The organism is Burkholderia sp. BCC1638 (assembly GCF_902833195.1).
Lineage (GTDB): Bacteria > Pseudomonadota > Gammaproteobacteria > Burkholderiales > Burkholderiaceae > Burkholderia > Burkholderia diffusa.
In genome coordinates this window covers 1-115,343 of sequence record NZ_CADFEC010000016.1, presented here as the reverse complement: position 1 = coordinate 115,343, position 115,343 = coordinate 1, and the positions used below count along the sequence as shown (strand labels likewise).

General features: G+C 67.7%; 97 protein-coding genes and 1 pseudogene (1 of these 98 running past the window's edge). 38 read left to right on the top strand and 60 right to left on the bottom strand.

Going from position 1 to position 115,343, the window contains the following annotated elements; all coding sequences use genetic code 11:
• Positions 1-1,339, bottom strand: the 5' portion of a protein-coding gene (locus tag HWX22_RS19745) for a hypothetical protein (protein WP_175910467.1). The gene continues 743 nt to the left of window position 1, outside the view; 1,339 of the gene's 2,082 nt are visible here — the first part of the coding sequence; it begins with the start codon at positions 1,337-1,339; its stop codon lies beyond the left edge, outside the window.
• Between the two features lie 233 nt (positions 1,340-1,572).
• Here HWX22_RS19745 and HWX22_RS19740 point away from each other — a divergent pair, with 233 nt between their 5' ends.
• Complete coding sequence (locus HWX22_RS19740; RefSeq protein WP_175910465.1) at positions 1,573-2,691, top strand: helix-turn-helix transcriptional regulator; 1,119 nt, start codon at positions 1,573-1,575, stop codon at positions 2,689-2,691.
• A 48-nt stretch (positions 2,692-2,739) separates the two neighbouring features.
• Here the strand turns inward: HWX22_RS19740 and HWX22_RS19735 are convergent, their stop codons facing one another.
• Complete coding sequence (locus tag HWX22_RS19735; RefSeq protein ID WP_175916233.1) at positions 2,740-4,935, bottom strand: TonB-dependent siderophore receptor; 2,196 nt, start codon at positions 4,933-4,935, stop codon at positions 2,740-2,742.
• A 648-nt stretch (positions 4,936-5,583) separates the two neighbouring features.
• On the opposite strand from HWX22_RS19735, the gene HWX22_RS19730 reads away from it, so the two are divergent.
• Positions 5,584-7,788, top strand: a complete 2,205-nt coding sequence (locus HWX22_RS19730; RefSeq protein ID WP_175916232.1) for a LamG-like jellyroll fold domain-containing protein — start codon at positions 5,584-5,586, stop codon at positions 7,786-7,788.
• A 76-nt stretch (positions 7,789-7,864) separates the two neighbouring features.
• On the opposite strand, the gene HWX22_RS19725 is transcribed toward HWX22_RS19730, so the two are convergent.
• The 13 genes from HWX22_RS19725 to HWX22_RS19665 form a co-directional block, all read right to left on the bottom strand.
• Positions 7,865-9,052 carry a M20 aminoacylase family protein gene (locus HWX22_RS19725; protein ID WP_175910459.1) on the bottom strand — a complete coding sequence of 396 codons (1,188 nt, stop codon included), beginning with the start codon at positions 9,050-9,052 and terminating at the stop codon, positions 7,865-7,867.
• 50 nt (positions 9,053-9,102) lie between these two features.
• Positions 9,103-10,572, bottom strand: a complete 1,470-nt coding sequence (locus tag HWX22_RS19720; RefSeq protein ID WP_175910456.1) for an aldehyde dehydrogenase family protein — start codon at positions 10,570-10,572, stop codon at positions 9,103-9,105.
• 61 nt (positions 10,573-10,633) lie between these two features.
• Positions 10,634-11,959 (bottom strand): FAD-binding oxidoreductase, encoded by a 1,326-nt coding sequence (locus HWX22_RS19715; RefSeq protein WP_175910454.1) that lies wholly within the window; start codon positions 11,957-11,959, stop codon positions 10,634-10,636.
• Positions 11,960-11,961: 2 nt separating this feature from the next.
• Complete coding sequence (locus HWX22_RS19710; protein WP_175910452.1) at positions 11,962-12,696, bottom strand: cupin domain-containing protein; 735 nt, start codon at positions 12,694-12,696, stop codon at positions 11,962-11,964.
• Between the two features lie 90 nt (positions 12,697-12,786).
• Positions 12,787-13,242, bottom strand: a complete 456-nt coding sequence (locus HWX22_RS19705; RefSeq protein WP_175910450.1) for an AraC family transcriptional regulator — start codon at positions 13,240-13,242, stop codon at positions 12,787-12,789.
• A gap of 11 nt (positions 13,243-13,253) precedes the next feature.
• Positions 13,254-13,400: a hypothetical protein gene (locus tag HWX22_RS19700; protein ID WP_159085730.1), complete on the bottom strand. Its 147-nt coding sequence runs from the start codon at positions 13,398-13,400 to the stop codon at positions 13,254-13,256.
• A 25-nt stretch (positions 13,401-13,425) separates the two neighbouring features.
• Positions 13,426-14,703: an FAD-binding oxidoreductase gene (locus HWX22_RS19695; protein ID WP_175910448.1), complete on the bottom strand. Its 1,278-nt coding sequence runs from the start codon at positions 14,701-14,703 to the stop codon at positions 13,426-13,428.
• Between the two features lie 166 nt (positions 14,704-14,869).
• Positions 14,870-16,741, bottom strand: a complete 1,872-nt coding sequence (locus HWX22_RS19690; RefSeq protein WP_175910446.1) for an ABC transporter ATP-binding protein — start codon at positions 16,739-16,741, stop codon at positions 14,870-14,872.
• Complete coding sequence (locus HWX22_RS19685; RefSeq protein ID WP_059536200.1) at positions 16,741-17,700, bottom strand: ABC transporter permease; 960 nt, start codon at positions 17,698-17,700, stop codon at positions 16,741-16,743. Before HWX22_RS19685 ends, HWX22_RS19690 begins: the two co-directional genes overlap by 1 nt.
• A 30-nt stretch (positions 17,701-17,730) precedes the next feature.
• Complete coding sequence (locus HWX22_RS19680) at positions 17,731-18,684, bottom strand: ABC transporter permease (protein ID WP_175916231.1); 954 nt, start codon at positions 18,682-18,684, stop codon at positions 17,731-17,733.
• Between the two features lie 79 nt (positions 18,685-18,763).
• The gene (locus HWX22_RS19675) at positions 18,764-20,347 is read right to left on the bottom strand and encodes an ABC transporter substrate-binding protein (RefSeq protein ID WP_175910444.1); all 1,584 of its coding nucleotides are present in this window, start codon (positions 20,345-20,347) and stop codon (positions 18,764-18,766) included.
• 692 nt (positions 20,348-21,039) lie between these two features.
• The gene (locus HWX22_RS19670; RefSeq protein WP_175910442.1) at positions 21,040-22,578 is read right to left on the bottom strand and encodes a methyl-accepting chemotaxis protein; all 1,539 of its coding nucleotides are present in this window, start codon (positions 22,576-22,578) and stop codon (positions 21,040-21,042) included.
• A gap of 203 nt (positions 22,579-22,781) precedes the next feature.
• Positions 22,782-23,450 carry a haloacid dehalogenase type II gene (locus HWX22_RS19665; protein WP_059536187.1) on the bottom strand — a complete coding sequence of 223 codons (669 nt, stop codon included), beginning with the start codon at positions 23,448-23,450 and terminating at the stop codon, positions 22,782-22,784.
• A 432-nt stretch (positions 23,451-23,882) separates the two neighbouring features.
• On the opposite strand from HWX22_RS19665, the gene HWX22_RS19660 reads away from it, so the two are divergent.
• From HWX22_RS19660 to HWX22_RS19625, 8 genes are all read left to right on the top strand, one after another.
• On the top strand, positions 23,883-24,743 hold the full coding sequence (locus tag HWX22_RS19660) for a GNAT family N-acetyltransferase (protein WP_175910439.1): 861 nt from the start codon (positions 23,883-23,885) through the stop codon (positions 24,741-24,743).
• A 12-nt stretch (positions 24,744-24,755) separates the two neighbouring features.
• Entirely contained in the window at positions 24,756-25,682 is a 927-nt protein-coding gene (locus HWX22_RS19655; protein ID WP_175910437.1) for a glyoxylate/hydroxypyruvate reductase A, read from the top strand.
• A gap of 160 nt (positions 25,683-25,842) precedes the next feature.
• Positions 25,843-27,243, top strand: coding sequence for an aspartate aminotransferase family protein (locus tag HWX22_RS19650; RefSeq protein ID WP_175910435.1), 1,401 nt, complete (start codon positions 25,843-25,845; stop codon positions 27,241-27,243).
• A gap of 86 nt (positions 27,244-27,329) precedes the next feature.
• Positions 27,330-27,821 carry a winged helix-turn-helix transcriptional regulator gene (locus HWX22_RS19645; protein WP_006749694.1) on the top strand — a complete coding sequence of 164 codons (492 nt, stop codon included), beginning with the start codon at positions 27,330-27,332 and terminating at the stop codon, positions 27,819-27,821.
• Between the two features lie 108 nt (positions 27,822-27,929).
• Positions 27,930-29,402: an NAD-dependent succinate-semialdehyde dehydrogenase gene (locus HWX22_RS19640; RefSeq protein ID WP_175910433.1), complete on the top strand. Its 1,473-nt coding sequence runs from the start codon at positions 27,930-27,932 to the stop codon at positions 29,400-29,402.
• Positions 29,403-29,592: 190 nt separating this feature from the next.
• Positions 29,593-31,113, top strand: a complete 1,521-nt coding sequence (locus HWX22_RS19635) for a GGDEF domain-containing protein (RefSeq protein WP_175910431.1) — start codon at positions 29,593-29,595, stop codon at positions 31,111-31,113.
• 215 nt (positions 31,114-31,328) lie between these two features.
• A complete protein-coding gene (locus HWX22_RS19630; RefSeq protein WP_175916230.1) occupies positions 31,329-33,287 on the top strand; it encodes a phosphatase PAP2 family protein in 1,959 nt (652 codons plus the stop codon).
• Between the two features lie 321 nt (positions 33,288-33,608).
• The gene (locus tag HWX22_RS19625; protein WP_175910428.1) at positions 33,609-35,714 is read left to right on the top strand and encodes a TonB-dependent receptor; all 2,106 of its coding nucleotides are present in this window, start codon (positions 33,609-33,611) and stop codon (positions 35,712-35,714) included.
• A 142-nt stretch (positions 35,715-35,856) separates the two neighbouring features.
• On the opposite strand, the gene HWX22_RS19620 is transcribed toward HWX22_RS19625, so the two are convergent.
• Positions 35,857-37,203: an MFS transporter gene (locus HWX22_RS19620; RefSeq protein ID WP_175910426.1), complete on the bottom strand. Its 1,347-nt coding sequence runs from the start codon at positions 37,201-37,203 to the stop codon at positions 35,857-35,859.
• A gap of 295 nt (positions 37,204-37,498) precedes the next feature.
• On the opposite strand from HWX22_RS19620, the gene HWX22_RS19615 reads away from it, so the two are divergent.
• The 5 genes from HWX22_RS19615 to HWX22_RS19595 all read left to right on the top strand — a co-directional run bounded on the left by HWX22_RS19615 (position 37,499) and on the right by HWX22_RS19595 (position 42,650).
• Positions 37,499-38,536 (top strand): LacI family DNA-binding transcriptional regulator, encoded by a 1,038-nt coding sequence (locus HWX22_RS19615; RefSeq protein ID WP_175910424.1) that lies wholly within the window; start codon positions 37,499-37,501, stop codon positions 38,534-38,536.
• 242 nt (positions 38,537-38,778) lie between these two features.
• Positions 38,779-40,560 carry an IlvD/Edd family dehydratase gene (locus HWX22_RS19610; protein ID WP_175916229.1) on the top strand — a complete coding sequence of 594 codons (1,782 nt, stop codon included), beginning with the start codon at positions 38,779-38,781 and terminating at the stop codon, positions 40,558-40,560.
• A 35-nt stretch (positions 40,561-40,595) separates the two neighbouring features.
• Positions 40,596-41,789: a fumarylacetoacetate hydrolase family protein gene (locus tag HWX22_RS19605; protein WP_175916228.1), complete on the top strand. Its 1,194-nt coding sequence runs from the start codon at positions 40,596-40,598 to the stop codon at positions 41,787-41,789.
• A gap of 146 nt (positions 41,790-41,935) precedes the next feature.
• On the top strand, positions 41,936-42,106 hold the full coding sequence (locus HWX22_RS19600; RefSeq protein WP_162999306.1) for a hypothetical protein: 171 nt from the start codon (positions 41,936-41,938) through the stop codon (positions 42,104-42,106).
• Between the two features lie 145 nt (positions 42,107-42,251).
• A complete protein-coding gene (locus tag HWX22_RS19595) occupies positions 42,252-42,650 on the top strand; it encodes a cupin domain-containing protein (RefSeq protein ID WP_175910417.1) in 399 nt (132 codons plus the stop codon).
• Positions 42,651-42,702: 52 nt separating this feature from the next.
• Here HWX22_RS19595 and HWX22_RS19590 read toward each other — a convergent pair whose 3' ends face one another.
• Positions 42,703-43,578, bottom strand: a complete 876-nt coding sequence (locus HWX22_RS19590; protein ID WP_059820061.1) for an aldo/keto reductase family oxidoreductase — start codon at positions 43,576-43,578, stop codon at positions 42,703-42,705.
• A 100-nt stretch (positions 43,579-43,678) separates the two neighbouring features.
• On the opposite strand from HWX22_RS19590, the gene HWX22_RS19585 reads away from it, so the two are divergent.
• A complete protein-coding gene (locus HWX22_RS19585) occupies positions 43,679-44,608 on the top strand; it encodes a LysR family transcriptional regulator (protein ID WP_175910415.1) in 930 nt (309 codons plus the stop codon).
• A 111-nt stretch (positions 44,609-44,719) separates the two neighbouring features.
• Entirely contained in the window at positions 44,720-45,676 is a 957-nt protein-coding gene (locus HWX22_RS19580; RefSeq protein WP_175910413.1) for a mannuronate-specific alginate lyase, read from the top strand.
• A gap of 27 nt (positions 45,677-45,703) precedes the next feature.
• Here HWX22_RS19580 and HWX22_RS19575 read toward each other — a convergent pair whose 3' ends face one another.
• The 5 genes from HWX22_RS19575 to xylA form a co-directional block, all read right to left on the bottom strand.
• Positions 45,704-46,903: a sugar ABC transporter permease gene (locus HWX22_RS19575; RefSeq protein ID WP_175910411.1), complete on the bottom strand. Its 1,200-nt coding sequence runs from the start codon at positions 46,901-46,903 to the stop codon at positions 45,704-45,706.
• Positions 46,900-48,459, bottom strand: a complete 1,560-nt coding sequence (gene xylG / locus HWX22_RS19570) for a D-xylose ABC transporter ATP-binding protein (protein ID WP_175910410.1) — start codon at positions 48,457-48,459, stop codon at positions 46,900-46,902. Before xylG ends, HWX22_RS19575 begins: the two co-directional genes overlap by 4 nt.
• An 87-nt stretch (positions 48,460-48,546) precedes the next feature.
• Positions 48,547-49,575 (bottom strand): D-xylose ABC transporter substrate-binding protein, encoded by a 1,029-nt coding sequence (xylF, locus tag HWX22_RS19565; RefSeq protein WP_059536104.1) that lies wholly within the window; start codon positions 49,573-49,575, stop codon positions 48,547-48,549.
• A 108-nt stretch (positions 49,576-49,683) separates the two neighbouring features.
• On the bottom strand, positions 49,684-51,162 hold the full coding sequence (gene xylB / locus HWX22_RS19560) for a xylulokinase (RefSeq protein WP_175910408.1): 1,479 nt from the start codon (positions 51,160-51,162) through the stop codon (positions 49,684-49,686).
• A gap of 4 nt (positions 51,163-51,166) precedes the next feature.
• Complete coding sequence (gene xylA / locus HWX22_RS19555; protein ID WP_175910406.1) at positions 51,167-52,489, bottom strand: xylose isomerase; 1,323 nt, start codon at positions 52,487-52,489, stop codon at positions 51,167-51,169.
• A gap of 263 nt (positions 52,490-52,752) precedes the next feature.
• Here xylA and HWX22_RS19550 point away from each other — a divergent pair, with 263 nt between their 5' ends.
• The 3 genes and pseudogenes from HWX22_RS19550 to HWX22_RS32015 form a co-directional block, all read left to right on the top strand.
• Positions 52,753-53,946: a DNA-binding transcriptional regulator gene (locus HWX22_RS19550; RefSeq protein ID WP_175910404.1), complete on the top strand. Its 1,194-nt coding sequence runs from the start codon at positions 52,753-52,755 to the stop codon at positions 53,944-53,946.
• Positions 53,947-53,973: 27 nt separating this feature from the next.
• Positions 53,974-55,062, top strand: coding sequence for an aldose epimerase family protein (locus HWX22_RS19545; protein WP_175910402.1), 1,089 nt, complete (start codon positions 53,974-53,976; stop codon positions 55,060-55,062).
• A 73-nt stretch (positions 55,063-55,135) separates the two neighbouring features.
• A pseudogene (locus tag HWX22_RS32015) lies at positions 55,136-55,282 on the top strand (LacI family transcriptional regulator); the annotation flags it as partial.
• 101 nt (positions 55,283-55,383) lie between these two features.
• Here the strand turns inward: HWX22_RS32015 and HWX22_RS19540 are convergent.
• Genes HWX22_RS19540 through HWX22_RS19530 form a run of 3 tightly spaced genes read right to left on the bottom strand, consistent with a single transcriptional unit; the run spans position 55,384 to position 58,641 of the window.
• Positions 55,384-56,568: a porin gene (locus tag HWX22_RS19540; protein ID WP_175910401.1), complete on the bottom strand. Its 1,185-nt coding sequence runs from the start codon at positions 56,566-56,568 to the stop codon at positions 55,384-55,386.
• A 55-nt stretch (positions 56,569-56,623) separates the two neighbouring features.
• Positions 56,624-57,418, bottom strand: coding sequence for an ABC transporter substrate-binding protein (locus tag HWX22_RS19535; protein WP_059536085.1), 795 nt, complete (start codon positions 57,416-57,418; stop codon positions 56,624-56,626).
• A 53-nt stretch (positions 57,419-57,471) separates the two neighbouring features.
• Positions 57,472-58,641, bottom strand: a complete 1,170-nt coding sequence (locus HWX22_RS19530) for a M20 aminoacylase family protein (RefSeq protein ID WP_175910400.1) — start codon at positions 58,639-58,641, stop codon at positions 57,472-57,474.
• 136 nt (positions 58,642-58,777) lie between these two features.
• On the opposite strand from HWX22_RS19530, the gene HWX22_RS19525 reads away from it, so the two are divergent.
• The 3 genes from HWX22_RS19525 to HWX22_RS19515 all read left to right on the top strand — a co-directional run bounded on the left by HWX22_RS19525 (position 58,778) and on the right by HWX22_RS19515 (position 61,290).
• Positions 58,778-59,740 carry a LysR substrate-binding domain-containing protein gene (locus HWX22_RS19525; protein WP_059820053.1) on the top strand — a complete coding sequence of 321 codons (963 nt, stop codon included), beginning with the start codon at positions 58,778-58,780 and terminating at the stop codon, positions 59,738-59,740.
• 106 nt (positions 59,741-59,846) lie between these two features.
• On the top strand, positions 59,847-60,122 hold the full coding sequence (gene frmR / locus HWX22_RS19520) for a formaldehyde-responsive transcriptional repressor FrmR (protein ID WP_006753040.1): 276 nt from the start codon (positions 59,847-59,849) through the stop codon (positions 60,120-60,122).
• Between the two features lie 58 nt (positions 60,123-60,180).
• Positions 60,181-61,290, top strand: coding sequence for an S-(hydroxymethyl)glutathione dehydrogenase/class III alcohol dehydrogenase (locus HWX22_RS19515; protein ID WP_059536073.1), 1,110 nt, complete (start codon positions 60,181-60,183; stop codon positions 61,288-61,290).
• 117 nt (positions 61,291-61,407) lie between these two features.
• Here the strand turns inward: HWX22_RS19515 and HWX22_RS19510 are convergent, their stop codons facing one another.
• The 19 genes from HWX22_RS19510 to HWX22_RS19420 all read right to left on the bottom strand — a co-directional run bounded on the left by HWX22_RS19510 (position 61,408) and on the right by HWX22_RS19420 (position 79,612).
• Positions 61,408-62,391 (bottom strand): hypothetical protein, encoded by a 984-nt coding sequence (locus HWX22_RS19510; protein ID WP_175910399.1) that lies wholly within the window; start codon positions 62,389-62,391, stop codon positions 61,408-61,410.
• Entirely contained in the window at positions 62,388-62,906 is a 519-nt protein-coding gene (locus HWX22_RS19505) for a (2Fe-2S)-binding protein (RefSeq protein ID WP_059690487.1), read from the bottom strand. Before HWX22_RS19505 ends, HWX22_RS19510 begins: the two co-directional genes overlap by 4 nt.
• Positions 62,903-65,551 (bottom strand): molybdopterin cofactor-binding domain-containing protein, encoded by a 2,649-nt coding sequence (locus HWX22_RS19500; RefSeq protein ID WP_244135249.1) that lies wholly within the window; start codon positions 65,549-65,551, stop codon positions 62,903-62,905. Before HWX22_RS19500 ends, HWX22_RS19505 begins: the two co-directional genes overlap by 4 nt.
• Before the next feature lie 425 nt (positions 65,552-65,976).
• Complete coding sequence (locus HWX22_RS19495) at positions 65,977-66,309, bottom strand: hypothetical protein (protein WP_175910397.1); 333 nt, start codon at positions 66,307-66,309, stop codon at positions 65,977-65,979.
• Positions 66,310-66,543: 234 nt separating this feature from the next.
• Positions 66,544-67,518: a type II secretion system F family protein gene (locus HWX22_RS19490; protein ID WP_059690485.1), complete on the bottom strand. Its 975-nt coding sequence runs from the start codon at positions 67,516-67,518 to the stop codon at positions 66,544-66,546.
• 38 nt (positions 67,519-67,556) lie between these two features.
• The gene (locus HWX22_RS19485; RefSeq protein ID WP_175910395.1) at positions 67,557-68,534 is read right to left on the bottom strand and encodes a type II secretion system F family protein; all 978 of its coding nucleotides are present in this window, start codon (positions 68,532-68,534) and stop codon (positions 67,557-67,559) included.
• A 33-nt stretch (positions 68,535-68,567) separates the two neighbouring features.
• A complete protein-coding gene (locus tag HWX22_RS19480) occupies positions 68,568-69,935 on the bottom strand; it encodes a CpaF family protein (protein WP_175910393.1) in 1,368 nt (455 codons plus the stop codon).
• A 19-nt stretch (positions 69,936-69,954) separates the two neighbouring features.
• Entirely contained in the window at positions 69,955-71,163 is a 1,209-nt protein-coding gene (locus HWX22_RS19475) for an AAA family ATPase (protein WP_175910391.1), read from the bottom strand.
• Between the two features lie 22 nt (positions 71,164-71,185).
• On the bottom strand, positions 71,186-71,629 hold the full coding sequence (locus HWX22_RS19470; protein ID WP_059536043.1) for a TadE/TadG family type IV pilus assembly protein: 444 nt from the start codon (positions 71,627-71,629) through the stop codon (positions 71,186-71,188).
• Positions 71,626-72,159, bottom strand: coding sequence for a TadE/TadG family type IV pilus assembly protein (locus HWX22_RS19465; protein ID WP_175910389.1), 534 nt, complete (start codon positions 72,157-72,159; stop codon positions 71,626-71,628). The genes HWX22_RS19470 and HWX22_RS19465 overlap by 4 nt, the downstream gene beginning before the upstream one ends.
• Positions 72,160-72,172: 13 nt before the next feature.
• Positions 72,173-73,444, bottom strand: a complete 1,272-nt coding sequence (locus tag HWX22_RS19460) for a TadE/TadG family type IV pilus assembly protein (RefSeq protein ID WP_175910387.1) — start codon at positions 73,442-73,444, stop codon at positions 72,173-72,175.
• Between the two features lie 25 nt (positions 73,445-73,469).
• Positions 73,470-73,769 (bottom strand): hypothetical protein, encoded by a 300-nt coding sequence (locus tag HWX22_RS19455; RefSeq protein ID WP_059594593.1) that lies wholly within the window; start codon positions 73,767-73,769, stop codon positions 73,470-73,472.
• Between the two features lie 20 nt (positions 73,770-73,789).
• Entirely contained in the window at positions 73,790-75,736 is a 1,947-nt protein-coding gene (locus tag HWX22_RS19450) for a type II and III secretion system protein family protein (protein WP_175916227.1), read from the bottom strand.
• A gap of 115 nt (positions 75,737-75,851) precedes the next feature.
• A complete protein-coding gene (gene cpaB / locus HWX22_RS19445; RefSeq protein ID WP_175910383.1) occupies positions 75,852-76,688 on the bottom strand; it encodes a Flp pilus assembly protein CpaB in 837 nt (278 codons plus the stop codon).
• A gap of 35 nt (positions 76,689-76,723) precedes the next feature.
• A complete protein-coding gene (locus HWX22_RS19440) occupies positions 76,724-78,124 on the bottom strand; it encodes an ATP-binding protein (protein WP_175910381.1) in 1,401 nt (466 codons plus the stop codon).
• 32 nt (positions 78,125-78,156) lie between these two features.
• On the bottom strand, positions 78,157-78,696 hold the full coding sequence (locus tag HWX22_RS19435) for a prepilin peptidase (RefSeq protein WP_175910379.1): 540 nt from the start codon (positions 78,694-78,696) through the stop codon (positions 78,157-78,159).
• A 31-nt stretch (positions 78,697-78,727) separates the two neighbouring features.
• Positions 78,728-78,934, bottom strand: coding sequence for a Flp family type IVb pilin (locus HWX22_RS19430; RefSeq protein ID WP_175910377.1), 207 nt, complete (start codon positions 78,932-78,934; stop codon positions 78,728-78,730).
• Between the two features lie 168 nt (positions 78,935-79,102).
• Positions 79,103-79,285 carry a Flp family type IVb pilin gene (locus tag HWX22_RS19425; RefSeq protein ID WP_059451855.1) on the bottom strand — a complete coding sequence of 61 codons (183 nt, stop codon included), beginning with the start codon at positions 79,283-79,285 and terminating at the stop codon, positions 79,103-79,105.
• Between the two features lie 99 nt (positions 79,286-79,384).
• Positions 79,385-79,612 (bottom strand): hypothetical protein, encoded by a 228-nt coding sequence (locus tag HWX22_RS19420; protein ID WP_175910375.1) that lies wholly within the window; start codon positions 79,610-79,612, stop codon positions 79,385-79,387.
• On the opposite strand from HWX22_RS19420, the gene HWX22_RS19415 reads away from it, so the two are divergent.
• The 6 genes from HWX22_RS19415 to HWX22_RS19390 all read left to right on the top strand — a co-directional run bounded on the left by HWX22_RS19415 (position 79,596) and on the right by HWX22_RS19390 (position 85,779).
• Complete coding sequence (locus HWX22_RS19415; RefSeq protein ID WP_175916226.1) at positions 79,596-80,072, top strand: hypothetical protein; 477 nt, start codon at positions 79,596-79,598, stop codon at positions 80,070-80,072. The genes HWX22_RS19420 and HWX22_RS19415 overlap by 17 nt on opposite strands.
• Positions 80,073-80,322: 250 nt before the next feature.
• Positions 80,323-81,561, top strand: a complete 1,239-nt coding sequence (locus HWX22_RS19410; protein WP_175910493.1) for a glycosyltransferase family 87 protein — start codon at positions 80,323-80,325, stop codon at positions 81,559-81,561.
• A complete protein-coding gene (locus HWX22_RS19405) occupies positions 81,558-82,937 on the top strand; it encodes a glycosyltransferase family 87 protein (RefSeq protein ID WP_175910373.1) in 1,380 nt (459 codons plus the stop codon). Before HWX22_RS19410 ends, HWX22_RS19405 begins: the two co-directional genes overlap by 4 nt.
• A gap of 28 nt (positions 82,938-82,965) precedes the next feature.
• Positions 82,966-84,009, top strand: a complete 1,044-nt coding sequence (locus tag HWX22_RS19400; protein ID WP_175910371.1) for a glycosyltransferase family 2 protein — start codon at positions 82,966-82,968, stop codon at positions 84,007-84,009.
• A gap of 15 nt (positions 84,010-84,024) precedes the next feature.
• Positions 84,025-84,408 carry a GtrA family protein gene (locus HWX22_RS19395; RefSeq protein WP_175910369.1) on the top strand — a complete coding sequence of 128 codons (384 nt, stop codon included), beginning with the start codon at positions 84,025-84,027 and terminating at the stop codon, positions 84,406-84,408.
• A 291-nt stretch (positions 84,409-84,699) separates the two neighbouring features.
• Entirely contained in the window at positions 84,700-85,779 is a 1,080-nt protein-coding gene (locus tag HWX22_RS19390; RefSeq protein ID WP_175910368.1) for a PHB depolymerase family esterase, read from the top strand.
• A gap of 18 nt (positions 85,780-85,797) precedes the next feature.
• Here HWX22_RS19390 and HWX22_RS19385 read toward each other — a convergent pair whose 3' ends face one another.
• Both HWX22_RS19385 and HWX22_RS19380 read right to left on the bottom strand, forming a co-directional pair.
• Positions 85,798-87,570, bottom strand: a complete 1,773-nt coding sequence (locus HWX22_RS19385) for a histidine kinase (RefSeq protein ID WP_175910366.1) — start codon at positions 87,568-87,570, stop codon at positions 85,798-85,800.
• Between the two features lie 82 nt (positions 87,571-87,652).
• Entirely contained in the window at positions 87,653-89,059 is a 1,407-nt protein-coding gene (locus HWX22_RS19380; protein WP_175910364.1) for an HD domain-containing phosphohydrolase, read from the bottom strand.
• On the opposite strand from HWX22_RS19380, the gene HWX22_RS19375 reads away from it, so the two are divergent.
• The 3 genes from HWX22_RS19375 to HWX22_RS19365 all read left to right on the top strand — a co-directional run bounded on the left by HWX22_RS19375 (position 89,058) and on the right by HWX22_RS19365 (position 90,427).
• The gene (locus HWX22_RS19375; RefSeq protein WP_156441474.1) at positions 89,058-89,210 is read left to right on the top strand and encodes a hypothetical protein; all 153 of its coding nucleotides are present in this window, start codon (positions 89,058-89,060) and stop codon (positions 89,208-89,210) included. The two genes, HWX22_RS19380 and HWX22_RS19375, sit on opposite strands and share 2 nt — an antisense overlap.
• Positions 89,211-89,288: 78 nt before the next feature.
• Positions 89,289-89,582, top strand: a complete 294-nt coding sequence (locus HWX22_RS19370; RefSeq protein ID WP_175910362.1) for an antibiotic biosynthesis monooxygenase family protein — start codon at positions 89,289-89,291, stop codon at positions 89,580-89,582.
• A 110-nt stretch (positions 89,583-89,692) separates the two neighbouring features.
• Positions 89,693-90,427, top strand: coding sequence for an ABC transporter substrate-binding protein (locus HWX22_RS19365; RefSeq protein WP_175910360.1), 735 nt, complete (start codon positions 89,693-89,695; stop codon positions 90,425-90,427).
• Between the two features lie 172 nt (positions 90,428-90,599).
• On the opposite strand, the gene HWX22_RS19360 is transcribed toward HWX22_RS19365, so the two are convergent.
• From HWX22_RS19360 to HWX22_RS19295, 14 genes are all read right to left on the bottom strand, one after another.
• Positions 90,600-92,066 carry a hypothetical protein gene (locus HWX22_RS19360; RefSeq protein ID WP_175910358.1) on the bottom strand — a complete coding sequence of 489 codons (1,467 nt, stop codon included), beginning with the start codon at positions 92,064-92,066 and terminating at the stop codon, positions 90,600-90,602.
• A 113-nt stretch (positions 92,067-92,179) separates the two neighbouring features.
• Positions 92,180-93,175 (bottom strand): hypothetical protein, encoded by a 996-nt coding sequence (locus tag HWX22_RS19355; protein ID WP_175910356.1) that lies wholly within the window; start codon positions 93,173-93,175, stop codon positions 92,180-92,182.
• Between the two features lie 3 nt (positions 93,176-93,178).
• A complete protein-coding gene (locus HWX22_RS19350) occupies positions 93,179-94,486 on the bottom strand; it encodes a hypothetical protein (protein WP_175910354.1) in 1,308 nt (435 codons plus the stop codon).
• 3 nt (positions 94,487-94,489) lie between these two features.
• Positions 94,490-95,884, bottom strand: coding sequence for a hypothetical protein (locus tag HWX22_RS19345; protein WP_175910352.1), 1,395 nt, complete (start codon positions 95,882-95,884; stop codon positions 94,490-94,492).
• 33 nt (positions 95,885-95,917) lie between these two features.
• A complete protein-coding gene (locus tag HWX22_RS19340) occupies positions 95,918-96,964 on the bottom strand; it encodes a hypothetical protein (protein ID WP_244135248.1) in 1,047 nt (348 codons plus the stop codon).
• A 56-nt stretch (positions 96,965-97,020) separates the two neighbouring features.
• The gene (locus HWX22_RS19335; RefSeq protein WP_107938238.1) at positions 97,021-98,823 is read right to left on the bottom strand and encodes a hypothetical protein; all 1,803 of its coding nucleotides are present in this window, start codon (positions 98,821-98,823) and stop codon (positions 97,021-97,023) included.
• A gap of 58 nt (positions 98,824-98,881) precedes the next feature.
• Complete coding sequence (locus HWX22_RS19330) at positions 98,882-100,354, bottom strand: S8 family serine peptidase (RefSeq protein WP_175910347.1); 1,473 nt, start codon at positions 100,352-100,354, stop codon at positions 98,882-98,884.
• Positions 100,351-101,127 carry a hypothetical protein gene (locus HWX22_RS19325; RefSeq protein ID WP_244135247.1) on the bottom strand — a complete coding sequence of 259 codons (777 nt, stop codon included), beginning with the start codon at positions 101,125-101,127 and terminating at the stop codon, positions 100,351-100,353. The genes HWX22_RS19330 and HWX22_RS19325 overlap by 4 nt, the downstream gene beginning before the upstream one ends.
• A gap of 41 nt (positions 101,128-101,168) precedes the next feature.
• On the bottom strand, positions 101,169-101,432 hold the full coding sequence (locus HWX22_RS19320) for a hypothetical protein (RefSeq protein WP_175910342.1): 264 nt from the start codon (positions 101,430-101,432) through the stop codon (positions 101,169-101,171).
• Positions 101,429-102,547: a hypothetical protein gene (locus HWX22_RS19315; RefSeq protein WP_175916225.1), complete on the bottom strand. Its 1,119-nt coding sequence runs from the start codon at positions 102,545-102,547 to the stop codon at positions 101,429-101,431. The genes HWX22_RS19320 and HWX22_RS19315 overlap by 4 nt, the downstream gene beginning before the upstream one ends.
• Before the next feature lie 70 nt (positions 102,548-102,617).
• Positions 102,618-106,388, bottom strand: coding sequence for an N-acetylmuramoyl-L-alanine amidase (locus HWX22_RS19310; protein WP_244135246.1), 3,771 nt, complete (start codon positions 106,386-106,388; stop codon positions 102,618-102,620).
• Between the two features lie 9 nt (positions 106,389-106,397).
• The gene (locus HWX22_RS19305; RefSeq protein WP_175916224.1) at positions 106,398-106,796 is read right to left on the bottom strand and encodes a DUF3467 domain-containing protein; all 399 of its coding nucleotides are present in this window, start codon (positions 106,794-106,796) and stop codon (positions 106,398-106,400) included.
• Positions 106,797-106,957: 161 nt separating this feature from the next.
• Positions 106,958-107,920: a sigma-54 dependent transcriptional regulator gene (locus HWX22_RS19300; RefSeq protein WP_059535964.1), complete on the bottom strand. Its 963-nt coding sequence runs from the start codon at positions 107,918-107,920 to the stop codon at positions 106,958-106,960.
• Positions 107,921-108,398: 478 nt separating this feature from the next.
• A complete protein-coding gene (locus tag HWX22_RS19295; protein ID WP_175910338.1) occupies positions 108,399-109,136 on the bottom strand; it encodes a LysR family transcriptional regulator in 738 nt (245 codons plus the stop codon).
• 142 nt (positions 109,137-109,278) lie between these two features.
• Between HWX22_RS19295 and HWX22_RS19290 the strand changes: the two genes are divergently transcribed.
• The 6 genes from HWX22_RS19290 to HWX22_RS19265 all read left to right on the top strand — a co-directional run bounded on the left by HWX22_RS19290 (position 109,279) and on the right by HWX22_RS19265 (position 115,218).
• On the top strand, positions 109,279-110,124 hold the full coding sequence (locus tag HWX22_RS19290) for a MaoC family dehydratase N-terminal domain-containing protein (RefSeq protein ID WP_244135245.1): 846 nt from the start codon (positions 109,279-109,281) through the stop codon (positions 110,122-110,124).
• 18 nt (positions 110,125-110,142) lie between these two features.
• The gene (locus HWX22_RS19285) at positions 110,143-111,300 is read left to right on the top strand and encodes an acyl-CoA dehydrogenase family protein (RefSeq protein ID WP_059690462.1); all 1,158 of its coding nucleotides are present in this window, start codon (positions 110,143-110,145) and stop codon (positions 111,298-111,300) included.
• A gap of 13 nt (positions 111,301-111,313) precedes the next feature.
• Positions 111,314-112,492: a CaiB/BaiF CoA-transferase family protein gene (locus tag HWX22_RS19280; protein ID WP_175910334.1), complete on the top strand. Its 1,179-nt coding sequence runs from the start codon at positions 111,314-111,316 to the stop codon at positions 112,490-112,492.
• Positions 112,493-112,667: 175 nt separating this feature from the next.
• The gene (locus tag HWX22_RS19275; protein ID WP_059535954.1) at positions 112,668-113,177 is read left to right on the top strand and encodes a hypothetical protein; all 510 of its coding nucleotides are present in this window, start codon (positions 112,668-112,670) and stop codon (positions 113,175-113,177) included.
• A 56-nt stretch (positions 113,178-113,233) separates the two neighbouring features.
• Positions 113,234-113,746, top strand: a complete 513-nt coding sequence (locus HWX22_RS19270) for a hypothetical protein (protein WP_059535952.1) — start codon at positions 113,234-113,236, stop codon at positions 113,744-113,746.
• Between the two features lie 317 nt (positions 113,747-114,063).
• Positions 114,064-115,218: a c-type cytochrome gene (locus HWX22_RS19265; protein WP_175910332.1), complete on the top strand. Its 1,155-nt coding sequence runs from the start codon at positions 114,064-114,066 to the stop codon at positions 115,216-115,218.
• The last annotated feature ends 125 nt before the right edge of the window (positions 115,219-115,343 follow it).

The following is a 115,343-nucleotide window of genomic DNA, read 5'->3' as shown; positions in this document are numbered from 1 at the left end:
GCAATCCCGGGCCAGTGACGATCGCGAAATCCACCGCGGTGCCCGATGCATCGACGGTGCCCACCTGCAGGTTGAGCGAATCGACGAACGCGTTGGTCCCCGTCGACGGATTGGCCGGATTCAGCCAGTCCCATTTCTGCGCGTTCGCGTTCACCTTGCTCAGCACCGCGCGCTGATTGCCGACCACGCGCCAGCCGGTATCGCCGCTCGCGAGGCTGCTCGCCTGCACCGCGAGTTGCACATGCTGCTGCATGCCGTCGCGAATGCCGTCGGTGCGCGTCCACGCGAGCTTGACCCACATCGTGTCGCTGGCGACGACGCGAATGACTTCCGGCAAGCTGAAGCTGGCATTGTTCATCGCATCGTCGGCCAAGATGCCCGGCGCGCCGCCGGCATGCGCACCGAATTCCTGGTCGGCCGACATGCCGTTGTTGAGATAGGCAGCGGGCACGCCTGCGTTCAGTGCGCCCGACGCGACGCCGTCGACGAAGATCCGCCCGCACGCCGACACGTTGCCGGCCGCACGCGCCGCGCCGGTCGAACCGGTGAAACACTGATTCAGCGCGCTCTGCAATCCCGCCAGGTCGCTCGCGCTCGGCAGGTTGGACATCACCGTGCCGTTGATGGTCGCGGCTGCCGGCAGGCTGGCCTTGTCGCTCGGCTGCGGCGCGACACCGGGCGCGAGCTGAAGCTGCACCGGCGTATCGCCGGACGCGCCCGCCACCGAGCTGATCTGCACGCCGCCATCCGGCAACACGTTGATCTTCACCTGGTCGAGCAGGCGGTCGAGGCCCGGCCCGCCGGCGGTCAGCGGGCCGGAAATCAGGTCGACGCCCGTATTGCCGGTTGCGGTCAGCAGGTCGACCAGCGCCGACGCATAGGCCTGCACCGTGCTGGCGACCGCCTGGGCGGTGACCTTGCTCTGCAGCAGCCCGGTGTCGGCCAGCAACTTCGTCGGGTTGTCGCCGATGATTGTGGCGGCGATCGCATTCGTGATCGGTGTGATGTTGATCGTCTGTGTGCCGGCCGTGGCACTGAGTGCGATCAGCGTGGCTTGAGAATCCGCGACGTTGCCGTAAGCGGACAACGCGAAAGGCGCGGTCAGCCCGGTCACGGTGCAATGAAACGCGCCGGTCGTGGCGTCGGCGGGACAGTCGACCGATTTGCCGGTCGCATCCATGAGTTTGACCGTCGCGGCCTGCATGGCCGCGCCTGCGGCCGCGACGCCGCTGACCGTCTGTGCAGCGGGTTCGGACGGTGACGAAGATGAACTGCCGCCGCCTCCGCAAGCGGAGACCACCAGCGCTGCGATACCCCACACGACAGGTTTGAGTTTCATTGTTTTTCCCCTGTGATTCTTCTGGTTATCAGGTGCGATACGCGACGCGCATGCACGCCGATCGGAATTCTCGCAAAGGCGATTTTTGCAATCATCATTCAGGTGAATGAAAATCCGGAAACAATGCGGTACTGAAGGAAAATAACCTGTGTTAGCCTGAAACAAATTCGGTATTCGAATCAATATTCGTCAGATAAAACATACATACAAAATCATTACGCGGCGGGGGCAACATGCAACGGGACCAGCTCATCGGGGACCTCTACGAGGCCGCCCTGTACCCGGATGGTTTTCTCGAAGTCTTCCATCGGGTATCCGAATCGCTCGGCGCAAACATCTTTCATATGTTCAGCTGGGACGCCGCGCGCAATGCCCCGAAATTCTCGATCTATTCACCGCGTGCCGAACTCGACTCGATCGTCGCACTCTACGACCAGTATTACGGCGCACTCGATCCGCGCCGCGGCTTCGTCGAGAACGCCCCGCTCGGCGAATTCGTTTGCTGCCAGGATCATCTGACCGACCGCGATGTCGAGCGCAGCGAATTCTTTCAGGATTATCAGATTCCGTCGGGCATTCGCTACCTGATGGGAATGCGCTTCGCGCGCCCGGGCAGCGACGACATCCTGCTCGGCTTGCTGAGAGCGCACGGCCGGCCGCCTTATTCGTCAGAGGAACGCGCGAACCTGACGGGCATGGCCGGGCATCTGCAACGCGCGATCAACCTCTGGCAGGACGCAAACGTGCTGCGTCGGGACGCCGCGCTCGGCAACGAACTGATGGAGGAACTGGGTCTATCCATCTTCACGCTCGACCGGCATTCGCGCGTCGTATTCGTCAACCGGGCGGCAGAATCGATGCTGCGCGCCACCACTTGCCTCAAGCTCGAACACGGCCATCTGAGCGCGACGAGCGCGCCGCAGAACGATGCACTCAAGGCGGCCGTGGCACGTGTCGCGCAGACCCGCAAAAGCGAGAACCTTGCCCTGTCCGGGACCGTGAGCGCCGCGCACGAAATCTTTCTCGGCATCGCTTCGCTGTCCGGACAAGCACGCCATGGCGCACTCGGCGACGCCGCGATACTGATCACCGCCAGACGTCGCAGCGCCGCTCCGCTCGTCGTCGCTCAGCAACTGCGGCAGGCATTCGGCTTGACGAGCGCCGAAGCGGCCATCGCCGAAGCATTGATCGGCGGCAAGACGCCGGAGGAATGCGCGGCCATCGCCGGCGTGTCGCTCTCGACCGTTCGCACCCAGTTGCGCGCGATCTACGAGAAGACGCATTCCCGAAATCAGGCCGAGGCGGTCGGGCGGATGCTGTGGGTACTCCCGCAGCACGTGCGTGACGGGTGATCGCGCGAAACCGCGAGCCACCGACGTATCGAAACACGGCGGCCGCGACTACCAGTTGTATTTCGCGCTCGCCAACACCGTTCGCTCGTTGCCGAACACGCATACCGCGTACGACTGGCAGCCGCTGACGTAGCGCCGGTCGAACAGGTTCGCGACATTCAACGCGAGCCGCCAGTGACGCAGGTCGTAGTGCATCGCCAGGTCGTACAGCGTGGTGCTCGGCACCGTCAGCGAATTGTCCGGCGCACCGGCCAACGCGCTCTGGTAGCGCACGCCGGCACCGATCCCGACGCCCGCCAGCGCGCCGCCGTGCCAGGTCCAGTCCGCCCACAGCGACGCCATCTGTCGCGGCAGCGGCACCGACACCGGCCAGTTGTTCAGCGACGCATCGTTCGCCTGCACGTTCTTGACGTCCTGATAGGCGTACGACGCGACGATCGACAATTCGCGCGTCACCTTCCCGACCGCGCTCAGCTCGACGCCGCGCGAACGCACCTTGCCGGTCTGCACGGACGACGTGCCGGTGGGATCGAGACTCGGCGGCGCCGGCGTCACGACGTTGGTCTGATCGATCCGATAAACAGCCGCCGTGAGCATCAGGTTCCGGCCGTGCGGCTGCCAGCGCAGCCCGGCCTCGGTCTGCCTGCCGCGCGTCGGTTTCGGCAAGCCGCCGCCATACATGCGCACGCCGATCACCGGATCGAACGACGTCGAGTAGCTGATGTAGGGCGCCAGCCCCGCATCGCCCTGCCAGGTGAGCCCGATGCGTCCGGAAAATGCGCTGACGTCCTGCTGCGTGCCGGTGCCGGCCACGCGGTCGTCGAAGCGCGCGCTCACGCGATCCTCGCGGCCGCCGAGCGTGAGCGTCCAGCGATTCCAGCGGATCTGGTCCTGCGCGTACGCGCCGAGCGTGTTCATCGCCGTGTACTGATCGAAACGCCCGAGCGACGTCCGGCCGGAGAAGATCGCGGCCGTCACCGGAAGATAGACCGGGTGGTACAGGTTGAGCGACGGCGCCAGCGCGAGCCACACGCTGTTGGTCGTGGTCTGCCGGTCGAACTGCAGGCCGAGCAGCAGCGTGTGTTCGAGCGGGCCGGTGGCAAAGCGCGCCTGCGCGCGGTTGTCGATGTCCAGCCGGCTGTAGTTCAACTGGAACAGCCCGGCGGTGCGCATCATGTTGGTCGTGCTGCCGGGTACGAGCCCGTTGCCGAATACCGTCGCGTCGTCGAGCGACAGCCGCGACCAGCGCACATCCTGTTGCAGCGTCCATATCGAATCGACGCGATGCTCGAGCGCGTAGCCGAGCGACCATTGTTTCTTTCGATAGTCGTTGAACGCCGGGTCGCCCATGTAGATGTCCTGCGACAGGCGGCCGTTCGGGTTCGGCAGCACCGTACCCGACGCCGGCAGGAAGTTCGACGAGATGTCGCCGTGATCCTGCAGGAACGATGCGGACACCGTCAGCGACGTATCTGCCGTCGGCCGCCAGCGGAACGACGGCGCCACCGCGACGCGCCGGTCGGCGTTCGGGCCGGTCGCCGCGTTGCCGTCGCGCGCGACGCCGATGAAGCGATACGCATACTTGCCGTCCGGATCGAGCGTGTCGCCGACGTCGAGCATGGTCTCCTTGCGCGCGTCGTTGCCGATCCGCACGCCGGCTTCGCGAATGCGCTCGCCGTCGGCGAGCTTGGTGTGCGCATCGACGATCGCGCCGGGCTCGCCCGCGCCGTACAGCACCGACGTTGGCCCGCGCAGCACGGCGATCGAGTCGATCGTGTAAGGATCGACGCGCCAGTTCGCGATGACCGCCGTGTTCGGCGCCGGCACGCCGTCGACATACAGCGTCGGCGTGAAGCCGCGCAGCGCCGCATACCAGTCGGTCCGGCTGTCGGCGCCGAACGTCGCGAAACCCGGCACGTAGCGCAATGCCTGGTTCAGGTCGGTCGCGCCCGTCATCTCGATCTGCTGAGCGGTCACGAGGTTGGTCGTCTGCGGGATCTCGGCGACGGGCGTGTCGGTCCTGGTCGCGGTGGCCGTGCGCAACCCGACCAGCCCGAGCGACGCGCGGTCGGCCGCGCCTGTCACGTCGATCTTCGGCAGCAGCGCCGCCGTGTCGGCTGGCGGCGCCGTCGCCGTCGCCGTATCCGATGCCTGTGCGTGTACGCCGCCCGCGGCCGCCGCGCACAACGTTCCCCCGGCCGCGATCGCGATTGCGCGTCGCACCGAACCTGTCGCCTTTCCCATCGTTTCGATACTCTCCGTCGTGCCGTCGCGGCCCCGCCGCCGCGTGTGCTGCCGTGCTGCCTGCCGCGCACGAATCGGTGCGCGTCGATCGATCGGGTCGTTTTCGCGCGTGTGAATGATATCGGCCGCGGAGTGCGCGCTTCTAATGAAAAGGCACATGAACGCGATCCGGGTATCGCGGGCGCAGGAACGTGCACGATGTACCGTTCCCTCGCCTGTGTCGCGTCCTCGCGCCGCCCTCCGGTTCTTTTCATTCGTCGCGCGGTGCCGACGCCGTTTCACCAGCATGCGCTTGCCGCAGCCCGTTGGCCCTGAAACGATCTGAAACCCGCAACATGCCATATGTTGTACGACAACATGATGAAATAGTGGGAATCTATCGCTTTGGATACCTGAAAAGCTTGCCGCTCGCCGGCCGGCGACGATCATATCTCGCAAACGTTTCAATCACCATTCATTTGCGTATTCTTAGCATGTTAATCAACAAATTCATCACAATCCGCCTCCCGAAAATATCCCGTCCCCAGGGCCAGCTCGTGCTCGAAAACGTCGACGCTTCCAGTACAATCCGCATCGTCATGCGATGACTGATTTCAAATGACGCTGCCCCTTTTCAGCTGAGTCCGGTCAAGGAAGGACGCACACAACATGAACGACTCGCAGCTTCGGCTTGAATCCGGCGCGCGCATTTCCCGGCGCACCTTCCTTTACAGCATCGGCGCGCTCGCGCTTTCCGCTTGCGGGGGCACGGGAGCGAGCGAAAGCGTCGCCGGCACCTTGGCCGGCAACCGTGCGCTCGCGCGCGTGGCCACGGGCACGCCGGCCATCGCCACGAACGACGCGTTCGCGCACCCCGGCCTGCTGCACACCCAAGCCGATTTCGAACGGATCGCACAGAAAGTGGCGGCCGCCGCATCGCCCTGGCGCGAAGGCTGGAACACGTTGATCGCGAACGGGCATGCGCAGTTGTCGTGGTCGCCGCGCCCGCAGGCCGTCGTCACGCGCGGCGGCACCGGCTCGCAAAACTACCCGGTGCTGTACAAGGACATCGCGGCCGCGTATGCGTGCGCGCTGCGCTGGAAGATCTCGGGCGACACCGCATATGCGGACAAGGCCGTGCAGATCATGAATGCGTGGTCGTCGACGCTGCAGCATCTCGCGGGCGATTCGAACGTCGATCTGGCGGCCGGCATCTACGGCTACGAATTCGCGAACGCCGGCGAGATCATGCGCACTTACCGTGGCTGGGCCGCCGCCGACTTCGCCGCGTTCCAGACGATGATGGCCACCAGGTTCTACCCGATCAACGCCGATTTCCTGAACCGCCACAACAACACCGACATCACGCACTACTGGGCGAACTGGGATCTGTGCAACATCGCATCGATCATGGCGATCGGCGTGCTGTGCGACGACCACGCGAAGTTCGACGAAGCCGTCAACTACTTCATCGACGGGCCCGGCAACGGCGCGATCGCGCAGGCCGTCTATTACCTGCATCCCGGCCATCTCGGCCAGTGGCAGGAGTCGGGCCGCGACCAGGGGCACAACACGCTCGGCATCGCGCTCGGCGGTGCGATCTGCGAAATGGCGTGGAACCAGGGCGTCGACCTGTACGGGCACGACCACAACCGCTTCCTCGCGGGCGCCGAATATGTCGCGAAGGCGAACCTCGTGCAACCGGACGGCACCTTCCTTACGGTTCCGTACGCGCCTTACGCGAACGTCGACGTCACGCAGGCGCAATTCTCGACCGCCAGCCAGGGAGTGATCCGCCCGTGCTGGGCGCTCGTCTACAACCATTACGTGAACCGCAAGGGGCTGTCCGCGCCGTGGTCCGCGAAGTTCGCGCGCGCGATCCAGCCCGAGGGCGGCGGCGGCAACTACGGCGAGGCGAGCGGCGGGTACGATCAGCTCGGCTACGGCACGCTGACGTGCACGCGCGACCCCGTTGCGCCCGCAACCGCACCGAGCGGGCTGACCGCGTGGCCGGCCGCCGAGCGGGTCGTGCTGTCGTGGTGGGGCGTCGCGAACGCAGCGAGCTACGACGTGAAGCGTGCGTCCGTCTCCGGCGGCCCGTATACGACCGTTGCCAGCGGCATCGTCGATCCGCTGACGTACACGGACACGCCCACGGAAGGCGTCTGGTACTACGTGATCAGTGCGCGGACCGCGGCGGGTGAATCCGCGAATTCGCCGGAAGTCGCCGCGTCGACGGCGCTGCAACTGCATACGCTGCTGACCTTCGACGAGACGGGCGGCACGATTTCGGCGGATGCAAGCGGCAACGGCCATGCGGCCACGCTCGCCGGCGGCGCATCGCACGTCGCCGGAAAGCGCGGCAACGCGGTGTCGCTCGACGGCTCCAGCGGCTACGTCGCGCTGCCGAACGACATCGTCGCCGACGTGTCGGACTTCACGATCGCGGCGTGGGTCAACTGGCGCGGCGGGCAGACGTGGTCGCGAATCTTCGATTTCGGTTCGGGCACCGGACGCTATCTGTTCGTCACGCCGAAAAGCGCACACGGGACGATGCGCTTCGCGATCACGACCAATGGCGGGCATGGCGAGCGCACGATCGACGGCAACGCCGCACTGCCGGCCGGGCAATGGGCGCACGTCGCGGTCACGCTTTCGGCCACGACCGCGACGCTCTACCTGAACGGCAATGCGATCGGCTCGGCGAGCGACGTCATCTTCGCGCCATGGCGCATCGGCAAAACCGCGCAGAACTGGATCGGACGCTCGCAGTATCCGGGCGACCCGTTCTTCAACGGCGCGATCGACGAATTCCGCATCCATCGCGGTGCGATGTCGGCCGCGCAGGTGAAGGCACTCGCTCAAGGCGCTTGATGCGTGCCCAGGTTCCGGATGTGCGTCGCGGCGGGCCGCGTCTCCGCTGCCCGCCACTGCGACATCGCGCACGCACTCACGGCGATCGCCTGAAGTAATGCTGCGCCAGCGCGACCCAATACCGGACCCCGGCCGGAATGATGTCGTCGTTGAAATCGTATTTCGGGTGATGCAGCGCCGGCGCGGCCGTTCCGGCCGGCGCATTGCCGATCAGCACATAAGCGCCGGGGCGCTCCTCGAGCATGAAGCCGAAGTCTTCGGACGTCATGTTCGGCGGCACGTTGGCGTCGAGACGTGCGTCGCCGAAGGTGTCGCGAATCACCGCTTCGCAGAGCGCGGTCTCGGCCGGCGTGTTGACCGTCGCCGGGTAGTACTGAAAGAACTCGACATCGACTTGCGCGCCATGAGCGTGCGCGAACGCCTCGCACATGAGCCGGACGTCGCGCTGCAATTGTTGCTGCAAGGCCGACGACAGCGTGCGAATCGTCCCGCGCAGCTCGGCGCTGTCCGGAATGACGTTGTCCGTCGTTCCCGCATGGAACATGCAGACTGAAATGACGGCCGGATCCACGGGATCCTTGTGCCGCGCGGCGATGGTCTGACACTGCAGCACCATCGAACAGGCGAGCGGGACGGGATCGATGCCCAGGTGCGGCTGCGCCGCATGCGCGCCCTTGCCGGTCACCGTGATCCTGAACCGGCAGCCCGCGGCCATGATCGGCCCCGTGCGCAACCCGAAATGCCCGGCCGGCAAACCGGGCCAGTTGTGCATGCCGAATACCGCTTCCGTCGGGCATTGCTCGAACAGCCCGTCGTCGATCATCTTCCGCGCGCCCGCGCCGCCCTCTTCGCCGGGCTGAAACACGAAATGAACCGTGCCCGGCAACTGCGGCAGGTCCTTCAGCACGCGCGCGGCGCCGAGCAACATGACGGTATGCCCGTCATGCCCGCACGCATGCATGATTCCCTGCGCGCCGGATGCGTGCGCGAAATCATTGGCTTCCTGGATCGGCAATGCATCCAGATCCGCTCGAAGCACGATTCCGCGGCGCGGGTCCGCACCAGGCAGGCTCGCGACGACACCCGTGCCGCCCAGCCCGCGCGTCACCGCATAGCCGAGCTCTTCGAGCTCGCGCGCGACGACGTCGGCCGTCCTGTGTTCCTCGAATCGCAACTCGGGATGCGCATGCAGGTCGCGACGCAAGGTCGCCCAGTGCGCGTGATGCGCTTCCAACGACGTCTCGGGGATGCTGGCGTTTTCCAATTTCGACACCTTTGTAAGGCAAACCGGTTCAAGTCGGGACTGCGGCCGCGTCAATCATGAAACCCGAGGATCGACTTGACCTCCATGTACTCTTCCATCCCTTCGATCCCGTATTCGCGGCCGTTGCCCGACTGCTTGTATCCGCCGAACGGCGCCTGAGGGTCCCACGCCGGGTAGTTCACGTGCACCTGCCCCGAGCGGATGCGCGCAGCCACCTCGCGCACGCGCTCCTTGTCCGTGCCCTGCACGTGTGCGCCGAGTCCGTAGACCGTGTCGTTCGCGATCGCGACGGCTTCGTCGACGGTGTCGTAAGGCAGGATCGCGAGGACCGGGCCGAAGATCTCCTGCTGCGCGATCGTCATGTCGGTGCGGACATCCGAAAAGATCGTCGGACGCGCATAGAACCCGTGGTCGAATCCCGCCGGCCGCCCGGGGCCGCCGGCGATCAGCTTCGCCCGTTCGTCGATGCCCGCGTCGATCATTTGCGCGACACGGCCGAACTGCGCGCGATTGGCCAGCGGGCCATGCGTCGTCGCCTCGGCGAACGGATCGCCGACGACCATGCGTTCCATTGCCGCGACGGCCAGCGCCTCGACGCTGCCCAGCACGCCGCGCGGCACGATCAGCCGGGTCGGCGCGCTGCACGACTGGCCCATGTTCCGGAACGCGGCGGCAACGCCCGGCGCGATGGCGCGCGACAGGTCCGCATCGGGCAACACGATGTTCGGCGACTTGCCGCCCAGCTCCTGCGCGACGCGCTTGACGGTCGGCGCCGCCGCCTGCGCAACCAGCACGCCTGCGCGCGTCGAGCCGGTGATCGACACCATGTCGACCTCCGGGTGCGACGCGAGCGACGCGCCCACTTCCGTGCCGCTGCCGCTCACCAGGTTGAACACGCCCGCCGGCACGCCCGCATCGGCGATCACTTCCGCGAACAGCAACGCGCTGAGCGGCGACAGCTCGCTGGGTTTCAGCACCACCGTGCAGCCCGCCGCGAGCGCCGGGCCGACCTTCGCCGTGATCTGATAGATCGGCCAGTTCCACGGCGTGATCAGCGCGCAGACGCCAATCGGTTCGCGCACGATCGCGGTCGTCCCACGCCGGGTCCGGAACGGATAGCTGGCCAGATTGTCGCGCGCGACCCGAATATGTTCGGCCGCGAGCGTCACGTGAGCGCTGCGCGCATAGCCGATCGGCGCGCCCATTTCCATCGCGAGCGCCATGGCGAACCGTTCGGCACGCTCCAGGATCAACGCGTGAATGCGGTCGAGCAGCGCGGCGCGTTCTTGCGGCGACGTCGCCGACCAGCGTTCGAACGCCTTGCGCGCGGCCCGCACCGCGCGGTCGGCGTCGCGCGCATTGCCGAGCGGGATGTCGCACAGCACGTCTTCGGTGGACGGGCAGACGACCGCGAACCGCTCGCCGCCGTCAGGCAAAACCCAGTCGCCGTCGATGAAGAAGCGATCGAGCCTGCCGGCTTCCATCAGGTGGCGAACCGGTGAAGCGATGGGTGAATTCATTGGAGGATGTCCTTGAGTCGATGGCATGGGCTCGCGAACGGCCGAAGCCGCGGTTTGCCGACTAGAAATCGGCCACCTTGCCCCACGCGGAATCGCCGAACCGGCTCGGCCGATACGGTACCGGGTCCACGATCGGTTGCGCCCCCGTGGCGAGATCCGCGATCAAGTGACCGGCGCCGGGGCCGATGCCGAAGCCGTGACCGGAGAAGCCTGCCGCCAGGATCAATCCCGGCACGCCCGGCACTTCGCCGATACCCGGCACGCCGTCCGGCGTGCTGTCGACGAACCCGGCCCATGCGTGCGTGATCGTCGATTCGCGAAGTTCGGGCAGCAATTCGACGGCGCGTCGATACGTTTCGGCGACCGTCGGCATGTCGGGTTTAGGATCCAGGATGCGCACCGTCTCCATCGGCGTCGGCGCATCGAGCCGCCACCGCTTCAGCGTTTCGTGGCCGCCGCGCATCCCTTCGAGGCCGCCCGGCAGAAGATTGCGCCAACGCTTCGCGAACATCGGCACGAACTGTGGCGCGAAGCGCAGAAACTGCGGCGTCACGTCCACACGCGCGCGGCCGCTGATGGCCAGTGCGTAGCGTCCGTCGCCGCGACGCGTCACGGACACGCCCGAGGTGTACAGCGCATCGGGCAAGCGCTGTTCGATGGGTGACACGCTCAGGATCGACTGGCGGATCGACGCCTGCGGAAACCGGATGCCGAGCTGACGGCAAAACGACGACGCCCACGCGCCACCGGCAAGCACGACCGTCCGGGTCCTGATCACGCCGGCTTCCGTGACGACGCCGCTGACGCGCCCGCCCTCCAGCTCGATGCCGCGCGCCGCGCAATGCTGGTTGACGCTGCCGCCGAGCTTCATGAACGCGGCCGCTACGGCCGGTGCGGCCTTCCCCGGGTCGGCCGTGCCGTCGCTCGGCGAGAACACGCCGCCCTTCCACGGCCGGCCGGTCGCGCGCCCGCGCTCGCCGGCCTGCTTGCTGTCGAGCATGTACGTCGTCACGCCCGCGGTCTTCGCGAAATCGCCCCAGCTGGCCCAGCGCGACAACTCGGCCTCGTCGTTGCTCAGATACAGCAGCCCGCAGCGATGAAAGCCCGTGTCTTCGCCGGATTCGACGGCGAAGCGTTCCCACAGATCGATGCTCTTGCTTGCCATCGGCAATTCGCGCTCGTCGCGGTTCTGCTGCCGGCACCAGCCCCAGTTGCGGCTCGACTGCTCGGCCCCGATTCGGCCCTTCTCGACCAGCGCGACCGACACCCCGCGCCGGGCCAGGTAGTACGCGGTGAAGACGCCGATGATGCCGCCGCCGATCACGACGACATCGGCCGAAGCCGGCGGCGTGGACGGCGTTTCGATTTGGCGCAACGGAGGGGACATGTTCAGTCTCGTTCGGTTGATACGTGGACGTTCTGCACGACGTAGAATTTCGCCACGCGTTCGCGGCTTTCCCATCCGATCGATGCGCCGCGCGGCACGAAGAGCGCGTCGCCGGCGCCGAGCGACAGCATGCTGCCGTCGGGCGCGGCGAACCGTACGCTGCCGGCGAGCAGGAGCATGAACTCGTTCACGCGATGCGGGCGAACGATCCGGTGATAGGGCGTCGAATCCCACGTGCCCGCGCAGTATTCGGCGCCGTCGTCGATGAACACGTTGTCGCTTCGGCACTGCGGTGCGGGGCCGAGCAGCACCTCGGGCGGCAGCGATGCGGACGGCTTGAAGTTGGCGTCGGCACGCAGCGGGAACACGCCGCGCTTCGTCGGTTCCGCGCATGCAGCCGCGCAGAACATGACGAGCACGTGCGATTCCGCGATGACGCGCAGCGCCGTGCCGCCGCCGATGACCGCCCCCTCCCCCGGCCCCAGCACCAACGGTGCGGCGCCCGCCGCTTCGAGCGTCAGCTCGCCTTCGACGACGACGAGGGTCTCGATGTGCGGGTAACGCGAGACATCAAGCTCGCCAACGAAACGGATACGCCCCGCGGCCATCGCGTCGGGCCCTTCCCACGCGATCTCGCGATGTCGCGCGAAAGGATCGCGCTCCCCGAATGCCTGCTTGCGGAAGGCGGTTGTATTGGTCATGCCGTCGGCACGATGCAACACGAAAACTGCGGTCATTTCTGCTCCTGCCCAGTGCGCGGCGATGTTGTCGAGAACCCGTCGCGCGGTATCGGAAATCGTTGTTCGCGGACGTCGCCCGCGGCGCGCCTATGCAACGTGACACGACGCTTCGCTGCGTTCGACGCGTGTGCGGGTCGACGAGGTTCGCGCCGGCGCGTCACCCGGCCGGGCGACCACGTAATCGCGCGGCGTAATCCCGAGCACCCGCCGGAAATGCCGGCACAGATGGCTCTGATCGAAGAAGCCGACCTCGGTCGCGACGACCGACGGCGCCAGACCGGCGCGCAGCAAATCCTGCGCACGCCGCACGCGTACGAGACACAGATACCGGTGCGGCGACAAGCCGACTTCGCCGCGAAAGCGCGCGGTGAAACGGGATACGCTCAATCCGGCGACCGCCGCGAGCGTGTCGAGATTCAGCGCTTGCGCGAACGATGCATCGATCGTGCGCAGCACGTCGCCGATCGCCGGCGAGACGGGCTGCGGAACTCGCGGTGCACGCGGTGGCGCGCCGTCAAGCGAATCGTGGAACAGGGTGACCATGCTTGCCGTCCTCATGCGATCGTCTTGACGGCTGCGCCTTGTGCGGCGAAATGCGCGATCGAGCACGGCTCGATCGACGCGGCCATCGTGTCACCGCCGCCCGTCCCGTCGTGGCGGCCTTCGCCCAAGGCAAGCAGGCAAACAAATCGTGCGGTCATATCGAATCCTCCCGGAGCAGCCGCTTCAATGCAGGAAATCCTGCATCCGGTAATACGCGCCGACGAACGGCAGGAACCACGCTTGCCCGAAATGGCCGGGCATTGCCGGCCAGTCGAGTTCGCGCCACGGATTCGACGCGGCCGCGCCGTACAGCACGTCGGCCATCACGCGGCCCATGTGCACGGACATCTGCACGCCGTGGCCGCTGTAGCCCATCGAGTAATAGAGCCCGTCGTGCTGGCCCGCGCGCGGCAGCCGGTCGGCGGTGATGTCGACCAGCCCGCCCCAGCAGTAATCGAGCCGCACGTTCGCCAGTTCCGGGAAATAGCCGGCCATACCGGCGCGCAGGATCTCGCCGCTTTTCGCGTCGGAGCGCGGGCTCGACATCGCGAAGCGCGCGCGACCGCCGAACAGCAGCCGGTTGTCGGGCGTCACGCGGAAGTAGTTGCCGATCTGGCGCGACGTGACGTACGCACGGCGATGCGGGAACAGCCGGTTCAGTTGCGCGTCGGGCAGCGGCTCGGTCACGACGATGAAACTGCCGACCGGCGCGATGCGCCGCCGGAACCAGGCGAACGGGCCGTGCTGCGACGCGCCGGTCGCGACCAGCACGCGATCGGCGACGAGCGTGCCGCGCGTGCAGGTGATCGCGTGGCGCTCGCCGTCGATCCGTTCGAGCCGCGTGACGGCCGCCTGCTCGTAGATGCGCGCGCCCGCCCGCACGGCCGCCTGCGCGAGGCCGACGCCGAACTTGCCCATGTGCATCTGCACGCCGTTACGCTGCAACAGCCCGCCGTGGAAGCCGTCCGAGGCGACTTCATCGCGAATGCGCGACGGATCGATCAATTCGATGTCGGGATCCACGTCACGCCGCAGCACGTCGAACGTCTTCGCCAGCCCCGCGAAATGCTGCGGCTTCGCGGCGAGCTTCAGCTTGCCGGCACGCCGTAAATCGCAGTCGATCGCATGTTCGGCGACGATCGCCTCGACGCTCTTCACCGCGCTTTCGTAGGCGCGATAGAACTGCTTTGCAGGTTCGGCGCCGATCCGCGCGGCCAGCGATGCGTAGTCCTGCGCGACGCCGGTATTGCACTGGCCGCCGTTGCGGCCGGACGCTTCGCCCGCGATCTGCGCGGCTTCGAGCACGACCACCGATACGCCGCGCTGCGCCAGCGCGAGCGCCGCCGACAGGCCGGTGAAGCCGCCGCCGATCACGGCCACGTCGGCGCGTCCTTCGACGGGCCCTTCGCAGCCTGCACGAAACGCGGGGCGCGTATCCAGCCAGTACGATTCGAATTTCATCGGATCCTTCTCGAGCATTCCGTCGACAGCGATCGCTGATCGCCCGTTGAAAGTCATTTAATCACCGTCAAAAAGCGCGGTTGCCGCGTATTCGCGCACGGCGCGCGCACGATCCACCGTTTTGCACGACCGCCGCAGCAGACTATGCGGATCGCCGCGCGGCGCGCTACAAACGCACCGGCTGCACCGGCGCGGCACCCTCCGCCGGCTCGGCCTGGAAGCGCGCGAGATCTTCCTCGCTGCGATGGCACAACACCTGCGCGCCGTTCTCGAGCGTGCGCAGCGCGGGCGCGGTCCGGTTGCACACGCCGTCCACCCGCATCGCGCAGCGCGACAGGAACGGACACAGCTCGGCGTCGTCGGCGCTCGCGCCGATCGGCACGAGCGGCCGGTGGCAGCGCTCAGCCGCATCGTCGAGCCAGCCCGCGCGCAACTCCGGTGCCGACGACACGAGCAGATGCGAATACGGGTGGTAAGGCGGCGCACAGAGCGCGTCGCGGCTACCCGTTTCGACGCGACGGCCCGCGTACAGCACGACGATGTCGTCGCTGATCGCGCGCACTTTCGCGATGTCGTGCGTGATGAACACGTACGACACGCCAAGCTTCGCCTGCAGGTCGCGCAGCAAATCGATGATCGCGGCGCCGACCACGGTGTCGAGTGCCGACGTGACCTCGTCGCACAGAATCAGGTCGGGCTCGGCCGCCAGCGCGCGCGCGAGATTCACGCGCTGCTTCTGTCCGCCGGACAGCTCGCCGGTGCGCCGCGCGGCCACCGCCTGCGGCAGCCGCACGAGTTCGAGCAGCTCCGCGACGCGCTGGCGTGCACGCGCGCCCTTGATCCCGTGATAGAACGCGAGCGGCCGCGCGAGCGTGCGCTCGACGCTATGCACCGGGTTGAGCGCGGTATCGGCGTTCTGGAACACGATCTGCACGCGACGGTGCTGCTCCTTGGTGCGTTTGCCGATATCGAGCGCGAGCGGCTCGCCGTCGAGCAGAATCTGCCCGGCCGTCGCCGGCACGAGGCCCGCGATCACCTTCGCGAGCGTCGTCTTGCCCGAGCCCGATTCGCCGATCACGCCGACCGTCTGCCCGCGCCCGATGCGCAGGTCCACTTCGTGCAGGATCACCTTCGCGGGCCAGCCTTTCGCGGTACGGCCGCCGTAACCGGCGACCGCGCTGCGCACGTCGAGCAGCGGCGCCGGCGCGGCGCTCGCCGCTTTCGCGTCGCGTTCGGCATCGCTCGGCGTCACCGCCGCAATCAGGCTCTGCGTGTACGGATGCGCCGGCGCATGCAGGATCTGTTCGGTATCGCCCGCTTCGCGGATCACGCCGTCGCTCAGCACGACGATCCGGTCGGCCATTTGCGCGACCACCGCCAGATCGTGCGACACGTATACGGCGCTCATCCCGTAGCGCCGGATCACGCTCTTGAAGGCCTGCAGCACGTCGATCTGCGTGGTCACGTCGAGCGCGGTGGTCGGCTCGTCGAGGATCACCAGCTCCGGATCGGTGATCAGCGCCATCGCGGCCATCAGCCGCTGCAGCTGACCACCCGACACCTGATGCGGATAGCGTTTGCCGATCGTCTCGGGCTCGGGCAGCGCGAGCGCGCGGAACAGCTCGACCGCCTTCGCCTGCGCGTCGCGCTTCGACAGCGTCTTGTGGATCAGCGCGCTCTCGATCACCTGGTCGAGAATCGTGCGCGACGGGTTGAACGCGGCGGCCGCGCTCTGCGCGATGTACGCGACCTTGCGGCCGCGCAGCGCGGCCAGCGCCGGTGCGGGTAGCGTGCAGACATCGGTGCCGCCGAGCTTCACCGAGCCGCCCGCGATCCGGCAGCCGGCACGCGCATGGCCCATCAGCGACAGCGCGATCGTGGTCTTGCCGGAGCCCGATTCGCCGATCAGTGCGAGCACCTCGCCACGCCCGATATCGAAATCGACGCCGTGGACGATCGTCGTTTCCTCGCCGCCCGGCCGGCCGCCGACCACGCGCAGCCCGCGCACCTCGACGAGCGGAGTCGAATCGTGTCGCATCAGTGTTCTCCGGCGGCAGCGGCCGCGCCCTTGCGGCGGCCGCGATGCGGCAGGCCGTCGATCAACAGGTTGACGCCCACCGTCAGGATCGCGATCGCGACCGCGGGCATGATCGCGACGGCCGAGCCGTCGCCGAGGCTCGCGATGTTCTCGCGTACGAGCGAGCCGAGGTCCGCGTATGGCGGCTGCACGCCGAGCCCGAGAAAGCTCAGGCCGCTCAGCAGCAGCACGACGAACGTGAAGCGCAGCCCCGTATCGGCGAGCATCGGGTGGATCATGTTCGGCAGCATCTCGACGCACGCGATGTACAGCGCGCTTTCGCCGCGGGCGCGTGCCACCTGCACGAATTCGAGCGTGCTGATGTTGACCGCCAGCGCCCGCGCGATCCGGTACGAGCCCGGCATGTAGCTGACCGCCGCGGTCAGGACCAGGAGCGGCAGCGACGAGCCGAACGCGGCGACGAACATCAACGCGAACATCTTCGACGGAATCGACGTGAGCGCATCGAGCAGCCGGCTCATCGTCTCGTCGACCGCGCGACCCGACACCGTCGCGAGCAGCCCGAGCGTCGTGCCGGTCAGCGCGGCGAGCAGCACCGCCGCGAGCGCGAGCAGCACGGTCAGGCGCGTGCCGTACAGGATCCGGCTCAGCATGTCGCGACCGAGAAAGTCGGAGCCGAACGGCAGCTTCGCGCTGAACGGCGCGAAGACGTCGGGCGTGACGATCGCGCCGACGTCGTGCGGCGCGAGCAGCGGCGCAAATGCCGCGATGAACAGCATCAGGCCGACCATCGACAGGCCGACGCGGCCGCCGGTCGTCAGTTTCACGCGCGCGGCGCGGCGCTTGCGCGGCTGGTCGGGGGCGGGCGCGGCGGGCGGCGTCGCGCCGCTCCACGGCGGAGGCGGATCGCCGGACGGCGGCAGCGCGCTGCTGCGTTGAACGGGTTCGGTCGGGTGCATGGGCGGCATCTCGGAAGAAGGACGGGACGCTCAGGTCCGCAATCTCGGGTTCGACACGATCGAGCACAGGTCGGCGAACAGCACGAGCGTCAAGTAGGCGACGCAGAAGATCAGCGTGCACGCCTGGACCAACGGGAAATCGCGGTTGCCGACGGCGTCGACCATCAGGCTCGCGAGGCCCGGATAGTTGAAGATCGTCTCGACGACGATCACGCCGCCGAGCAGATACGACAGGCTCAACGCGACCGCATTGGCGATCGGGCCGATCGCGTTCGGCAGCGCATGGCGCAGCACGACACGCGCGGGGCTCGCGCCCTTGAGCACGGCCATCTCGACGTACGACGCGCTCAGCTGCTCGATCACCGCGGCGCGCGTCATCCGTGCCATCTGCGCGATCACGACCGCGCACAGCGTCAGCACCGGCATCGCATACGCACGCAGGAAATCGTGCAGGCTTTCGATCGGGCCGCTGTACGACAGCGCGGACAGCCAGTGCAGCTTCACGGCCAGCACGAGCACGGCGACCGTCGCGATCAGGAATTCCGGCGTCGCGACGAGCGACAGCGTGCCGAGGCTGATCACGCGATCGACCGCCGATTCGCGCTTGACCGCGGCGAGGATCCCGAGCAGCAGCGCGATCGGCACCGACACGGCGGTCGTGATCGCCGCGAGCGCGAGCGACTTCGGCAGGCGTCCGCCGATCATCTCCGACACAGGCATGTCGCCCGACAGCGAGCGGCCGAAATCGCCGTGCAGCAGCCCCGCGAGCCAGTGCAGGTAGCGCACGTGGGCCGGCATGTCGAGGCCGAACTGCTGGCGCAGCGCGGCGACCGTCTCCGGCGTCGCGGACTGGCCGAGCGCGGCCTGCGCGGCGTCGCCCGGCAGCAGGTTCGTGATCGTGAAGATGATCGCGGACACGATCAGCAGCGTCAGCGCGGTGACCGCGATGCGCCGGCCGATCAGCCCGAGCAGGATTCGATTCATGAAGCGGCACTCCGGAAAAGGTCGCGCGCGACCGGGGCGGTGGCCCGCGCCGGTCGCGCGGCGGCGGCACGCGTCGTGCTCAGGCGTTCCACCACACGTGCTCGGCGAACATGAAGCCCATCATTCCGCCGGTCGGAATCGAGCCGAGGCCCGCGAGCCGCTTGTCGTAGCCGTCGAGGAAGCTGATGAAGGCCGGAATGCCGACCCGGCACTGCTGCGCGACGAGCACCTGCATGTCGCCATACATCTGCTTGCGCTTCGCGTCGTCGGTTTCCGATCGCGCGGCGAGCAGCAACTGGTCGAACTTCGCGTTCTTCCAGCCCGACTCGTTCCACGGCGCATCCGACTTGAAGAACTGCGTGAACACCACGTCGGCGCTCGAGCGCGGGTTGATGTTGCCGAAGCCGAGCGGATGCTTCATCCAGTGGTTCGACCAGTAGCCGTCGGGCGACACGCGGTTCACCTGCAGGTTCAGCCCGATCTTCTGGCCGGCCTGCTGCAGCAACACGGCCATTTCGATCGACCCGTTCGCGTCGGACGTCGCATAGATCGGCGGCAGCGTGGCGCCCAGCGCCCCCGCCTTCTGGAACAGGAACTTCGCCTTGTCCGGATCGTGCGGCCGCTGCGGCAGCGATGCGTTGAAGTAGCGATGCCCCGGCGGGATCGGCTGGTCGTTGCCGATCACCGCGTAGCCGCGGAACACCGCCGTGCGGATCTGCTCGCGATCGAACAGGTACTTCATCCCTTCGACGAAATCCGGGTTCGCGGTGATCGGGTTGTCGCTGCGCACGATCAGGTCGGTATAGAGCCCCGACTTGGTTTCCTGCAGCGCATAGCCCGGCGTCGACGCGACCCGCTGCGTCGAGCGCGGATCGATCGCGTTGATCAGGTGCACGTCGCCCGACAGCAGCGCGTTCAGGCGCGCGGCGCTGTCGCTGATGCCGATCAGCTCGATCTCGTCGAGGTACGGCATCCCCGGCTTGAAGTAGCTGTCGTTGCGCACGCCGACGGTCGACACGCCCGGCTTGAACGATTTCAGCTTGTACGGGCCGCAACCGATGCCGGTGCTGAAGTCGGTCGTGCCGTCCTTGACGATCACGAGCTGCGGCGTCGCGAGGATCACCGGCAGATCGGCGTTCGCGCTGACGAGCGTGAGCGTGACCTCGTCCGGGCCGCTCGCCTTCGCATCGGCGAACTGATCGGCGAGCGGCTTGACCTTCGAGGCGGTGGCCGCGTTCTTGTGGCGCATCAGCGAGAACACCACGTCGGCCGGCCCGACCGGTTTCCCGTCGTGGAACGTGACGCCCTTGCGCAACTTGATGATCCACGTCTTCGCGTCGGTCGTCTGCAACGACTGCGCGAGATTCATCTGCGGCGTCAGGCTCGCGTCGAGCTGCGTGAGGCCGCTGTAGAACATGAAGAAACGAATGTAGTCGGCGCCCGTCGAGCCCTTGGCCGGGTCGAGCGTGTCGGCCGTCGAACTCGATTCGTTCGCGACCCGGATCTTGCCGCCGCGCTTGGGCGCCGGCGCGGCGAACGCCGATTGCGCGTCCATCAGCAGCCCGCCGCCGCCAACGGCCATCATGCCGCTCGCCGCCATGACCCGCATCATGTCGCGGCGCGTGAAGCCGCCCTTGCCGCCGTTGTCGATATCGTCGCTCATCCGAACTGCTCCTGACTGTGGAAAGTGGGTCTGGGGTCCAGCGTGGTTCGAGAAACCGTCGCGCCGCCTGCTGGTAGCGGGCGCGACGTCATGCGCATTGAGTTCATTTAAGCATCGCCAAAATGCGGGTTGTCGCGATTCGGGGCGGCTGCACGATACGATTCGACCGTTTTGGCCCACCTGCGCAGCATGATTTGCTGCGCGGCCACGCGTACCGCCGTTTGCTCGATGCCGGGTCGCGACGGCTGCGCAGCACGTGCGCGACGAAGGAAATCGTAAAGCGATGCACGCGGCAGATTGCGCCGACAAAATTGGCGATTCGGCATCCGAAGCGCGTTCGGCTCACGCAAACCGCATGTTTGCGTGGAATGCGCACTCGCGGCCCGCGGTGCCCAAAACGGCCGGAACGCCCGCGTGCGCATGCGACGGCGGATGCCGCCTGCGACGACGCCCGGCGCATGAAAGATCGGGAGATTGCCGCGACGTTGAAGCGGCTTTGCGAGACAACAGGAATACGGCCGGATTGCCTGATGCGGGTACGAACCCGTGGCGCGGCGCCAGGCCGCAATTCTCCGCTGTGATGCGGCCGACGCGGTCGATGCCTGCACGTCGGCGCGCACGCCGGACACGTGCCGGCGTGGCGAGAGGGAGACGAGATGATGCCGTTGCCGGCAGATGCCGGCACGCGGCCGTCAGGCAGCCAGCCTGAACACCGAGACAGCGGCCCGCAATCGTGCCGCCTGTTCATCCAGCGAGGACGCGGCGGCGGCAGCCTGCTCCACCAGCGCGGCATTCTGCTGCGTCACTTCGTCCATTTGCGCGACCGCGAGGCCGACCTGCTCGATGCCCGTGCTTTGCTCGGCGGATGCCGCTGAAATCTCGCCCATGATGTCGGCCACCCGGTCGATCGACCGGACGATCTCCGTCATCCGCGCGCCCGCCGTCTCGACGAGCCGGCTGCCGCTGCCAACCCGCTCGACCGACGCCTCGATCAATCCCTTGATGTCCTTCGCGGCCGCCGCGCTGCGTTGCGCGAGCGAGCGCACCTCCGAGGCCACGACCGCGAACCCGCGCCCCTCCTCGCCGGCCCGCGCGGCCTCGACCGCGGCGTTGAGCGCGAGAATGTTCGTCTGGAACGCGATGCTTTCGATCACGACGGTAATGTCGGCGATCCGCACCGATCCGTCCGAAATCTGCCGCATCGTTTCGACGACTTCACGCACGGCCGCGCCACCGAGTTCCGTCGCCTCCTTCGCGTGGGTCACGAGCGTATTGGCCTGACGTGCATTGTCGGCATTCTGTTTGACCGTCGACGTGATCTGCTCCATGCTCGCGGCCGTTTGCTGCAGCGACGCGGCCTGTTCCTCCGTGCGCTGCGACAAGTCCAGATTGCCTTGCGCGATCTCGCCGGTGCCGACGGCAATCGAGTGGGTCGTGGTCTGGATTTCGGCGATGGTCTCGGTCAGCCGGGCCTTCATGTCGGCGAGCGCGACGAGCAGGCTGCCCGGCGCGGCGTGCGCCGTATCGAACTGCACGTCCAGTTCGCCGGCGGCGATGCGGGCCGCGATCTCGGTCGCGTGCGCGGGCTCGCCGCCCAGCGTCCGTCGGACGCTGCGCAACACGCCCCACGCGATCGCCGCGAGCGCCGCGGCGATGACGAGCGTGATGGCGCCGAGCACCTGCGCAAGCCGCGTAAACGCGGCGTTGATGTCGTCGTAGAAGAATCCCGTGCCGATCCACCAGTCCCACTCCGGAACGGCGACCACGCCCTGGAGTTTCGGCTCCACGTCCGCGTCCGGGCTGCGCTTGATCAGCACGTCGACGAGCGCGAAATGCGCCTGGGCCACTCCGGCGCGATACGCCTCGCTGTCGGTCATGCCGCCGGTCGTGCGGTTGCCCTTCGCGCGGGTGCCGATGAACTTCGCGTTCGGATGCACGAGGTTGACGCCGTCGGACGTCGTCACCCAGTAGTAGCTTTTCGAATTCGCGTTGAGCGCGGACAGCGCGGCCTTGGCCTGCTGCTGGGCCTGATCCCGCGTGAGCGTGCCGTTCGCCTGCATCGCGCGATACGCGTCGACCAGATGCTCGGCTTTGGTCAGAAGAATGACGATCTCGTCACGGCGGCTGTCGATCAGCGCGTCGCGCAGCGTGTGCAGCGACATCGCGGCAAGCAATACAACGCCGAGCAGCGCCGCGGCGACGAGCATCAGCAGTTTCGTGGACAACTTCATGCGGAGGGCCTCGCGATATTAACCGTTCGGTACATATATCGGCCCGGGCGGCCCTGCCTTGAATGGCGCCGTATCGGTAATTACCCTCGGTTCGTGCGGTGATCGCACGCGCAAGGCGGCACGGCCGGCGCACCACGCCGGTCGTTCGCGACGCGCACGGCCGCGCGCGCGGGGCACGCGGCCCCACGCCGGCGCGGCGTCGCTTACAGCCCGAGCTGCGTCGCGAGATGGCCGATGTCCGACACCTCGTAGTAGTTGTAGAACGGCGTGCCCGGCTCATGGCCGCGGTTGACGAACGCCTTGTGCTTGATGCCGAGATCCTCGGCCGTCATCAGGTCGTAGCGCAGGCTCGACGACACGTGCAGCACGTCCTCCGGCTTGCAGCCGAGCTTGTCGAACATGTATTCGAAGCCCTGCATCCGCGGCTTGTACGACTGCGCCTGCTGCGCGGTGAACACCGCATGGAACGGCGCGCCGAGCTTGTCGACGTTGCTCATGATCTGGTCGTCCGACGCGTTCGACAGGATCACCAGCTTGTACTTCGTGGCCAGCCGCGAAAGCCCGGCCGGCACGTCCGGATGCGGGCCCCACGTCGGCACCGCCAGATAGAAACGCTCGGCCTCTGCCTCGTCGAACTTCACGCCGATCCGCGCGCAGGTGCGCCGGATCGCATTGACGACGACGTCGCGGTACGGCTTCCATGCGCCGAGCACTTCGTCGAGCCGATACGCGGCGAACGCGCGCACGAATTCCTCGAGCGCGACCGGCGACAGCCGGTCCGCGTAGACCTCGCGCGCCATGTCGGCCATCCGGAAGCGGGTCAGCGTGCCATAGCAGTCGAACGTGATGTACTTCGGTTCAAATTGGATCATGTGACGTCCTGTCGGTGTGAAGCCCCGGCAGGGCCGGGGACGGTCTGGGTTCAACGAAATTGAATCAGGGCAAAAAATCCGTCGCGCATCGTTCGACGCGGCTCGAAACGCAGATTCGCCGCGTGTTGCAGGCCGCCGGCAGCACGATCTGCGGCGTGATCGCACGCGGCGCCGTCGGCGGCGAGCCGGCCGTCTTCACGAAACCGTCATGCGGCCGCCGCGTTTCCATCGTAGCGGCATTCCCACAGCAGAAGCTGTCGCAATGACGGACCGCTCCGGCATGCAGCGCGCGTTCGCCCGCGCCGATCGAGCCGGTTTGCGTCGATCTCGCACGACCGCCCGCCGACGCCGGAAAACAGGCGAATCGTCCTATCCGCGCCGCGGTGGCGCTGGCAGAGTCGATATGTCATTCCTACCCATCCGGAGTCCGGCGTGGCCGACCTCAATTCTTCCAGCACGCTCACCTATCGCCCGTTCGCCGAAACCGATCTGCCTGCCGCGCACCGGCTGTCGGAAGCAGTCAAGTGGCCGCATCGACTCGACGACTGGCGCTTCGCATTCCAGCTCGGCAGCGGCTTCGTCGCCGAAGACGAAGCCGGCATCGTCGGCACCGCGCTCGGCTGGCGCTTTGGCGAATCGCACGCATCGCTCGGCATGGTGATCGTGTCGCCCGAGCGCCAGGGCCGCGGCATCGGCCGCGAACTGCTCGCACGCGTCGTCGACAGCCTCGGCGCACGCACGATCTTCCTGCATGCGACGCCGTCCGGCGAACCGCTCTACGTGAAGTTCGGCTTCGAGGCGATCGGCACGATCGACCAGCACCAGGGCGCCGCGTTCCAGCCGCCGCTGATCTCGCTGCCGCCGGGCGAGCGCCTGCGCCCGCTCGGCACCAACGACGGCCCGCGCCTCGCCGCACTCGCATCGCGCGCGGCCGGCTACCCGCGCGACGCGGTGATCGATGCGCTGCTCGACGTCGCCAACGGGATCGCACTCGACCGCGACGGCGAACTGCTCGGCTTCGCGCTGTTCCGCCGTTTCGGCCGCGGGCACGTGATCGGCCCGGTGGTCGCACCGGACGCGCTGCGCGCGCAGGCGCTGATCAGCCACTGGCTCGCGCTGCACGAAGGCATGTTCGTGCGCCTCGACGTGCCGGGCGATAGCGGCCTGTCGGACTGGCTGCAGGGGCTCGGCCTGCCGCGCGTCGATACCGTCGTCGCGATGGCGCGCGGCGCGGCGCCCGCCCGCGATCCGTCGCTGCGCGCGTTCGCGATCGTCAATCAAGCGCTCGGCTGAGCGGCGCGCGCGATGAGTTTCCTCTACAAGGCCGACCCGGTGCGCGGCGCGCAATGGGCGCGGCGCTTCGCGCAACAGGCGCCCGACCTCGCGTTCCGGATCTGGCCGGACCTCGGCGATCCGGAAGCCGTGCACTATCTCGCCGCGTGGCAGCCGCCCGACGACCCGACCGCACTGCTGCCGAATCTGGAGATCGTGTTTTCGGTCGGCGCCGGCATCGATCAGTTCGACCTGTCGCGCGTGCCCGCGCACATCCCGGTCGTGCGGATGATCGAGCCGGGCATCGTCGAAGGGATGGTCGAATACGTGACGCAGGCCGTGCTGACGATCCATCGCGACCTGTTCGACTATGCGGCGCAGCAGCGCGAGCACGTGTGGCGCGAGAAGCCGGTCCGCGCGGCCGCGTCGCGGCGCATCGGCGTGCTCGGGCTCGGCACGCTCGGGCAGGCCGTGCTCGACACGCTGCGGCGCTTCGGTTTCCCGTGCGCAGGGTGGAGCCGCACGCCGCGCTCGCTCGACGGCGTCGACTGCCATGCGGGCGACGCGGCGCTCGACACGTTCCTCGCCCGCACCGACATCCTGATCTGCCTGCTGCCGCTCACCGACGACACGCGCGGCCTGCTCGGCACACGCGTGTTCGACGCGCTGCCGGCCGGCGCATCGCTCGTGCAGGTCGGGCGCGGCCCGCAACTCGATGCGACCGCGCTGCTCGCCGCGCTCGACAGCGGCCGCCTCGACAGCGCGATCCTCGACGTGACGGACCCGGAGCCGTTGCCGGCCGGCCACCCGTTCTGGACGCATCCGCGCATTCGCATCACGCCGCACATCGCCAGCGCGACGCGGCCGGACACCGCGGTCGACGCCGTGCTCGCGAACCTCGCGCGCCATCGCGCGGGACAGCCGATGATCGGCGTTGTCGACCGCGCACGCGGCTACTGACGCGCGCGCCCGGCCTGGCGGGGCGCGCAGCAGAAAATGCCGAAGCGCCCCATGCAAACACCGCTTTCGTACGTTTCGGGCCGCAAATTGAAGGCGCGTGAGGATTTCTCGCCCGGTAGCATGACCTCACGCTGACACCCGACGAGAGTCCCGCACTGCCATGAACCAAGCCGCGCTGATCGAAGCCGATCGTCAACACCTGATCCACCCTGTCGTCAACTATCGTGCGCACGAGGCGCGCGGCGTCACCGTGCTCGAATCCGCCGACGGCGTGTTCCTGCGCGACGCCGACGGCCACACGCTGCTCGATGCGTTCTCGGGCCTGTGGTGCGTGAACGTCGGCTACGGCCGCGACAGCATCGTGAAGGCCGCCGCCGACCAGATGGCGAAGCTGCCCTACGCGACCGGCTATTTCCATTTCGGCTCGCAACCCGCGATCGAGCTGGCCGAACGGCTCGCGGCACTCGCGCCGCCGTCGCTGAATCGCGTGTACTTCACGCTCGGCGGCTCGGATGCGGTCGATTCCGCGGTGCGTTTCATCACGCACTATTTCAACGCGACCGGTCGCCCGGCGAAGAAGCACATGATCGCGCTCGAACGCGGCTATCACGGCTCGTCGTCGATCGGCGCCGGGCTCACCGCGCTGCCCGCGTTCCATCGTCACTTCGACCTGCCGCGCGCGGATCAGCACCACATCCCGTCGCCCTACCCGTATCGCCATCCGCTCGGCGACGACGCGCAGGCGCTGATCGCCGCGTCGGTCGCCGCGCTCGAGGCGAAAGTCGCCGAACTCGGCGCGGACAACGTCGCGGCATTCTTCTGTGAGCCCGTGCAGGGTTCCGGCGGCGTGATCGTCCCGCCGGCCGGCTGGCTGAAGGCGATGCGCGACGCATGCCGGCGCCTCGGCATCCTGTTCGTCGCCGACGAGGTGATCACCGGCTTCGGCCGCACGGGCCCGCTGTTCGCGTGCGAGACCGAGCAGGTCGACCCGGACCTGATGACCGTCGCGAAGGGGCTGACCGCCGGCTATGCGCCGATGGGGGCCGTGCTGATGTCCGATGAAATCTACGAAGGCATCGCGGGCAGCCGCGCCGATTCGCCCGCGGTCGGCCACGGCCATACGTATTCCGCGCATCCGGTCAGCGCCGCGATCGGCCTCGAAGTGCTGAAGCTCTATCACGAAGGCGGACTGCTCGCGAACGGCCGGGCGATGGCGCCGCGTTTCGCCGCGGGGCTCGATGCGCTGCGCGCGCATCCGCTCGTCGGCGACGCGCGTTCGGCCGGCCTGCTCGGAGCGCTCGAACTGGTGGCCGACAAGACGCGCAAGACGCGCTTCGACCCCGCGCTCAACGTGCCCGACAGGATCGCAGCCGCCGCGTATGCGAACGGCGTGGTGTTTCGCGCATTCGGCGACGGCGTGCTCGGTTTCGCGCCGGCGCTCAGCTTCACCGCGGGCGAGTTCGACCTGATGTTCGAACGCGTGCGCAAGACGCTCGACAACGTGCTGGCCGATGCGGGCGTGCAGCGCGCGCTCGACGCCGCGCACGCGCAGCCGGCCTGACCGGCCAAGGGAAAGCCGGGCTTGTGGCGGCAATCGTTCGACTCTAAAGTAACCGGACATTCCATTTTTTCCCCTCTCACCCGACCATGACGGACAGCAAGCTGGATCGCATCGACCTGCGCATCCTCTCCCAGTTGCAAAAGCGCGGCCGCATGACCAACGTCGAACTGGCCGATGCGGTCGGGCTGTCGCCCAGCCCTTGCCTGATCCGCGTGAAGCGGCTCGAGAAGGCCGGCTATATCGGCGGCTACGGCGCGCACATCCAGCTCGAGAAACTCGGCGACGTGCAGGTCGTGTTTACCGAGGTCACGCTGGCCGACCACCGCCGCGAGGACTTCGACCGTTTCGTCGCGGCGATTCGCAACGTCGACGAGATCGTCGAGTGTCACCTCGCGAGCGGCGGCTACGACTATCTGCTGAAGTTCATCACGCGCAGCGTGAGCCATTACCAGACGATCGTCGAAGGGCTGCTCGAACAGAACATCGGCATCGAGAAGTATTTCAGTTACGTGATCATCAAGTCGCCGTTCGTCAAACGGCACTACCCGCTCGAATCGCTGTTCGGCGAACGTCACTGACGGGCAGCGTGCGGCATCCGCGAACGCGGCGGCACGCCGTCCGCGCGGGGTAGTCGCGCGTCCGCGCTTCAGCCGTCGTCACCGAATCGCTCCATCCAAGGACCTGTCATGCCGCTTACGCTGTCCCGAACCGAACTCGTTCGCACCGCCAACCTGATCGACGGCGCCTGGCGCGACGCGCTCGACGGCCGCCGCTTCGACGTCACCGATCCGGCGACGCTCGAGACCGTTGCCCATGCACCCGACAGCGGCGCGGCCGACGCGCGCGCCGCGACCGATGCGGCCGCGCGCGCGCTGCCCGCATGGCGCGCGACGCCCGCTCGCGAACGGGCCGCGATCCTGCGCGCATGGCATGCGGCGATCGTCGCGCACACCGACGATCTCGCGAAACTGATGTCGCGCGAACAGGGCAAGCCGCTCGCCGAAGCGCGCGGCGAAGTCGCATACGGGGCGTCGTACGTGCTGTGGTTCGCCGAGGAAGCGACGCGCACCTACGGCGACCTGATTCCGCAGCAGCAGCGCGGCAAGCGGCTGAGCGCGGTCAAGGAGCCGATCGGCATCGTCGCCGCGATCACGCCTTGGAACTTCCCGCTCGCGATGATCGCGCGCAAGATCGCCCCGGCACTCGCGGCCGGCTGCACGGTGGTCGCGAAGCCGGCCGAGGACACGCCGCTCACCGCGCTCGCGCTGGCCTTCCTCGCGCAGGAAGCCGGCGTGCCGCCCGGCGTGCTGAACCTGATCGCCGCATCGCGCGAACGCGGCATCGATGCGGTGGCCGACTGGCTCGCCGACGGCCGCGTGCGCAAGATCACGTTCACCGGATCGACGCCCGTCGGCAAGCTGCTCGCGCGCGAATCGGCGGCGACACTGAAGAAGCTGTCGCTGGAACTGGGCGGTAACGCGCCGTTCATCGTGTTCGACGATGCGGAACTCGACGCCGCGATCGACGGGCTGATGGCCGCCAAGTTCCGCAACGGCGGCCAGACCTGCGTGTCGCCGAACCGCGTGTACGTGCAGGCCGGCGTCTACGATGCGTTCGCCGCGAAGCTCGCCGCGCGCGTCGCCGCGCTGAAGGTCGCGCCCGCGACCGACCCGGCCGCGCAGATCGGGCCGATGATCAACGCGCGCGCGGTCGACAAGATCGCGCGCCACGTCGGCGACGCCATCGAGCGCAGCGCGCGCGTGCTCGCCGGCGGCAAGCGTCTGCCCGAGCTCGGTCCGAACTATTACGCGCCGACGGTGCTCGCCGACGCCACCGCCGACATGCAGCTGAGCTGCGAGGAAACCTTCGGCCCCGTCGCCGCGCTGTTCCGGTTCGACACCGAGGACGAAGCCGTCGCGGCCGCGAACGACACGCCGTTCGGGCTCGCCGCGTATTTCTACACGCAGGACGTGCGCCGCATCGCGCGCGTGTCGGCGCGGCTCGAAACGGGCATCGTCGGCATCAACGAAGGCGCGCTCGCGAGCGAAGCCGCGCCGTTCGGCGGCGTGAAGGAATCGGGCTACGGCCGCGAAGGCTCGCGCTACGGCCTCGACGATTATCTGTCGATCAAGTACGTGTGCCAGGGCGGGCTCGACTGAGCCTGCGCGACCGCCGGGGTTCGCCGCTGTCGCGTGCTCGTTGCGCGGCGCACCCCGGACGCACACGTTTGCGGCACCCGTGCAGTCATTGCGTCGCACGCCGGCCTCGATTTCCGGGCATCCCTGCCGTTAACCCGGATTTGACCAGCGCCGCTGCGATCGCAGCCGGCTTCCCGCACGAGCGCGAGCAATGCCTGCATCCATTCCGATCGAGAAAGTTGCCGACTGGGCCGGCCGCCACCACCTGATCGTCGGCGTGCTGGGCACGCTGATGTCGCTCGCCGCGCTCGGCATCAGCGCGGCGACGCTGTGGGCTGCGCGCAGCGAGGTCGTCGGACATGCGCACGAGACGTCGCGCAACGTCGCGGCCGTCCTGGTCAGCGAGATCGCGCGCACCGTCGAGACGTCCAACAACGCGCTCGTCTCGCTCGCCACCGATCTCGGCAATCCCGCCGTCGCGCGCATGGACGCCGGGCTGCGTCACGACGTGCTGTTCGAGCGCACGGCCGCGCAATACGTGACCGGCATGGGCGTGACGGACCGCTTCGGCCGCTTGATCGACGGCTGTTGCAGCTCGACCCACAACTGGGATTTCAGCGATCGCGACTACTTCAAGGTCCATCGCGATGCCGACAACGTCGGCCTCTACGTGTCCGAGGCGTATCGCGCGCGTTCGCACGGCAACACGGAATCGATCGCGCTGTCGCGGCGCATCGAGCGGGCGGATCACACGTTCGACGGAATCGCGGTGGTCGCCATCGACCTCGCGTACTTCGATCGGCTTCTGTCCCGCCTGAACGTCGGGCCGCATGGCGTCAGCGCGATCCTGCGCGCCGACGGCACGATCCTCGCGAGAAACCCGCCGTTGACCGATCACCAGATGGTCCGCCTGCGCCGCTCGAAGTCGTTCGAACGCATGGTGAGTCGCGAATCGGGCTTCTATGCGGCGCGCTCGAGCATCGACGGCGTCGTGCGGCTTTATACGTTCCAGCGGGTGCCCGGCACGCCGTTGATCGCGGTCGTCGCACCGGCCGAGCATGACGTGCTGGCCGGCACCACGCATTTGATGTGGACGGTCGGCGTGTCCGCGTCCGTCATCGGTGCGCTGTTCTGCGCGGTGGTGTGGCTGCTCGCGTTCGCGCTGCGGGACAACCTGCGCAAGCAGACGCTGCTTACCGACCTGACACGCACCGATCCACTCACAGGCCTGCACAACCGTCGCGCGCTCGATGCCGCGCTCGCCGACGAATGGGAACGTCTGCAACGCGGCAGCGATGGCAGCCTGTCGGTGCTGTTCATCGACGCCGATCACTTCAAGCAGTACAACGACCGCTTCGGTCATGTGCAAGGCGACACCGCGCTGCGCTTTCTCGCCGAGTGCATTCGCGCGCATACGCGGCGGCGCGGCGATCTTGCCGCGCGCTACGGCGGCGAAGAATTCGTCGTCGTATTGCCCGACACGGATGAAAGCGGCGCCGCGAAAGTTGCCGAAGCGATTCGCCGCGCCGTGGAGCGCAACCGGCTCGACGGGTTCGACGCGACCATTCCGCCTTTCACGATCAGCATCGGCTACGCGACCGGGCACCGTGCGCACCCGCGGTCCGTGCACGCGTTGTCGCATCAGGCAGACCTCGCCCTCTACGCGGCGAAGCGTCAGGGCAGAAACCGCGTGTGCCGCGCCGACGCGGAATGGGTCGCCCAACCGGCGTGACAGCGCCGCATCCGATCGTCTTTTCGAACGCGCGCGCTGGCCGGACCGGACATCGCCGACGGCCCGATCGCCCCCGCCGCCATGTTCAGCATCACGAATTCACCAAATAGTGAGAATTCGGGTGCATCGACCGCGACCCGAAACAAATCCGTAACGGCTGCGTCACGATCGCCCACGACAATCCGCCATCTTCGACACTCAGGATGGAGCCTTGCATGTTTGCGTCACGAAGCCGTTTTCCGCTGCACGTCGCAGCATTGTCGAGTGCGATCGTTCTCGCCGCGTGCGGCGGCGGCGACGATGTCGCATCGACCACCACGACCAGCGCGGCCATGCCGGCACCGCCGGCCGACCCCGGCTTCGTCGACAGCGCGCCCGTGCCGAGCGTGCCGGCCTTCGTCGACAACATCGCGACCAACCAGCGCGGCGACGCGCGCTATGCCACGCTGTCGACCAACGCGGCCGTGCGCGTGGTGAGCCGCTTCCTCGACCTGTGGCAGCCGGCGACGATGCTCGTCGATGCCGGCGTGAGCGCGCCGGCCAACGGCGGGTTTCCGGCGATCTCGCCGTCGACCTGCTCAGGCCTGCCCGGCAGCGGCACGCCGTGCGGCACGAGCCTGAACGACACGGTGCTGGCCGCCAACGTTCAATATGTGATCAACGCAACGACCGCACGCACGCAGCAACAGGCCGACGCCGCGTACTTCGACGACCGGCGCGCCAAGGGCTACAGCGTGACCGACGGCATGGGCCCGCTCACCGGCGCGTGGCGCACGGCCGCGCAGCAGACGACCAGCATCACCACCGTGCCCGCCGACGCGACCACGGTGCTGTACAACGATTCCGGCAACAACGTCGGCGTCGGCGGCAGCACGAACGCGAGCTTCGGCAAGGTCGTCGACCTGCTCAACGAAATGGGCAACAACGCGTCGACCGAACCGTCGAAGCGTTTCTACAAGTACGCGCGGCCGTACCGCTGGAGCACCAGCGTCGTCGTCACACCGACGCTCGTGCCGGCGGAAAGCACGACGCCCGCGACCGACGGCGGCTTCATCAGCGGCCATACGGCCGAAGCGGTGCGAGACGCGATGACGATGGCGTGGCTCGTGCCGGAGCGCTTCCAGGAGATGGTCGGCCGCGGCCTCGAACTCGGCGAGAACCGCATCCTCGCCGGCATGCACTCGCCGCTCGACGTGATCGGCGGCCGCATGCTCGCGCTGGCCGTCAGCGCGGCGAACCTGACCGCGTACGCGAGCGATGCGCAGGCCGCGTACGGCCAGGCCCATCAGGCGCTACAGCAGCTCACGGGCACGACCGACACGACGTTCGCCGCCTTCGCGCACTCGGGCACGACGGCCACCGACCGCTTCGCCGATTACGCGACGAACAAGACGGCCTTCGCGCGCCGCCTGACGTTCGGCTTCGGCGCGATCGAGTCGACCGACGCGCCGCCCGTCGTGCCGAAGGGCGCGGAGATCCTGCTGCAGACGCGCTTCCCGTACCTGAGCGCGGACCAGCGCCGCGTCGTGCTGAAGACGACCGAACTGCCGTCCGGCTATCCGGTCATGGACGATGCGGAAGGCTGGGGCCGCCTCAACCTGTTCACCGCGGCCGACGGTTACGGTGCGTTCAACGGCAACGTGATCGTGTCGATGGACGCTTCGCAGGGCGGGTTCAATACCGCCGACCTGTGGCGCAACGACATCGCCGGCGCGGGCAAGCTGACGCTGCAAGGCAGCGGCACGCTGACGCTGGCGGGCAACAACAGCTATGCGGGCGGCACGCAGGTGAGCGGCGGCATGCTCGCCGCGGCATCGGCAAGCGCGTTCGGCAAGGGCGACGTTTACGTCGGCTCGGGCGGCAGCGTGAGGATTGCCGCCAGCGCGCCGGTGGTCATCGCGACGCGCTATTCGCAGCTCGACAACACGACGCTCGAACTCGACATCGACGGCAACGGAGGCGGCCGCCTGCGCGTCGGCGGCCCGCTCACCGTCGCGGGCGGCACGCTGCACGTGAAGTTCGTGAACGGTTATGCGCCCAAGGCCGGCGACACCATCGCGCTGATCGACGGTGCAGCGGCTTCCGCGAAGTTCTCGGCGGTGACGGTCGACGGCTTCAAGGCAACGCCGGTTTATACGGCGACGGGCGTGTCGGTCAAGTTGTCGGCGGCGTAACCGGCACCGTCCATCGATTCTTGTAACGGCGCCGCCTGCTGGCGGCGCCCGCCGGCCTCGCCCGTTTCGTCGTCGAGTCGTTCGACGGCCGCCGCGCCACGACTGGACGCCGGCGCCTGCTCACATCCCACCTTCCACGACGCGTCCCGCGTGACGCGCCGCTTGCAGCCCGCATCGCATCATCCCCGAGCGCATGAAATTGCGATTGCAAATACATCTCATTTGCATTAAATTTCGGCGCGAATGTACTGTTTGGGACATAGCCGTCGGCGCAAGGCCCATCCACCGTGCCCGAATGCAATCCACATCAAGGGACGGGGTATGAGCAGGAAGAACTGGGCGGCCGCACCGATGGCCATCGTCGTCGGCGCGGCCGGCCTGAGCACGGCCGACGCGCAGGAAGCAACGCTGCCCACCATCGAGGTCTCGGGGCAGCGCGCGAGCGCGCCGTTTCGCACGCGCGAATCGACGAGCGCGACGCGCAGCGAGGCAGACGTGATGGAGATTCCGTTCGCGGTCAGCAGCGTCGATGCGAAACTCGTGCAAACCGTCGCCGCGACACGCGGCGAGGACCTGTACGACTGGGTCGCGGGGGTCTCGCGGCAGAACAACTTCGGCGGCCTGTGGGACAACTACGCGGTGCGCGGCTTCGCCGGCGACGGCAATACGTCCGGCACCGACTACCTCGTCAACGGCTTCTCGTGGAACCACGGGATCAGCGTCCCGCGCGACACGGTCAACCTCGAGCGCATGGAAGTGCTCAAGGGGCCCGCGTCGGCGCTATACGGCCGCGGCGATCCGGGCGGGCTCATCAGCTATACGACCAAGCAGCCGCAGTTCGCGCGCTCGAACACCGTCGGCGTGTCGGCCGGCAGCTACGGCGCGTTGCGCGAAACCTTCGATTCAACCGGGCCCGTCACGAAGTCGCTCGCGTACCGCTTCGTCGCGATGAACGAGAACAACGGCAGCTTCCGCGATACGGTGTCGAGCAAACGCTACCTGTTCGCGCCGTCGTTCACGTGGGACATCGGCGCGGACACGACGCTCCACTACGAATTCGAGAGCGCACGCCAGCGCGCGCCGCTCGATCGCGGCGTGGTCGCGGTGGGCGGGCAGCTCGGCGCGATTCCGGCTTCGCGCTTTCTCGGCGAGCCCCGCGACGGCGACTTTGACGTGCGCAACACGGGCCACCAGTTCACGCTCGAGCATCGCATCGATGCCAGTTGGTCGATCAACGCCGGTTTCGCGCAGCGCACCACCGACCTGTCCGGACGATCGTCCGAGGCGTTCGCGCTGCAGTCCGACGGCCGCACGCTGTGGCGCCGCTACCGGCAAGTCGCGTTTCATTCGAACGATCTGCAAGGCCGCGTCGAGACGACCGGCGCGTTCCGCACCGGCGGCATCGGCCACACGCTCGTGCTGGGCGTCGATGCGTACCGCTTCAACTACGACCAGTTCGTCGCGCGCTCGACGCCCACTGCCGCCGCGCCGTATGCGATCGACATCTTCGATCCCGTCTACGGTCAGCCGGCCCCCGTACCGCGCACCGCGACCAATCTGCTCGAGCGCGACGACGGCCAGGGCCTCTACGCACAGGACACGCTCGCGTTCGGGCCGCACTGGAAAATCCTCGCGGGGCTGCGCTGGGATCGCTTTCACCAGTCGGTCGAGAATCGCCTGAAGGGCACGACGAGCAGCCAGTTGCAGACTGCATTGAGTCCGCGCATCGGCATCGTGTATGAAATGAGCCCCGCGTTTTCCGTGTATGCGAACACCGCGTATTCGTTCCGGCCGAACAACGGCGCCGACGTCGACGGCCGCGCGTTCGATCCGGAGAAGGGGCATGGCTATGAGGTCGGCGCGAAATGGGCCGGCGCACGCTGGCTCGCGACCGTCGCGGCATTCCACGTCAACAAGCGCAACGTGCTGACCGCCGACCCGGCCAATGCAGGCTTCTCGCGCGCGGCCGGCGAAGTGCGCAGCCGCGGCATCGAATTCGAATGGAACGGCGACCTCGGCCATGGCGTGCGCGGCCTCGTCAATCTTGCGTATGTCGATGCACAGGTCACACGCGATGCCGTACTGACACCCGGCGCGCGCCTCGTCGACATTCCGCGTCTGAGCGGCAGCGCGCTGCTCATGTACGAAACCAGCGTCCCGTTCGCGGACAAGGCCGGCGCCGGCGCCGGCGTGATCTACGTCGGGCGCCGGGCCGGCAACACCGCGAACACGCAGGACGGTTTCGAACTGCCGGCCTATGCGACCGTGCAGCTCAACGGCTACGTTCAGGTCAACAAGCACCTGCGTGCGTCGGTCGTGCTGAACAATTTGTTCAATCGCACTACTTACGTCAGTTCCTACAACAGCCTGTGGGTCACGCCTGGCGCGCCGCGCAGCCTGTTTGCGTCGCTGTCCTACGCGTTCTAGCCCGATTCGGTCGCTCGACGCGGCCGCGGCATTCAACTCGCCACTGGCGAGTCGAGTGGAAGACAGCGCATGCCGCATCGAATCGGGCAGACGGGGCAAAGGGCGAGCCATCTGCCCGTCTGCCCGGCCATCAGCAACGAACCTACTTCGCGGCCGGAGGAAACAGCACGCCGCGCGGAATCAACATGATCAGCACGCAACTGACCAGCAGGCAGGCGCCCAGCGCGTAGGTTCCGTTGTTGATGTTGCCGGTCATTTCCTTTGCGATGCCCGTGATCATCGAACCCGTGAAGCCGGACAGATTGCCCACCGAGTTGATCAGTGCAATGCCGGCGGCTGCGGCCGTGCCGGACAGTATCTGCCCCGGAAAGGTCCAGTAGATCGGCATCAGCGCCAGGATGCCGCACGTGGCGATGGTCAGGAACAGGATCGACAGCACCACGTTCTGTGCACATGCCGCGCTCGTGATCAGGCCGACGCCGCCGATCAGCGCGGGAATCGCGGCGTGCAGCCGGCGTTCGCCGGTCTTGCGCGAGTGCGCCGCGTTCCACACCATCGCAAAGATGGCCGTCAGATACGGAACGGCAGTCAGCAGACCGATATGCATCGGGCTGCGCACGCCCGACGCGCGAATGATCGACGGCAGCCAGAAGGCCAGCCCGTAGAAGCCGGTATTGAAGGTGAGCAGGATGAAGGTCAGCAGCCAGACGCGCGGGCTGCGCAACGCGGCACCCACGCCGTGCGACTTGTGCGCGGCCTCGGATTCGAGGTTGCGCGACAGCACCGCCTTTTCCTCGGCAGACAGCCACTTCGCTGACTGCGGGCCATCGCCGAGGCAGGCCAACACGATGAACGCCACCACGATCGACGGCAGGCCTTCGAGCAGCAGCATCCATTGCCAGCCGCTCATGCCTGACAAGCCGTGCGTCTGCTCCATCAGCCAGCCGGAAATGACACTGCCCAGCGTCAGGCTCAGCGGGATCGCCACCAGGAAGCCCGACATGGCCACGCTTTGGCGGCGCGCGGGAAACCAGTAATTCATGTACAGGATGACGCCCGGGAAGAAGCCGGCTTCGCACAGACCGAGCAGGAAGCGCAGCGTGTAGAACATGGTGGACGTCTGCACGTGAAAGAACTGCGCGAGCGGCACGATAAAGGCCATCGACGACGACACGATGCCCCATGTGATCATGATCCGCGCGATCCAGAAGCGTGCGCCGTAGCGGTGCAGCAGCAAGTTGCTCGGCATCTCGAACAGGAAATAGCCCCAGAAGAAAACGCTGGCGCCGAGCGCGTAGACGCTGTCGCTCAGGCTCAGGTCATCGAGCATCTGCAGCTTGGCGAAACCCACGTTGACGCGGTCCAGGTAGGCCACGACGTAGCAGAGCAGCAGCAACGGCAGGATGCGCCGCATGACCTTGCGGTAGAGGGCGTCTTCGGACGAGCCGACCGCGGCCGGTGCGGCGGCGGTCTGCGTGAGGGATGGCATCGGTTTGTCTCCTGATTGTGTAGGACTTCTTCGTGCCGGCGGATTCGCTAAGGAACTGATGCGTCTATGTTACCGATAACATTCCCGCCCAAAAAAAGGCGCCGATCTGGCGACGGGCGCAACCGGCGGCTTGATACCGGTAACAGTTTTGAAGGTAGCATGCCGCGACAACCGTGCTCAAGTCCCGATCGACAAGTGGTTTCCCTAGTGCCGCGCGAATCACCGGCGCGCGGCGGCGGCGCGCACGGCACCGGTATCATGTAGCCTTTCCCGGTTTCTCCCGATCGCGATTCCCATGCCCAGCCCCACCGCCGTCCGGCCTGCCGGACCGCCCCGCATGTCCGATGTAGCGCGCCTGGCCGGCGTATCGAAGATGACCGTCTCGCGCGTGCTGGCCGGCCACAGCGTGGCCGCCGAGACGCGCGAACGGGTCTGCAGGGCCATCGATCAGCTCGGTTACGTGGCCGACGCCGCCGCAGGTGCGCTGTCGTCCGGGCGGTCGGAATTTGTCGCGGTGCTGGTGCCGTCGCTGTCGAGTTCCAACTTCTCCGACACTGTGCGCGGCCTGACCGACGCACTCGAGCCGCATGGCCTGCAACTGCTGCTCGGCGACACCGACTATGACCTGGCGCGGGAAGAACGGCTGGTACGCTCCATGCTGCGTCACCAGCCGCGCTGCATCGCGCTGACGGGGGCGCAGCACACCGATGCGACGCGCACGGTGCTGGCACGCTCGGGCATCCCCGTGGTCGAGATGTGGGACCTGCCCACGCATCCGATCGATACCGCGGTGGGCTTCTCGAACGTGCGCGCCGCACGCGCGATGGTGCGCCATCTGGCCGAGCGCGGCTACGAGCGCATCGGCTTTCTCGGCGGCGCCAGCGCACTGGACCGCCGCGGGCTGGACCGGCTCAAGGGATACCAGGCGGAGATCAAGGCGCTGGGGCTGGGCGAGCCGCGCGTCGTCCGACTGGGCGAATCGCCGATCACCATGAGCCACGGCGGGCCCGCCATGGCGGCACTGCTGGAGACGTGGCCGGACACCACCGCGGTCATGTGCGTGAGCGACATGTCGGCGTTCGGCGCAATCATGGAATGCCATCGACGCGGACTGTCCGTGCCCGCGGACATGGCCGTGGCCGGCTTCGGGAACTTCGAAGTGGCGACATGCTGCCACCCGACCATCACCACGGTGTCGGTCGACGCCTACGGCATCGGCCTGCGCACGGGCGAGGCTCTGCTCGCGGCGCTGCAGGCACGCGACGGCGGCGAACGGATCGAGCCGCACTGCATCCGCGTCGACTACACGATCGTCGCGCGGGAAAGCGCCTGACGAGCCGACTGCCGGACCTGTCGTCCTTCACGAGAAGCGGCGGCGTCCGATGCGCAACGTGCGCGACGTCATGGAGGCACCTCCTCCCTCCTCCGTCGCCGCACGTTCCCCACCGCCTGCACCCACCCACACGCAAAATTCCCTTCCGCGACGCAAAAACCCCGTGCTAACATGCCCCGAATGTTACCGGTAACTATCCGGCACAAAAAACCGGACACGGCCCTATTCGGAGACAACCCGCCATGCCGCAAACCCCTCGCCGCCTGCGCAGCCAGGAGTGGTTCGACGACCCCGCACACGCAGACATGACCGCGCTCTACGTCGAGCGATTCATGAACTACGGGTTGACGCGTGAGGAATTGCAGTCGGGCCGTCCCATCATCGGCATCGCGCAGACGGGCAGCGACCTGGCGCCGTGCAATCGCCACCACATCGAACTGGCCGAACGCACCAAGGCGGGCATTCGCGACGCGGGCGGCATTCCGATGGAATTCCCCGTGCATCCGCTGGCCGAGCAAAGCCGCCGGCCCACCGCGGCACTCGACCGCAACCTGGCGTATCTCGGGCTGGTGGAAGTCCTGCATGGCTTTCCGCTGGACGGCGTGGTCCTGACGACCGGATGCGACAAGACCACCCCCGCCTGCCTGATGGCCGCGGCCACCGTGGACATGCCCGCCATCGTGCTGTCGGGCGGACCGATGCTCGACGGCTGGCACGAGGGCAAGCGCGTCGGCTCGGGCACGGTGATCTGGCACGCCCGCAATCTGCTGGCCGCCGGCGATATCGACTACGAAGGTTTCATGCAGCTGACCACGGCATCGTCGCCGTCGATCGGCCACTGCAACACCATGGGCACGGCGCTGTCGATGAACAGTCTGGCCGAGGCGCTCGGCATGTCGCTGCCGGGATGCGCGAGCATTCCCGCCGCCTACCGCGAGCGCGGCCAGATGGCTTACGCGACGGGCAAGCGCGCCGTCGAGCTCGTCCGGGAAGACCTGCGCCCGTCGAAGATCATGACGCGCGCGGCCTTCGAGAATGCCATCGTCGTCGCCTCCGCGCTCGGCGCATCGACCAACTGCCCGCCGCACCTGATCGCCATCGCGCGCCACATGGGCGTGGCACTGAGCCTGGACGACTGGCAGCGTTTCGGCGAATCCGTGCCGCTGCTCGTCAACTGCATGCCGGCCGGCGAATACCTCGGGGAGAGCTTCCACCGCGCCGGCGGCGTGCCCGCCGTGCTGCGTCAACTCGATGCGGCCGGCCTGCTGCGGCGCGACTGCCTGACCGTGTCCGGCCGCGCGATCGGCGAGATCGCCGACGCGGCGCAGCAGGCCGACCGCGACGTGATCCGCACGCCCGACGAGCCACTCAAGCATGGCGCCGGTTTCATGGTGCTGTCCGGCAACTTCTTCGACAGCGCGATCATGAAGATGTCGGTTGTCGGCGAGGCCTTCCGGCAGACCTACCTTGCGGAGCCAGGCGCGGAGAACACCTTCGAGGCACGCGCCATCGTCTTCGATGGCCCCGAGGACTACCACGCCCGCATCAACGACCCTCGGCTCGACATCGACGAACGCTGCATCCTGGTGATCCGGGGCTGCGGCACGGTCGGCTACCCGGGCAGTTCGGAAGTCGTCAACATGGCGCCGCCCGCCAATCTGGTGAAGCGTGGCGTGACGTCGCTGCCATGTCTCGGCGATGGACGCCAAAGCGGCACATCGGCCAGCCCGTCGATCCTGAACGTATCGCCGGAAGCGGCCGTCGGCGGCGGCCTGGCCCTGCTGCGCACGAACGATCGCATCCGCGTGGACCTGAATCGCCGCAGCGTCGACCTGCTCGTCGACGCAGAAGAACTCGCGCGCCGCCGCGAGACCGCAAGCTTCACCGTGCCGCAGGCGCAAACGCCGTGGCAGGCGCTCTATCGCCAGTTCGTGGGCCAGTTGTCCACCGGCGGCTGCCTCGAACCGGCCACGCTCTATCTGAAGGTCATCGAGCAGCGCGGCAACCCGCGCCATTCGCACTGATCCAACCGCCCACGACTCTTGCCGAGCTGACGACCATGCGTATTCCTTCCGTTTCCGACTGCCTGCCGCACGACCTTGCGCAGGCCCTGCTGATCGGCCGTGTCTGGCGGCACGACGGCGCCCACGCGGGCCCGAGCGTCGTCGCCGTGCGTGGCGGCGACGTGTTCGACATCACGCGCATCGTGCCGACCACCGCGGACCTGTTCGACCGCCCCGACGCAGTCGACATCGCCCGCACCGCCCCCGGCGAATCGCTCGGCCGCGTCGAGCCGCTGTTGCAGGCGGCGCTGGACGGCGCGTCCGGCGCCCTGTGCCTGCTCGCTCCGTGCGACGTGCAGGCCATCAAGGCGTGCGGCGTGACCTTTGCCGTCAGCCTTATCGAACGCGTGATCGAAGAACAGGCCGGCGGGGATCCTGCCAAGGCGAGGGAAGTACGCGAAACCATCGCCGCGACCATCGGCACCGATCTGTCGAAGATCGTCCCCGGTTCGGACGCCGCCATGCGCCTGAAGGCGGAACTCGAGCGCCGCGGCGCGTGGTCGCAATACATGGAAGTCGGCATCGGCCCGGATGCCGAGGTGTTCTCCAAGTCGCAGCCCATGTCCGCGGTGGGCTTCGGCGCGGACGTGGGGCTGCTGCCCGGATCGGTGTGGAACAATCCGGAGCCGGAGATCGTGCTGGCGGTCGGCAGCGACGGCCGGCCAGTCGGCGCCACGCTCGGCAACGACGTGAATTTGCGCGACATAGAAGGCCGCTCGGCGCTGCTGCTCGGCAAATGCAAGGACAACAACGGTTCGTGCGCGATCGGCCCGTTCGTGCGGCTCTTCGACGGCGGCTTCACGTTGGACAGCGTGCGGCAGGCCAGCGTGTCGCTGCGCGTCGACGGCGCGGACGACGACTTCGTCCTCGACGGCATCAGCCACATGCGCGAGATCAGCCGCGACCCGGCCGATCTCGTCGCGCAGACCTGCGGCGCGCATCACCAGTATCCGGACGGCTTCATGCTGTTCCTGGGCACGATGTTTTCGCCGATCCAGGACCGCGACGCGCCCGGCGGCGGATTCACGCATCACCTGGGCGACCGCGTCACCATCTCCACGCCCGCGCTCGGCGCACTCGTCAACGTCGTGCGGCTTTGCACGGAGATCGCGCCGTGGACCTTCGGCGTGCGCGCGCTGTACGCCAATCTGGCCGCACGCGGCCTGCTCGATGCCGCGGCATGCCGTTGAGCCGATAGACCGCATGCCGCCCGAGCCCGGCACGACGCAGCCGAACCGGGAACGAAATATGCGCGCATCCCGGTTTGCCGGTTGCACGGCAGGTTTTGCAACGCAGGCAACCGGCGTCATGACCCGCAATTACAAGGAGAAAAGCGATGACTCTGCTTATCTACCTGCTCGGATGGATCATTTTCATCGCCGGCGTGGCATGGGGCCTGATGACGCTGCACGTGTCGCAACACATCATCGAGATCGTCGCCGTCATTCTGTTCGGCATCGCGGTGATCACGGGCGCGACGCGCGCCCGCAATCGCGACCGGACGTAGCCCCTGAACGCCGCCGGATGCCGCATGCGTTCAGGCGTCGTGCAGCGCGGCGGCCGCGTCAATATAATCGGCTTTCCCGACGAATCGATGATCGGCGACGTGCCGGTTTCGATCGTGTATTCGTACCGCCGAATCTGGAGCCGAGATGACCCTCCCCGCCGTTCCGTTTGCCGAATCGTTCGACCTCGAGGCTGCCTTCGCCGATGTATCGGAGTACTGGTCGCCGAAGGTCGTCGCGCAGGTCAACGATCAGTACGTGAAAGTCGCCAAGGTGCGCGGCCAGTTCGTGTGGCACGACCATGCGCATGAAGACGAGCTGTTCTTCGTCGTGCGCGGCCACCTCAGGATCGAGTATGAAGGCGGCCGCGCCGTCGACTTGCCCGCCGGCTCGATGCACGTCGTGCCGCGCGGCACGCAGCACAATCCGGTCGCCGACGACGAATGCTGGGTCGTGCTGATCGAGCCCGTGCAGACGAAACACACCGGCGACGTCCAGTCGCCGCTGACCCGGACGATCGACGAGCAGCTGGGTCAGGCGCGCTGAGTCCCGTGCCGGCGTCGCTTCGGCCACCCGCCCCGCGACGGCCGCACCGGGTTCAACCGCGGGCGGACGCGACGCCGTCGAGTTCGCGCACGGCATCCTCCGGCAACGCCAGCGCGCCGGCGGCGAGATTCTCGCGCAGATGCGCGACCGACGACGTTCCCGGAATCAGCAGGATGTTCGGCGCGCGGCGCAGCAGCCACGCGAGCGCGGTCTGCATCGGCGTCGCGCCGAGCCGCGCGGCAACGGTGTCGAGCGCGGACGACTGCAACGGATTGAAGCCGCCGAGCGGAAAGTACGGTACGTAGGCGATGCCGTCGCGGGCAAGCGCATCGACGAGATCGTCGTCGTCCCGGTGCGCGAGGTTGTAGTGGTTCTGCACGCAGACGATGTCGCAGATCCGGCGCCCTTCCGCGACCTGCGCGGCCGTGACGTTGCTCAGCCCGATGTGCCGCACGAAGCCTTGCCGCTGCAGTTCGGCCAGTGCGGACAGCGGCGCCTCGATCGAGCCCTCGGCCGGGCCGTGCGTGTCGAACATGATCCGCAGATTGACCACGTCGAGCACGTCGAGACCGAGGTTGCGCAGGTTGTCCTGCACGGCGGCGGCGAGCGCTTCGGCCGAGAATGCCGGCAGCCACGAACCGTCTTCGCCGCGCCTCGCGCCGATCTTGGTCACGATGAGCAGATCGTCGCGATACGGATGCAACGCTTCGCGAATCAGCCGGTTCGTCACGTGCGGGCCGTAGAAGTCGCTCGTGTCGATGTGGTCGACGCCCGATGCAACGGCTTCGCGGAGAACGGCAAGCGCCGCATCGCGGTCCCGGGGCGGGCCGAACACGCCGGGACCGGCGAGCTGCATCGCGCCATACCCGATGCGGTGAACGCGGCGGCCCGCGATGGAAAACGTGCCGGACTGGACGACGGGGGACATGATTGTGCTCCTGTGGCGAATGAATGAGCCGCAGGTTACGCCGCGACGCGCTGCGCGATAACCGGTCATAATCCGCACGACCTGTACGAAAGGGCGAACAATGCAAGTCGATCTGGGCGATCTGAACGCGTTCGTGGCGGTGGCGCGCGCGAAAGGCTTTCGTGAAGGTGCGCGCACGACTGGTGCGAGCGCGTCCGGCCTGAGCGAAGCGGTGCGCCGGCTGGAGGCGCAACTCGGCGTGCGGCTGCTGCACCGCACGACGCGCAGCGTGGCGCCGACCGAAGCCGGCGAGCGCCTGCTCGCGCGGCTCGCGCCGGCGCTGGGCGAGGTGGAGGCGGCGCTCGACGTCGTCAATACGTTTCGGGAGCGGCCGGTCGGCACGCTGAAGCTCAACGTACCGACGAGCGCGGCGCGGCTCGTGCTGCCGTCGATCGTCCCGCGCTTTCTCGACGCGTATCCGGAGATCCGGCTCGAGATCGTGGCGGACGAAAGCTTCGTCGATATCCTCGCGGCCGGCTGCGACGCGGGCATCCGTTACGACGAGCGCCTCGAACAGGACATGATCGCCGTGCCCATCGGCCCGCGTTCGCAACGCTTCGCCACCGCCGCGGCGCCCGCCTACCTCGACCGTCGCGGCCGTCCCGCCCATCCGCGCGAACTGCTCGATCATGCTTGCCTGCGCGGCAGGTTCGCGAGCGGCGCGATGCCGGCGTGGGAATACGAGCGCGCCGGCGAAGTGGTCCGCGTGGAGCCGTCCGGGCCGCTCGTCGTGCAGATCGGCGGCGCCGTCGATCTCGTCGTGGATGCCGCCTGCGCGGGGCTCGGCATCGTGCATCTTTACGAAGACTGGCTTCGTCCGCATCTCGCGAGCGGCGCGCTCGAGCCCGTGCTCGATGGCTGGTGGCGGCCGTTTTCCGGCCCGTATCTGTACTATCCGGGGCGGCGTTTCGTGCCGGCTCCGCTGCGGGCCTTCGTCGATTTCATCAAGGCGGATGTCGAGCAACAGCCGTTCATCGAGAAAGGCGGATGAAAGACCTCGACGCTAGACTGCGTGCGGCACGTCCGTCGCGTAAGCGGGCGGGGCTCGCCGCTCGGCCCGCCACGGCCTGCGTGCCCTTTCACCGTCATCGACGAGGCTCGCATGCGCCATCCGACGAAACGCCCGCTGTTCGCCATGCTGCTGGCTGCCGCCGCACTGTCGTGCGCCGTGTCGCCTGCGCGCGCGTGCGACCCGCCCGCCCCCGTCACGCGCATCGATCCCCCCGGCTACTACGACGATGCAGCCGGCTATGCGCGCGCGGTGAAGCCGATGCGCGATTTCATCGCGCGGCTCAATGTGTCGGCTGACAACGGCGACTGGTCGTGCGCGGTGATGCTGCTCGAAAGCTGGGCGCAAGCCGACGCGCTGATGGGGCCGATCTCCGGTTATCAGGGCTATTACGAGCGTTCGTGGGCCGGCACCGACTTCGCGATGGTGATCCTGCGCATGCCGCGCGACGTGCGCGACGCGAACCGCGCGCGGCTCGATGCAATCGGCCCGTGGCTCGAACGGATCGCGATCGCCACCCGCGATTCGGAGGCGATCAACCATCTGCACAACAATCTCGTGTACTGGGCCGGGCTCGACCTGATCGCGATCGGCACCGTGACGAACAACGCAAACCTCGTCGATTCGGGGCTGCTGAGAGTGCGCGAGGGCATTCGCGACATCGGCCCCGACGGTGCGCTCGCGCGCGAAGTGAAACGCGGCAACCGCGCGCTGCACTACCACACGTTCGCGCTGCTGCCGCTCGTGTTCGCGGCCGAACTCGTGCAACGGCGCCATATCGATCTCTATCGGGAAAACGATGGCGCGATCGGCCGTCTCGCGAATCTCGTGATCGACGCGGTGGACGATCCCGCGAGCTTCACGAAAATCACGCCGATCCGCCAGGACCTGTTCCCGTGGACGCTGCGCGACGAGCTCGCGTGGGTCGAACCGTACTACGCGCGCTTCGGCGATCGCCGCCTGCCGGCGATCATTGCACCGCGCCGCCCGTTCAGCGAATGGCGGCTCGGCGGCAACGTAACGGCGGCGTGGGGCGCGCCGCTGCGCTAAGCGGCAAGCGCCTCCACGAAGACAGCCTCACCGCCGGTTCGAACGCGACACGACGTCGATCCACACCGCCAGCACCAGCACCGCGCCCTTGACGATCATCTGCCAGTACGCGTCGACATCGAGCATCGACATTCCGTTGTCGAGGCTCGCCATCACGAGCGCACCGATCAGCGCGCCATAGACGGTGCCCGACCCGCCGCGCATCGACGTGCCGCCGATGAAGCATGCGGCGATCGCGTCGAGCTCGCCCATCGTGCCGGCCGACGGCGAGCCGGCCGCGAGCCGCGCGGTGTTGACGATGCCCGCGAACGCGCACATCAGCCCCATCAGCGCGAAGATCGCGAGCTTCACACGATCGGTGTCGACGCCCGATAGCCGCGTCGCCTCCAGGTTCGAACCCACCGCATAAATGCGCCGGCCGAACACGGTCTGCGTCGCGATCCACGAGAACGCGCCGAGCAGCGCGAGCAGCAGCAGCACGGGTACCGGGATGCCGCCGTAGCGGTCGAGCGTCGCGACGAACGCGAACAGCACCGCGCCGGCGCCGACGAGTTTCGCGACGTCCTGCCACAGCGGCGCGACCGCGAGCCGATAGCGGTGCCGCGTGCCGCGCTGCCGGATGACCAGCAGCGCGACGAGCGCGAACAGCAGCACCGCGAGGCCGTCGCCGGCCGCGCGCGGCAGATAGCCCTGCCCGAGGAACACGAAGCCGTCGGACACCGGCGCGATCGTCGAGCCGCCCGTCACGCCGAGCAGGATGCCGCGGAACGCGAGCATCCCGCCCAGCCCGACGATGAACGACGGCACGCGCCGGTAGGTCGACCACCAGCCGTTGAACAATCCGACCAGCACGCCGAGCGCGAGCACGGCCGGCACCGTCGCGGCCACGGGCCAGTGGCGATTGACGTCGAGGATCGCCGCAATGCCGCCGAGCAGCCCGAGCAGCGAGCCGACCGACAGGTCGATCTCGCCCGCGATGATCACGAACACCATCCCGCATGCGAGCATCCCGGTGATCGACATCTGCCGCAGCAGGTTCGACACGTTGCGCGGCGTGACGAACGCGCCGTCGGTCAGCACCGAGAAAAACACCCAGATCGCCGCGACCGCGAACAGCAGTGCAAGCACCTTGTAGCGCACGAAGATCTGTCGAAGTGGATGGCGATGCGTGCGGCGCGCGTCGGCGTCCGGCGGCACGGCGGAAGAGGAGGAAAGTTCGCTATTCATGTGGCACTCGCTGCAATGGGTTCGGCCGGCTGCCGCGCGGGCTTCAGCGCGGCGCCGAGTATCTGTTCCTGCGTGAGACCGTCGTTGACGAAATCGCCGCGCAGCTCGCCTTCGCCGATCACGAGCACGCGATCGGCGAGCCCGAGCACTTCCGGCAACTCCGACGACACGACGATCAGCGCGACGCCGCGTTGCGCGAGCGCGAAGATCAGCCGGTAGATCTCGGCCTTGGCGCCCACGTCGACACCGCGGGTCGGCTCGTCGAGGATCAGCACCTGCGGGTCGGCCAGCAGCATCCTGGCGAGCACCGCCTTCTGCTGGTTGCCGCCGGACAGGCTCGCGATCGGCAGGAACGGATGCGCGGCACGCACCGACAGCCGCTGCATCTCGGTGCGGATCGCGTCGAGTTCGGCGGCCGCGTCGATCCGCCCGTGGGCGGCGAACCGGCGCAGCACCGACAACGTGATGTTGTGGCCGACGCCGAGCTGCGGCACGATCCCGTGACGCTTGCGGTCCTCCGGCACCATCGCGATGCCCGCGCGAATCGCATCGGCCGGCGAACGGATCGCGAGCGGCCGACCGTTCATCCGCACCGTCGCCGCGCTCGCGCCCGGATACGCGCCGAAGATCGCCTGCATCAGCTCGGTGCGGCCCGCGCCGACGAGCCCGGCGACGCCGAGAATCTCGCCGCGCCGCACGCTGAACGACACGTCGTCGACGCGCTTGCGGCGCGGGTTCGCCACGTCGTGACAGGTGACGTTGCGCGCTTCCAGCACGACGTCGCCGATCTCGTGCGGCTCGCGCGGATACAGGTTGCGGATCTCACGGCCGACCATCATCGCGATGATCCGGTCGGTCGTCATCCCGCGCATCGGCTCGGTCGCCACGTGGCGGCCGTCGCGGATCACGGTCACGGTGTCGCACACCGCGTCGACTTCATCGAGCTTGTGCGAGATGTACACGCATGCGACGCCGCGGCGCTTCAGGTCGCGCACGATGTCGAGCAGGATGCGCGTCTCGGCCGCACTCAGCGACGACGACGGCTCGTCGAGGATCAGCAGCTTCGCGCGCTTGTTCAGCGCCTTCGCGATCTCGATCAGCTGCTGATGGCCGCCGCCGTAGTTCATCACCGGCTGCGCGACGTTGATCGCGTCGATACGCAGCTCGCGCAGCAGTTCCTCGGAACGCCGCACCATCTCCGCGTAGTGCATGCGCCCGCCGGGCAGCGTGATCTCGTTGCCGAGGAAAATGTTCTCCGCGACCGACAGCTCGGGCACGAGCATCAGTTCCTGGTGGATGATCACGATGCCCGCACGCTCGGTATCGCGCACGCCGGACGCGACGAGCGGCGCGCCTTCCCAGCGGATCTCGCCATCCCACGTGCCGTGCGGGTAGACGCCCGACAGGACCTTCATCAACGTCGACTTGCCGGCGCCGTTCTCGCCGCACAGCCCGACGCACTCGCCGGGGCGCACGGTCAGATCGATTCCGTCGAGCGCCTTCACGCCATCGAATGCCTTGACGATGCCGCGCATCGTCAGCAAGGGTTCGGTCATACGTTCATTGCCTCGCAGTGAGCATGCGGCCGGCCACACCTGGCCGGCCGCACCTAGCCGGCCGCATGCATCCTGCCCGTCGTGCCGTTACTGGCTCGCGAGCTGGGCCTGGGTATAGAAGCCGTCCTTCACGACGACGTCGACGTTGCGCTTGGTCAGCAGCGTGGGCTGCAGCAGCACCGTGTCGACCTTCTTCTTCCCGTTGTCGTACTGCGCGTTGAACGCGGGCTTCGTGCCCTTCGCGAGATCGACCGCGAGCTTCGCGGCTTCGCTCGCGATCAGCTTCAGCGGCTTGTAGACGGTCATCGTCTGCGTGCCGGCGATCACGCGCTTGACCGCCGCGAGGTCCGCGTCCTGCCCGGACACCGGCACCTTGCCGGCCAGGTGCTGCGCGGCGAGCGCCTGGATCGCGCCGCCCGCGGTGCCGTCATTCGACGCGACGATCGCGTCGATCCGGTTGTTGTTTGCGGTGAGCGCATCCTCGACGATGCGCAGCGCGGTCGATGCGCTCCATTCGGGCACCCACTGCTGGCCGACGACCTTGATGTCGCCGCGATCGATCGCCGGCTTCAGCACCTTCAACTGGCCCTCGCGCAGCATCTTCGCGTTGTTGTCGGTCGGCGCGCCGCCGAGCAGGAAATAGTTGCCCTTCGGTTTTGCATCGAACACGCCCTTGGCCTGCAGTTCGCCGACCTTCTCGTTGTCGAACGAGATGTACGCGTCGACGTCCGCATCGAGGATCAGACGGTCGTACGACACAACCTTGATGCCGGCCTTCCTCGCTTCGGCGACGACGTTGCCGAGCGTCTTCGAATTGAACGGCACGATCACGATCACGTCGACGCCGCGCGAGATCAGGTTCTCGATCTGCGAAATCTGCCGCTCCTCGCTCGCATCGGCCGACTGCACCGACACCTTCGCGCCGAGCTTCGTCGCGGCCGCGACGAAATAGTCGCGATCGCGCGACCAGCGCTCGACGCGCAGGTCGTCGATGCAGAAGCCGATCTCGGGCTTGTCCTTGCTCGCATGCGCGAGCGGCGCGCCGAGCGCGAAGAGCGCCAGCGCTGCCGCGCCGGCAAGGGAACTCAATACGGTACGACGCGTCACGGATTTCATGTCTCCACTCCTTGTTATTGGACAACTCACGAACACCGGGCGGCCGCGGAAATGCGCCGCCCTCATCGAGTCACTGCAAAGCACGGGATCGCGTCGGCGAAGCGCCGGTCACGCGCCCGTCGCAAACACCGGCTCGAGCGCGCGGTAAAGCGCGCGAAACGTCGGCCGCCGCGCATCGCGATACCACGCGTGTCGCGCGGGATCGGGCTCGCGCACCGCGACGATCGGCGGCTGCGGACACACGTCGTCGAGCGACGCATCCGGTTCGAGCGCGAGACGCGCGAGCCGTGCGGCACCGAGCGCCGGGCCGACCTCGCCGCCCGCGCGCAGCGTCAGCGCGCGACCGCTCAGGTCGGCGAGCATCTGCGTCCAGTACGCGCTGCGCGAGCCGCCGCCGATCACCGTGATACCCTCGGGCGCCAGTCCGGCCGCATGCAGCGCGTCGATGCCGTCGAGCAACGCGAAGCCGACGCCTTCGAGCGTTGCGTTCGCGAGATCCGCGCGCTGCGTGTCGGGCGTGAGCCCGTAAAACACGCCCTTCGCATTCACGTCGTTGTGCGGGGTGCGCTCGCCGCTCAGGTAAGGCAGGAACCACGGGCGGCTGGCGCGTGCGTTCGCCTCGGCATCGGCGAGGAGTGCGGCAACGCCGTCGTAACCGGCCAGTTGCGCGGTGAAGTCGATGCAGCCGGCCGCGTTCAGCATCACCGACATCAGATGCCAGGTATCGGGCAGTGCGTGGCAGAAGCTGTGCACCGCCGATTCGGGATTCGCGCGAAACCCGTCCGACACCGCGAAATAAACGCCCGACGTGCCGAGCGACAGCAACGCGTCGCCGGGCCGCACGACCCCGACGCCCACCGCGCCGGCCGCGTTGTCGCCGCCGCCGGCCACCACCGGAATCTCGCGCAGCCCGAGCGCGCGCGCGACGGCCGGCAGCAGCGTGCCGGTCACGCGGTTGCCCTCGAACACGGCCGGCATCTGCGCGCGCGACAGCTCGCACGCGGCGAGCAGCGTATCGTCGTAGTCGCGCTTCGCGACGTCGAGCCAGAGCGTGCCGGCGGCATCCGACGGATCGGTCGCGAACGCGCCGGTCAGCCGGTAGCGCAGGTAATCCTTCGGCAGCAGCACGTGTGCGATGCGCGCGAACACGTCGGGCTCGTGGCGACGCACCCACAGCAGTTTCGGCGCGGTGAAGCCCGGCATCGCGACGTTGCCCGTCACCGCGCGCAGCGCGGGTACGAGCCGCTCGAGTTCCGCGCACTCCGCGTCCGCACGGCCGTCGTTCCACAGGATCGCGGGGCGCAGCACGTCGCGGTGCGCATCGAGCAGCGTCGCGCCGTGCATCTGCCCGGTCAGTCCCAGCGCGTCGATGTCGCGCGGATCGATGTCGGCCGCGCGTGCCTCATCGACAACCGCGGCCAGCGCGCCGCACGCGGCGTCCCACCAGTCGCGCGGCACCTGTTCGGACCAGCGCGGCCGCGGGCGGCTCACCGTCAGCGGCCGGCTCGCGCTCGCCCGCACCACACCGTCGCGGTCGAGCAGCACCGCCTTCACGCCCGACGTGCCGAGATCGAGTCCGATATACATGGCGTCAGCGCAGCCCGTAGATCGCCTGGTTCACGATGTTCTCGAGCCGCTCCTGCGCGCCGCTCACATGCCGCGGGTCCACGCCGCGCGCGAGCGCGTCGTCCGCGAGCGACTGCAGCGTATAGCCGCCCGACAGTATCTTGCGGCCGAACGCGTCGTCCCACTGCGCGTAGCGCTGCCGGCGCAACGCATCGAGCCGGTCGTTCTCGACCAGCACGGCCGCACGTTCGAGCGCGAGCGCGAGCACGTCGATCGCGCCGACGTGGCCGTAGAACAGGTCTTCCGGATCGATGCTCTGGCGCCGCACCTTCGCGTCGAAGTTCATCCCGCCGGTCGTGAAGCCGCCGTGGCGCAGGATCTCGTAGAACGCGAGCGTCAGTTCCTCGACGCTGTTCGGGAACTGGTCGGTGTCCCAACCGTTCTGCGGATCGCCGCGGTTCGCGTCGACGCTGCCGAACACGCCGAGTGCGAACGCGTTCGCGATCTCGTGATGGAACGAGTGACCGGCGAGCGTCGCATGGTTTGCCTCGATGTTGACGCGAATCTCGTTCTGCAGTCCGTACTGCACGAGGAAGCCGTGCACGGTCGCGACGTCGTAGTCGTACTGATGCTTGGTCGGCTCCTGCGGTTTCGGCTCGATCAGCAGCGCACCCTTGAAGCCGATCCGGTGCTTGTGCTCGACGACCATCGACAGGAAACGCGCGAACTGATCGCGCTCGCGCTTCAGGTCGGTATTGAGCAGCGTCTCGTACCCTTCGCGGCCGCCCCACAACACGTAGTTCTCGCCGCCGAGCCGGTGTGTCGCGTCGAGCGCGTGACACACCTGCGTCGCGGCCCACGCGAACACGTCGGGGTTCGGATTCGTCGCGGCGCCCGCCGCGAAGCGCGGGTGCGAGAACAGGTTCGCCGTGCCCCACAGCAGCCGCACGCCGCTCGCCTGCTGGCGCTCGCCGAGATAGTCGACCATCCGTGCGAAATTGGCCGCGTACTCGCGCAGGCTGCCGCCTTCCGGCGCGACGTCGGTGTCGTGGAACGTGTAGAAAGGCGTGCCGAGCTTCGTGAAGAACTCGAATGCCGCATCGGCCTTCATTCGCGCACGTTCGAGCGCGTCGCCCGGCTGCTGCCACGGCCGCCGGAACGCGCCCTGCCCGAAGATGTCGTGCCCCGGCCATACGAACGTGTGCCAGTAGCAGACCGCGATCCGCAGATGCTCGGCGAGCGTCTTGCCGAGCACACGTTTCTCGGGGTCGTAATAGTGGTACGCCAGCGGGTTGTCCGACTGCGGACCTTCGTAGCGAATGGCGGGAATGTGTTCGAAATACGACATGGTGTCTCCGTGCTGGGTCTTGTTGCAACGCAACGCGCATCGCGATGACGCACGCGGCCGAATCCGGTTGGCTGGATCGTGCCCGCGCGACTGCCGGCCGGCAATTGCGAAATTGCGCAGCACGCTTAACGTTTCTTGCCAGCCGCTGCGCGCGGGGTGCGTTCCGTCCTACAATCGCCGGACACCAGAGAACCGCGCGGCACCGCCCGCGCGCCCCGGAGACAATGGCGAGACGCCCGAGCGGCGCCCACCCTGAGACCGACATGACCCGTGCCTCTTCCGCCCAGACGCCGCACCGCATCGCGCTGTTGTTCAACGCGAACAAGGTCTACGACCGCGAGATCATCAGCGGCATCGGCCAATACCTGCACACGACGCGCGTCGTGTGGGACCTGTTCCTCGAAGACGACTTCCGCTGCCGGCTCGCCGGCATCGAACGCTTCGACGGCGACGGCATCATCGCGGACTTCGACGATCCGGCCGTCGCCGACGCGCTCGCCGGCTCGCCGCTACCGATCGTCGCGGTCGGCTCGTCGTACGAGGATCCAGCGCAGTACCCGGACGGCGTCCCATATATTGCGACGGACAACCCGAAACTCGTGTCGCTCGCCTATACGCACCTGATCGGCGCGGGGCTCGCGCATTTCGCGATGTACAGCCTGCCGGTCGCGCAGGAGAACCGCTGGGCGCAGCAGCGTGAGCTCGCGTTCGACCGGCTCGCGCGCGCGGACGGGCTCGACGCGCCGATCTACCGCGGCGTGTCGACGAGCGCATCGGGCTGGAATCACGCGATCGAGCAGCTGATCGGCTGGCTGCATGCGCTGCCGAAGCCCGTCGGCGTGATCGCGGTCACGGATGCGCGCGCGCGGCATCTGCTGCAGGCGTGCCTGCTCGCCGGCATCGCGGTGCCGGAACAGGTCGCGATCATCGGCATCGACAACGATCCGCTCACGCGCACGCTGACGCGCATTCCGCTGTCGTCGGTGATCCAGGGCACCGAGGAAATGGGCCGCACCGCCGCGCACCTGCTGCACCGGATGCTGCGCGGCGCAAGGTTTCCCGGGCAGCGCATCCTCGTGCCGCCGGTCGGCATCAACGTGCTCGAATCGACGCGCCACCAGCCGCTCGCGAGCCCGCACGTGATGCGCGCCCGGCATTTCATCCGGCAGTACGCGTGCCAGGGGATCAAGACCGAACAGGTCGCCGACTATGTCGGCGTGTCGCGCTCGCTGCTCGAAGAGCACTTCCGGCGCGAACTGCAGCGCACCGTGCACCAGGAAATCCTGCGTCACAAGATCGAGGCTGCGCAGGCGCTGCTCGCGAGCCGCAATGCGTCGAGCGCGGAAGTCGCGATCCGCTGCGGCTTCACGTCGCTGCAATACATGTACGCGGTGTTCCGCCGCGAACTCGGCTGCACGCCGCGCGAGTATCAGGAACGCGCGGCATCGGCTCACTGAATTCACCGCTCACGAGCGAACCCACACATGCATATCGACACCGACTCCCCCCGCCCGGCATCCGACGTCGGCCGCATTCCGTCCGAACCGTGGGGCACTCTGCCCGGCGGCGACCCGGTGCGGCGCTACACGCTGCGCAACGCGCACGGCATGCGCGTCGTCGTCAGCGATCTCGGCGCGACCGTCGTGTCGTGGCTCGCCCCCGACCGCACCGGGCGCTTCGCCGATATCGTGCTGGCGCACGACACGCCGGCCGAGTACCTCGAATCGGGTGCGTACCTCGGCGCGACGGTCGGCCGCTGGGCCAACCGGATCGCGGACGCGCGCTTCACGCTCGACGGCATCGATTACACGCTCGACCGCAACGAGAACGGCAATCTGCTGCACGGCGGCGCAAGCGGCTTTCATCGCGCGCGCTGGGACGTGATCGACGACCGCGGCGAGCTGACGCTGCGGCTCGATTCACCGGAAGGCGATGCGGGATTCCCCGGCAACGTGAGCGTGCAGGTGCGCTACGTGCTCGACGACGACGGCACGCTGACGATCGACTATTCGGCACGAACCGATGCGCCGACCCCGCTGAACCTCACGAATCACAGCTACTTCAACCTCAGCGGACGCACGGGCAGCGACGTGCGCGGCCACCTGCTGCAGGTCGACGCCGACGCGTTCGTCGAAGTCGACGACGCGCTGATCCCGACCGGCACGGCCGACGTGACCGGCACCGCGTTCGATTTCCGGCAGAGCGCGCCGATCGGCGCCCGCCTCGACTGGCCGCATGCGCAGCTCGCGCGCGGGCGCGGCTTCGACCACTGTTACGTGCTGCGCGACCCTACGCGCGGCGTGCGGCCCGTCGCATCGATCTACGATCCGGAAAGCGGTCGGGAGCTCACCGTGTCGACGGATCAGCGCGGGCTGCAGCTCTATACGGGCAACTATCTGGATGGCGTGCGTGTGGGCGGCGGCATCCCGTGCGTGCGGCATGCGGCGCTGTGCGTCGAAGCCGGGTTCTATCCGAACCAGGTCAACATGGACGCGTTGCGCGACGAAACCATCCTTCATCCGGGCCAGACCTATCGCCAGACGACCCGGTATCGGGTCGGCATTCGCGGATAGCAGGCAGCGCACGCGTTCTTTGCGTCGGCGTCGGCGGCTGCGCGACGCTCGTGCAGCGTTGCCCGCCCGGCCAGTGCGGTTTCCGACGTCACAGATCGCCGCGCGGGCGATCGCGCTGACGCTCAACATGATCGACGGGGTCGAGCCGGCTGCGGCGGTGCATACGATCGGGGCGCCGGAGCGCGTCGTGCGGGAATCGACGGGGGTGGCGCGGGGTTGACTCACGGAGCGCGCCGCGTCGACGTCGCGCACCGGCCGGCCGTTCACGCATTCGCGGCTCTGCATGAATGGCCGGCCGTCCCGCTTTCGATCCCGATCCGGTCAGAACTTGTGCCGAATCCCCGCATGCACCATCAACTGCTTCGACGTCGACGACAGATCGGCCGCCCCCGGGACATATGCCTGGTCGAGCGACGAGCCGGTCGCGTCACCGGCAACCCGCTGGTATGCGCCCATCAGATAGACGTCAGTGCGCTTCGACAGGTTGTAGTCCGCCATCAGCCCGATCGAATGGATCTTCGGTTTCGCGCTGCCCGTGGTCGCGTCGTAGCGCACGGTCGTATACACATACTGCCCGCCCACGAAGAACGCCGGCGTGAACTGGTATTTACCGTTCACTTCGAAGTTCTGATACTTGATCGCCGTGACCGTCCCGCCCGCGAGCGGCCCCGTCACCGGTTCGATCGTCTCGTCGCCGAACAGGTAGCCGACGTTCGCGGTCGGCCGCGTGACGTTGCTGTTCGTATAGGCAAACCCGACCGTCGCGGGCCCTGCCGTGTAGTTGACGCCCGCCCCGAAGATCCGCAGCCGCGCCGACGCGAAGTTCGCATCCGCGCCGACCGACCCCGAGCCCGCGATCGCGCCGCCGGCCGTCGCGCCCGGGTTGTCCGCATTCAGGAACGCCGCGCCGACGAGCAGGCCGCCCTGCTCGTACTGCGCGCCGACGCTCCACTGCCGGTTGTTCGCGAATCCGGTGTCGTTGCTGAAGCTGTACGTGCCGCCGAACGAGAAGCCGGCAAAATCCGGGCTCGCGTACTTGACCGTGTTGTTCACGCGAAACGTATTGCCGGTATTGTCGTTGTCGAGCGGATGCGAGAACGGATAGACACCCCAGTTGCCATTCGCGGTCGTCGGCGCGAGATAGTCGACGACCGAGTCATATTGCCGGCCGAGCGTCAGCGTGCCGAAGCGCGCGCTGCCGAGCCCGACGTAAGCCTGCCGCCCGAACATGCGGCCGCCCTGCGCGAGCGTGCCGTTGTTCACGTTGAAGCCGTTCTCGATCTGGAACAGCGCGCTGTAGCCGCCGCCCAGATCCTCGGACCCTTTGAGACCCCAGCGGCTGCCCTGCGCGAAGCCGCTCGCCATCTGCCATGCGCCGTGGCCACCGACGTTGTTCGTGTAGTCGATGCCCGCGTCGATCAGCCCGTACAGTGTGACGCTGCTCTGCGCGAAGGCCGGCGCAGCACAAAGTGCCGGCATCGCGACGAAAAACAATCTCCAGTTCATTCGTTTTCCTTATTGGTATGATGGTCGCTACCCGCTCGATACGGGTCGGCGCGGCTTACTTCGTGCCGTAGATGTCGAAGTCGAAGTACTTGCGGTTGATCCGCTGATACGTGCCGTTCGCGAGGATCGCCGCCAGCGCGCGGTTGAATGCATCGCGCAGGTCGGTGTCCTGCTTGCGCAGCCCGAGGCCATCGCCCTGCCCGAAATACTTCGCGTCGTCGATCGCCGCGCCGACGAACATGAAATCCTTGCCCTGCGGCTTCTTCAGGAAGCCGTCGCTCGCCGCGATCGACGCCTGGAACGCCGCGTCGAGCCGCCCGGTCACGAGATCGGCATAGACCTGATCCTGGTTCTGGTACGACTCGATCTGCACGCCCGCCGGCTGCCAGTTCGCGATCGCATAGTCGGCCTGCGCGGAACCCTGCTCGACGCCGACCCGCTTGCCCTTCAGCGACGCAGCCGTCGGCAGCAGCGGCGAACCCTTGCGCGCGATCAGCCGCGCCGGCGCATTCGAGATCCGGTTGGTGAACGCGATCTGCTGCATCCGCTTCGGCGTGATCGTCATCGACGACGCGATCACGTCGAACTTGCGCGCGAGCAGCCCCGGAATCATCCCGTCGAAACTCGACTCGACCCACACGCAGCGCGCATGCAGCTCCGCGCACAACGCGTTCGTGATGTCGATCCCGAAGCCGGTCAGCGTGCCGTCGGGCTGCTTGTATTCGAGCGGCGGATACGTGGGATCGACCGCGAGGCGGATCTCCTTGCCCGTCCAGTCGCCGGCATGCGCGACGCCTGCCACCGTCGTTGCCGTCAGCGCCACCGCAAGCGCCGCCATCCACTGTTTCATTGCCAGTCTCCTTGTTTCCATCGTTGAAGGTAAATCGAATCGGCCCGGCCGCCTCACGCGAGGTAGCGCTCGGCGAGCGCGATCCAGTAACTCGCGCCCGTCGCGAGACACGCATCGTTGAAGTCGTAGCCGGGGTTGTGCAGCCCGCAGCCGGCCGCGCCGTCGCCGTTGCCGATCGACAGGTAGCTGCCCGGGCAGACGTCGAGCATGAACGCGAAGTCCTCGCTCGCCGCGATCGGACGCAGGTGCGGAATCAGCGCATCGTCGCCGCCCCATTCGCGCGCGACGTCGCGGGCGAACGCGGTTTCCGCCGCGTGATTGACGAGCACAGGATAGCCGTGGCGATAGTCGATCTCGGCCGTCGCGCCGTAGCTGTCGGCTTGCCCGTGCACGATCGCGCGAATGCGCCGTTCGAGCAGCGCGCGCACGTCCGGCGACAGCGCCCGCACGCTCAGTTCCAGATCCGCATGCGGCGGAATCACGTTCGATGCGGTGCCTGCATGAATCGAGCCGGTCGTGACGATCGCCAGTTCCTGCGGATTCACGTTGCGCGACACGACCGTCTGCAACGCCATCACGATCGATGCGCAGACCACCACCGGATCGATCGTCGTGTGCGGCGCCGCGCCATGGCCACCTTGCCCGGTCACGCGCACACGCACCTCGTCGGCCGACGCCATCGCCGCGCCGTCGCAGAAGCCGAGCACGCCCGCCGGTAGCCCCGGCACGTTGTGCATCGCAAACACGGCATCGCACGGAAACTGCGTGAACAGCCCGTCGTCGATCATCCGCTTCGCGCCGCCGAGCCCTTCCTCCGCCGGCTGGAAAATCAGGTTCAGCGTGCCGCTGAAACGTCCGCGCTCCGCGATGCAGCGGGCGGCCGCGAGCAGCATCGCGGTATGGCCGTCGTGGCCGCACGCATGCATCACGCCGTCGCGCCGGCTCGCATGCGGCAGCCCGGTCGTCTCGCGGATCGGCAGCGCATCCATGTCCGCGCGCAGCCCGAGCCGCTTCCCCATGCCGCGCGTGAGCGTGCCGACCACCCCCGTGCCGCCGAGCCCGCGCGTGACGCGATAACCCCATGTTGTCAGGCAATCGGCGACGAGTTCGCTCGTCGCGTGTTCCTCGAACCCGAGCTCCGGATGCGCATGCAGCCGGTGGCGCAACGCGATCATTTCCGTCTCGATGACCGCCATTTCAGGCGGAATGCGTGCTCGATCCAACCCCGTTACTCCTGGATGCGTGTCGGCTGTCGATCGCCGGGATGGCGGATCGTGGCGAAATCGTAGGCAGCGAAAAAACCGGCGAACAGCCGCAGTTTCGTTATGATGACAACCTTTCGTTGTCGGGTATCGCACCATGAGCACGATCAAGCTGCATCAGCTGCAGGCGCTCGTCGCGAGCGCGGAGGCCGGGAGCATCCGCGGCGCGGCGCGCACGCTCGGGCTGTCGCAGGCGGCCGTCACCCGCGCGCTGCGCGAGCTGGAGGCCAGCGAGCGCCTGCCGCTGCTGGTGCGCGCGCCGGAAGGCATCGGCTTCACGGAATACGGGAAAACCTTGCTCACGCACGCGAAGCTCGTGCTCAAGCAGCTCGAGCACGCGCAAAGCGATCTCGAACGAATGCGCGGGCGCGTCGAGGGGCGGCTGAGCGTCGGCGTCACGCCGTGGCTGACGATGACATTCCTCGCGGAAACCGTGCTGCGGTTTCGCGAGCGGATGCCCGACGTGCGCCTCGAACTCTACGAAGCGCTGATGGCCGTCGCACAACCGCTGCTGCGCGACGGCAGCATGGATTTCGCGCTGGGTCACGTGCAGGCCGGCGGCGGCGCGCAGGAATTCGCGTTCGAGCCGCTGCTGCGCTACGAGACGTCGGTGATGGTGCGCGCCGGGCATCCGCTCGAACGCGCGAAGTCGGTGCACGACCTGCTCGAATGCGACTGGGTGCTGAATTCGTCGGCCGACGGCCAGGCCGCGCTCGTCGACTATCTGTTCACGCGGCACGGCGCACGGATCGACGAACGGCGCATCGTGCGCGCGCAATCGGTCGCGATGCTGCAGACGATGCTCGAGCAGGCCGGCATGTGTACGTGGTGCCCGACGATCCTCGCGGCGGTGCCGCCGTTCGGTGAGCGGATGCGCGTGCTGTCGCTCAGGGAGACCTTCGAGCCGAGCGAACTCGGCATCGTCACGCGCCGCAGCAGCACGCTGAGCGACGCCGCGCGCTGCTTCATCGACTGCCTGCTGCAGGTGATCCGGCGGCATGCGCGGTCGGCGCGCAACGAGGATCTTGCACTGTTCCGCACGCTCACGCTGCTGATCTGACGGTGTGCCGGGCAGGCGCGCGCGGCGCCTGCCCGGCAGCGATCCCGTATACCTCCGCGCCGCATTGCTCTATACTGCCCCCCAGTATCCGGAACCCACCGATCCCATGCCCCATTCCCCCGAAGAAAAGAAACGCGTCCTGACCCGCGTGCGCCGTGTTCGCGGGCAACTGAACGCGCTCGAGCAAGCGCTCGAGGAGGGGGCGGACTGTGGCCCGATACTTCAGCAACTGGCTGCCATCCGCGGCGCGATCAACGGCGTGATGGCCGGCGTGCTCGAAAGCCATTTGCGCGAGGAATTCACCCAGCTCGCGGACGCCCCGCGGCCCTCGTCCGGATCGATCGACGATATCGTGACCCTCGTCCGGTCCTACTTGCGCTGACCGGTGCAGGTTCGTCGACGTCCGAGCCATTCGATGATTCTTTTTTTACAGGATTGCCATGAAATCACGTGCCGCAGTTGCGTTCGAGGCGGGTAAGCCGCTCCAGATCGTCGAAATCGACGTCGAACCGCCCCGCAAGGGCGAAGTGCTCATCAAGATCACCCATACCGGCGTCTGTCACACCGATGCCTTCACGTTGTCGGGGGACGATCCGGAAGGCATCTTTCCCGCCGTGCTGGGCCATGAAGGCGCCGGCATCGTGGTGGAAGTCGGCGAAGGCGTGACGAGCGTGAAACCCGGCGACCACGTCATTCCGCTGTACACCGCCGAATGCGGCGAGTGCCTGTTCTGCAAGAGCGGCAAGACCAATCTGTGCGTGTCGGTGCGCGCCACCCAGGGCAAGGGCGTGATGCCCGACGGCACCACGCGCTTCAGCTACAACGGCCAGCCGATCTATCACTACATGGGCTGCTCGACGTTCAGCGAATACACCGTCGTCGCCGAAGTCTCGCTCGCGAAGATCAACCCGGACGCGAACCCGGAGCAGGTCTGCCTGCTGGGCTGCGGCGTCACGACCGGCCTCGGCGCGGTGAAGAACACCGCGAAGGTGCAGGAAGGCGATACGGTGGCCGTATTCGGTCTCGGCGGCATCGGCCTCGCGGTGATTCAGGGCGCCAAGCTCGCGAAGGCCGGCCGCATCATCGCGATCGACACCAACCCCGGCAAGTTCGACCTCGCACGCGTGTTCGGCGCAACCGACTGCGTCAATCCGAAGGACCACGAAAAGCCGATCCAGCAGGTGATCGTCGACATGACCGGCTGGGGCGTCGACCACAGCTTCGAATGCATCGGCAACGTCAACGTGATGCGCGCCGCGCTCGAATGCGCGCACCGCGGCTGGGGCCAGTCCGTCATCATCGGCGTCGCGGGCGCCGGCCAGGAAATCTCCACGCGCCCGTTCCAGCTCGTCACCGGTCGCCGCTGGCTCGGTACGGCATTCGGCGGCGTGAAGGGCCGCTCCGAACTGCCGGGCATGGTCGAGGAAGCGATGGCCGGCACGATCCAGCTGGCACCGTTCGTCACGCACACGAAGCCGCTCACCGGCATCAACGAAGCGTTCGACCTGATGCACGAAGGCAAGTCCATCCGGACCGTCGTGCATTTCTGAAATACGCGCAACGAGATCGGCTGTGGTAACCGGTCTCGTTGCGCGATACCGCCGGCACGCCAGGCGCTCGGCCCGGACGTGCCGGCGATCGGAACCGGCGCGCAACCCGCGCGCGACCTATTTGGCCGCCTGCGCCGCCGGCGTGAAACTGCACTTCGGATCGTTCTTGCCCCGCGCCGAACAGCATTCGAGCAGGTCGCTCACCGACTTCGCGTTCGCCGCATTCCATTCATACAGGCTCTTGTTGTTGTCGATCGGCATCCAGTGCGTCATCGGATACCGGCTCGCACGCGCGTTGCTTCCCTTCGGCGGCGGCAGCAAACCGGCGGCCAGCGGCACGTAGATTTTGCAGCTATTCTGATCGCCGATCCGGTGACAGCCGATGCAGGTATTGCCCGGCGTGCTGATCGCGTGTGACGTCCATGACGCGAAGTCGGCGCCGAGGTTCACGTACTTGCCCCACGGGTCGGTCGGCACCTTGTTCCAGACCTGGCCGATCCACGGGCTGTACATGACCGGGCTCGCGTCGTGACACGACACGCAGCGCTTCGTCGCGGTCGCGGCCGGCTTCCACCAGAACTCCGCCGCGGACGGGTGGCCGGGCGGCGGCGTCGTCTCGTTCGGCGGCGGCACGCGCGCTGCGTTCATGCCCTCGGTGCCGCCCTTCTCCGCATGAAACCAGCAGGTCTTGCCGTTGCCCGCATGATGCAGCACGATGTCGACTTCGTCGTAATACGGGCTCCGGTTCGCGCGGATCTGCTTGCGGCGGCAAAACGCCGAGATCTGCGTGACGCCGCGCGACAGGTCGAGGATCTTCGAATACGGCGTGCACTGTCCGGATGTCGGCGCGTCGTAGGGCAACAGCGCCGGACGATCGCACGTCATGTGCGCCGCGTAGCGCGCGGGCGCGCGGCCGTTGACGGTGATCGGCACATCGGTGCCGTCATTGCAGTCGAACGCGGGAATCTCGCCGATTTCGTCGGTGCACTGCTGCGCATACTCGTGCAGCGACGTATCGCCGCTTGCCGCCGCGAGCGCGAGCGGCGCGACCTGTGCGGCCAGCATCGTCGCCAGCGCGACGACGCAGGTTCTCATCGTCATGCCGCCCCCTTCGTGTAGCGTATCGCCACCTTGCGAATGGCCTCGATGTACTTCACGTAACCGGTGCAACGACAGATGTTGCCGCCCACCCAGGTTTCGATCATCGCGTCCAGATCGCGCTCGTGCACCGGCTGCGCGCGCAGATGATCGAGCATCGCGGTCGCGGCCATCAGGAAACCCGACACGCAGTAACCGCACTGGAACGCGAACGACTCGAGAAAACTCTGCTGCAGCGGCGACAGCGCGCCGCCCTGCGCGAGCCCCTCGATCGTGTACACGTGCATGTCCGCCATCGCGCTGACCGGCGTCGAGCACGACAGCGTCTTTTCCATCGGCGCATCGGGCGCATTGCGCACGCCGACCGTGCACGCGCGGCACACGCCGATGCCGCAGCACAGCTTGGTGCCCGTCAGGTCCTGCCGCTCGTGCAGGAAGTCGATGAGGTTCATGTCCGCGTCGGCCGCGTCTGCTTCGACGGGCTTGCCGTTGACGATCATTCGGACCGGATTGCTCATTGCAGTGCCTCCCGAATCTTCTCCGGCGTCACGGGCGTCACACGGAACCGCCGCCCCGTCGCCATCGCGAGCGCATTGAGCAGCGCCGGCGCGATCGGACACATCACCGCTTCCGCGATGCCGCGTGCATTCGCGGGATCGCCGCCGGGCGGCGGTAATGCGATCAGCTCCTGCACGGGGATGTCCGGCAGCCGCGTGACCTCGTAGCGATCCAGATTCCATCGGCCGCCGCCCGGCCCGTCCGGCCCCAGCGGACAGGTTTCGGTCAGCACGTTGCCGATACCCATCGCGACCGCGCCCTGCGACTGCCCTTCCACGAGCTCCGGCGACAACTGCCGGCCAACGCTCACCGCCGTCACCACGCGTTCGACCTTCACGCGTCCGGTCGCCGAATCGACGGACACCGCGACGAGCGTCGCCGACGGCGCGTAGGTCGTGCGCCCGTAAAGCGTCGTATTGACCGGCGGCGGCTGCAGCACGCGCTTCAACGGCGTCAGGTGATACGGATCGAGGCCGACCGCCACGTAGTCGTAGTCGATCTGCGCATTGCCGGACGCGAACGGATAGGTTCCCTTCCAGAAATACCCGGCATAACTCGCATGCACGGCCGCGATCGTCTGGAGTCCGATCTTCCTGATCGTGCCGAGCAGCGCCGCCCACGGAATCGGTGCGAGGCCGTTTGCGGCGAGTGCGCGATCGGTCCAGCGCACGTCCTCCGCACGCACGGGTATGCCCCACCACGCGCGCGCAGCCGGCAGCACGCTCTGCAGAAACAGCGCCTGCGCGGCGCCCTTGACCGCGTGGTACTGATGGAATGCGCCGAGACAGGCGCTCGACGAACCGTAGGTGTAGCAGACGTACTTGCTGTCGTCGGGCGGACTGCTCGAACGCTTCAACCCGAGCGCGTTGAACGGCCCGATCTCGCTCATCGCAATCGTTTGCGCGTTTTGCCCGAGAAACTCGGCCGGCGCGAGACCGAGCGTCGTGGCCGCGCCGTTGCCCATGTCGGTGTACGGCGTGACCACGCGCAGGTTGCCGTCGGGCAGGATCTGCACCATCCCGAACATCCCGTCGCCGGAGGTGCCGAATGCTTCGTTCGCCATCGCGAGGCCGACGCCGTAGCGGAGGCCGCGCGCGCTGCGCTCGGCACGAATCTGCTCACGCTCGAGCCATAACGGATGACGTTCGAGCCGGTCGAGCAGCGCGTCCAGCTGCAGGTCGAACAGGATCGGCGCGCCCGTGATCGCGCGGCCCTTGCCGAGCTCGGGCGCCTTGCCGAGCAGATTGGCGCGCCGGATCTCGAACGGCGACATCCCCAGCCGGCGTGCGGCCTCGTCCATCAACGTCTCGATCGCCATGAACGCCTGCGGCCCGCCGAAGCCTCGCTGCGAACCGCCGAAGACTTCCCGCGTGTAGGTCGACGCGGCCTGCGCGCGTGCCCGCGGAATCTCGTAGCAGCTCATCGCGCTCAACGCGGCAAGCTGCGCGACGTACGGCGACAGGTTCTTCTTCCCGCCGCCGTTCATCAGGAAATCGCAGGTGATCGCTTCGAGCTTGCCGCGGCGGCCGAACCACAGCGATTCGGAAAACTGTGTTTCGCAGCGTTTCAGGCCAACCTGGAATTGCTCGTAGCGCGACTGCTGCCAACGCAGCGCGCCCTTCGCAAACGGTGCCGCCAGGGCCAGATACAGCGGGAAGTAGGATTTGTCGCGTCCGCCGAAGCCACCGCCCGGGTAGCACGCGATGACCTGGGCCTCCTTGACCGCGACGGCGCTGCCGTCGAACAGCGCACACGCACCATTCGCATCGTCGTTCGCCGACTGCGTGCCGAGCACGAGGCTGATCTTCGACGCGGACGCGTCGTACCATGCGAGTCCCGCTTCGGGCTCCATGAACATCGGGTCCATCGCCGGCGTCTCGAACCCGTCGTCGCCCGTCGCCCGAATGCCGATCCACGTGCCGGCGGCCGCGTGGCTGGCGATCGTTGCATCGATGTTGGCGACCGCCGCCTCACGTTCCTCCAGGTACTTCGCCGTCGGCTTGCCGTTGCCGTCGGTCTGGTAGTTGTCGACGTAGCTGAACCGCCGCGCGTCGTCGCGCACGTAGACGGTCACGGGCGAATACGGCACGACCGGTGCGGCCTGACCGGTGCCGACCGGCGCGCCGTACCGGATCACGCTGCGATTGAAATCGAGCAACTTCCTTGCGCGACGATAGATGTCGAAGTTCTCGAAGATCAACAGCGCGGCCGGTTGCCCGTAGCAGTCCGCCGGGTAACCCACTCGCGCGAGCCAGTAGATGTCCTGGTTCGCGATCGGATCGGGTCCCGGTGCAAGCTTGATCCTGCGCGCGCTCAGCAATGCGTTATCGACGATGGCGATCGGCCGCAGTTCGTGCGGCAGCACGCCGAGATCGTAGCCCTGGTACACGGCGTCGACCCGGTCGCAGCGCAGTGCATAAAGCCAGTTTTCCTGCTGCGGCCAGCCGACGAAGTCGCGGGACTTGAAGTCGCGCGCGTAGATCTTCTGGCCCATTACCTTCGGCATGCCGTCGATGCGCCAGCGCGCCTTTCCGGGCACCGGCGCCCAGTTCGGGCCGTCCGCATCGGCCTGCGTCTCGCCTGCGGCGAGTACGAGTGCCGGCAAATGCGTAACCGAAACGGCAACGACGGCGCCGCTGCCGGCGAGCTTCAGAAACGTCCGGCGTGTCACAGGCACATGGATGGCCATGCTGCGTCCCTCGTTCGAATTGTTATGTCGGTCCGTCGAGTGCGCGACGTGCGTCGCCACGCCGGGCGCGAGCGGCCCGATACGCGTGTGCGTCGATGCACAGGATGTCGGTGAGAAAGCGGTGTTCCCGGCGCGGTTGCGCGCGCCGTCTGTCAGGAATCGGGAGGGAGACGACGCGCGCCGAAGCCCGGCGGCATCGCGGGTTCCGTCCGCGCGGGTGGGCGCCTGTTCGATGAAGTGTCAGGCGGCGTGCATCGCGCTGCGTATTCGTTCATGATTCCCCCGGCCCTGATCGTGCTTGACTGGCCTGTTGCCCGTATCGTCGGGCAGTCGCTCGACGTTCAGGCGTTGTGTTCGTTCTTTCCGCGACGCGGGGCGATCGTCCCGTTCGCAGCGTCATTCAAGCCTGATTTTGAACAATCGTAGGAATTCGAATCGACGATTTCAAGGAGATTTTCGGGCACGATGACGCGCGCATCGGCGGCGGCATCTGTCGATACGTGCCGCGTCGTCGCCTGGCGCATCCCTGCCTTGGCGGACCGAGGGTGCCGCGGCCGCGCGGCGATTTCCTGCGTCGACCGGCAATCCGGTAAACAATCGATCGCGTTATCGACACGAATGGATTCAGCCGTGACGACCGGTCCGTTCCGGGCGGTTTTCCGTCCGGTCGGCACGCCGCCGCGGCTGCGTCCGGGGTTAGCCGTAGGGGGCCACCCGCGCGGGCAGTGGACTACGGCTGTCTCCAGGGTCGACCATGGGTCCGGGTTGCGTTGACGCCGCTATGATCGACCTGTCTCGCGGCGCCGCCCGGGGGGAGGAGGAGCCTCCCATGAAGACGGTGGCCGTGCCGGCCGGCGATGCTCAGTCGGCACGTACATCCGGTTCGCGCGGCAGTCCCGCGCCGCTGCTTACTGCCCGATGCTCGTGAAGGTCGGCAGCAGCACGCGATACACGTGAATCATCGCCGGCCCGAGCAACACGCACATCAGCGCCGGGAAGATGCAGAAGATCAGCGGGAACAGCAGCTTCAGCGCGATCTTCGCGGCGCGCTCCTCGGCGCGCATCCGCCGCCGTGTGCGCAGCATGTCGGACAGCACGCGCAGCGATTCGGCGATGCTCGTGCCGAAGCGATCGGCCTGGATCAGCATCGCGCAGAACGATTCGATATCCTCGACGCCGGTCCGCAGTGCCAGATTGCGCAGCGCGGTTTCCTTGGTGAACCCGGAACGCATCTCGAGCAGCAGCAAGTCGAGCTCGCTCGCGACCACTTCGCTGCGAAAGCGCAGTTCCTCGCTCACTCTCATCAGCGCCGCATCGAGCCCGAGCCCTGCTTCGACGCACACGGTCAGCAGGTCGAGCGCATCCGGAAAGTCCTCGAAGATTACCCGCTGACGCGTCGCGATCCGCCGCTTGAGGATCACGTTCGGCACGTAGTAGCCGATCCCTGCGAGCGCGACGAGGATGAACGACAGCAGCATGCGTTGACCCGCGAGCCGGGTCGTGGCGAGTGCCAGCAGCGCCGCGCCCGGCAGCGCCAGCGCGAGTACCGTCTTCGCCGCGAAGTAAAGCGCGCCTGCGTTCGGATCGCGCCAGCCGGCGTTCATCAGCCGGATCCGCAGCGGTGAATTCTCCCAGCCCTCCTGCGGCACCGACAGCCGGGAAATCGGTTGCGACAGCTCGACGAGCTTCGCGACCCAGCGCGATGCCTGCCCGCCGCCGTCGCCCGCGCCGGCGCCGATGCCGACACTTGCTCCGCTCGCCTGCTGGATCCGGCGCTCCATGTTGCGCGGCGCAAACAGCAGCATCGCGACCAGCACGCCGCCGGCGACGAAGATGAATAATCCGGCCAGCATCACGGTATGTACTACGCTCAGGTTTTGCATGACTGCCTCGAATCGGTTCGTGAAGCCTGAGACACGCGTCAGACGCGAATCCGGATGATGCGGCGAATCCACAGCATGCCGAATGCCATCGACCCCAGCATCACGCCAACCATCTTGATGCCGGCCGGATCCTGCCAGAGCACCGACAGAAACTCCCGGTTCAACACCGCCATCATGCCCGCCGTGCCGAACGGCAGCAGCCCGAGGATCCAGGCCGACAGCCGCCCTTCCGCCGACAGCACGCGGACCTTGTCGAACAGCTTGAAGCGCTCGCGAACCAGCGATGCGATGCTGTCGAGCAGCTCGGCCAGGTTGCCGCCGGTCTCGCGCTGGATCAGCACCGCGATCACGAAGTAGCGCAGGTCATGGGCCGGCACGCGCGTCGCGAGGTTCACCAGCGCATCGTGCAGCGATACGCCGTAATTGATCTCGTCGAACGTTATCCGGAATTCACCGCCCATCGGATCCGGAAACTCCTCGCCGACCATCCCGAGCGCGCTCGTAAAGGAGTGGCCGGAGCGCAGCGCGCGCGCGATCATGTCGCAGACATCCGGCAGCTGACGCTCGAGCTTGAGCATCCGCCGGTTGCGATGCCGCATCACGTACAAGGCCGGAAAGCACGCGGTCAGCAGCGCAATCGGCACCACGGCGATCAACGGCAACGGGGTGAACAACAGGACGAGCATCGCCGTCACCGGCAATACCGCGCTGTACACGACGAGCTTCGCCACCGTCCAGTCGAGCCCCGATTGCTGCAGCAGCAGATCCAGCGACTGCACACGCGGCATGCGCAGCAGCAGCCGGTCGAACGGCTTCGACTCGTCGAGCATCCGCTTCTTGAGAATCGACAGTCGCTCCTGCTGCACGCTGCCGCCGGCCGACATCGCGCGCAGGCGCGACTCGATCCGGCGTGCCGCGGCACCGTGGCGTGAGTTCCACCATTGATAGACACCTTCGATCGCGAGCACGACCGCGACGAAGGTGAGAATCACAAAACCGTAGAATATCGAGTCCATGAGACCTCCCCGGAATCAGACGAACGCGCGTCGTCACTTCGTCTCGTAACGCTGCGCCGGGTCGTAGAGTGAATCCGGCAGGTTGATGCCGAACGCCTGCAGCCGCTCGGCGAACTTCGGCCGCACGCCGGTCGCGCAGAAGTGTCCGCGCACCGTTCCGTCGCGATCCATGCCGGTGCGCTTGAACGTGAAGATCTCCTGCATGTTGATGATGTCGCCTTCCATCCCGGTCAGCTCCTGGATGCTGACGATCTTGCGCTTGCCGTCGGTGAGCCGCGTCGCCTGGACCACCACCGAGATCGCCGACGCGATCTGCTGACGCATCGTCTTCGGCGGCAGCGTCAGGCCGCCGACGCTGATCATGTTCTCGAGCCGCGTGAGCGCGTCGCGCGGCGTGTTGGCGTGAATCGTCGCGAGCGAGCCTTCGTGGCCGGTGTTCATCGCGTTGAGCATGTCGAGCGCTTCCGCGCCGCGCACTTCGCCGAGAATGATCCGGTCCGGCCGCATCCGCAGCGCGTTGCGCACGAGCGTGCGCTGCGTGATCTCGCCCTTGCCCTCGATGTTCGGCGGCCGCGTTTCGAGTCGCAGCACGTGGGGCTGCTGCAGTTGCAGCTCGGCCGCATCCTCGATCGTCACGATCCGCTCCGATCGCGGGATGAAGCCCGACAGGATGTTGAGCAGCGTCGTCTTGCCGCTGCCCGTCCCCCCCGACACGAGCACGTTCACTTTCGCCCTGGCCAGCGCATCGAGCAGTTCCGCCATCGGCGGCGTGAGGCTCTGGTAACTCACGAGGTCGTCCATCTTCAGCGGGTTGACCGCGAAACGCCGGATCGACATCAGCGGCCCGTCGATCGCCGACGGCGGAATGATCGCGTTCACGCGCGAGCCGTCCGGCAAACGCGCATCGACCATCGGGGTCGATTCGTCGATGCGACGCCCGACCCGCGACACGATCTTCTCGATCACCTTCATCAGGTGCGCGTCGTCGTAGAACGTCACGTCGGTCAGCTCGAGCTGGCCGGCGCGCTCGACGTACACCTGGCGGTACGTGTTCACGAGGATGTCGGAGATGCCTGGGTCGCGCAGCAGCGCCTCCAGCGGGCCGAAACCGAACATCTCGTCGTACACGTCGATCGCAAGCTGGCGCCGCTCGATGTCGTTCGCGGGCATGCGCTCCTCGTCGAGGATGCGCGAGATCAGCGCCGAGATTTCCTGACGGACCTGTTCCTGCGGCAGGCGTGACAGACGCTCCAGCTCGACCCGTTCAAGAACCGCCAGGTGAATTTCACGGCGCAGCTTCTGGTACGCGTCGCGTACCGACGAATGCGTCGCACCTGCCGGTTCGGTGCCCGCCGCCTGCGGCTGCGTCCGATACAAGGACATCTGTTCGCGCAATGACATGATGGTTTCCCCGAAAGATTCACATGGACTTGAGCTTCGGCGTGGCCTTGCGGCCGAACAGCCGTGACATCAACGGTTCGCTGCTGGACGTGTCGTGCCGGGTGCGCACGTCCCCTTCGACGATCTGCTTCGCACAGGCCTGCAACGCACGCGTCACCGCGGCGCTGCGTGCGACGCGCGAGACCGGATGCCCCTGGTCGAGCGCCTCGCGCACGGTGTCGGCATCGTCGGGTATCGTGCTGCTCGCGTGCAGACCCAGCACTTCCTCGAGCGCGGTGCGGGACCGTTCGCTCGCGCGCGTCATCCGGTTCACCACCAGCCGCATCTGGTCGGTCGGGTAGCCGAGCGACACGAGAATCTCCAGCAGCCGGCGGCCCGCGCGCACGTGCGGCATCGCCGGCTGCAGCACGAGCTGGATCTGGTCGCTGCGATCCAGTGCGATCATCGACAGCGGATTGATGCTCACGCCGATGTCGAAGATCACGAAGTCGTAGCGCGGCGCCGCGACGCCGAGAATCCATTCGAGCGCATCCTCGCGTATCTCCGCGGCCTTGACCGGGTCGCCGGCACCAGCGAGCACGTGGAAGTTCTGCGTCACGTGCGCGACGCTCGCGTCGAGAAACGCGCCGTCGAGCCGCTCGATCTGCGCGCACAGCTGCGGCAGCGTCGACGGCGGCGTCTCGTCGCTGACGAGGAACGCGGCATCCGCGAACTGCTGGTTCAGATCGACCAGCAGCACGCGGCGCTTGTGGATTTCGGCGATCTCGTACGCGACGTTGCTCGCGGCGAAGCTCGTGCCCGCGCCACCCTTGCACGACATGAACGACACGAAGCGCGTATCGTCGCCGTCGCGCCGCGTGCTTTGCGCGGCGGCACGCTCGAGCGCACGGGCCAGCGCCGCGGGATCGAGCGGCCACTGCAGCACGTCGCGCGCGCCGGCGCGCATCGCGTCCAGCAGCACGTTCGGCGCCGCATCGGCCGTCACCAGGATGCAGGTCAGGCCCGGGTGCAGCCGGCAGATCCGTTCGAGCGCCGACAGCTCAGCCGCCTCGGTCGTCGCGCCGTCCATCAGCAGGATGTCGAATGAATCGAGCCCGTCCGTTCGATGCTCGATCTGGGACGGCCGACCGTGCGCGCGTGTCACGCGATAGTGTCCGCTGTCGGTGACCAGGCGCGCGGTCTGCGTGAGCCGGGCGGTATCGTCGGCAGCTACGAGGATATTGATCATGACTGTGCCTCGTCGGTTTCGATTATTGACAGGCGCTACCGCCCGTCGAGGAGTTCAGGCTTTCCCGCGACATCGTCGTGGTGAACGGCGGCATCGTGATCGCGACGTTCGCGATCGGAATCATCGTCCTGACCGTGACGTTGGTGATGCTGACGGTCACGAACGAGCAGGAGCTCACGTCGCAACCTGACGGCGTGTAGCTCACCGACACGTTCGCGTTCGACAACATCGGCATCAGCGACTTCACGCGCTTCACGACGCCGGCGGCGTTCACGTCGCAGACGATCGCCGTGCGTGCGCCGAGCCGGATGGCCTCGGTCGCGGTGTTCCAGTAAAACAGCACGCGCCCGAATTCGAAGATACCGATCAGCAGCATGATCAGGATCGATGCGATCAGCGCGAACTCGACGATCGTCGCGCCGCGTTGGCCGCGACGGCGCGACAGCGGGAAGGGGCGCGCGTTCATGACACTTGCCTCATCACGGTGACGATGTTGCCGAAGGTGATCGACGACAGCCCCGGGTAGGCCGGAATCGGCTGGTACTGGTAGCCCTTCACCTTCACCTCGACGACGTTGATGCTGCCGGTCGCCGTGCCGCTCGCCGCGTTGTTGGTCGAGTCGTACGTCGGCAGGTTCGCGAACTGCGGCGGGTCGGATGCGTCGGCGCAATCGGTCGAATGCGCGGCGTCGCACACGATCACCATCGATGTCGTGAGCCCCGGCACCAGCTCGGTGCCGGCAGACCCGCACGTCGTGTTGCCGTAGACGACCAGGCACTGCGCCGCCGCGAGCGGATACGCGCTGTCGGCCGGCAGATAGACCGACAGGTAGCGCGCCGCGTCGCGCGTCGCCTTGGTGAGCGTCTCGTACTGATAGATGGCGCGGCCGAACTCGGCCACACCGGTCGCGAGCACGATCATCGGCATCAGCACGAGCGCGAACTCGACCGCGGCGACACCGCGCATGCGCGACCGGCGAATCGGGGGCCTGTTCATGATCGTGTCTCCTCTATTGAACGAGCATCGGCACCTTGAGGCCGACTGAGCTGCCGCTGCCCGGCAAACCGTGCGTCGCGCAAGGCGTGCTGCCGGATGACGCCGAGCCGAGATATTCGAGATGCGCGACGACCCCGCCGGCGCCCGGGCTGAACGGCAGCGGATCGAGCATCAGCACGCAGTCCCACTGCGTGACGGTCAGCTGGTTGCTTGACCCCTTCAGCGTCGAGCAGTCGCCCTCGGGGGCAAGCGCGACGCGGCGGTCGCCGCCGAACGTCTGATAGTTGCTTGCCGTGGCGGTCCCTTTGGTCGCGATGCCGCTGCCGGCCGGCGGTGCACCGTCGCCCTGGTAGGACTTGAAGCTTGCGCGATCGAGCACGAACTGCGTGTACGCGTCGCCGACGATGCCGGCGGTTCCCGGCGGCCCGTAGTTGGGGCCGACGTATGCGTAGCCGGTGAAGTCCGGCTGGCCGCTCGAGCCGTTGGCGCCGTTCGTATAGATGCCGAAGCGGGTATTCCAGGCGCGCAGCGATGCGGACTTCAGGCCCGTCGAACCGAGGGTGGGCGGCGACGAGATGTTGCAGGTATTGCCGGACAGTTCACTGGCGATCGTCGTTTCGTTCGTCGATCCGTCGAGCGCGGCCCAGCCGAAGTTGCCCGGCCCGTACGTCGACGACGAGCCGGAAGGCGACGAAATCCAGTCACCCACCTTGTACGGCGCGGCGGCCGCCGCGCGGCACACGAACACCGGGATCGCACAGGTGGTCTGCCCGGCGCCGACGGTCGCGATCGCACTCGCCGAGACCTGCGCCGCGTTCGCCACCTGCACGCCGGGAATCGTGTTGAGCACCTCGATGAACCAGTGCGCGATGTTGGTCAGCTGCGCGGTGCACTTCACGTACTTGATGTTCGCGGGCGTGGCGACCGCCGTCTTCGTCAGGAACGGATTGGTCAGCGAATCGCTGAACGTGACGTTCGAATCCGTCTGCATCTGCACCGCGTTCTGCTGAAAGAACGCGAAATTCGAATGGCCGGCGGCGATGCCGTCCGCTTCCGCGACCTGCAGGCTGATGGCCGACGTGAGGTCGCGCGCAGCGGACAGCGCGCATGAGTCGGCGCTGTTCTGAAGTTCGCTGCGCGTGACGTACAGCTTGCCAAGGTCCAGCGCGAGACCGACGAACCCGATCATCACCGCCAGTGCGAGACCGACGATGATCGCGACGGCGCCTTGCTGGCGACGCATACCGCGACGCGTGAGTTTCGGATGACGAGCTGCGCTGGACATGGCGTTCTCCCTGAGCGTGCCTGTGTTATTGCCCCGACGACTTGCCGATCCCGATCACGAATGCATTGGCTTTCGGCTCGGGCTGCTTGAACGACTTGTCGTAGTTGTCGAGCGCGGACGCGGCGGCGCTGCCGTCGACCCCCTGCCGCGAGGCCGCGTGTTCGGCGGCATGCGGATCGATGATCTGGGCTTGCGTGACGGCGCGGACCGAGTCGCCGAAGCGGCTGTCCCACACCGGCGTGGATGACATGCAGCCGGCAAGCGCGAACGCGAGCGGGACGGCGAGCGCCGCACGGCGCACGAATACGAGGTAGGCGGATTTCATGAGCTTCCCCTTGGATGGCTTCAACGATCGTTGGACGCGGGTTCCGCATTCGCCCGCGCGATCTGCGCGTGGGCGGCGGCCGGCAGACTCTGCTTCGAACGCGGCGCCGGTTTTGCCGGCGTGTCGGAGCCGGCCGCCGCGAGACGCGCGGCAGCGGCTTCGATGCGCGCGATCCGCGCCGCGCTGGCCGCGTCGGCCTGCGGTTGCGGCCGCAACGGCACGGCAGGCACCGGTTCGACGTTCACCGCCCCCGCCGCGGCGGCCGCTGCAGCCGCCGGCTTCTCGGGCTGCGCCGGCACCGGTGCCGGTGCTTCGGCAGGTTGAGGCGCACGCGGTGCGGGCAGCGCGGCGGCCGGTGCAGCCGATTGCGGCGCGGGAGCCGGTGCCGGCGTCTGCGGTGCATTCATCGCGCCGCTCGCCGGTTGCGCGCCCGCCTTGCGGACACCCTTGCGGCCTTCCATGTTGCCGGTCGCATACACGTCTGCTTCGTTGGGCTTCGAGAAGCTGTCGGTCGGCAGCGGCAGGTCGGCGGTCTGCAGCGGCCTCACCAGGTGCGGCGTGATCACGAAGATCAGCTCGGTGCGGTCCTGCTGGAACGACGTGCTGCGGAACAGCGCGCCGAGCACCGGCACCTCGCCGACGCCGGGAATCGCCTTCAGCGCGCCGCTGGCGTTGTCCTTGATCAGTCCGCCGATCGCGAACGATTCGCCGTCGCCCATCTGGACCGTCGTCGACGCGCGCCGGGTCGTGATCAGCGGCAGGATCGAGGTGCCGCCGATGTTGGTCGCGCTCAGCGTGACGCCCGTCTGCGACAGTTCCGACACTTCCGGCGCGACCTTCAGGCTGATCCGGCCGTTGCCGAGCACCGTCGGCGTGAACTTCAGCGCGACGCCGAACTCCTCTTCCTGCAGCGTGATCGACGACGTGCCCGTCCCGCTGCTCTGCGGTACCGGGATGAAGATCTTGCCGCCGGCGAGGAACGTCGCCTCCTGGCCGCTGATCGTCACGAGGTTCGGCTCCGCGAGGATCTTGACGAGGTTGTCGGTGTTCTGCGCATCGGCCGCGATGCTGAACGGCTTGTTGTTCGCCTTGTTGAAGACCGCGGCGCTTGCGACACCTGCGAGCAGCTGGCTGACGAGCGCGCCGCTCCAGGAGCCGAAGCCACCCTGGATGTTGAATGCGCTGCCCATCTGGTTGATCAGCGTCTTCGACACTTCGGCGACCTTCACCTCGAGCATCACCTGCTGCGGCGACGTGACGGCCAGCATGTTCAGCACGCCGGCGCCCTTGCCGCTGCCGTCACCGGCGCTTTCGCTGTACGCGCGGGCGATCTGCACCGCCTGCTGCGCGGCTTGCGAGTTCGACACGTTGCCCGCCAGCACGATCGTGCCGGCGGCGGTCGAGACGTGAATGTCGCGCTCGTTCGGCATCAGCTGCATCAGCGACGCCTGCAGGCCGCCGGCGTCCGCGCCGACCGCCACGTCGATCACGCGGCATGCACCGCTGCGGCCCTGCACGATCATGTTGGTCGTGCCGACCGTCAGCCCGAGGATGTACAGCGTCTGCGGCGACACCATCGTCGCCTGCGCGACGGCCGGGTTGCCGATGGTCCGGTTGCGGACCGGCTCCGGCATCGGCACCAGCAGCGACTTGCCGAGCGGCACGCTGACGCTGGTCGACTCGCGCACCGCGCCCACGCAATTCGGTCCGCGCAGCGGGCCTGCCGACGCGGCCGGCGCGGCGGCAACCGCCGGCGCCATGCTGATCGTCATCTGCATCGGCCCCTTGGCGACGGCAGCCGGCGCGCTCGCGCCGCCCTTCATCAGCGCAGCCGATTCCGCGCCTTCCTGGGCCAGCGCGCTGTATACCGTCAGCCACCCCGTACACAGGATCGCGGCCATCATCGTGCCCCGTGCGATGCGTGTGCGCACCGGGCCGGTACCTGAATGTTGCGGATTGATCTTCATTTCGTCTGATCCCCCGAGTGACCGGCGAGCCGCCGGTTGTCGACTTCCAAGGCCGCCGTGCCCTGACGGCGGCCGATCTGGTTAATCTGTTTATCTGGATGTGTGTTCTATGGCTTCAGAAACATTCGACGCTGCCCCGTACCCCGGTCAGCACGCCGACACAATCGCGGCGTGCTGCCGGTGCCGCGTGCGATGCGACACGCACGCGCACGGTCTTCACCTGTACGGGCGCGGGCGCGTCGGGCACCGGGGCCTTGCCGAGCAGCGTCAGCTTGGTCGCGCCGTCGGTCGTCAGCGTCTTCTGGTCGACCTGGTTGCGCAGCACGAGCGACAGCGTGCCGACGCTGCGCGCGAGGTCGAGGCGTTCGGCCTGGTCGGGCGTGACTTCGAGCGTCACCGCATTGACCACCTTCGGTGCGGTGTCGTCGCGGCTGACCTGCTGCGCGACGGCCAGCACCAGGATGTGCTCGAGCACGATCTTGGAGATGCTCTGCCCGTCGGTCTTGCCCTGCTGTTCCTGCGTGTTGACGATCACGTCGACGTAGTTGCCCGGCAGCGCGAAGCCCGCGACGCCGACCACGTCGTTCACGCGCACGGTGATCGCGCGGCTGCCGTCGGCGATCACGGCGGAAAGCCCGCCCTTCGTGCCGACCGGCGCGAGCTTCGACTCGATCACCGGCTCGCCGCGCGCGAGGCTCGTGCGCACGACGCGCCCTTCGAGTTCCTTCGTGTCGGTGAACGCGCCGGTCGGCACGCTGCCCGACGGCCAGCTCACCATGCGGATCTGGTTCGGCCCGAGCGGCTCGCCCAGGTTCAGGTCCGTGGTCGCCACCGCGACCGACGTGACCGAGCTGCTGGATGTATTCATCAACCAGCGGGACGCGAACACGACCGCGGCAAGCCCCGCGACCATCGCGACAATCAGCATCATGAGCGCTCGACTGTTTTTCATGGCAATGCTCCTCAACGAATCGTGAAAGAAACGGCTCAACCGGTTATGACTGTGTGACCGCCGTGCTCGGCAGGCGGCAGATATACGCCGTCGCGCTCGGGCGCCGTGCCGAAATAGCTGGCCCATGCGTCGTGCAACGCGTCGTGCGTCACTTCGAGCGGATCGCCGCGATACCGCGCGCCGGCGGCAACCAGGCGCAGCAGATCCATCGGGAAGCATGCGAGATATGCCTTGCCGGTCGGCAGGTGCAGCCGGTGCAGCAGATAGTCGAAGGCGTCCTGCGTCGACACCAGTCCGAGCGACTCGCATGCGGCGTCGAACACCGCGCGGTAGTGGTCGATCGACAGCGCGCCGACGTGAAGCTTGGAACCGAGCCGGCGCAGGAATGCGTCGTCGGCGAACTGCTCCGGCGCCAGGTTGCTCGAGAACACCGGCCAGACGTCGAACGGCAGCACGAATCGATTGCCGGACTCGAGCGTCAGGAAGTCGACGCCGCGATCGAGCGGACGCAGCCAGCGGTTGAGCAGGTCACGCGGCTCGACACGCTGGCGGCCGAGATCGTCGATGATGTACATGCCCATGTTCGCCTTCATGTGCGGCGGCGCCTGGTAGAAGCCCGCCGCTTCGTCGCGGCGCAGGTCGAGCTCGTCGAGCGTCAATTCGCCGCCGGACATCACGACCGGCCGCTCGCACAGGCGCCAGCGGCGATCGACCGACTGGCCCTCCGTTTGCGACGGCGCGTCGACATGCACGAGCGGATCGTAGATCTGGATCACTTCCCCGGCCGCATAGATCGCATACGGCACCGGTACATGGCCGCCCATCAACGCGCCGAGCCGCTCGGCGAGGAAGGTCTTGCCGCTGCCGGCGGGGCCGTAGATCAGCAGCGGACGGCCGGAGTTCAGCGCGGCGGCCGCCGAGTCGAGTACCGACGTGTCCATCACGATGCCTTCGAACACGGCCCACACGTCGTTCTGGGCCACACGCAGCTTGCGCACCGAATGGGTGGACACGCAGTCGAGATACGCGTCGAGCGTCACCGGCGCCGGCCCGCTGTACGTGCTGCGCGCGCACTCTTCGAGCGCGGCCACGCGGCCCGCGTCGGTCAGGCGGAACGTCACGTCGAGATCGGTCTTGCCGCGATGGGTGAGTTCGACCAGATGCTCGCGTACCAGGAACGCGAAGACGTCGTCGAGCACCGCGAGCGGCAGGCAATGGCGTTCGATCAGGTCGCCGTAGGACGGGCGGCCGAGCACCAGCGTCGACTTCAGCACGAGCCCTGCGACGAACGCCTGGCTCAGTCCGGTTTCCTCGAGTGAGCGCGGCGCGGCGGGCAACTGCGTGCCGGGCCTCGCATGTGCCTCCCGCAACGGCGACGGTTGCGGCAGGTGTGCAACCTGCGCGTCGCGCTTCGGTTCGGTGGGGATCGTGTTCATGTGCGTTTCATCCTCGTTGCGGGTTCGTCGCGCTAGACGCACGAAACGAACAGCATGCCCAGCGTGCCGGCGGCAATCGCCACGCCATACGGCAACGCGCCGACCGACGCGACTTCCACGGGGTCGTCGGTTGCCCCTGCATACGCGCGGATCGAGCGATGCGCGATCAGCGCCCGGACGTTCGCCCACATCTGGCGCATCCGCCCGCGCACCAGCACCAGGCCGATCGCGCCGATCCCGCCGGCCAGAAAGGTGGCCAGCACGATGTAGAACGTCATCTGCGCGCCGACCCATGCGCCGATCGCCAGCATCAGCTTCACGTCGCCTGCAGCCATCCCGCGCAGCAGATAGAACGGCAGCAGCATGCCGAAGCCGGTCGCCGCGCCGCCGAGCCACGCGAGTGCGCCGGCCTGGACCCCGTGCAGCGCGCACTGGGCGATCAGCGCACCGGCCAGCCCGATCGCGACGAGCCGGTTCGGGATGCGTCGGCTCGTGATGTCCGTGCTGGCCGCGACGACGACAAGCACCGTCACGCACAACGGAACCGGGTAAGGCAGTGCGGCAGGCAACATGGCGAACCTCGATTGGCTGTAATAGTCGGAATCACTGACCCAGTGCGGTATTGACCGCCGAGGTCACGATCGACGCGATCATGTTGTACGCGTCTTCAACCGAACCTTTCAGTACGACCACGCTTCCCAGCACGATGGTGGCGAACACTGCCGCGATCAACGCGTACTCGATCGACGTCACCCCCTGCTCGTCGCCGATCCATCGCGATACCGCTACCGCACGTCCGCTGGTCCGCATGACAGCCTCCGATTCGGTTGATCAAGAGAGCGGAGGAGACTCGAGCAGTGCACCGGCCGAGTCATCCGCCGTTCGGTCAATTCGACATCTGTTGGTGAAGTGTCCGGCCCTGCTCGCGCGGGGGGATGGCGACGAACGGGCCGGACCCGCCGTTCGCCGCCCCGCCATTCAGATCGCCGCGTTGAGATCGTCTGCAATCGTGTTGAAGACGGTCTTGAGATCGTTGCCGACCAGCGTCAGTGCTGCAACGAGGCCGACTGCGATCAGTGCGGCAATCAGGCCGTATTCGATGGCCGTCACGCCTTGTTCGTCTTGAACGAAACCGCGGATTTTCTGGATGAACGTGGACATGGCTATTCTCCTTACGCACTACTATGAAAATCCCGTTGTCGGGGATCGACGCGGGGAGCGGGGTACTACCGGAACAACACAAGGATTCGGATGCTGTGCTCAGCGACGCACACGGCAGGGTACGAGCCGTGCCTGGCGAACGATGGTCGGTGAGCTGATGCGTGCGATATCCATGCGCGCTGCGATCTGGCGAATGACGCGATCGAGCAGAACGGCGAAACGACCGTTCCGGGCATGAATACGGATTGAGCGGATGACGCTAATGCGTCGATGCGACTGCGGGTCTTCTTCGCGGCATGCGAGCCGCGGCGTGCTCTGGTCTTTCATTTTTATTCCCCAATGCTGTCATGTGATTCTTTTTGCGCGGACGATGCCGTCGCCTATTCGCCCAGTCGACGTTTCCGGCGGTTTTCAAGGCCTGGGCGGCGTATTCCCCGACGCGCCCTGGATCCGTTGCTTTCCGCAGGTGATTGAATCCGGTCTTGTCAGCCTGTTGCTTCAACCGGTCGTTCATCACGTCGTCGACTGTCGTGCGGACCTTGACGCAAAGAGCAGGCCAGCCGGAGGGAAAACGAGGCGCATCAAGGGTTCCGGCGATTCACCCGTCGACCGGGTTTCGGCGCACTGCACAAAATGTTTCAGATTTGATATACGCATGCCGGCCGGCGCCGCGTGCCGGCAGCGCGCCGCCGCGCTGTGCAAGGGCGCCAAAAAATTTTCTCGGGATTTTCCCGAATCCGGATCACCCGTCGCCCAACGCGCATTCCGCATACCGCCGGACCGGTGAAAAACACGGAATGTTTCAAGCGAGAAACATCATTTGCGCCGGTACGGTTTTCTCAGACATGAAAACCCGCTTTTCAGCCATGTCGCCGTCGAATCGCGATTTCACGATTCAGCCCGCGGTTTGCGTCACACGATTTTTTCTCCAACAATGCATTCACCGGACAGCGCCATCGAGCGCGATTCGATCCGGATACACGACAACACAAAAAGGCTGCGGAAGATCAGGCAGCCTTCACTGCAAACGGGGCATCATGTACACAGCCAATCGTGGAGTGCGCTATCGCGCCAAACGCTGTGCTCAATGGTTGACGGCTGACCGGATCGTTCCGTACAGCTGCGTCATGCTGCTGCTGTGCGTGACCTTTCTGATCGTCTGGGGCGTCGTAACGGACGCCTTCACGTCGCAGTCGACTGCCCGACCGGGTGTCGACTTCTCCGTCTTCTGGACCGCGTCGCAACTCGTGCTGCAAGGCCACGCCGCAGCGATCTACGATCCGGTCTTCTTCTCTCATGCCGAGGTCGCGCGGTTCGGTGCCTATATCGGTCACCAATCGCTGCCCTGGCTCTATCCGCCGACGATGCTGCTGTTCATCGCGCCGGTTGCCCTCGTGCCTTTCCTGCCCGCGTATTTCCTCTTTTTTGCGGGCAGTCTTTTATGCTATGCGTATGCCGCCCTGAGACTGTCGGGCCTGCGTGCGCACCTGCCCGTTCCGCGCGCCGCGGCGCTCGTGGTGCTCGCCTATTCGGGCGTGTTCGCGTCCATCCTGTACGGGCAGAACAGCATCCTGACCGCCGGCATCGCCGCGCTCGCGCTGCATTTCCTCGGCCGACGCCCGATCGTCGCCGGCATGCTGATCGGGTTGCTCGCCATCAAGCCGCAGATGGCGATGGTGTTTCCGTTCGTGCTGATCGCGACGCGCTCGTGGCGAGCCTTCATGTCGGCGGCGATCACGACCGTGCTGTTCACCGTGGCCGGCATTGCACTGACCGGCACGGGCTCCCTGAGCGGCCTGGCCCATGCGATGTCGATCGTACGCGGCATGCACTTCACCCTTCCCGCCTACTGGTTCGTTTCGCCGACGACGTTCTCGGCGCTCCGCCTCGCGGGTGCATCGATTCCGGTCTCGCTCGCCGCGCAAGCCGCCGTGGGATTGCTCGCCATCACCGCCGCCGTTCAGGTCTGGCGTCGCACGGACGACATGCGGCTGCGCGGCGCGGCGCTGGTGGTCGCCACGCTGTTGTCGACGCCCTATCTGTGGCATTACGAACTGGCCTGGCTCGGCATCGCGGTCTTCTGCCTGATCGCCCACGGGCTCGATGAAGGCTGGTTGCCGGGAGATCAGATCGTGATCGTGCTCGCGTGGCTGTTGCCGGTATTCGAGGTGTTCAACCGGATCACGCGGCTGCCGCAGATCGGCCCGGTCGTGCTGCTCGCCGTCCTGTTCGTCGTCGTGCGTCGCTCGACCCTCGCGTCGCGGAATGCGCAATGAAAACGCCACTCTCCCTTCTGCACGTCGATTCGGCCCTCGACGCCCATCCGGAACTGCCGATCGCCGGCCCGCGCCGTTTCCCGCATTGGCTCAATCGCAATCGGGTGCGCCTCTATGCGGCGGCGGTACTGTTCACCGAGTTGCTGTTCATCTGCATCTATCTCGCACGCGTGCATGGGTCGCATACCGCCGTTCCCGAACCGCTCGCGCAGGATTTCGCACCGATCTGGAGCGCCGCGCGGCTCGCGGCGCTCGGGCGCGCGGTGGACGCATGGCAGTTCTCCTCGCTCTTCGCGATCGAGAAACTCGCGATCCCGACGCTGAACGCCGCGGACGGATCGCTGCCGTGGCTCTATCCGCCGACCATGCTGCTGTTGGTGCTGCCGCTCGGCTGGATGCCGTACCTGCTCGCGCTGGTGCTGTGGCTCGGCGGGACCTACATGCTGTTCGCGGTGACGATCCGCGCCACCGTGCAGCGCGATGCCGCGCTGCTCTGCGCGCTCGCGTTCCCCGGCGCGTTCCTCACGGTGATCGTCGGGCAGACGAGCCTGCTGACCGCGACGCTCGCCGGCCTCGGGCTGCTGACGCTGAATCGCCGCCCCGTCATCGCCGGCATCTGCTTCGGTCTGCTGACGATGAAGCCGCAGATGGCGGTCCTGTTTCCGCTCGCGCTGCTTTGCGCCGGACAATGGCGCGCACTGGCCGCATGGGCCGCGACGATCGCCGCCGGCGTCGTACTGACGACACTCGCGTTCGGGATCGGGTCGTGGATCGCGTTCGCGCACGGCATCAACGACGCGTATCAGACGGTCAACGCGGGCCACGTCAAGCTCGCGCGCATGCCGACCGTGTTCGCGCTCGCCACCCTCGCCGGCTGGCCCGCCTACATCGCGCGCGGCCTGCAGCTGCTGTCGGCCGCGGCCGCCGCGATCGCCGTCGTGTACGCGTGGCGCGGCGCGTGTTCGTACGCGCTGCGCGCCGCCACGCTCGCCTGCGCATGCCTGATCGTCAGCCCGTACCTGTACGACTACGACCTGACCTGGTACGGGCTCGTGATCGCGTGGTATGCGCGCTATGCGTGGACGCACGGCTGGCGCCGCTTCGATCGCGAATGGCTGATGCTGATGTGGGCGACGCCGCTCGCCGGTCTCGCGATCGTCACGCATCTGCCGTTCCAGTTCATGCCGCTCGTCACGCTGGCATCGCTGGCGCTGCTCGTCAGCCGGATTGCACAAGAAAGGCACGACGTGCCGTCGATGCCCGACGCACGCGACAACTCGACCGAGACCGGCTTCCCGCATCCGGTCCGCTCACACCACCGCCCGGCGCACGGACTGCGCCGCACCGGCCGCCCGACATTCGGTGCCGGCCGCTGACACGCACGTCATTACAGGGGAACCCATCATGCGCGAACCACTCTACACACCGCTCGTCTCGCTGGTCGTACCGTTCTACAACGAAGGCGAGGCCGTCGAACGCTTCTTCGACGTCGTGATTCCGCTGATGGCCGAACTCGATTCGATCCGCTTCGAAATCGTCTGCGTAAACGACGGCAGCCGCGACGACACCCTCGAACGCCTGATCCGGGTCAGCATGACCGACCGTCGCGTGCGCGTCATCGATCTCACCCGCAACTTCGGCAAGGAAGCGGCGCTGACGGCCGGCCTCGACGAAGCGGCCGGCGACGCGGTGATTCCGCTCGACGCCGACCTGCAGGATCCGCCGAGCCTGATTCCCGTGATGCTCGAACACTGGCGCGACGGCGCGGAAGTCGTCGCCGCGAAGCGCAGCAGCCGCGCATGCGATTCGTTCGCGAAGCGCACCGCCGCCGCGATCTACTACCGCGTGCACAACATGCTGTCGGACGTGAAGCTGCCCGAGAACGTCGGCGACTTCCGGCTGATGGACCGCAAGGTCGTGAACGCGCTGCGCAACCTGCCCGAGCGCCATCGCTTCATGAAGGGGCTGTTCGCGTGGGTCGGCTACCAGACCGTGATCATCGAATATCAGCGTGAAGCGCGCAGCGCCGGGCACTCGAAATTCTCCGGCTGGAAGCTGTGGAACTTCGCGCTCGAGGGAATCACGAGCTTCAGCACCGTGCCGCTGCGCAGCTGGACCTACATCGGCCTCAGCATCGCCGCACTCGCATTCCTGTACGGCGCGTTCATCGTGGGCCGCACGCTGCTGTTCGGCAATCCGGTGCTCGGCTATGCGTCGCTGCTGTCGGTGACGCTGTTCATCGGCGGGATCGAGCTCGTCGGCATCGGCGTGGTCGGCGAGTACATCGGACGCATCTACGACGAGTCGAAGCAACGCCCGGTCTATCTGATTCGCCGCCGCTACCAGACGCACGCCAAGGTGATCGAACTGCCGGTCGCGCGCGATACGCGGCGCCCGAACGCACGCCGCCGCGCGCAGCCGGCCCGCGTGCGGGTGGGCGAGCGCTGAGCAGCGGAGGCAACGATGTTCGACCTGCTTTATGCCGAGCGCGTGCGGCTGGCGCGCTTCGGCCTGTCCGGACTCGGCTCGACCGCGCTCCACTTGCTGGTCGCATCCGCGATGTATGCGCTGTTCGACGCGACTCAGGTGACCGCCAACGCCGTCGCGTTCGTCTGCGCGACGGCGTTCTCGTATCTCGCGAATACGCTGTGGAGCTTCTCGTCGACCGTGCATTCGCGCAGCTTGCTGCGCTATCTGACCGTCGCGCTGGCCGGCTTCGCCGAAACGATGCTGCTCGCGCGCACCGCCGAGCTGTTCGATGTACCGCGCGGCTGGGCAATCGTCGCGATCGCGCTGCTGATCCCGCCGACGATGTTCGTGACGCACCGGTTGTGGACGTATCGATAACCGCAGGCAGTGGGGTCGAAGCATTCACCGATTGGTCACGGAACCATCGCACCCGAGGCGAGCGACGCCTGCTAGCATGATGCGTGGCCAGCCCGAATCGGGGCGCTGCCGGATGGATGTCGCGGGGCGTCGTGTTCCGTCGATCGTCGCTCGCCGTATCGGCCGTGCCGGAGCACCTCGACGCGGATGCGTCCCGCGGCACGCATTGTGCGCTGCCCCCGCATTCGCCCTCCATCCGGCGGCCGGCTTCGCCGCATGCTGTCGCACGCCCCGCCGGCACGAGATCCGTCCATGCCCAGGAAAAAATCCAGCCTCTGGCTACGCCCGTTCGATCTGTTTTCCGCCGCGACGAGCACGCGCCCCAAAAGGAAGACGACCAAACCGGCGGCAACGGCCAAGCGCACCGCCAACATACGGCCCCCGCGTCGCCCGGGGTCGACGACCGCCGCGCGGACATCGCCGCACCAGGCACCCGGCACGTGGCTGCGCTCGTTTCATTCCGCACGCCCGGCCGCCGGCCGCCTCGTCAACCATCTCGCCTACGCGCTGTACCTGCCCGCCGCCTCGGCGCCGAGCGACGGCATGCCCGTCGTCGTGATGCTGCACGGCTGCAAGCAGACGGCCGAGTCGTTCGCCGCCGGCACGCGCATCTGCCGCATCGCCGAGCGCGCCGGGTTTGCCGTGCTGTTTCCCGAACAGGCGAAGACCGCCCATTCGCATCGCTGCTGGAACTGGCATGGCGATGCGTCGCAGTCGGAGGCCCCGGCGATCGCGTCGCTGATCGATGCGATCGTGCAGGCGCGCGGGTTTGACCGCGACCGAATCTACCTGGCCGGCATGTCGGCCGGCGCAGGGCTCGCGGCACGGCTGGCGATCGAATCTCCCGACCTGTTCGCGGCCGTCGGCCTGCACTCCGGTCCGGCCATCGCGCCACCGTTGTCGACGATGGCCGCGATGAGCCTGATGCGCCGCGGCCTGCATGACGATCCGATAGGCGTCGTCGACGCCTGCGTCGACGTACGCGCTTATCCGGGCATGCCCGCGCTCGTCGTGCATGGCGGACTCGATACGGTCGTCGCCGAGCAAAACGCGCGGCAGCTCGGCGTCGCGTTCGCGCGGATCAATCGGCTCGTCGACGAGCACGGTGAACTGCGTGTCGGCGAGCAACATACGTACGCGCACGACGACGCGGATTACACCGACTATCTGCGCGGCGGCCGGCTGATCGTCCGCGTCTGCATCGTGCGCCGTCTGGCGCACGCGTGGAGCGGCGGCGACCCGCGCGAAGCGTTCCACTCCGCGACGGGGCCGGACGCGACCGCGATGTTCTGGAATTTCTTTCGCAGGCGGCGGCGCAAGCGGGCGCGGTGACGACGCGTCACCTGTCGCTCACGCCCGTTGCTCGACGGCTGCCGCCGCATCCGCGCGGACATCCGCGCGCCGGATCGGCAGTCGAACGCAGAACGTTGTGCCGCGCCCCGGCTCGCTCGTCACGTCGATCGTTCCGCGATGGCGCTCGACGATGCCGTGCGACACCGACAATCCCAGCCCCGTACCCTGCCCGACCGGCTTCGTCGTGAAGAACGGATCGAAGATCCGCCGAACGACGTCGGGCGTCATGCCGGTTCCGGTATCGCTGATCGCGATCGACACCTGCTCGCCGTCGCTCGACGTGCGGATCGTGATCACGCCGCGCGTCGGAATCGCATGTGCGGCGTTGACGAGCAGGTTCATGAATACCTGGTTCAACTGCGACGGAAGGCATTCGACATGCGGCACGTCGCCGTACTCGCGGACGATGTCGGCCTTGTACTTGAGTTCGTTGTGGACGACGTTGAGCGTGCTCTCGAGGCCCGCGTGAATATCCACCACGCTCCACTCGCCGCTGCCCGGCCGCGAGAAATCGCGCAGGTCCTGCACGATGCGCCGCACCCGCACCGCACCGTCGATCGATTCATCGATCAGCGTCACGATCTCGTCGCGCACGTAGTCCAGATCGGCCGCGACGCGCATCGACGTCAGCGTCTCGCGCGTCGCCGGTTCCAACTGCATCAGCGCGGCGTCATGCGCGGCAACGACGTCGAGCAGGCTTCGCACCCACGTCCTCAGCGTATTGAGGTTCGCGCTGATGAAGCCGATCGGATTGTTGATCTCGTGCGCGACGCCGGCCGCGAGCTGGCCGATCGACGCGAGTTTTTCCGATTGCAGCAACTGCACGTGGGTTTCCTCGAGCGCCCGCAGCAGGCGCCGCTGTTCGTCCTTCTCCTGTTCGAGCCGACTCTGCGCCGCCCGGCGTTCGTCGATCTCGGTCGCCATGTTCTCGCGCGTGCGCTGCAGCATCGCCGTCGTCTGCTCGTAACGCTGCAACGCCGCTTCGAGTTCCGCGGTCCGCAATCGCACCAGCCGTTCGAGCGTGTCCGTCATGCCGCGCAGAAAGGTCGTGCGCGCATCGAAGCGGCAGACGAGCAGCGTGACGATCAGCGTCGCCATCGTGAACAGCGCGATGGTCGTCGCGAGCCACGGCGCGTCGATGCCGTTCGCGGCGCCGCAGCGTGCGTCCGGCGCGAAATGCGCGGCCGCCATCGCCGTGTAGTGCATGCCCGTGATCGCGATGCCCATGATCAGCGCGGCGCCGATGCGTTGCGCGGTCGCATGGCGAGCCTGTTGCGCACGCAACGTCTGCGCCATCCAAAGCGCGACGGTCGACGCGATCACCGCGACGCCGATCGACGCCGCGAACAGCGCGGGATCGTAGCGAATGCCCGGCGCCATGTGCATCGCGGCCATGCCCGTGTAATGCATTCCGACGATCCCGGCGCCCATCAGCATGCCGCCCGCCAGCAAGCGCCGCCGGCCCAACCGCGCGCGCGTGACGACATTCAGAGCGAAATACGACACGAGCACCGCGATCGCCAGCGACGCGCCGGTATCCGGCAGCGCATAGCCGAGCGGAATCGGCAGCGACAGCGCCAGCATGCCGACGAAATGCATCGACCAGATTCCGGTGCCCATCGCGGCCGCGCCGCCGGCCAGCCACGCGCGCTTGAGCGTCGGGTTGTCGAGCAGCGAAATGAATGCGGCCAGATCGAGCGCCGTATAGGAGGCCAGCGTCGCGATGACGAGCGACAGCAGGACAAGCAGCAGGTCGTAGGTGCCATGCATGATCGAGCGCCCCGGTCGAAATGAACGCGTTGCCGCGACGCACGGCCGATCGCGCGCCACGGCCGAGCCGTCCCGCGCAACGTCAGGCAGGCGGCGTGCCGGCCGGTGCCTGCGTCGACGCGGCGGCGCCGGTCAGCACGAGAATGTCGAACGTCGTGCCTTCGCGTGCCTCGAAACGGCGCACGAGCTCGATCTGATGCGCCGACATCACGCTGCCCTTCGTCATCAACAGCACCCCGCGATGCGTGCGCAGATCGTCGGCGAGCTGCATTCCCTCGCGCAGCTGCTCGGAGCGGATCTCCGCGACGGACGCCGCGATGCGCAGGCTCGCCGGATCCCGCATCAGGTCGATGAAGCGCGCGACGAGCAGCGGGTCGTAACGCACGCCGGCCTGCGAGTGCAGTACGTCGATCGCCTGCTCGACCGAATGCGGCGAACCGATCTCGCCGTTGCGCAACCCTTCGAAATCGCGCGCGATCGCGACGATCCGCGAGCCGAGCGGAATCGCGTCGCCCGCGAGCCCGTCCGGCGTGCCGCGTCCATTGAATCGCTCGTACTGGTGCAGCACGATCGACGCGACCTTGTGCAGTTGCGCGACCGGCGTGAGCACCATCTGCGCGCGCAGCGGGTGTTGCTGGAACAGGCTGTGTTCGTCCGTGGTCATCTTCACGAGCGGCTTGTGCAACAGCTCGTCGGGCAGCGACAGCTTGCCGATGCCGTGCAGCAATCCCGCGAAATACACGTCCTGCGCGTGCAGGCTGCTCATCCCCGCCGACAGCGCGAGACGGCGCGCGATCTCGCCGACGCGCATCGCATGCCCGCTCGCCGACCCGCAGCGCATCTCGATCATGCTCGCGCAGACCTGCACCATCGCGGTGAAACTGCTTTTCAGGTCATGCTGCGCCGCTTCGAGAAACATCACGGTTTGCCCGAGTTCCTCGGTGCGCGCGCGAACCTGCGTTTCGAGTTCCGTATTGAAGCGGCGCAGCGTTTCGTTCTGCGCTTCGGTCAGCGCGGCCAGCCGCGCGGCCTCGCCCCGCAGGCGCCGCTGTTCGAGCGCCTGCTCGATGGTCATCAGCAGGTCGTGATCGTCCCACGGCTTGTTCAGGTAGCGATACACGCCGCCTTCGTTGACGGCCTCCACGATCGACGCGATGTCGGAATAGCCGGTCAGCAGGATGCGCATCGTGTCCGGGTACAGCGACCGTGCGCGGGCGAGAAACGCCGCGCCGCTCAGGTTCGGCATGCGCATGTCCGACACGATCAGGTCGACTTCGGTCGCAGCCAGAATGTCGAGCGCGGCTTCCCCGCTTTCGGCGGTCAGGATGTCGTAGCGCGCGGGCCGCAACACCCGCTTGAGCGCGGACAGCACGCTCGGTTCATCGTCGACCAGCAGGATCGACGGAGCAGTGACGGGGTTGTCGGATACGGCTTCGGCGATCGTTTCGGGTGGTGCATCATTCGTTCCGTTTATCGCGGATGTGGTCATGGCTGTCCTCGGATTGTTTATCTTCACCACCTCTGTAACATCGGCGCGTGGCGCGTATTCCATATTGGGGAAAACGCTGATTCGTATGAGCCGTTCGGCGGCATCCCTCGCGCGATCGGCCGCGCGCGAGCCGGTCATCCGGAACGCGTGACGCCGACTTCCGGTATCGTTGCGGGACGCGTCGATCATGGCGCGCCCCGTCGCATCATTCACCCCGCATGGAGCATTCATGATTCTGGAAATGGCATCGCTCGAAATCGATCCGTCGCACGCCGAGCAATTCGAAGCGGCGGTCCGCCAGGCACTTCCGCTGTTTGCCCGCGCGCGCGGCTGCGGCGGCGCCGAACTGCACCGCGTGATCGAGCGCAGCGGCGGCTATCTGCTCGTCGTCAAATGGGAGACCGTCGACGATCACATGGTCCATTTCCGGCAATCGGACGACTTCCAGGCGTGGCGGCAACTGGCCGGGCCGTTCTTCAAGAGCCCGCCGCAAGTCGTGCATACGGAAGTCGCAGTGAAGTAATCGCGGCGAAGCCACCGCCGCGACGCGCCACCCGATCCGTCGCGGATGACGCCGCCTCGGCGCCCAGGCCGTTCACCGTTCCGGCCCATCCGATTCCTTACGAGCCTTTCATGACCGTCGATCCCTCCGTCCGCTCCGCATTCATCCCGACCGGCAAGCTGCGCGCGTCGATCAATCTCGGCAATCCGATCCTCGCGAACCGCGACCCGGCCACGGGCGAGCCGTTCGGCGTATCGGTCGACCTGGCGCGCGCGTTTGCCGAGCGGTTGTCGGCCGAGCTCGAACTCGTCGTGTTCGACACCGCCGGCAAGTCGGTGCAGGCGCTGACCGAAGAACGCGCCGATTTCGGCTTCTTCGCGGTCGATCCGCTGCGCGGCGAAACGGTCGCGTTCACCGAGCCGTACGTGCTGATCGAAGGCTTCTATCTGGTGCGCGACGATTCGCCGATCCGCGGCAATGCCGACGTCGACCAGCCGCACAACCGCGTGACCGTCGGCAAGGGCAGCGCGTACGACCTGTTCCTCACGCGCGAGTTGAAAGCCGCGCAGATCGTGCGCGCGCCGTCGTCGCAGGCCGTCGTGTCGACCTTCGTCGAGCAGCAGCTCGAAGTCGCGGCGGGCGTGAAGCAGCAACTCGAGGCCGACGCGGCGAAAACGACGGGCCTGCGGCTGCTCGACGAGCGCTTCATGGTGATCCGCCAGGCGATGGGCGTGCCGAAGAGCCGCGGCGAAGCGGCCGCCGCGTTGCTCGGCGCGTTCGTCGAGGAGATGAAGGCGTCGGGCTTCGTCGCGGATTCGCTGCGGCGGCATGGCATCGTCGGTGCGTCCGTTGCACCGCGCGCCTGATCGACGCATACGTCAAGTCATCCTCACGATGTCGTCGCGCCAGATCGGCGCTGCCCGTCGACGCCCCAGCGCCACCTCGTACCCGACACGTCGCTCGCGCGGCTGAACGTCGTCATCGACGCGCTTCGGCACGGCACGGGATGTCGCCATCGGCTGCCGGCGTGCACGTTCATCACGCTGCGCGATGTCCCGCCGCCGTTGCGCCGGCCGGCGATCGAGGCGCGGCCGTCGCGGGGTGCGCGGGCGACGGGGACGCTGCGGCGCCCGGCCTGGCCGGCGGCTGCGGCGCGGGCGCGGAAGCAGACGCCGAATTCGGCGACGAAGCCGAAGAGGAGGAAGAGCCCGAAGGGGCCGACGAGCCCGGCTGGCTCGCATGCGCGCCCCCTGCGGAACCCGACGCCGCGGGGCCGACGGGCGGCGGCGCGCGCAGTCCGCTGTCCAGCGAAGTCCGGCGAGCGGCCATGTCGGCCTGTTCGGCGCTGCGCTGCGCGGTGCGATCGGCGGACAGGCGGGCAGCTTCGGCATCCGGATTGATCGTGTTGACACGGATGCGTTCGATGTCGCCCACGCCCGCCAGCCGGTTCAACGGCACGTAGTCGGTGCGAAACACCAGTTCGACGCCGCTGCTCAGGTTGACGTCGGCGTGCGAACTCTCGGTCGTCTGGGTTCGGTCGGTCGACACGTAGCCGATCGTGCTCTGCACGTTGGCCTCCGCGCCCCAAGGCCCGAAGCGTGCGCCCCCGCTCACCCCCACCGTGTTGCGCGTGTCGAATTGCGAGCCGCGGTCGTTGGCGGCGGCGCTGCTCGCGTCGATATGAAAATTCATCGCGGCGTTGAGGCGCCCGCTCTCGATGACGATGCGCTGCAGACCCATCTGCACCATCGTCGCGAGCAACTGCTGGCGGTTGCGGGCCAGCACCTGCTGGGCCAGCGGCACCAGACGCTCGGGATCGGAGGCCGGAACCGCATCGCCCGGCCCCAATCCGAGCGCGCTGCGCAGCGCGGCTTCGGCCGGCGGAGTCGCGCCCGGGCGCAACGCCAAACGGGTCGCGGCATCGCGCTCGGCCTGCAGCTCCTGCTGGCGCTGGCGGCGCTCGTCCGGCGGCAGGCCCGCCAGTTCGTCGGCGTCGTCCGCGGCCTCGTCGTCGCCGGTGACCTCGTAGGCGGTGGGGAAATGCTCGGCCAGCCATTGCCGCGCGCCGGCGATGCCCACGTTGCTGTCCGCAAAGCCTTCGGTGGTCTGCGCGACATTGCGGATCAGGTCGACGAACGCAGTCAGCTGTTGCTGGTTCGAATCGTTCATCGCCTTGAAGACACCCGTGATCAGCTCGGTCACGAAGCGCGGGAACGACACCGCGTTGAGCACCGCCCGGGTGGTGCCGGCCATCCGGTCGATGGCGGTGCCCGAATACTCCGAACCCGCGTTCTGCGCAACGGCCAGTGCCGTGCCGGGGCGCGCCGCGAGTTCGTGGTGGTCGAGCGCGATCGAACCGATCCGTGCCAGTCCTGACGCGAGATCGCGGCGCATGGCCGGATCGAGCGCGCCGAAACCCTGCTGCGCGGACAGCAGTTCGCGGACATGGTGTCGAACGTCGGGCCGCGGCACCGGCGAACGCGCAAGAGGTGCGCTTGCCGCCATTTCAACCGCTCCGCCGCATGGCGTGCGGCCGCGATGGCGACGGCACGCCTGCCGCCGTCGGTTCCCGGATTGCGCCGCCCGTGTCACGACGGCCTGAGCAGCGCGGTTTCATGTCAGGTTCCGAGTGCCGCCCACGAGTTTGCCGGCGCCGCCGGGCGCGCAGTCTGCGGCACGGCGCGGCCGTCGTCTGGAGCGGAACGCGCCGGGCCGTCGGGCTTCTCGCCGAGACTGAGCGTCGCCTCGATCCAGTCGGCGGCGGAGGCGATCACCGGATTGTCCGTGCTCAGCAGCGGCGACGCGGCGCCCAGCTCATCCGCGACGTCCGCCAGCCACGCGATCACGGTCATCCCCGCCTTGCCGCGCCGCACATAGGCGGCGGGCGAGCGCGACGGCTGGCGCGAGAGCCGGTCGATGCCGGCGACCACGCCCCAGATGTCGCGCGCGGCGAAGCCTTGACGCAGATCGGCATGGCCGAGGATCGCGAACGCGTCCCTGAGCATGCCGACGATCTCGCCGGCCATGAATGCGGTCACGCCGGTGCAGGCGGCGCCGAGGTTCTGCGCGAGGGCGCGGGCGGCATTGCGGACCCGCGCCTGCTGCCCGAGATCCCCGCGCGGGTCGGCGCCTGGCGTCTCGTCGAGCTTGTAGAGCGCCTCGCAAAGCTCGAGCATGCACTCCTCGAACGGGACGTTGCGTTCGGCATCCGCCGCGGCCGGGCCGTACGCAGTGCCAAACAATCGCGAATAGAACGCCGCGCGTTCGCCGGCCGCCAGCTTCTCGGCGCGGTGGCGCCACCAGTTGACGACCAGCGGCGCCGCGCCGCCAAGGTCGACGCCGACGGCACCGCTCGCGGACAAACCGGCGAGCGCCTCGACTGCGGGGATCACTCCCGCTGACTCGAGGTCGGCCGCCAGATAGAGCGACGCGAGCGCCCGCAGCTGCGCCTTGTCCACGCGTGCGGCGACGGGATCGGGGATCGCGATGTCGCCGAGTTCGTCGAGCGCGAACGCGAGGCCGTGCGCGGTCGCACGCTCGACGAGCCGCTCCCCCGACCGGATGGCCGCCGCGAGTCCGGCATCCGCCGGCGGGGCGATGAGCATGCGCGCCATGATTCAGTGCTGCCCGGCGGGCAAACCGGCGGCGGGGGCCGGCTTGTTGGGGTTGTACGGCGTCGAGTTGCCCTGGATCACCGACATCATCTCGGGCGTCGCCATCTTCTCGAGCGGCAGGTAGTCGCTCTTGAAGTTGACGCGCACCTCGCCCGAGAGCTTCGCTTTCACCTCGGCCTTCGATTCGCTCGTGTCGTCGAGCGCCGACCCGACGGTCGCCACGTGTTCCTGCTGCCCCTCGAACGCGGCGTCGGCCGAATACGGCGTGTACCAGCTGCCGTAATGGGCGTTGAGCGATTCCTTGTATTTCTGGCTTTCGCGGTCGTGCATCGACGCGGTGTAGGTGCGTTTCGCGGTGTCGCTCGCGCGCATGTCGAATACCACCTTGGCGTTGATCGACCCGTCGGTGACGACGATGCGATTGATGCCGAGCATGACCATCGACGACAGCAGCTGCTGCCGCTGCTTCGCCATCTGCAGGCGCGCCGCCGTGACGAGGCGCAGCTCGGATTTGTCGTCGGACAGGTCGGTCACCGGCGGATCGAGGTTGTAGTTCCGGCTGATCTCGGCAAGCCGCTGCTGCGCGTTGTCGCCCTGCGCCACCAGCCGCGTCGGGGCCGCCGCCGCGGCCGCGCCGGCGCTGTCCGCGTCGAACGCGTCGGCGCCTTCCTGCGCCTGCACCGACAGCACGTCCGGGAACGAATCGGCGAGATAGTCGCGGCCGGCGCCCTCGCTGATGTTGTCGCTCATGAACTGCGCGGTGGTCTTGGCGACGTTGGCGATCAACTCGCCATACGCGCGCATCTGCTCGATCGAGCTTTCGACGATCGCCTGGAACACGTTCTTGATCAGACCTCCTACGAATTTCGGGAAATCGACCTTCTGCACCATCTGGCCGAACTGCTCGACGCCCTGCTTCACCGCACCGGCCTGGAAGTCCTTGCCGGCGAAGCCGGGATCCTGCGCGAGCTGGCGCTTGGTCGCGGTGACGGGATCGTCGGCCAGCGTCGCGGCGGCCGGCGCCGGCTGCGGGTGCGGCTGCGCGATCGGGTGCGCGAGGCCGGTGGGCGGCAGTTCGCCGTTCGCCTCGCGCTCGGCGATCTCGGCATGCACGCCGTTCGGATCCGCCAGGTAAGCGAGCACCCGCACCGTATCCGCGGCGATGCGGCGGCGCTCGTCGTCGGGCAGGTCGAGGAACGACGGAATCGCGGTCAGCAGCCGGCGTACCTCGGGCCGCGTCGCGTCGAACGCGGCGGCGCTCGTGGGCGGCCGCACCGGGTGAAGCGCGTCGGGGGAAGCGGGCGGGCGCATGGCTCAGTTTCCCTTGGCCGGCGCCGGCGCCTGAGCCGCCGCCGCTGCCGGGGCAGGAGCCGCAGCGGGTGCGGCCGCGGCCGGCGGCGTTTTCGGACTGGGCAGCACGTTGGGATCGGCCGGCGTCGCGTTGCCGGTGATGGTGGCGATCATCTGCGGCGTCGCCATCTTGTCGAGCGGCAGGTAGTCGCTCTTGAAGTTGACGTCGACCGCGCCGGACATCTGGATCTTGGTCTGCATCGCCGCGTTGCTGGTTTCGGACGCGGCAGTCGACGCGGTGACGATCGGCTTGTTCTCGTATTCGTAGTCGCCCTTCGCGTAGTAGTCGGCGCTGTACTGGCGGCCGTTGTCCTTGTCGTTGCTGGAGTCGTACTTGCCGCCGCGATCGTAAGTGCCCTTGCCCGCGTAGGTCGACTGGACGTTGCCGTCCTTGTCGCGGGCGAGGTCGACCGCGCTGGCGCTGCGCTGCTTGGTGAGCGTGTCCTGCGCGCGCACGTCGTAGATGATCTTCGCCGAGATCTTGCCGTCGGTGACGACGATGCGGTTGATGCCCATCAGCACGATCGAGGCCAGCATCTGCTGGCGCTGCTTGGCGAGCTGCATCTTGAAGCGGTTGACGATGGCCAGCTCGGAGGCCTCGTCCGACAGGTCGAAGGTGTCGCCGTCACCCATCTGCAGGCGGGCACGCACCGTCTTCGACGCCTCGTCGGGGTCGACCCCGTCGCGCACCTGCACGCGCGGGCTCGGCGTATCGCCGCTGTCGTCCATGCCGATCTCGAACAGGTCGGGAAACTGACCGACCATATGATCGCGCGCCTGGTTCTCGGTCACATGTTCATCGGCGAACTGGCCGAGCGATTTCGCCACCTGCGCGATCATTTCCTGATACGCCTTCATCTGCTCGATCGAGCTGTGCGTGATCGACTGGAACACGCCGCTGATCAGGCTGGCGACGAAGGTCGGAAACTTGACCTGGTTCAGCAGCTCGCCCGCGACCGCCGCGCCCTCGCGCGCGGCCGACGCGGTGAACTTGGACTTGCCGATGTCCTCGACGGCCTTGTTGTGGACGTTGAAATCCTGCTCGTGCGCCGAATGATCCGTGTTGTCGTCGAGCGCGCGCGCCGTGGCGGTGCCCAGCCCGCCCGGGATTTCATTGCCGGCGAACCCCTCGGGCCGGGCCAGATAGTCGGCGATCAATGCGGTGTTGCGCGCGATGTCGCGGCGATCGGCGTCGGGCATCGCGTTGAATGCCTGCGACCGGGTCAGCATCTGCGCGACGCCGTGGCGCACTTCGTCGGCCGGCACCGGTGCCGGCGCCGGCGGCATATGGCGCGGGGTGGCCGCGGCGGCGCTGGGCGGTGGCGCGATCGGCGTGGAACGGGCGGCTTGCGGGAACATGGCGACCTCGCGGGAAACGCGTGACGAAGCGATTCAGTTGGCCTGGGCAGGCGCGTCCACAGGCAGTTCGAACTCGATGGGGCGCAGGTAGAGACTCACCCGTGCCGGGCAGGCCGCGTCCGTGCGCAAGCTGATGATCGAGAAGCGGCCCGGCCAGTGCGCGTCCTCCGGCGTGAACGCGCCCATCCATCGCTCGAGCGCCTGCAGCCCGCGCGGACGCTCGGCGAGCCCCATCGTCAGCAGGCTGAGGAACGCCGGCGGCACGTCGGGGATCGCCGAGAGCAGCACGTAGAGCTCGAAATCCGGCCCGTCCGGTCCGAGCCCGAACGCGAGCAGCGCGCCATGCGGCGGCAGGTCGAACCGCCCGCCGAGCACCAGCCCCAGAAGCTGCATGATGCCGGGAAGCCGATGGCCGATGCCGAGCGCGTCCATGACCGGCTGCAGATCGGCGAGCCGCAGCGCCCGGGTGCACGCGAACGTGAGCCGCTGGCCGCCGAGATCGCGCTGGGCCGCCATCGTGGTAAAGAGCGGCTTGAGCCCGGGCACCATCCGCAGCGCGGCCTGGACGATGCCGGCCAGGTCGCGGGGCAGGTTCTCGATCGTGCCGGCGTCGCCGGGCAGCTCGTAGTACACCTTGGACGCATAGAGCCCGTCGCGGTCGTAGCTGGAGCCGAAGAACGCGCCGTAGTCGAGGTTGCCGCCCGGCCGCGCGAAGCCGCGGAACGGCTCGCTCGCCTGGTCGAACCAGTGCAGCGCTTCGCGGCCGATGAAGTCCCGGATCAGCTTGCGCATTTCGCGGGTCGACTCGTCGCGCCGGTCGATCGCGGACGCCTCCGGCGGCAGCGGCTCGATCGTGAAGCGCAGCTTGCCCGGCTGGCTTTCCGAGAAACTGGGCTCGAACGGTACCGCCATCGGCATCAGCGCGTTGTCGCGAAACCGCAGATCGTCGGCGCCGTCGCCGAACGTGCGCAGGAACAGGTCGCGCGACGGCGCGAATGGATCGGCGGTGCCAAGGCTTCGCGCGGCGCTTTTCAGGCGTCGCTCGACCCGGGCGACGACCGGTTCGCGGGATGTGGTCATGGGCATGGCTCGGCTCCGGCAGGGTTCGGGAATGGCGCAGCGCACGCAACGCCGGTTCAGTGCGGACGGTTCGCGTAATAGCTCGCCCCGTTGTGCGTGCCGACGCCGTAGCCCGCCTTCACCGGCACGCCCGCCCCCAGGCCGATGCCGGCGCCGATATCGCCGACGCCGTCCAGCATCTCGCGCGCCATCGCCGGGATCGGCACGGGCTTCGACGTCATCTGCGGCGCCTCGCGCGGCTGCGAGAACTGCTCGATCTGCGTATCGGTGGTCGCGGTATCGGCCAGCCACAGCTCGCACGCGTTGACCAGGTCGTAATCGGTCGGGTCGACGGTCGACTTGTGGTTCGACGAGACGTCGGGGTTGGCGATCTGGTCGATGCTGAGCAGCGGGCCGGTCGCCTTGTTGACGCGATCGACGTTGTTGGCCAGCCACGCGGTGATGATCGTGCCGCAGGTCGCCAGCGTGCGATAGCGCGAGCTGGTGCGCGCGCCACCCAGATCGTAGGTCGCGACCTGGTCGATCACCTGCCACATGTCCTTGGCGCCGTAGCAGCCGCGGATCTCGGGGTCCTGCAGCAGGTCGATCATGAACTTGACCTGCGACTGGATCTCGCGCGCGGCGTAATGCGCCATGCCGTAGCCGTGCAGCGACAGGTTGCCGGCGAGATCGCGGGCGGCCTTGCGCACCTGCTGGTGGTTGATCGGGTTCGGCACGCTCGCGCGCAGCAGCGAGTCGACTTCGGTCTGGCGCACGAACGATGAAACCGACGACACGAAGCGGATCCACAAGTCGTTGAATTCGCGGTTGCCGGCTGTATTCGGATCGCCGCCCGGCACGCCGAGCGTGATGGCCGCGAAGTTCTTGCGCTCCTGCTCGGAGATGCGGTTCGGCGTTTCGCGCCAGTAGCGATAGAGCAGCTTGCCGGCATTGCCCGGGCCGATCGGCAGCGTGCCGTGCTGGAACTGCTCGACGATGCGGTCGACCACCTGGAACACCTTGAGTTCGTCGAACATCGCGGCGACGATCATCGGGCCCATCACGCGCACGTTGTCGGCGACGATGTTCGCGTCCTCCAGATCCTCGAGGTTCGGCAGGTCGATGCCGAGATCGGCGATCGCGTCCTCGCCGCCGATGTTCTGGACGGTGTTCAGCTCCTCGTTGATGCGGCGACGCAACTGCGGCTCGTCGGCCTGGATCTTGCGCGCCTGCAGGCCGCGCATCACGCGCGCGAATTCGGTGGTGACCACCCCCGGCTGCTCGCCGCCGCGGCCGTCGGGATCGCCCTCGATGCACAGCAGCGCCAGCACCCGCTGCGCCAGCGCGCCATACGAATTGGCCTCGCCCACCGCCGCGAAAAACTGGCGGGTAAAGGTGTTCATCAGCACGTTGTCGTCGTCCGGCACGGTCTTGCCGCCGTCGACCTTCACGGGCGGCGGCGTGGCTCCGTCCACCGAGAGGATGCCCAGCACCAGTGCGACGAGCGTGATCGACACGGCCTCCGGGTCCGAGCCGTTCGCGCCATTGGCGCCATTGGCGCCGCTCACGTCGCCCGCGTCGAACACCAGCTGGCCGTTGACCTCGGAGAGCAGCGGCGGGTTGACCAGCGACTTGCTGGCCAGCAGTTCGCGGGTGGCGACGAACAGCGGATCGCACACTTCCGGAACGCCGTCGGACGGCTTCGTGTCGTAGACGACCGCGAGGATGGCCTTGCACAGCGCGAGCTGCTCCCGCTCGGCGGCGACCGGCGGCCGCTTCAGCGACTCGAGCCGGTTGACGATATCGACCAGCCCGTCGCGTGCCCGGGTCTCGAGGTCGACGAGGTCGAGGAAGCGGACTTGATTGTTGACATGAAACATTTAACTTCTCCTTGAAATCCGGTCGGTTCGGGGGAGTGAACGGGATCCGGCGCGCAAGTCAGCCGTCGTCGGCACGGCCCTCCTTGCCCGTGCAACCGTCGTCGCCCGCCGCGTCATAGGCGTCGATGCGGCCGGACAGCCCCTGCAGCGCCGCCGCCGCGTCGAGAATGCCGGCGCCGCAGCCGTCGGCCGCGCCGGGCGCGAACGGGCGCGCGGCGGCAACGAGCAGATCGCGCACCGTCGCGCCGTCGAGCGGATAGGCGCGACGCTGCGCGTATGCGACGAGCAGCGCCGCGGCGCCCGCGACGAACGGCGCGGCGAAACTGGTGCCGGTCGCAAGCTGATAAGCCTCGATCGCGGTCGTCAGCACCTGTTCGCCGGGTGCGCACAGCGCGACGTGCGGGCCGCGCGTCGAGAACGGGGCCGGCCGGCCGTCGTCGCCCACGGCGCCGACCGCGATCACCTGCGGGTAGGCGGCGGGCCAGTAGCGGCTCACGCTGCCGTTGTTGCCGCTCGCGGCAACGAGGATGCAGCCGCGCGCGGCGGCGTACGCGATCGTGTCGGCGTGCGGTTTCGGGCGGTTGGCGGCGATCGTCGCATCGTCGGTGCCGAAGCTCATGTTGATGATCTTCGCGCCGAGGTCGACCGCGAGCTTGAGCGCGCGATCGAGATCGGCGATCGCGCCGAGCCCGATCGCGTGCGCCTTGCCCGGCAAACGGGCAGCGGCCAGCGCGCGCATCGGCAGGATGCGGCAGTCGCCGCCGAGCCCGCGCGGCATCGCCACGCCCTCCGCCGCGATGATGCCCGCGCAGCCCATGCCGTGACCGACGAAGCGGTCTTCGGGAAAATCGCCGCGATGGCCGTGACCGCTCAGCAGTTGCACGCCCGGCGACAGATCGCCAGGCTCCAGCCGCACGGTATCGGCGCCGGCGCGGAATGCGTGGGCGAATTCGGGATGCTGGCGGGCGATGCCGCTGTCGATGAGACCGACCGTGACGCCGCTGTCGCCTGGCTCGATCGCGTGCGCGTCGGCCATGCGCACCAGCGCGCGCGCATCCTGCGCCACCCGCGCGGCCGGCGGCACGGGCGCCAGGCGGCCGGGCGCGTCCATCGGGACCGTCGCCACGTAGTTGGGCGTCACGCTTTCCACGGTCGCGAGCTGGGCGAGCGCGTCGCAGAGTTCGCTGATCGGCGTGCCGGCCGGCACGCGCAACAGCAGCGTGCGGGCCATGCCTGTCATCTGTTCGATCGCGTCATATCCGAGGTGCGCGTGCCCGGGCACCCAGCGTCCGGCTGCCGCGCTGAACGGGCGCACCGCGAGAAAGCGGCCGGCGAACGCGGCCACGATGCGGTCGACCGGGCCGCCGTCGATGCATTGCGCGGCGGCCAGCGCGCCGCGCGTCACGTCGCGGATCGATGGCACGTGCTCGGGCGCTTCGCCGAGCGCCAGCTTGACGAGCAGGCTGGTCGGCAGGCTGAACTGACGCTCGCCGGGCGATGCCCACGGCGTGCCAAGTGCATGGATCGTCATGGCCGCGCCTCCTCCTGACCGGGAACGGCCGCCAGCGTCATGGGCCTGGCCGCGGGCGTCGGCGGCGGCGCGAATGCGCTCAGGTCGAACGCCAGCGCGGCCGCATGCCGGCTCGTCGGCGAGACGGCGAGTTCGCCCGCCCACTGGTCGCGACCGGGCGCGAGCAGCAGCTCGTCGTCCGTCGATTGCAACACCGCGACCGGGCGATTGCCGATCCGCACCAGCGGCGCGTGCGTGCCGTTGACGAGGTTGCGCCCGATCACGCGCAGCAGCGGCGACGCGTCGGGCTGCGCATCGGTGGCGGGCGCCACGGGCTCGACCCGCTCGACGCTCGGCGCGGACGCCCGGTCGAGCGCCCGGCGCAGCCGGTCCACGGACAGGTTGGTGACGCGGCCGATCGCATGCACCATGTCGCGCTGTTCGGCCTGCCGGAATTGCCGGACCGTGCGCACGCCGGCCCATTCCAGCCGTTTGCGGTCCTCGGCCGAGAGCTCGTCGCCCAGCGCGTCGAGCGGCTGGTCCTTGCTGTCCTCGGACAGCGCGATCGCGTTCTCCTCGATCGCCGGCCGCGTGATAGTCGTGAAGACGAGATGGAACGTGCTGCTGTCGGTGTCGCCCGGTCCGGCGGGGCGAATCCAGACCTCGCTTTCGACGAATTCGACATGGGCGCGCAAGTCGAGGTTGACGTCCTTGATCGCGAAGGTCAGCGGCAGGTTGAGGTTGCGCGCCTTGATCGCCATCGCCGCCTGCGCGTTGTCGAGCTGGCTCTGCACGGCCTGGATGAAATCCTCGAGGCGCAGGCTGGCGTTGCTGTTCATTTCCCCGCTCCGTCGATCGGCACGGCTTCGAGAACGATCGCGAGCCGCGCCGGCTCCGGATCGAAGGCCGTGCGGGTCAGGAACTGCGGCAGGTCGCCGACCAGCTCGATGCCGTCGGCGCTGTGCGCGACGCGCAGGTCGAGCGGCAGCTCCATGGCCACCGAGCACACCCGCAACCCCTGCGCCGCGCCCGCGGTCAGCTGTTCGGCAACGTCGGCGAACGCGCCCAGCGTCTCGCCCAGCGGCCGCGGCGAAATCATGTCGGTTCTCCCCGGGCGGATGCGGGCCGCATGGCGGGAGCGGCCGGTGCGCCAGGCACGGCGGGCGTCGCGGACGCGGCCGGCAATGCCGGCGCGGCGGCCGGCGCCGGTGTCACCGCAGGCGCGAGTGCGGGCGCCGCCGCCGGTGCCGCAGGCGGGGTGCCCGTCGCCGCCGGCGGCGCGATCCGCGCCGCGGGCCGGCTGTGGCGCTCCAGCAGATTGCGCGACGCCTCATCGACGAAACGGTCGAGCGGCAGCGTCTCCGAGGCGAAATTGATGCTCACCTTCCCGGTCAGCGTCGCCTTGAGATCGGTGTCGGTCTGCGCATTGACCGCGACGGTCGAGACCGTGGTGACGACATCGCCCGACGTGCCGCGTCCGCCCCAGGTCGTCTGGCCCGACGAAGGGTCGTTCGACGTCGCGTACTGCACGGCGGCCCGGTCGCGCGCCTTGGCCTGGAAATTGAGGCTGGCCGCGATCGTGCCGTCCTTGACCACGACCCGCTGCATGCCCAGCAGCACCATCGTCGACAGCGTCGACAGCCGATGCTGCGCGACGCGCTCGCGGGCGTGAGGCAGCACCACCGATTCGAGCGTCTGGGTGTCGAACGCGCCGTCGGCCGCGCCGAAATCGGCGAGCCACGCGGGCGCGGGCGTCGTGTCGTCGTCGCCGGGCCGGGTCACCGGCGCGAGGCGGTATTCGCCGCCGTCCTGCACCAGCGTCACGTCGTGCGGATACTGCTCGACCAGCCATGCGCGCGCCTGTCCGTCGGTCACGTTCTCCTGCGTGAACTGGTCCAGCGGCTTGGCCACCGCGCCGACCAGGTCGGCGAAACTCTCCACTTGCTTGATCGAGCTGTCGACGATCGCGTCGTACGTGCCATGCACCAGGCTCGCGACGAAGGTCGGAAAGTCGATCGCATCGGCCAGTGCCGCCGCACGCCGGCCGATGGCGTCCGTCGCCTTCTCCTTGGGCGGCGCCGACGCGCCCGGCGCGCCGGACACCCCGCCGCCGGCCGGCGCCGCTTGCGGCAGCACGCCGTCCTGCCTGCCCGGGTCGCTCGATCCGGAGCCGTCGACGATCTCGCGGCCGAATGCGTCGCGAGCAAGTGCCACCGCGGGCGTTACCGCGCCGCGTGGTGGCGGAGGGGGGATGAGGCGGGCCATCGCGCATGTCCCTCGAGGGTCAGGCAGGTTGCGGTTCGCGCGGCGCGGGCTGCGTGCCGCTTACCGGAAGCGGCGGCGCGCCGTCGGCGCCGTGCACGGTCTGGAAGCGGCCGTCGCCGTTCAGCACCACCTCCGTCACCCCGACCTGCTCCTCCTCGCCGGCATGCCGGAACGTGGTGGTGATGCGCAGCGTGACACTCGCCCGCTCGGGGGTTCCCGACCCACGGCCGATATCAGCGCGCACGAACGCGGTCCAGCCGTCGAGCATCTGCCCTTGGGCTGCGGCAATCGTCACGTCGCCGACCGCTCCGCCCTGCCACGCCCAGTCGATCGACACCGGCGCCGACGTGCGGCCGCTCGGCCCGTCGATGTATGGCCAGTCGTCGAGCGTGATGCGCTGACCCGGCATGCGCGGCTGCCCCGCGCCGCCCGCCAGCGCGTTGGCGGGCTGGACCAGTCCCGCCAGCTGCGCGAGATCGTAGCTGCGCCCGTCGCGGCTCTCGGTGCGCCGGGTCGGGGTCACGCCGAGGCCGAATTCGCCGCCTGCGGACGGCGGCTCGATGCCGAGTGCGTAACCCGCGCCCGCCGCGCTGCCGCGATTGATCGTGTGGCCGAACGTGCCGCCCGAATGCATGAGCTGGATCACGCCGATGCCGGCCGCCGCCTCGAATTCCGACACGAAATCCTCGTAGGTCATGATGTAGCGGCTGCCGGTCGCGTGGGTCGGCGGCAGCGTCCGCGCGCCGGGATGGCCCGGCGTGCCGACCACGCGGTCGAGCGGATCGGTGATCCGCACGAAATACGCGTCGCCGCTGCGATACATGCCCGTCACCACCACCGCATGGAAGAAGTTGACCGGCGCACGCACGACTTCGGCGACCCAGATCGGCCCGTTCGCCTCCAGCAGCCGCCGAAAGCCTTCCGGCGCGAAGCACGCGTTGGGCTCGACGGTGAGGGTCGACGCAGCGGCGAACCCCGCCACTTCGGCCGGTGCCAGGCCGTCCCGCATCTGGCGCTCGAGGCTGATGCAGCGCGCCAGCAGCGTCGGATCGACACTCTGGTTGTCGCGCCAGCCGAGCACCATCGACGCGGCCGTCGCCCAGCACCCCATGTCGGTGGGCTGCGGAGTCATCTGCACGTCGTCCCAGTTCACCGTCCAGTCGTCGGCCCCCAGCGCGCGCGCGGCGCCCGGCGCGACCGCCAGCGCCTGGCTCATGCCGAAGAAGCCGCGGCTCGGGATCGGCGCCTTCAGATGGCCGACGTATGCAAGCGTTCCAGGGGCCATCGTGCCGGTCGACAGGCTGGCGAGATCGCCCGGCGGCACCCAGTGAGGCGGCACGGTGACGATCGGCCTGCCTGCGTCCTGGAATGACTGGGCGACCAGTTGCGAGCAGAAGAAGTTGTCGGTGTCGGCGCCGTCTCCGAGTTCGATGCGGCCGACGAAGCGGCGGCAGCGCTCGGCCGCATCGCCCGACAGCAGGTCGCACGCGCGACGGTCGATCAGATAGCTGCCGCAGCGGACCAGCCCGACGTAGTTGAAACCGCGATCGAGATAGCGCGCGGCGGCATCGGCGACCTGCCGCTGCTGCGTATCGGTCAGGCCCGGCACCCGAAACGCGACCGCGAGGCGCGCATCGGCCAGCGCATCCGCGAGCGGACGCAGTTGAACACCGCCGGGAATCGCCTCGATCACCTGCCCGCCCTGGCCGACATAGAGCATCGCGTGGCTGACCTCGGCGCCGGAGCCGGCGCGAATGACGCCGGAGCCCGGATTGCCGGTGGTGCTGAGAATGATGTCGCCGATCTCCAGTGCGTCGGTGCCGATCGACAGCCCGCCGACGCCGGGGTCGAGCGGAATGTCGTCGCCGAGGCCTCGGGCGGCGAGCCCCAGCGCCTGGCCGGCCGCTTGCGGCTGGCAGGTGCGGCTGTTGACCAGCCGCATGAAATAGTCCCAGTCCCAGTTGCCGTCAGGGCACGCGGTATGGCCGGTCGAGGTGTCGGCCTCGCGATGGCCCATGATCGTCGTGCGATTGATCGGCAGTTGATACTTGTCGCACAGCGACGCGACCAGCGCGGCCGAGGTTTCGTACTGAAGCTGGGTCGGCGCCAGCGCGTCGAAATGCTGGACGGTGCCGTTGCGACGCGGGTAGTCGGCGCCGCCGCGCTTCACCGCGATGTGTTCGATGCCGATGCTGCGCTGGTTCGAGCCCTTGCAGTGCCACGCCGTGTCGGCCTCGGAGACGAACTGGACGACTTCGCCCTCCTGCCCGACCAGATAATGCGAACTCACCTTGGAGGTGGCATTGGTGAAGGTATTCACCACGCGCTGGACGGTGGGTACGTCGGCGATGTGGATGATGATGCGGTCGATCGTCTTGCTGCCGCGCCCCTCGTCGAAATTCGGGCTGGCCGCGGTGCGCGTGACGAGGCTGTTCTCGCGCGCGCCCAGCGCCAGCGCGCTGGCCGTCGCGGGCGGCTCGGCGCCCGCATCGTCGTCGCTGTACGGCGGCGTATCGATGCCGTAGGCCTCCGGGTCGTCGCTCAGGGCGCGCGACCACGCGAGCGCCGACGACGTGGCAATCGTGCCCGCCGCGGCGCGCGAAACACCGACGAAGATGCTCACCGGGCTGCCGACGCTGACGCCGGCCGACAACGTGACGCCGACGAATTCGCCGCGTGCGTTGAACAGCGCCGAGATGCCGCCGGCCGCGCTTTCGCCGACCATCACGCCGGCGGTCGTGCCGGTGCCCGAGAAGTCGTCGATATGGCCGCGCAGCAGGCTGATCTGGCCGGTGAGGCTCGCCGACACGATGTAGCCGAAGTCGAGCTCGCCCGACACGAACACGCCGATGTCGTCGCCATTGGCGTCGAAGATGACGCCGACCGCGCCCGAGGCCCCGGATTCCATTCCGGCGCCCGCGCCCGCGCCGATCGAGACCGACAGGCCGTTGCGCATCGCGACGGGCAGCAGCAGCATCAGCGACGCGGTGGCCGGATTCGCGCTCAGGATCGCGCGCAGCGCGGCCCGCTCGACGGTCGACAGCTTGCGCGGCCGCGGCCAGGTAAAACTGCGTCGGTCGCCGGCGATGCGGAACTCGGCATCGTCGCTCATCCCTTGCGAGACGGGCGCCGGGTGCCCGGCCGGCGCCGGCGCCGGTACCGGTGCCTGCGGCTTCGCCTCGACGGGCGTTGCGGCGTTCAGCGGCGGAAGCGGACCGAACCCGTCGTCGTAGTGAACATCGTGGTGCGGCGCAACGGGTTCGACGGCCGGCCGCGGCGCGGCGGAAGCAGCGCCCGGCGCGGCAGGCGCCGGTACGGCGGTCGCGCCCGGCCGCGTGCCGTCGCCCGCCCAGTTCAACAGCGGACTCCTGGCGGCGGCGCCACCGCGCGTCGGGAACACGCGGACCCTGCGCAACCCGCGATCGCTGAGCCCCGACAGCGACACGTACGGGCTGTCGGCATTCGGCAGCACGTCGATCGTCCACGCGTCGGCATCGGGCGAAGCGGCCGTGGCGAGACCGAACCACAGGCGGCCCGCGCCCACGAAGCGCGCCAGCACCGCCGGCGGCACCATGTACACCGCTTCGCCGCGCGGAATCGCCAGCAGGCCGTCCTCGCGGCTGGTGTAGAACGTCGACGACGTGCGCCCGTCCTTGCGCGTGAACAGCGCGGGATCGGTGGCGATCACCAGTTCCGCGACGCACGGCGCGTGGCCGACGCGAATCGTGAAGCCCAGCATCGGGAAACGGTCGGTCAGGACCATGCGGTTGGGATGGAGTTGCGCTGCCATGTCGTGTCCTCAGCTCTGGTTTTGATCGGGCTCGTCGCGACGGCCGCCGAGCATCGGCTTGCTGCGCGCATCGATCGCGCGCCGCTCGAATTCCTGCGGGGGAAGAATCGCCAGATCCGTTTCCGGTTCGCCGATGTCGGGGATGGCGTGGTGGGTCGCCTCGAACTGGGCGATCGCGCTCGCCAGCAATTGCGCGAGCAGCTTGGCGTGCACCGGGCTGACCGCGACGCGGCTCATCAACTGGACGTTGCCGGACTGCGGCTCGACCTGCCCGGCATCGATCAGGAACTCGAACGCGTTGTGCCCGACCTCGAAATAATTTGCATAGCTGGCGAGCAGCGGCCGTGGCTGGCCGGCCTGCTGCGCCGGTTCCGGCGGGGCGTCCTGGAGCGGCTCGATGACGTGCACGACGGCCTCCTTGCATGGCGACGGGCGGTCTGTCCGTTCTGCTTCGCAAGGAGCGGGCCAATGCGTGTGCGTCGGCACAAGCGCTTGATTTGTCGTGGGATTTCCCGACTGGAGCGGTCTTCGCGAAAGCCGCCGGGCTGTACCATGTGACAGCCGCGCTGTCACACCGAGGCAGTGTTGCCGGCGTCCAGGTTGTACTTGGCCAGCTTGCGGTACAGCGTCATGCGCGACCAGTTCATCTGGCGCGCCGCCTCCATCTTGTTCCAGTTGGTCTGGCGCAGTACCGAGACCAGCCGCTCGCGCTCGTGCTCGCCGGCCGAGAAATCCTGCAGGAACAGGCGGCGGAATGCCGGCGGCAGGTCGCCCAGCCCGAACGGACGCCCTTCCGGCGCATCGACGAACAACGCCTCGACCAGATTGCGCAGCTCACGCACGTTGCCCGGCCACCGGTAGTGCCGCATGCACTCGAGCAGCGCCGGATCGGGCCGCCCCACCCGCATCGCGCGCCGCTGGTTGTGTTCGGCGACGAAGTGATCGACGATCGACGCGATGTCCTCCGGCCGCTCCCGCAGCGGCGGGATCTCGATGCGCGCGACGTTCAGGCGATAGAACAGGTCGGCGCGGAAACGGCGTTCCGCGACCAGGTCCTCCAGACTTTCGTTGCTGGCGGCCACGATCCGGACATCGACCGGGCGCCGGCGCAGCGAGCCGACCGGCATCACCGTGCGGTCCTCGAGCAGGCGCAGCAGCTTGGCCTGAACGGCGGGCGGCATCTCGCTGACTTCGTCGAGGAACAGCGTGCCGCCGTCGGCCTCGACGAAGCGGCCGGGAAACGCGTTCTGGGCGCTCGTGAAGGCGCCGCGCTCGTGACCGAACATCTCGGACTCGAACAGGCTGTCGGGCACCGCGGCGCAGTTCACAGCGATGAACGGTTTGTCGGTTCGCGGGCTGAGGCGGTGGACGGCGGTGGCGACGCGCTCCTTGCCGGTGCCGGTTTCACCGGTCACGAGCACCGTCGTATCGGTCTGCGCGACCTTCGCCAGATAGCGGCGCAGGTCGGCCATCGCCGGGCTCGAGCCGTGCAGCCCGAGTGACGTCGCGTGAATGCCTGCGGTCGTGTTCATGCGCGCGCCGTTCGGCTAACAAACCGCTGACGGATGACGCGCAGCCCCGATTTTCATCGCCACTTCCCCCGGTGGATGTTGAGGAACAAGGCAAGCATCCTCTATGGCGATTGTCGGCACGCGTTTAATTAGTACTGTGATGCGTGTTGAATGGATGAGCCGCGTGTCTCGGCGCCGGCCGATAATCAGTGTAGTTTCAATATCGCGCTTCGTACAACCTGCCGACGGCCGATGTTTGCGCGCGAACGGCCGACCGCCGGTGCGCGGGCGGTCCGATCGACTCGGGCATGCTCGGCGCGATGGCGAATGTGTGATGTATGTGTCGTGTCACGCATGTTCATCGATCCGTCCGCAATCAGCATGCCGAACGAAATGCCGATCGCGGCATTGGAGAATGCGTATCGTTCACGCGGCGCGCGCGGAGACTTCGCACACCGCATCCGCGGCGGCGGTCCGCGCATTCCGCTCACCCCGCCCGTCACGACGGCGCGGATTCGCCCTCGCGCAACGTGATGCCCGTCCACGCGCCGCTCGCGGCCAGTTCGCCGATCAGCTCGACGATCGTTTGCCGCACGGCGAGCGCGGCGGAATTGACCGGAGACGTGTTCGACCAGCACAGGCTGGCAGGCCGGCGAATTTCCGGCTCGACGATCCGGCGCATCCTCGGCCGGCTGGACGGCTCGCGCGACGACACCGCGCCGCCCGGCTCGCCGAGCAGATGCAGCACCTCGTCGAACAGCGGCATCGCGGTGATGCCGGTGGTGTTGGATTCGCGGAACAGGATCGCGAGGTCGAGCCGCCCGTTCGCCAGCAATTCGTTGATGAAGCCGCTCATGCTCTCGAGGTACTGCAGCCGGATACCCGGATAGCCCGCCCTCACCCGTTCGAACAGCGGCACGGCGAGGCTCGCGGTCATCGTGGTGGGAAAACCCACCGCGACGGTGCCCGACTCGCTGCCCGCGCCTTCCCGCACTTCCTGGCGCAGTTGCTCCATCTGCCGAAGCACGAGCCGCGCATGGCGATACAGCGCCTGCCCGGCCGCGGTCGGCTTCACGCCCTGCGGGCTGCGCACCAGCAGCGTGACGCCGATGTCGCCCTCCAGCTTCGCGATCTGCTGGCTCAGCGACGGCTGCGCGACGAACAGTTTTTCGGCCGCTTTCCCGAGGCTCCCGTATTCAACGATGCTGACGAAGTAACGGAGCTGGCGGATGTCCATGGCGTGTCGGTCGATGCGAGAAAGTCATAGGGTACCCCTATGACCGGCACATTCAAACGGTATTTCCGCCGCGCGCAAGCTTCACCTAAAGTCACTTCATGCCAAGTCGAAACCGCCGGCCTGCCCGGCGATGGAGGTGACAGTGAACGCTCCCCGGTCGCATGCCAGCGACGATGTCCAACAGGTCGCGACCGACCTGATCAGTGCCGAACGGGCAATCGCCCTCGCGGCGACGCTCGACCATCCGACCGTTCCCGCGACCGGCGATGCGTTGCTGCCCGCCTGGCACTGGCTGTATTTCTGGTCGATCGCGCAGCAGGCCGAACTCGGCCCGGACGGTCATCCGCGCAAGGGCGGCTTCCTGCCGGACCTGGGACTGCCGCGGCGCATGTGGGCCGGCGGCCGCCTGACGTTCGAACAAGCGCTGACGATCGGCGCGATCGCGACGCGCACGTCGCGCGTGCTGTCGGTCGAACGCAAGGAAGGCCGCAGCGGCACGCTCGGCTTCGTCACCGTCGAGCACGTGATCGAATCCGGGGGCGAAGTCGCGATCCGCGAGGAACACGACATCGTCTATCGCGGCCCGGCCGCGCCCGGCGCCGCCGCGCCCCCACCGAAGGCCGCACCCGACGATGCGCAATGGCAGCGCGACATCACGCCGGATGAAGTCATGTTGTTCCGCTATTCCGCGCTGACCTTCAACGGCCTTCGCATTCACTACGACCGCACCTACGTGCGCGAGGTCGAAGGCTATCCGGACCTCGTCGTGCACGGCCCGCTGATCTCGACGCTGCTGCTCGACCTCGTCACGCGCTCGCTGCCCGGTGCGACGATCGGCGAATACGCGTATCGCGCGGTACGGCCGACTTTCCTCGGCAACACCTTCAGCGTGTGCGGCCGCCTCGCCGACGACGGCAAGACCGTCGATCTCTGGGCCAGGGATCACGACGGCTGGCTGACCATGTCCGCGCGCGCGATCCTCGCCTGACATTCCCCGATACGAAACATGAATCCTGCCGACGCGCACCAAGCCATTCGCGAAGCCGTTCGCGACCTGTGCGGCGAATTCCCCGCCGAATATTTCCGCAAGATCGACGCGGAACGCGGCTATCCCGACGCGTTCGTCGACGCGCTGACGAAAGCCGGCTGGCTCGCCGCACTGATTCCGCAGGAATACGGCGGCTCGGGCCTCGGCCTGACCGAGGCGTCGGTGATCATGGAGGAAATCAATCGCGCGGGCGGCAATTCCGGCGCGTGTCACGGCCAGATGTACAACATGGGCACGCTGCTGCGCCATGGTTCGGCCGAGCAGAAACAGCGCTATCTGCCGAAGATCGCGAGCGGCGCGCTGCGTCTGCAGTCAATGGGCGTGACCGAACCGACCACCGGCACCGACACGACGAAGATCAGGACAACCGCGGTACGCAAGGGCGACCGCTACGTGATCAACGGGCAGAAGGTGTGGATCTCGCGCGTGCAGCACTCGGACCTGATGATCCTGCTCGCGCGCACGACGCCGCTTTCGGACGTTAAGAAGAAATCCGAAGGAATGTCGATTTTCATCGTCGACCTGCATCACGCGATCGGCAACGGGATGACGGTGCGCCCGATCCCGAACATGGTGAACCACGAGACGAACGAGCTGTTCTTCGACAACCTCGAAATCCCCGCGGAAAACCTGATCGGCGAGGAAGGCCAGGGCTTCCGGTACATCCTCGACGGATTGAATGCGGAGCGCACGCTGATCGCAGCCGAATGCATCGGCGACGGCTACTGGTTCGTCGACAAGGTGTCGCGGTACGTGAAGGATCGCGTCGTGTTCGGCCGCCCGATCGGCCAGAACCAGGGCGTGCAGTTTCCGATCGCCCGCGCGTTCGTCAACGTCGAGGCGGCGAGCCTGATGCGCTTCGAGGCCGCGCGCCGGTTCGACGCGCACGAGCCGTGCGGCGCGCAGGCGAACATGGCGAAGCTGCTCGCCGCCGATGCGTCGTGGGAAGCCGCGAATGCGTGCCTGCAGTTCCATGGCGGCTTCGGCTTCGCGTGCGAATACGACGTCGAGCGCAAGTTCCGCGAGACGCGCCTGTATCAGGTCGCGCCGATCTCGACGAACCTGATCCTGTCGTACGTCGCCGAGCATATCCTCGGCCTGCCGCGTTCGTTCTGACGGAGCGATGAGCATGCGCCCACTGGAAGGCATCAAGGTCGTCACGTTCGAGCATGCGATCGCCGCGCCGTTCTGCACGCGCCAGCTCGCGGATCTCGGCGCGCGCGTGATCAAGGTCGAACGGCCGGGCGTCGGCGATTTCGCGCGGGGCTACGACGAACGCGTGTCGGGGCTCGCGTCCCACTTCGTGTGGACCAACCGCTCGAAGGAAAGCATCACGCTCGACGTCAAGCAGCCCGCGGCGCTCGACGTCGTGCACAGGCTGCTCGCCGATGCCGACGTGTTCGTGCAGAACCTCGCACCCGGCGCGACGCAGCGCCTGGGGTTCGACTACGACACGCTGCGAGAGCGCTATCCGCGGCTGATCGTCTGCGACATTTCCGGCTACGGGCTCGACGGACCGTTTCGCGACAAGAAGGCGTACGACCTGCTGATCCAGAGTGAATCCGGATTCCTCAGCATTACCGGCTCCGACGGCGAGCCGGCCAAGGCCGGTTGCTCGATCGCCGACATCGCGGCAGGCATGTATGCGTATACGAACATCCTCGCCGCGCTGATCGAGCGCGGCCGCACCGGACACGGCCGGCACATCGACGTGTCGATGCTCGAAAGCATGGTCGAGTGGATGAGCTATCCGCTCTACTACGCGATCGACGGACAGTCACCGCCGCCGCCAGCCGGCGCATCGCACGCGACGATCTTTCCGTACGGTCCGTTCAAGACCGGCGACGGGAAGACCGTGATGCTCGGGCTGCAGAACGAGCGCGAATGGAAACGCTTCTGCGAGACCGTGATCCGCATGCCCGGGTTGGCGACCGACGAGCGTTTCGGGTCGAACAGCCGCCGCGTCGCGAATCGTGACGAACTCGCGTCCGTCATCGTCCGCGCGTTCTCGACGCTGACGTCCGCCGACGTGATCGACCGGCTCGAGCAAGCCGGCATCGCGAACGCGCGGATGAACGACATGCACGGCGTCTTGGCGCACGAACAGCTCGCCGCGCGACATCGCTGGACCCGCGTCGATACGCCGGCTGGCGAGATCCCTGCCCTGCTGCCGCCCGGCGTCGCACCGAGCGACGAGCCGCGCATGGATCCGGTGCCGGCGCTTGGCCAGCATACCGATGCCGTGCTGCGCGAACTCGGCTATGCCGATGAACAGATTCATACGTTGCACGCATCCGGCGCGGTCTGACCGGGCCTTTCCGCGTTGAGCGAAGCGCGCGAAGGGTTCGATAAAAAGGGTTCCGTGCGAATTTCCGCCGCGCACTGAAGCGTGATCGCGTGTAACCCCGTACGCGCGAGCAGGCACCACGCTGCCGATGGTGACATAAAATAGAACGTACTCCAGACTGAAAAAGGGGGCCGACATGAGGCGCCTCTATTTCCTCGTACCCGACACGCAGATGGCCAAGGCGATCGTGGATGACCTGCTCCGCGCGCGCATCATCTGGCGCCATATCCACGTCCTCGCCGATCACAGCGTCACCCTTGAAGAATTGCCCGAAGCATCTTTGCTGCAAAGCAGCGATGTCGTTCACGCGCTCGAGCGTGGTGTCGCACTCGGCGGCGCGACGGGGGCGCTCATCGGTCTCGTCGCGCTCGTGTTTCCCCCTGCCGAGCTCGTGATCGCGGGCGGCGCCGTCGTTGCATTGACGGTGGTGGGCGCGGGCTTCGGCGCGTGGACGGCCGGGATGATCGGCATCGCCGAGCCGAATGCGCGACTCGAGCGATTTCGTGACGCGATCAAGGAAGGCCAGATTCTGATCATGGCCGACGTGCCGGCATTGCGAGAGCAGGAAATCGAGCAGATGATCGCCCGACATTTTCCGCAAGCGGATCTGGAAGGCGGCGAGCCTACGTCACCGGTTTTCCCCTGACACGCGGAAACCGGCCTGCCTGAGTGCTGAGGTCGATCCTTCAGCAAGGAGGTCCTATGGAACTGCACATTCAGTCACACCATTGGCAACGGCGCATGCCGGACTGGCTCGCCGCTGCCGTGGCCGGTCTCGCGGGTGGCGCCCTGGTGATCGTGCTCGAATTCTTCTGGTCAACCATGGTGCTCGATGAAAGCCCGTGGCAACCGACCCACAAGATCGCGGCGATGGTGATGGGCCGTGGCGCGCTTGAACAGATGTCGGTGTTCAGCTTCAGCATCGTGGGAGTGGCGCTGCTGTTGCACTACGTGCTCGGTGCCATCATGGGGATGATCCTCGCCGCGATCATGGCCCCGTTCCGCTTCGATTCGAGCGTCGGCATGGAAGCAGTCATCGGCCTGGCGTTCGGGATCGTCGCGTATGTCTGGAACTTCTACGTGATGACCGCCGTATTCCCCTGGTTCATCTCGGAGCGCGGCTCCGGACCGTTGTTGGCCAACCTGCTGTTCGGGGTGGTCACCGCCGTCGTCTACGGCATGCTCGAACGGCGCAAGCAGAACGCGACGCCCTGACACGCCGTTGCTTCGCGCCGCGCAGGACGGCTGCCTCGACGATCCACGCCGGCGGCGGCCGTTTTGCTGGTCGTCGCAGGGAGATTGAACCATCAGTTGTGCGATGCATGCGGGTATGGGAGCGTGCTTCCTTCCTTGCGCTGCCTTGCACGATGCAAAGGAGCAGACTACCTTTTCTTTAGAGCCGCCGACGACGCTTGGCGAATCGGTCTTGGTGGACTGCCGGCAACATGTAATACGAAATCCGGCAAGGCGGCACGACGATGCCAGGAGCGCGGGTTGGCGGCTCCGGCGTGTGACGCGCGGCGAGGCGGCCCATGGCGCTTGCGATTGCCCTGATCGTGATCATCGCATTGGCGGTGGGGTTTCACTTTGCCAGTCCCTGGTGGATCACGCCGATCGCGTCGAACTGGGTGCGCATGGACGACATGCTGACGATCACGCTCGTCATCACCGGCGCATTCTTCATCGCGATCAACCTGTTCATCGCGATCGCACTGATGCGCTACCGCCACCGCGGCGGGCATCGCGCAGCCTACGAGCCGCACAACCGGCGGCTGGAATGGTGGCTGATCGGCTTGACCGCCGTCGGCGTCGCGGCGTTGCTGGCACCCGGTCTGTTCGTCTACGCGGACTACATTCGGCCGCCGAGCAACGTGCTGCAGATGGAGGTGCTCGGCCGTCAATGGCAATGGCGCTTCCGCTTCGCCGGCCCCGGCGGCAAGCTGGGCACGACGGACGTGCGCTACGTCAGCAACGACAACCCGTTCGGCCTGAATCCCGGCGACCCCAACGGCCGCGACAACTACCTGATCGAGACGCCCGAGGTCCATCTGCCGCTGAACCGGCCGGTCCAGGTCCTGACACGGTCGCTCGACGTGCTGCACGACTTTTACGTGCCGCCGTTCCGTGCGCGCATGAACATGGTGCCCGGCATGGTGACGACCTTCTGGTTCACGCCGACCAAGGCGGGACGTTACGACATCCTGTGCGCGCAGCTTTGCGGTCTCGGACACGCCAGCATGCGCGGCGTGGTGGTGGTGGAAGACGAAGCATCGTTCTCGCGCTGGCTGGCGCAGCAGACCACCTTCGCGCAGCGGCAGCAGGCCGGCGTGCAGGCCGCTGCCGCCACGGCAGGCGGCAGCGCCCAGGCGCTTGCCGACCAGGGCAAGGCGCTCGCGGCAGCCAAGGGCTGTTTCGCGTGCCATACCGTGGACGGCAGTCCGCGCGTGGGCCCGACCTGGAAGGGCCTGTACGGCAAGACCGAAACGATGGCCGACGGCAGCACCGCGAAGGTGGACGAAGCCTATCTGCGCGCGTTCATCCGCAACCCGACGGCCCGCGTCGTGAAGGGGTACGCACCGATCATGCCGCATTTCGACCTGAGCGAGCAGGAGCTGACCGCGCTCGTGACCTACATCGAATCGCAAAGCGGCCCGGCTGCCAGCACCGCGGCCAACCGCCAGCCCTAGGGAAACACTGATTAATAGGCGATCGCGCGAGGTGGTCGGCGATGTGGGCGGGGAATGGCCGGATACCGAAGCGAAGCGCCGCCCATTCGGAGAAGTTTGCCCCGAGGATGCACCTTATTTCTCGC

What these genes read in the sequence shown, in the direction of transcription:
- HWX22_RS19740 (WP_175910465.1), top strand. Translation starts at nt 1,573, where the DNA reads ATGCAACGGGACCAGCTCATCGGGGACCTCTACGAGGCCGCCCTGTAC.
- HWX22_RS19735 (WP_175916233.1), bottom strand. Translation starts at nt 4,935, where the DNA reads ATGGGAAAGGCGACAGGTTCGGTGCGACGCGCAATCGCGATCGCGGCC.
- HWX22_RS19730 (WP_175916232.1), top strand. Translation starts at nt 5,584, where the DNA reads ATGAACGACTCGCAGCTTCGGCTTGAATCCGGCGCGCGCATTTCCCGG.
- HWX22_RS19720 (WP_175910456.1), bottom strand. Translation starts at nt 10,572, where the DNA reads ATGAATTCACCCATCGCTTCACCGGTTCGCCACCTGATGGAAGCCGGC.
- HWX22_RS19715 (WP_175910454.1), bottom strand. Translation starts at nt 11,959, where the DNA reads ATGTCCCCTCCGTTGCGCCAAATCGAAACGCCGTCCACGCCGCCGGCT.
- HWX22_RS19710 (WP_175910452.1), bottom strand. Translation starts at nt 12,696, where the DNA reads ATGACCGCAGTTTTCGTGTTGCATCGTGCCGACGGCATGACCAATACA.
- HWX22_RS19705 (WP_175910450.1), bottom strand. Translation starts at nt 13,242, where the DNA reads ATGGTCACCCTGTTCCACGATTCGCTTGACGGCGCGCCACCGCGTGCA.
- HWX22_RS19700 (WP_159085730.1), bottom strand. Translation starts at nt 13,400, where the DNA reads ATGACCGCACGATTTGTTTGCCTGCTTGCCTTGGGCGAAGGCCGCCAC.
- HWX22_RS19695 (WP_175910448.1), bottom strand. Translation starts at nt 14,703, where the DNA reads ATGAAATTCGAATCGTACTGGCTGGATACGCGCCCCGCGTTTCGTGCA.
- HWX22_RS19690 (WP_175910446.1), bottom strand. Translation starts at nt 16,741, where the DNA reads ATGCGACACGATTCGACTCCGCTCGTCGAGGTGCGCGGGCTGCGCGTG.
- HWX22_RS19685 (WP_059536200.1), bottom strand. Translation starts at nt 17,700, where the DNA reads ATGCACCCGACCGAACCCGTTCAACGCAGCAGCGCGCTGCCGCCGTCC.
- HWX22_RS19680 (WP_175916231.1), bottom strand. Translation starts at nt 18,684, where the DNA reads ATGAATCGAATCCTGCTCGGGCTGATCGGCCGGCGCATCGCGGTCACC.
- HWX22_RS19675 (WP_175910444.1), bottom strand. Translation starts at nt 20,347, where the DNA reads ATGAGCGACGATATCGACAACGGCGGCAAGGGCGGCTTCACGCGCCGC.
- HWX22_RS19670 (WP_175910442.1), bottom strand. Translation starts at nt 22,578, where the DNA reads ATGAAGTTGTCCACGAAACTGCTGATGCTCGTCGCCGCGGCGCTGCTC.
- HWX22_RS19665 (WP_059536187.1), bottom strand. Translation starts at nt 23,450, where the DNA reads ATGATCCAATTTGAACCGAAGTACATCACGTTCGACTGCTATGGCACG.
- HWX22_RS19655 (WP_175910437.1), top strand. Translation starts at nt 24,756, where the DNA reads ATGAGTTTCCTCTACAAGGCCGACCCGGTGCGCGGCGCGCAATGGGCG.
- HWX22_RS19650 (WP_175910435.1), top strand. Translation starts at nt 25,843, where the DNA reads ATGAACCAAGCCGCGCTGATCGAAGCCGATCGTCAACACCTGATCCAC.
- HWX22_RS19645 (WP_006749694.1), top strand. Translation starts at nt 27,330, where the DNA reads ATGACGGACAGCAAGCTGGATCGCATCGACCTGCGCATCCTCTCCCAG.
- HWX22_RS19640 (WP_175910433.1), top strand. Translation starts at nt 27,930, where the DNA reads ATGCCGCTTACGCTGTCCCGAACCGAACTCGTTCGCACCGCCAACCTG.
- HWX22_RS19635 (WP_175910431.1), top strand. Translation starts at nt 29,593, where the DNA reads ATGCCTGCATCCATTCCGATCGAGAAAGTTGCCGACTGGGCCGGCCGC.
- HWX22_RS19630 (WP_175916230.1), top strand. Translation starts at nt 31,329, where the DNA reads ATGTTTGCGTCACGAAGCCGTTTTCCGCTGCACGTCGCAGCATTGTCG.
- HWX22_RS19625 (WP_175910428.1), top strand. Translation starts at nt 33,609, where the DNA reads ATGAGCAGGAAGAACTGGGCGGCCGCACCGATGGCCATCGTCGTCGGC.
- HWX22_RS19620 (WP_175910426.1), bottom strand. Translation starts at nt 37,203, where the DNA reads ATGCCATCCCTCACGCAGACCGCCGCCGCACCGGCCGCGGTCGGCTCG.
- HWX22_RS19615 (WP_175910424.1), top strand. Translation starts at nt 37,499, where the DNA reads ATGCCCAGCCCCACCGCCGTCCGGCCTGCCGGACCGCCCCGCATGTCC.
- HWX22_RS19610 (WP_175916229.1), top strand. Translation starts at nt 38,779, where the DNA reads ATGCCGCAAACCCCTCGCCGCCTGCGCAGCCAGGAGTGGTTCGACGAC.
- HWX22_RS19605 (WP_175916228.1), top strand. Translation starts at nt 40,596, where the DNA reads ATGCGTATTCCTTCCGTTTCCGACTGCCTGCCGCACGACCTTGCGCAG.
- HWX22_RS19600 (WP_162999306.1), top strand. Translation starts at nt 41,936, where the DNA reads ATGACTCTGCTTATCTACCTGCTCGGATGGATCATTTTCATCGCCGGC.
- HWX22_RS19595 (WP_175910417.1), top strand. Translation starts at nt 42,252, where the DNA reads ATGACCCTCCCCGCCGTTCCGTTTGCCGAATCGTTCGACCTCGAGGCT.
- HWX22_RS19590 (WP_059820061.1), bottom strand. Translation starts at nt 43,578, where the DNA reads ATGTCCCCCGTCGTCCAGTCCGGCACGTTTTCCATCGCGGGCCGCCGC.
- HWX22_RS19585 (WP_175910415.1), top strand. Translation starts at nt 43,679, where the DNA reads ATGCAAGTCGATCTGGGCGATCTGAACGCGTTCGTGGCGGTGGCGCGC.
- HWX22_RS19580 (WP_175910413.1), top strand. Translation starts at nt 44,720, where the DNA reads ATGCGCCATCCGACGAAACGCCCGCTGTTCGCCATGCTGCTGGCTGCC.
- HWX22_RS19575 (WP_175910411.1), bottom strand. Translation starts at nt 46,903, where the DNA reads ATGAATAGCGAACTTTCCTCCTCTTCCGCCGTGCCGCCGGACGCCGAC.
- xylG (WP_175910410.1), bottom strand. Translation starts at nt 48,459, where the DNA reads ATGACCGAACCCTTGCTGACGATGCGCGGCATCGTCAAGGCATTCGAT.
- xylF (WP_059536104.1), bottom strand. Translation starts at nt 49,575, where the DNA reads ATGAAATCCGTGACGCGTCGTACCGTATTGAGTTCCCTTGCCGGCGCG.
- xylB (WP_175910408.1), bottom strand. Translation starts at nt 51,162, where the DNA reads ATGTATATCGGACTCGATCTCGGCACGTCGGGCGTGAAGGCGGTGCTG.
- xylA (WP_175910406.1), bottom strand. Translation starts at nt 52,489, where the DNA reads ATGTCGTATTTCGAACACATTCCCGCCATTCGCTACGAAGGTCCGCAG.
- HWX22_RS19550 (WP_175910404.1), top strand. Translation starts at nt 52,753, where the DNA reads ATGACCCGTGCCTCTTCCGCCCAGACGCCGCACCGCATCGCGCTGTTG.
- HWX22_RS19545 (WP_175910402.1), top strand. Translation starts at nt 53,974, where the DNA reads ATGCATATCGACACCGACTCCCCCCGCCCGGCATCCGACGTCGGCCGC.
- HWX22_RS19540 (WP_175910401.1), bottom strand. Translation starts at nt 56,568, where the DNA reads ATGAACTGGAGATTGTTTTTCGTCGCGATGCCGGCACTTTGTGCTGCG.
- HWX22_RS19535 (WP_059536085.1), bottom strand. Translation starts at nt 57,418, where the DNA reads ATGAAACAGTGGATGGCGGCGCTTGCGGTGGCGCTGACGGCAACGACG.
- HWX22_RS19525 (WP_059820053.1), top strand. Translation starts at nt 58,778, where the DNA reads ATGAGCACGATCAAGCTGCATCAGCTGCAGGCGCTCGTCGCGAGCGCG.
- frmR (WP_006753040.1), top strand. Translation starts at nt 59,847, where the DNA reads ATGCCCCATTCCCCCGAAGAAAAGAAACGCGTCCTGACCCGCGTGCGC.
- HWX22_RS19515 (WP_059536073.1), top strand. Translation starts at nt 60,181, where the DNA reads ATGAAATCACGTGCCGCAGTTGCGTTCGAGGCGGGTAAGCCGCTCCAG.
- HWX22_RS19510 (WP_175910399.1), bottom strand. Translation starts at nt 62,391, where the DNA reads ATGACGATGAGAACCTGCGTCGTCGCGCTGGCGACGATGCTGGCCGCA.
- HWX22_RS19505 (WP_059690487.1), bottom strand. Translation starts at nt 62,906, where the DNA reads ATGAGCAATCCGGTCCGAATGATCGTCAACGGCAAGCCCGTCGAAGCA.
- HWX22_RS19490 (WP_059690485.1), bottom strand. Translation starts at nt 67,518, where the DNA reads ATGCAAAACCTGAGCGTAGTACATACCGTGATGCTGGCCGGATTATTC.
- HWX22_RS19485 (WP_175910395.1), bottom strand. Translation starts at nt 68,534, where the DNA reads ATGGACTCGATATTCTACGGTTTTGTGATTCTCACCTTCGTCGCGGTC.
- HWX22_RS19480 (WP_175910393.1), bottom strand. Translation starts at nt 69,935, where the DNA reads ATGTCATTGCGCGAACAGATGTCCTTGTATCGGACGCAGCCGCAGGCG.
- HWX22_RS19475 (WP_175910391.1), bottom strand. Translation starts at nt 71,163, where the DNA reads ATGATCAATATCCTCGTAGCTGCCGACGATACCGCCCGGCTCACGCAG.
- HWX22_RS19470 (WP_059536043.1), bottom strand. Translation starts at nt 71,629, where the DNA reads ATGAACGCGCGCCCCTTCCCGCTGTCGCGCCGTCGCGGCCAACGCGGC.
- HWX22_RS19465 (WP_175910389.1), bottom strand. Translation starts at nt 72,159, where the DNA reads ATGAACAGGCCCCCGATTCGCCGGTCGCGCATGCGCGGTGTCGCCGCG.
- HWX22_RS19460 (WP_175910387.1), bottom strand. Translation starts at nt 73,444, where the DNA reads ATGTCCAGCGCAGCTCGTCATCCGAAACTCACGCGTCGCGGTATGCGT.
- HWX22_RS19455 (WP_059594593.1), bottom strand. Translation starts at nt 73,769, where the DNA reads ATGAAATCCGCCTACCTCGTATTCGTGCGCCGTGCGGCGCTCGCCGTC.
- HWX22_RS19450 (WP_175916227.1), bottom strand. Translation starts at nt 75,736, where the DNA reads ATGAAGATCAATCCGCAACATTCAGGTACCGGCCCGGTGCGCACACGC.
- cpaB (WP_175910383.1), bottom strand. Translation starts at nt 76,688, where the DNA reads ATGAAAAACAGTCGAGCGCTCATGATGCTGATTGTCGCGATGGTCGCG.
- HWX22_RS19440 (WP_175910381.1), bottom strand. Translation starts at nt 78,124, where the DNA reads ATGAACACGATCCCCACCGAACCGAAGCGCGACGCGCAGGTTGCACAC.
- HWX22_RS19435 (WP_175910379.1), bottom strand. Translation starts at nt 78,696, where the DNA reads ATGTTGCCTGCCGCACTGCCTTACCCGGTTCCGTTGTGCGTGACGGTG.
- HWX22_RS19430 (WP_175910377.1), bottom strand. Translation starts at nt 78,934, where the DNA reads ATGCGGACCAGCGGACGTGCGGTAGCGGTATCGCGATGGATCGGCGAC.
- HWX22_RS19425 (WP_059451855.1), bottom strand. Translation starts at nt 79,285, where the DNA reads ATGTCCACGTTCATCCAGAAAATCCGCGGTTTCGTTCAAGACGAACAA.
- HWX22_RS19420 (WP_175910375.1), bottom strand. Translation starts at nt 79,612, where the DNA reads ATGAAAGACCAGAGCACGCCGCGGCTCGCATGCCGCGAAGAAGACCCG.
- HWX22_RS19410 (WP_175910493.1), top strand. Translation starts at nt 80,323, where the DNA reads ATGTACACAGCCAATCGTGGAGTGCGCTATCGCGCCAAACGCTGTGCT.
- HWX22_RS19405 (WP_175910373.1), top strand. Translation starts at nt 81,558, where the DNA reads ATGAAAACGCCACTCTCCCTTCTGCACGTCGATTCGGCCCTCGACGCC.
- HWX22_RS19400 (WP_175910371.1), top strand. Translation starts at nt 82,966, where the DNA reads ATGCGCGAACCACTCTACACACCGCTCGTCTCGCTGGTCGTACCGTTC.
- HWX22_RS19395 (WP_175910369.1), top strand. Translation starts at nt 84,025, where the DNA reads ATGTTCGACCTGCTTTATGCCGAGCGCGTGCGGCTGGCGCGCTTCGGC.
- HWX22_RS19390 (WP_175910368.1), top strand. Translation starts at nt 84,700, where the DNA reads ATGCCCAGGAAAAAATCCAGCCTCTGGCTACGCCCGTTCGATCTGTTT.
- HWX22_RS19385 (WP_175910366.1), bottom strand. Translation starts at nt 87,570, where the DNA reads ATGCATGGCACCTACGACCTGCTGCTTGTCCTGCTGTCGCTCGTCATC.
- HWX22_RS19375 (WP_156441474.1), top strand. Translation starts at nt 89,058, where the DNA reads ATGGCTGTCCTCGGATTGTTTATCTTCACCACCTCTGTAACATCGGCG.
- HWX22_RS19380 (WP_175910364.1), bottom strand. Translation starts at nt 89,059, where the DNA reads ATGACCACATCCGCGATAAACGGAACGAATGATGCACCACCCGAAACG.
- HWX22_RS19370 (WP_175910362.1), top strand. Translation starts at nt 89,289, where the DNA reads ATGATTCTGGAAATGGCATCGCTCGAAATCGATCCGTCGCACGCCGAG.
- HWX22_RS19365 (WP_175910360.1), top strand. Translation starts at nt 89,693, where the DNA reads ATGACCGTCGATCCCTCCGTCCGCTCCGCATTCATCCCGACCGGCAAG.
- HWX22_RS19360 (WP_175910358.1), bottom strand. Translation starts at nt 92,066, where the DNA reads ATGGCGGCAAGCGCACCTCTTGCGCGTTCGCCGGTGCCGCGGCCCGAC.
- HWX22_RS19355 (WP_175910356.1), bottom strand. Translation starts at nt 93,175, where the DNA reads ATGGCGCGCATGCTCATCGCCCCGCCGGCGGATGCCGGACTCGCGGCG.
- HWX22_RS19350 (WP_175910354.1), bottom strand. Translation starts at nt 94,486, where the DNA reads ATGCGCCCGCCCGCTTCCCCCGACGCGCTTCACCCGGTGCGGCCGCCC.
- HWX22_RS19345 (WP_175910352.1), bottom strand. Translation starts at nt 95,884, where the DNA reads ATGTTCCCGCAAGCCGCCCGTTCCACGCCGATCGCGCCACCGCCCAGC.
- HWX22_RS19340 (WP_244135248.1), bottom strand. Translation starts at nt 96,964, where the DNA reads ATGACCACATCCCGCGAACCGGTCGTCGCCCGGGTCGAGCGACGCCTG.
- HWX22_RS19335 (WP_107938238.1), bottom strand. Translation starts at nt 98,823, where the DNA reads ATGTTTCATGTCAACAATCAAGTCCGCTTCCTCGACCTCGTCGACCTC.
- HWX22_RS19330 (WP_175910347.1), bottom strand. Translation starts at nt 100,354, where the DNA reads ATGACGATCCATGCACTTGGCACGCCGTGGGCATCGCCCGGCGAGCGT.
- HWX22_RS19320 (WP_175910342.1), bottom strand. Translation starts at nt 101,432, where the DNA reads ATGATTTCGCCGCGGCCGCTGGGCGAGACGCTGGGCGCGTTCGCCGAC.
- HWX22_RS19310 (WP_244135246.1), bottom strand. Translation starts at nt 106,388, where the DNA reads ATGGCAGCGCAACTCCATCCCAACCGCATGGTCCTGACCGACCGTTTC.
- HWX22_RS19300 (WP_059535964.1), bottom strand. Translation starts at nt 107,920, where the DNA reads ATGAACACGACCGCAGGCATTCACGCGACGTCACTCGGGCTGCACGGC.
- HWX22_RS19295 (WP_175910338.1), bottom strand. Translation starts at nt 109,136, where the DNA reads ATGGACATCCGCCAGCTCCGTTACTTCGTCAGCATCGTTGAATACGGG.
- HWX22_RS19285 (WP_059690462.1), top strand. Translation starts at nt 110,143, where the DNA reads ATGAATCCTGCCGACGCGCACCAAGCCATTCGCGAAGCCGTTCGCGAC.
- HWX22_RS19280 (WP_175910334.1), top strand. Translation starts at nt 111,314, where the DNA reads ATGCGCCCACTGGAAGGCATCAAGGTCGTCACGTTCGAGCATGCGATC.
- HWX22_RS19275 (WP_059535954.1), top strand. Translation starts at nt 112,668, where the DNA reads ATGAGGCGCCTCTATTTCCTCGTACCCGACACGCAGATGGCCAAGGCG.
- HWX22_RS19270 (WP_059535952.1), top strand. Translation starts at nt 113,234, where the DNA reads ATGGAACTGCACATTCAGTCACACCATTGGCAACGGCGCATGCCGGAC.
- HWX22_RS19265 (WP_175910332.1), top strand. Translation starts at nt 114,064, where the DNA reads ATGGCGCTTGCGATTGCCCTGATCGTGATCATCGCATTGGCGGTGGGG.